This is a genomic window from Pseudoruegeria sp. HB172150 (assembly GCF_013184805.1).
Lineage (GTDB): Bacteria > Pseudomonadota > Alphaproteobacteria > Rhodobacterales > Rhodobacteraceae > Psychromarinibacter.
This window is the reverse complement of the sequence record NZ_JAATNG010000001.1, coordinates 677,658-792,248: the sequence shown is the minus strand read 5'-3', so window position 1 is coordinate 792,248 and position 114,591 is coordinate 677,658. Positions and strand designations below refer to the sequence as shown.

Here is a 114,591-nt window from a genome sequence, read left to right as displayed (position 1 = left end):
TTTATGGGATGGGCTTCGTTCAGCAGCAGTTTTTCCCAACATCCGACCGGTCGGAAGTCATCGTTGACATTACTCTGCGCCAGAACGCCAGTTTTGATGCCACCAACACAGCAATGGCAGAGTTTGAGCAATGGCTGAGCGAACAGGAGGAGGTACAATTTTTCTCCTCCTACGTCGGCACCGGCGCCCCACGTTTCGTCCTCACGCACGACTCGCCCACCGACGGGCCGAACGTCGGCCAGGTCATCATCATGACGCCGACAGTCGATACCCGAAATTCGCTTCAAGCCAAGATAGACGCCTATTCCGAGGCCGCCGTAGGAATCGAATTCTTCTCCAAATCGGTCGAACTTGGCCCGCCCGTCGGCAAACCGGTTCAATATCGCGTCGTCGGTAATGACATCCCTAAATTGCGCGATGTAGCCCGTGAATTCGCCGCCCTGATTGCCCAGGACGAGCGCCTTGAGGCCATCTCGCTTGACTGGAGCGAACCGATCCGCGTTGTCCGGGTGGAACTGGACCAGGCCCGCCTGCGCCAACTCGGCCTGACACAATCAGACGTCGCGGGCGTCCTCTCCAGCGTCTATGAGGGCAGCGTTATCACCCAGCTGCGAGAAGGCACCTCACTCGTCGACGTGATCCTGCGCGGGCAGGCCGCAGAACGGCAAACACTGCGCGCGCTCGAGCACCTTCAATTCGCCAGCAACGACGGAACCACGATCCCGCTCAGCTCCATCGCAACTCTCAGCTACACCACCGAGCAACCGCAGATCCGGATGGAAGATCGCGAACTCACGATCACCGTCAAAGCAGGCATTGTCGGCGGGGACCAGCCCGCAACAATCGTCGAAGATCTCACGCCCGCGGTGGACGAATTCATCTCCAACTTGCCTCGTGGGTTCTCGGTCGAAGTCGGCGGCACTGTCGAAAGTAGCGCCGAAAGCCAAGCACCCATCATCGCCGTCGTGCCGATCATGGTCATGACGATCCTAACGCTTGTCATGATCCAGATGCAAAGTTTCCGCCTGATGGCAGTCGTCATGGCTGTCGCACCTCTCGGCCTGATCGGTGTGGTTATCGCACTCCTGGGATCCGGCGCTCCAATGGGGTTCGTCGCGGTGCTGGGCGTTCTCGCACTTGTCGGCATCCTGATCCGGAACTCGATTATCTTGATACAGGCGTCCGAGGATATCCGTGCCCAAGGCAAATCCCGGTGGGAGGCTATATCCAAAGCCGCCGACGAACGTGCCCGCCCGATCCTGCTGACTGCCGCTGCCGCATCGCTGGCGCTGATCCCGATTTCCCGGCAGATCTTCTGGGGCCCAATGGCCTATGCGATGATGGGTGGAATTATCGCCGGCACGCTGATCACCCTGTTGTTCGCACCGGCCCTCTACTGTGCGGTATTCCGGCTCCGCCCGCCCGAATCTGAGTCATGATATTCTGCCGCAAGAAATCGCGGGATCCGGGCCAGGCCAGGCGCGAAAAAACCCGCCTCAAGCTGATCGAGGCCGCCACCCTCGTGCTGTCTGAACGTGACCCAGAGGATACCCTGATCGACCATGTCATACGTCGCGCCGGCGTATCGCGCGGAACGTTCTACAACTATTTCCGCTCGGTCGAAGAATTGATGCAGGCGTGCAAGGAAGAGCTGGCTCGCGAGCTGGTCGCCTTGATTCTCGAGGCGCAGATCGAAGAAAGTGACCCGGCCCGCAAGCTCATCCTCGGCCTGAAGCAAGCTCTGGAACTCACGCGGCGTTGTCCGCGTCTCACTGAATTCAGTGCGCGCCTTGGATTTCGTGCTGTCGGCCCCGGGAGCTTTGTGCACGAAATCGGGGGAACCGTTATCAGCGAAGGAATGTCAAATGGCGTCTTTCGCCCGATGCCTGCGGAACTCGCCGTCGACATGATCGAAGCTTCCATGATCGCCGCAGCTCGACGTACCGCGGCCGGCGAACCGGTCGAACCAGAAGTCCTGGTTGCGGCCGTCGGCAGGATGCTTGGAGTTCCCGCCGAATTGGCAGACAGGATCGCGGCACTGCCGGTCCCGGCGATCGACATACCTCCCGACAGCCTGCTCGCGCGAAGCAACCGTGAACTGAGCGGGCGGCAAGTCACCAGCTAGCGCTGTTTCCTCATTATATCAGCGACTTACTGAAAATAGAGCGGTTTTCGGCCGTTGCCTCTGGCGGCCTCTGACACATTCCCAAAGTGTTCCGTCGCGGCGCGAGATCTACTTCCGAAAAACCGATTCTAATCCGATCAGACCGGCCTGAAACCTTGCTCCATTGAACCATTATTTGGTCACATTGTTGTGGAAACTGAAACAGGTTGGGAGGTTTCTTCCGGTACAAAAAACTCGCAGGATCAATGGCGAACGACCTTCTATGGCTGTTGCAGAACATATGAGCGGGGCACCCTATCCCGACGGCCGCGACGACACCCTGAACCCTGGGGACCGTCTGCTGCATGGGCAATACCGTATTGACAGCTACCTGAACTCTGGCGGGTTCGGGATCACCTATCTCGCTCACGACAGCCTCGATCGGAAAGTCGTTATCAAGGAGTGCTTTCCTTCGGCAATGTGTTGCCGGACCGAGTCGCGCGTGCGCGCCCGTTCCCGGTCCCTGCAAAAGGACTTTGAGAAAGTCGTGCGTCATTTCGGGCTGGAAGCCCGACGCATGTCGAAGCTTAAGCATCCGAACATCGTCGGTGTACACCAGGTTTTCGAGGATTTTGGAACATCGTATATGGCGCTCGATTTCGTCGAGGGCCGCGACTTGCAGGACATCATCGAGCAAGACCGCCATCAGCTTACTCCGGCCGATATCAAGCAGATGCTGCTGAAATTGCTGGACGCTATCCAGTACGTGCATGAGCAGGACGTGCTTCACCGCGATATCTCGCCGGACAACATCCTGATCGATCAGACCGGCAACCCGGTTCTGATCGACTTCGGCGCAGCACGTGAGGTCGCGACCAACGCCAGTCGTGCACTTTCCGCCCTGCACATTGTCAAGGACGGCTACTCGCCACAGGAATTTTACCTGGCCAACAATACGCAGTCGGCCTCCTCGGACCTGTATTCGCTGGGCGCTACCTTCTACCACCTGATTACTGGCGAGGCGCCGCCAAACAGCCAGGTTCGCCTTGCCGCGCTGGCCGCTGATGAGCTTGACCCGTACAAGCCGATCCCGCCCCGCACAGAGGGCTACGATCACTATTTTCTGCGTGCCATCGACAAGGCGTTGGCCGTGTTTCCCAAGGACAGACTGCAAAGTGCCGAGGAATGGATCGAAGAGATCGATCAGGCCCGCCGTCAGAAGGCAATGCGCGAACGCGCCCGCAAGGACCAGGAGTTGGACCTTGCCATCCGCGAACTGACCGCGACCACAAATCGTGAATTGATGGCGACCTCCGAGAAACCGGTACCTTCGGAAACGAAACCAATCGATGCCGTCCAGCCAGTGGTGCAGTCAAAACCTGCCAAGCCTGCCCAATCCGGACGAATCCCGGCAGCTGGGGACGTCAACCCTGAAGAGGAGTTGGCGGAAACCGAAAAATTCGTACCGCTCGCCGAGTCGGAAGCGGCATTTGCCGAAATAGACGAGACGCTTCCCGAGCGGCCCCAATCTTTTTTCGCCCGTCTTTTCTCTAGATCCGAAAAGCGGCGTGCCAGCCGAGACAGAAATGCCGAATCCCAAAGCAGGAGGGCGCCGCAGTGAAGCTCTTTCGAGGAATGAGAACACGCGCCGTAAGTGCGCCCGAAGCTGACATTCCCCAGCAGGAAGACGAGTTTGACGAAGAGACACTGCTTGAACGCAGCAAGGAATGGGCGGCCGAGGGTATCCTCTGGGACGAAAGCGGGGACGAGGTTGCCGTGGCTCCGTCGGACACCGATGAAATCGACGACGATGCAGCGCCCAAGGAAGCGTTTGACGACTATGTCGAGGACGACCCCGACGAGCCCGGACTCGGCGGTATGCTGGAAAAAGAAGAACAGACTGCTAAGGCGGATCCGGTGCAAGATTCCGACCCCAACCCTGCCGGGTCGGACGACGACACCGAAAGCACGCCGAGCCAGGAAGTCCGCAAGATCTGGGACCTGTTCGACGACGACGAGGATGGAGAAACGGCCCAGACGGGCGCGGAGGAAGACGATTTCCCCAACGCTCCGCCTGAGCGCAGCCAGGCCGAAATGGCGCGAGAGGCGATGCAGATGATCAAGGATCGCGCCAATGGAGATACCAGCGCTCCGGATCATTCGGCTCAGGTTACCTCCATGGCCATCGCGCGACCTACCGGCGGTGCGGGCCGCGCCAAAACTCGGCTTCTCGGCTTCGCAGCGGGCGATGCGGCCGAGGACGACGTGTTCGGCCGCAAACGCAACCGCCCAGTCGCACAGGCCAAGCTGTTTCCGGCTGGCTGGCTGGTGGTCATCGACGGCCCCGGACGTGGCGCGTCCTTCGCACTCTACAGTGGCGTTAGCCAGATTGGGCGTGGAGAGGATCAATCGGTCCAGCTGAATTTCGGCGACATGGCAATCTCGCGTGAAAACCACGCAGCCATCGCATACGATGAAGAGCAGAACGCCTTTTACCTCGGCCATGGCGGCAAGGCCAATATCGTGCGCCTGAACGGCCGCCCGGTTCTCTCGACAGAAGAGATCTCCAACGCCGACCTGATCCGGATCGGCGAAACCACACTGCGTTTCGTCGCCCTGTGCGGCCCGGATTTTGCCTGGGATCTCACCGAGGACAACGAGGTCGGAATTGCTTAGTGGACCAAGACTCAGCTTTGATGTCGCGTCGGCCCTGAACCAAGGCAGGCGCGAGAATCAGGAGGACGCAATCGTCGCCGATTTCCCGATCGGCGCTGGCGTCGGCCTCGTGGTTCTCGCCGACGGCATGGGGGGCCATCAGGCGGGCGAAGTCGCCAGCAAGATCGTCGTCACCGAAGTCTTCAGCGAGTTGAAGCTGCGCTCCACCGAACTGGCCAATCATCCGGAACTGGTCACGGAAGCCCTTCGAAACGCGGCAATGGCCGCTAATGACTGCGTCCGCCATCACACCACCAAGCACCCGGCGACCGAGGGGATGGGATCGACCCTGATCGCCCTTGTTCAGATGGACGATGCACTGTGGTGGATTTCTGTCGGCGACTCCGTGCTCTATCTGATCCGCGACGGCAAACTGCGCCAGCTTAACGAGGATCATTCCCTCGCTCCGCAAATCGACTACATGGTCAAACAGGGCATGATGACCGAGGAGGCCGGCCGCAATCACCCTGATCGCAACTGTCTGACCTCCGCTCTGCTGGGCGAGGAGATAAGCCAAATCGATTGCCCCGAAAAGCCACTCAAACTGCGGCCCGGTGATACAATCGTCGCCGCCAGTGACGGATTGCCGTTCCTTAAACGTAAAGACATTCTCCGCATACTGAGCGAGGATTCGCATGCTGAAAGCTCGGAACTGGCAAATCGGTTGGTTCGCGCACTAAAGGCATTGAACCATCCCGATCAGGACAATGTCTGCCTTTCGGTAATTCGTGTTACGCCGAAAGCTGGCTCCGAGATCCCCATGCGTCCGGAAGCAGCGGCACCCCCGCCAGAGCCGACGCCAGAGACAGCAGAAAAGTTCAAGCGTCGTGACAGCGGCAAGCTCTTCGGTCGGCTCCGTAGCTTATCGACCGGTCTTCTTCGCTGATGACACAAAACGCCCGCGATGACGTAGTCGCGCGTCTGCGCGGGCTACTTGCGGCTGGAGGGTTGCCACCACGTGCTGTGCAGCTTGCCGAACGCCTCGCGCACCGGCTTACCTCGCCGATCCGGATCGCAGTCCTCGGTATGCCCGGCGCCGGGAAGACCACGCTGTGCAATGTCATTGCCGGCGCACAGCTTGTCCCACCCGGTACACCGTTGCCGACAACGGAATTCCGCTACGGCGAAGCCCGCGAACTCACAGTGACTCTCGGCGATGGAAGCCGCCGGGTATTCGACGGTCATGATTTCAGCGCTGCCCTCGCCCTCACGCCTTCCTTCATCGAAATACGTGCACCGCAACCGATGCTGCAGCGCATCGGCCTGCTCGAAGTGGTCACGGATTCTTCCCCTGCCGAAATTCGGGCCGCCGCTCGGTGGGCCGCACGCCGAAGCGAGATGACGATCTGGGCCACCGAGAATTTCGACACTCAGCAACAGACCATCTGGACCAAGCTGCCGGACTCCATGAAGGATCATGCTTTTCTGGTCCTGACCAAGACTGACACTCACCCAGACGATATCCGCCGCAACCTCGGCGTGCTTCACGAAAAGCTTGCAATGGAACATTATCTGCAGCTGTTCCCGGTCGCTGCCAGCCGCGCCCTGTCCCTAATCGGCTATGAAGCCGAAAACGCCGATGCGATGAAAATCACCGGATGCCAGGTCCTGCTCGACACCCTGAATGAAAGCCTCGACAAGGGCCTGCAGGCAGATATCGACGGAGCGCTTCTGTTCCTCAGCCGGTATGAGAATGTTGCGCCCGCCGCACCGTTGCCAGAGGCAGAGCCCGAGCAACCGCCCCCTCCAGCAATCGATGACGCCAGCATCACCGCCAAACAGCACGACGACGATCCGTTCGATTTCTCCGGCGGCGAACTCTCGGGATTTGACCTGGGTGACGACGGAAATGAACCCGCCGACTCGGCAGCGCCACCGGCCGAATCCGGTGCGAGGGCCGCTCTCGCGCTGATCCGCTCTGGTGCCGAGACCATGTTGACCGGCATCGCCGATAATCCTGATGCCACTGCACCTGTCCTCGACTGCTGCGTGGAAACTGTTGAAGCCCTTGGACCTCACGCAGAAGGCAACGCCGCGCTCGAGGAAACCGTGCTGCAGGCCGCGGATTATCTTCTACTTTTACAGCTTGAACAGAATCCCCAGGCCGCCGAAGACGCTGTCACTGCGCTGTTGCAAATCAAAAGAGATTTCGAAACAGCTCTCGCGGCTTAAGCGATATTACTTTCAGTTTTCGACACTTTGCCAAGGAATCGCCGCACTTGGCCGAAAAATCGCCGCTTTCAACCATCACCAATCTAGGTGACGCAAGTCGCCCGAAACCGACACCGGCGGGCAACCCCCGTTTTTTTTTACCGCGGCAGGCAATCGCATGGATGCTGATACGTTTATTCTGAAGCGGAACACGGACTGCGCAGAGTCGTTCTCGAAACTGGCAATGCCCGGTTTTGCGAACCTGGTGCCCCTGACCGAGAAGTTTCAGGAAGTGCATGGCGCTCTCGATCATCTTGCCCGAATTGGCGACAGGCCTACCGAGCAGACCGCGCGAAAGCTGCAGAACAAGCTGGCGGTCACTGAACCCAGCGTAACGATGATCGGCCAGGTCAAGGCCGGCAAGACCTCGCTGGTCAACGCAATGGTCGGCTGGCCCGACCTTCTGCCCGCCGACGTCAACCCATGGACGTCGGTGGTCACTTCCCTGCATATCAGCCCCAAGCCCGTGAAGCAGGACACTCAGGCGCGGTTCCAGTTCTTCAATCGCGACGAATGGGACAAGCTGGTCCTGAACGGCGGCCGCATGGGTGAACTTGCAGGCCGCGCGGGCGCCGACAGCGAGGTGGAAAAGGTCCGCCAGCAGATCGCTGAAATGCAGGAAAAGTCACGCCGCCGTCTCGGCCGCAAGTTCGAACTCCTTCTCGGTCAAACTCATGACTACGGCTATTTCGACGGCCCGCTGATCGAACGCTATGTCTGTCTCGGCGACGATTTCGAGGATCAGACGGAGACGTCCAAGACACAGGGCCGCTTCGCCGACATTACCAAGTCGGCAGAGGTGTTTATGCACCGACCCGACGTGCCTATGCCGCTCTGCATACGCGACACGCCGGGCGTGAACGACACATTCATGGTCCGCGAGCAGATCACCATCCGGGCGATCCGCGACAGCCGCACCTGCGTGGTCGTCCTCTCCGCGCACCAGGCTCTGTCTTCGGTCGACATGGCGCTGATCCGCTTGATCGCTAACGTGAAGTCCCGCGACGTGATCATTTTCGTGAACCGCATCGACGAGCTGTCCGACCCCGGTCGGCAAATCCCGGAAATCGAGGAGAGCATCCGCAAGACCCTCGCGGATCATCAGGGCCCTCTGGACGCCGAGATCATATTCGGCAGCGCCTACTGGGCCAACGAAGCTCTCCACGGCATCACCGAGATCGAAACCGACAGCGCCGCCGCGCTCGCAAACTGGGCGTGGGCAAATGCCGAAAGCGCCCCCGCGGACGAAGACGAGCAAACCCGTCTCTGGCGTCTCTCCGGTGTACCGGCGCTCTACGCCGCACTGTCCGACCGCATCGCTGATGGACACGGCAAGGAAGTGCTCGATACTGTCGCCAAGAGCGCCCGAAACCTCGCCAGCGGTATCCGCGTCTCCAACAACATCGTCTCGATGCGGAGGCAGGACGGCAACGGACCGAAACTCGACCGCCAGAAACTTGCTGACGGGCTACAGCGGATTCAGGCCGTCGGCCGCAAGGTAATCGAGCAGGAATTCGACAAGCTGATCGAGGATTTCAACGGACGCGTCGACCGCGCCCACCACAATTTCCTGCGCCGCGCAACTGCGGCGCTGATCGACCATCTCGAACGCTTCGGCGAAACCACCGTCTGGAAATACGAACCGACCGGTCTTCGGGTTCTGTTGCGCTCCGCGTATCAAAGCTATTCCAAGAAGGCGCAGGACGCGACGAACAAGATCCTTCGCGCCACCGCTGCCGACATTACCAAGGTGTACCGAAAAGCGCACCTTGTGAACGACCCGGCCTTCGCGATCGAGGCTCCGCACGCCCCTCGTGTTCCACCGCCAGTACTGCTGGGCCAGACTATCGCGCTCGACATGCAGGCCAACTGGTGGTCCCGCTGGTGGCGGCGACAGCGCGGCTACCAGGCATTCGCCGAAGAGTTCTTCGGCCTGATTCAGGCGGAAACTGAGCCGATAACCTATGGCCTGAAGCAGGATCACGCGCTTTCGGTGCGCAACGATGCGCTATCAGCCTTTATGGGCTTCTTGAAAGAACAGATCGCGATTCTGACCAACCTCGCCGAGCAGGACAACATGACGGACGACGAGCTTGCCGCCGCCTTTGGAGTCGACAACCCGCGCGACCGCCAGAGCGCCCTCGCCGACGCCATGGAAACCCTCGACAAATTCGCAGCCTGACCGGAGGCGCAGAGCAAGATGCAATTCGACGAACCCACACAGGAAAGCGTCCGCGCTGACGCCGCAACCCGGCTCGGTGGTGATGAGCGCAAGCCTCGCATTGCCCTGATGGGTGAATTTTCCGCCGGCAAGTCGACATTGTCGAACCTGTTGATAGGCGAACCTGCCCTGCCCACCAAGGTTACCGCCACGCAGCTGCCGCCAGTCTGGATCTCGCACGGCGAAGGCGCGCCCTACCAGGTCGACCTCGACGGCAACGAGTCCCCAGTCGATATCGATGATATTCCGTCGATTTCGCCGGTGGACGTTCAATACATTCGTGTATTCCACGAGAGCGAAGCGCTGGAGCTTTGCGATGTGATCGACATGCCGGGGATCTCTGATCCCAACATGCCACCGGAGGTGTGGGAGCGTGTGATGGACCTCGCCGACGGCGTGGTTTGGTGCACCCATGCGAACCAGGCCTGGCGGCAGAGCGAAGCCGCGGTCTGGGCAACCTTTCCGGAAGAACTGTACGACAAGAGCCTTTTGCTGCTGACCCGCTTCGACAAGATTATCAACGAGCGTGACCGCCAACGTGTTGTAATGCGCGTCGAACGCGAGACAGAGGGATTGTTCCGTGGTGTCTTCCCGATCTCGCTGGTACAGGCTCTCGATGCCAAGGAAGACTTCGAAAAGTGGCAGGCCTGCGGTGCCGACGCCTTTGCGTCTGCTCTCGTCGATCTTGCCAACGAACTATCCACCCGGATGCGCCCCTATACCCGCCCCGGCTTTGGTGAAGATGTGCGGCGCACGGTAACGCCGCGTACCACCGCGCCAACAGAATCGGACCCGTTGGTGCTTGAAGAGCAGACCGAAAAAAGCGAACCGCTGGTATTGGGCACGCCTGAACCAGACGGGGCACCGAAGGTCACTGAAATGTCTACGCCAGCACCTACGGAAGAGACAACAGGGCAATCGGGGCGCGTTAGACCGGGACGTGTTGTTCCGCGCCGCGCCACGCGCGGTGATGGACCGGCTGCACGCCGTCCCCGTCCATCCCGCGACGACGCCGACGCTGACGCCGACAATCTCTTTACCTGAAGAGCCTCCACCCCATGCTATCACCGGGCCGTAGGAAAGCGGGCCGACTTGTGATTTTCTTCACGACCCGAATGAACTATAGCTCGTCGGGTGGGTGCAGTGACTTCCAAGAGACCGGATTTGAGCGTAACTGAAATTCTGAACCAGCTTCGCTCTGCAATAGCCGAGATCCGGCTGACTGCGTTCATAGATCTGGATTCGCGCCTGGTCCTTGCATCCAGCGCTGACACCCGACCGCGTCAGGAAATCCTTGATGCCATCGCTGAGACTGGTGCGCAGTTGCTGCCGGCGCCGAATTCACCGCTCGCCGCTTGTTTCCCCGACAGACGCCCCCCGGACCACGCGACCCTGATCGCCTCTGACATGCTCCTTGTCTATGTCCGCCCCGCCGGAAGTACCGAAGCGATCTGCTGCCGCTGCTCCAACGGCGCTGATCCTGCCGCCATCCTCTCCCACGCCAACGATGCACTGGCAAAAATCGGCGCGGGTGAATGAGCACTGGCAACCTGAAATCCCGACTGAAGCAACTCGCTGAAACTTCTGTGATCAAGGACAACCGGCGCCGTTTGGGCGATGGAAGTGGCCAGGATCTAATTGCTGCAATCCTCTCCGAAATCGATGAAACCGTGTTCCCTCGCCGGCTCACCATCCGCAATGACGCCGAAGAAGTTCTTTGTCTCGACGCCGCAAGCCGTCGCCTGCAACGACTGCCCGGCCCGGTCCCGACAGGTCTTGAAGATCAAACCGCGCTGTTTGAAACCGACCTCTTCGACCCCGAGCCCGCATTGCTTGAACAGCTCCGCACAACCTTCTCCACCTTTGCCGGAGCCAGCCTGCATCTCTGGGTGCTCTCCCGCGAACTGGAGACTGATGACACCGCGGCACAGACGGGCCTTTCGGCCGCAATGCTGGCGGAAACCTGGTCATTACGCCTGGGCCCGGTGCCGCCACTCGATCCCGACGAGGCTCTCGACCGATTCCTTGATCTGCTCGAACCCTATTGCACTGCCTGGGCATTGATCGCCGATGCAGATCTGGAAGCGACCTCTGATCCCGCCCCGAACGCCGATCAGCAGGATGTGCTGATCGCGACCAACTGGACCGGTTTCGCCCCCGCCGCCGGCCGCGAGCCGTGGTGTGCCGTCCTCGGCACTACGGATTCACCGGTCGTTCTAGCATCTTACAACGGGCGGGGTCTTTATGCGCGGGCAGACGATCTGTCCGAAGCGGAGATCATGGAACTCTGGCATTCGCTGGGGCTTTAGCCGGCCAAATCTGTTTTAGCTTTTTGGGGCGTTGACGAGTTGCATCGCGATCCGGCTGAAGCGACTCAGACACCGCCCCTTTGGACGAGTCCAGCAACCATTGCGGCCGCCTTCGAAGAGGGACCTCACTCGGCCTCCCTCTTGCCCATCAAAGTGCCAGCGATCCCTGCCGGGAAAAAATAAACCAGCAGAATGAACAGGATCCCCAGCCATAGCAGCCAACGTTCTGGACTCAGCAGCTCCGGCACTAGCGGCACATTCGCTGTCGCCCCGGCTGCAACCTCCATCAGATCGCGCAGGTAGTACTGCGCCAGCACCAACGCGGTCGCCCCGATCACCGCGCCCCACATCGTGCCGATGCCGCCGATCACAACCATCAGCAGGATGTCGATCATGATGTCGAAGCTCAGCGCCGTCTCGGGCCCGGTATACTTCAGCCAGACCGCATAGACCGTCCCGGCCAGGCTCGCCGTCACCGCCGCGATCACGAAGACCGCGGTGCGGTAGGCGACGACACGATACCCGATGCCTTCCGCCCGCGCCTCATTCTCGCGGATCGCCTTCAGCACGGTGCCAAGCGGCGAGCCGACAATGCGTAGCATCGCCCAGAACAGCAGCGCCGAGGCGATGAAGACGAAGTAATAGGCGGCGAGCTTGCCGTTCATCCTAACACCGAGCACGTTCAGCACCTTGCCGTCTGCATCCGTCAGCAGCTTTGTCGCCGGCTTGAACAGGTCAGGCGCGCGATAGGTCATACCATCCTCGCCACCGGTAAACCCCGATAGCTGCGACGCCAGCACCAGCGCGACAGAGGCCGCCGCCAAAGTGATCATGGCAAAGAAGATCGCCTTCACGCGCAGGCTCAACAGACCGATAAATGCCGCGATCACCGCCGCGACCACCGCGCCGCTGACCGCGCCCAGCAGCACCGGCGTCCATCCCGGCCCCATCTGTTTCAGGGCAATCGCCGCCCCGTATGCGCCAAAGCCGAAGAACATCGTATGCGCGAAGGACACAATCCCGGTATAGCCGATCAGTAGGTCATAGCTTGCCACCAGCGCTATGAAGACACAGATCCGCGCCGCCACCTCGATCTGCCGCACGTCCTGGAACAGGAACGGCGCGAACAGCAGCAGCGCCCAGAGGGCCAGCGCGGCGATCTTGACTGTCAGAGAGCCCTGCATCCTATTTCACCGCCGGTTTCAGGCCGGAAGGCCGCCACAACAGGATGATCATCATCAGGATCATGTTCGAGGCCAGCGCCAGCTTCGGCGCCAGAAAGCCTACGTAATTCTGCGTCAGGCCGACGATCAGCGCGCCCAGCAGCGTCCCCTGGATCGACCCCAGCCCGCCGATGATGACCACGATGAAGACGACCACCAGCATCTCGGCCCCCAGGGCCGGGGTAATCAGCGCCTGATACCCGGCCCACATCGCACCGCCGAGCGCAGCAAGCGCCGAGCCCAGCATGAACACCCCCACGAACAGACGGTCGATACGGAAACCCATCGCCTCCACCATTTCGCGGTTCTCCACTCCTGCGCGGATCAGCAGCCCCAGCCGGGTGCTGTTCAGCAGCCAGAACAGGCCCAGATAAACCAGCGCGCCGAGGATGAAGGCGAAGATCCGGTAGATCTCGATGGAACTGTCGCCGATCAGAACCGAGCCTTCCAGGAAACGCGGACGCGGCACGTTCATCGGCGTGCCGCCCCAGGTCGTCAGGATGATCTGTTCCGCCACGATCAGTGCACCCATGGTGATCAGGATCTGCCGCAGGTGGTCGTCATAGACCGGCTTCACGATGACACGCTCGAAGAACCAGCCCGCGACCAGACCGAACCCCACAGCCGCCATTAGCGCCAGCACCAGCGCAATGAGGTTCAGCACCCAGCTTTCGGATCCCAGCCAGCCGCTCATCGCCGCCAGCACCGACGCAGCAACGAAAGCGCCAAAGCTGACGAAGGCGGAATGACCGAAGTTAAGAACGTCCATCAGCCCGAAGACGAGGCTCAGCCCCGAAGCCATCAGGAACACCATCATCCCCATCGACAGCCCGGCCACCGTCAGCGTCAGCCAGCTTGACGGGGTGCCGATCAGGACAAAGCCAACCGCTGCGATCAGCACCGGCAGCAGGAACACGCCGCCTGCTTTCTCGACCCAGCCGCTCACGCCGGTGCCTCCGCACCCGAAAGGCTCAGCAGCCGGTTCTGCAGCTCGGCATCGGCGGCGAACTCCGTCATCGTGCCGGTATGCACCACCCGCCCGTCCTCGATCACGCCCATGTCGCGGCCCAGCGCCTTGGCGAAGGCGAAATTCTGTTCCACCAGCAGTATGGTTGTGTCCTCAGAAATCTCCCGGAACGCCTGCGCCATGTTGGCGATGATCGACGGCGCGAGCCCCTTGGTCGGTTCGTCGATCAGGATCAGGCGGCGCGGCTCGACGATTGCGCGGGCGACGGCCAGCATCTGCTTTTGCCCGCCCGACAGCGCGCCCGCCGGCTTCGACCAGAACGTCTTCAGCGCCGGAAACAGCTCATAGATCCACTCCAGCCGCTTCCCGTCATACTTTCCGGAAGCCGTCGCCAGAACCATGTTCTCGGCAACCGTCAGTCCGCCGAAGATCCCCATGTTCTCGGGCACATAGGCGATGCCTTTCCGCGCGATCTCGGAGGCATGCAGCCCGGAAATCTCCGATCCCTCGAAATGCACAGACCCCGGCGTCGGATCCCAAAGACCCATGATCGCGCGCAAAGTCGTCGTCTTCCCCGCCCCGTTCCGGCCGAGCAGCACGAACACCCCGCCCTCAGGTACCTCGAAACTCACACCGTGCAGCACCGAGTACTGCCCGATATCCACCGACATGCCCTTGACCGATAGCAGGCTCATGCCATCTCCCCCGCATTACCGAGATAGACATCCCGCACCAACTGGCTGTCCATCACCTCGCCCGGGGCTCCATCGGCAATAAGCTCACCGTTGTGCAGCACTATTATCCGGTCGGCCAGCCGCCGCACCACGTCCATCTTGTGCTCCACCAGCAGCACAGTTTTCGACTTGTCGTGCTTGATCTCGGCGATCAGCTCCAGCACGTCGGGCGCATGGTCGTGCGACATCCCCGCCGTGGGTTCGTCGAACATGTAGATATCCGGCTCCATCGCCATCAGCAGCGCCACCTCCAGCTTGCGCTGGTCGCCATGCGGCAGCGCCGAGGCCGGCAGATGCGCCACCCGGTCCAGCTTTGTCGCCTCCAGGTACCGCTCTGCTCGTGCCGTCAATTCGGTGAATTTCCCGACGGGCCGGAAAAACCGCCGCCCGTCGCCGGTCTGCGCCTGCACCGCCAGCCTAATGTTTTCCAGCACGCTCAGGCGCGGGAACAGATTTGTTAGCTGGAACGCCCGCCCCACCCCGTGCCGCGCCCGCAGCGAGGCAGGCATCCGCGTCAGGTCCACCCCGTCCTTCAGCACCTGCCCTTCGGTCGGCACCAGCTGACCAGAGATCATGTTGAAATAGGTCGTCTTCCCGGCGCCATTCGGCCCCACGATCACGGTCAGCTCGCCTGGTCGGAAATCGCAGGTCACACGATTCACAGCGACATGACCGCCGAACCGGATCGTCAGATCGCGGGTGGATAGGGATGGATGTGTCATGAAGATCAGCGTGGCAGTTTCATCGCGCTCCGCAAGCCCCTGCGAAGCGGTACGCCCCGGCCGGCCAAGCCCGCCGGGGCGTTGAACTCAGTTCTCGCGGCCCAGTGGAATGTCCATCTCACCGGCCTCGATGATCCGCACTTTCTCGGGGATCGCCCATTCCACGTTGTCATCGACGCGGATCTTGAAGTGCAGCATGTCCTGCAGCGCCTGATGATCTTCGGGCCGGAAAGTCATCGGCCCTTTCGGTGTGTCCCAGGACATCCCCTCCATCGCCGTGATCAGCGTCTCGGTGTCCCATTCCTCGGCCGTCTCCAGGGCCTTCACGACCGCCAGCGCCGCTGACATGCCGCCCGCGGTGAAGAAGTCCGGCGGCGAGTCGAACCGCTTCTCGTGTTCCTCGACCAGCCACTTGTTGATGTCGTTGTCGAAGGCCTCGTAATAGTAGTAGACCGCGCCTTCCATCCCCGGCACGACCTTGTAGGTCGGTAAAACCGGCAGGATGTGTCCGGAGGTGGAGATCTCGATCCCGTAGCGATCCGGCTGCATCGCAGCGATCTTGCCCATCGGGTCACCGCCACCGGCGACATAGATCAGGATCACCTTGCGCCCGTCGAGGTCCTTCAGCGCATTGAACATCCGCTCCGCTGCCGCGGTGAAATCGGTGGTCCCCTGCGGCACATACTCCTCGGTCACCACCTCGGCGCCCGAGCCGTCCAGCGCCGACTTGAACGCCGCGATCCCGTCACGGCCGAACGCGTAGTCTTCTGCCAGCGTTGCCACGTGCAGATTCTCGTCCGGCTGCAACGCCAGCGCCTGCGCCTGCATATCCATCGAAGAATTGCGTGAAGTCTTGAAGATGTACCGGTTGCTGTCCGGCCCGGTCAGGCTGTCCGCTACCGCCGGTTCCACGATCAGGATCTTCTCGTATTCTTCGGCAATCGGCAGCATGCCCAGAGTCACGCCGGACGATGTCGCACCGATAGCCAGCAGCACCTCGTCATCGCCATAGGCCTCTGCCAGCACGGCACGCGCCACGTCCGGCTTGAACTGCGTGTCCTTCAGGATCACCTCGATCGGGTGGCCCTTCACCTCCATCGTCCCGCCGGTGGCATATTCCAGCCCCATCTCGAAACCGGTGTGCATCTGCTTCGAGAACACCTCGAAGGACGATCCCGACATCCCGTGGACCAGCGCGATCTTGACCGGATCACCATCCTGCGCCGCGGCACCACCAGCCAGCGCAGTCGCGCAAACCAGCGCCGCAAGGGCGCTTTTCAACCTGTTCATGAGCAAACCTCCCTATACCGCGCGCGGCTTTGCACCTGCGCGGGCCCGTAGTATTGTGGCACTAGGCTGTCCAAGGAAACAGAACGGCGCAAGTTGGGGAAATCACGTATAGATAAGTCATTCGAGGATCGCGATCTCGCTGCGGTCGCCTTCGAATTCTGCCCGGTCGGCATCGTTGTCACCGCCAACCGGGTGATCCGCCAGTGTAATCCGGAGTTCGAGCGGATGTTCGGATACGAGTCCGGCGAACTGAACGACTGCCTGTTCGAGGTTCTCTATCCAACCCAGGACGATTTCGTGAAGATTCGCGACCGTGGCGTCGCGGATCTCAAGGAAACGAACAAGTACTGGGACGAACGAGTCATGGCCCGCAAGGATGGCGCACTGTTCTGGGTTCGGGTCCGTGGCCACTCCCTGACACCAGAGGATCCGCTGATGCGCGCGGTCTGGAGCTTTGCGGATCTCTCCGGGCACCGCCCCTACCAGCCTTTGTCTCCCCGCGAGCGCGAAGTGGCCCTTCTTCTCGCCAACGGCCGCACTTCCAAGGAAATCGCCCGCGATCTCGGCATCTCGCCGCGCACCGTCGACGTGCACCGCGCCAACCTGCACAAGAAATTCAGTGTCACCAACACGAACGCACTGATCCATGCCATGTCCGGGGTTCCGTCCGAGCGCATCGTCAACCTCTGACGCGCGCAGATCTAAGCTGACACGTTGTGTTGGAACGGGCGAAGTCAGACGCCCCGACCTCCTCCCGCATCAATTCTCTTGGAAAGCAAAACGCCTCGAAAGTCTCTCAAAGACTTCCAGGGCGTTTGAAACTCAGGCCGCGGCCTGCACCGGCACCGCGCCGTGCCGGATCGCGTATTCCGCGCAGGTCTTGATGCCGCCCAGCGGGAAGAAGTGGATCTGCGCCACCGACGGTCCGTTCAGCGCCCGCGCTTCGGCCAGATCGGTCAGGATCTCGGTCGGCTCATAGGGCATGACCAGCTTGGTCACGTCCTTGGCGCGTTTCTGCAGCACCTTCAGCGACGGGCCGACACCGCAAGCAATGGCGAACTTGATCATCGTCTGCAGCTTCGCTGGCCCGGCGATGCCCAGATGCACCGGCAAGCTGATGCCCGCGTCGCGCATTCCCTTGATCCAGTCCAGGATCGGCTGCGCCTCGAATGCGAATTGCGTGGCCATCGCCATTTCCGCGTCTGTCCGCTCGGAGAACGCCTGTTTCCACTGTGCGGCCTCATCCACCAGCTTGGTGGTCCCGTCCGCGTCGATGTCTTTGTTGCCTTCCGGGTGGCCCGCGACGTGGAGCCGCTTGAAGCCGTGGCTGTCGAACAGCCCCGTTTCCATCAGTTGCATCGACGAGTGGAAATCGCCGACCGGGTTCGCAACACCACCGGCCAGCAGCAGCGCCTGATCGACGCCCGCCTCGCCCTGGTAGCGCTTGATCCAGTCTTCCAGGGTCGCGCGGTCCTCTATGATCCGTGCCGGGAAGTGCGGCATCACCGGGAAGCCTTCGCCCGAGATCCGCTTTGCGGTCTCGACCATGTCCTCGATCGGCGTGCCTTCGATATGTGCGATGTAGACGCGGGTGCCCTCGGGCAGCAGCGCCTTAAAATCTTCGACCTTGGCGGCGGTGCGCGGCATTACCTCGATCGAATAACCCTTCAGCAGATCCTGCAGACCCGCCCCGGTGGGCGTTCCATCCTGCGCCTTGCGTCCGATGAAGCTGATCATGACAGGGTCCTCCGATTCCGCCTCCGTTCTGTATACATAATCTATCTTGTCGCCATTTCAAACTACAAAAAGCGGCCCGCAATGGGCCGCTCCTCATTTTTCTGTATACAGAAACTTGACCCTACTTCTCGAAGACCACCGTCTTCGAACCGTTCAGCAAAACCCGCCGCTCCAGTTGCAGCCCGACGGCCTTGGCCAGCACACGCCGCTCGATGTCACGGCCCTTCGCAACCAGGTCGTTCGGCGTGTCGGCATGAGTTACCGCCTCGACGTCCTGCGCGATGATCGGCCCCTCGTCGAGGTCCTCCGTCACATAGTGCGAGGTCGCGCCGATCATTTTCACCCCCCGCTCGAACGCCTGGTGATAGGGCTTCGCACCCTTGAATCCCGGCAGGAACGAGTGGTGGATGTTGATGCAGCGGCCGGACAGGTAAGCCGACATGTCGTCGCTCAGGATCTGCATGTAGCGCGCCAGCACGACCAGCTCCGCCCCGCTCTCCTCGACCAGCGCCTTGATCTGCGCCTCCTGCTGCGGCTTCGTGTCCTTCGTAATCGGCAGGTGGTGATAGGGAATGCCCTCGTGCACCGTTAGGCTCAGTGCCTCCTTCGGGTGGTTGGACGCGATCCCCACCACCTCCATGTTCAGCTCGCCGATCCGGTTCCGGTACAGCAGGTCGCCCAGGCAATGGTCGAACTTCGACACCATCAGCAGAACCTTGTCGGCCTTGTCCTTCAGCCGCAGGTCCCAGTCCATCTCGAACTGACCGGCGATCTTGCCCAGCCCATCGCGTAGGCCTGCCTCCGCACCCGGGTATTCGAAACAGACCCGCATGAAGAACAGGCCCGAGATCGAGTCGTCGAACTGACGCGCCTCTGTGATGTCTCCCTGCCCCTGGGCAAGGAACCCGGCGACCGCGGCAACGATACCGGGGCGGTTACGGCAACTGAGGGTCAGGATAAAGGCTGCCACTGTATGTCCTCCTGTCAGTGACGGTGATCCGGCTGAGCGGAATTTTGGTATACATATACAGGTGAAGACGGGGATGAACAGCGCAAATCCCCGCGAGTTTCCCGGTTTTTGTATACACATTCCGACGACGGACAGGACACGCAAGCGACAGGGAGCGTACTGAAAACGTCGCGCCGCGGCTCTGACGCCGACTCGTTTCGCTCAGCGGCGCACCCTGCGGGCAAATTCGCAATACGTCCAGCGGATTTAAGAGACTGCGCCGGCAGTGTCAGGCCGGCCGGTACACCCGGTTCGCCTCGGGATCTTCCATCGAATAGTCCAACTCTTCCAGATCGCGCCACACAGCGTCCGGAATCTCGACCTCCGCCCATTCCAGCGTCTGCGCCACCCGCTCTGGCTTTGACACGCCGATCACCGTCGAAGCGATCCGCGGATCCTTCATCGAGAACTGCAACGCCACTGGCCCGGTCGCCACACCATGGGCAGCACAGACCGTCTCGATCCGTTTCACCGGGGCCAGCGCCGCCTCGTCCGCCTTCTGGTAGGTGATGATGGGCATCTCCGCGCTGCCCTTGGCCAGCACCCCGCTCGCATAGGGCGCCGCGTTCAGGATCGCCATGCCTTGCTTCGCCGCATAGTCGAACATCTCGTCCGCCGAGCGGTTCAGAAGGGTATAGCGGTTGTGGCTGATCAGCGTGTCGAACGGCCAGTCCTTCAGGATCGGCAACATGATGTCGAGCCGCCCCATCGCCAGCCCGACCGCCTGCACTATCCCCTCGTCCTTCATCTTGAACAACTCGTCGAGCGCCCCACCCTCGCGTGTAATCTCGTTCAGGTCACGGCAGTGCTCCGGGTCATGCAGGTGCAGCATCGGAATCCGGTCCAGCCCCAGTACCTCCAGGCTCTCCTCCAGAGAGGTCCGTGCGCGATCCGCATCAAGCCGCCGTGTCTCCATGTCCCGGTCCAGCTTGGTCGACAAAACGAACCCGTCTGGCAAACCGCCGCGCTCACGGATCACAGCGCCAACCCGCTGTTCGCTCCGACCAAGGCCGTAATTCCGAGAGGTATCGAGGAAATTCGCAGGCCCGTCGAAAATCGCATTCACTGTGTCCCGCGCGCGGTCCTCGTCCACCGCATAGCCATAGGTGTCGGGCATGTTACCGAGCGCTGACGTGCCAAAGCACAGCGGCGTCACTTCCAACCCGGTCTTCGCAATTTTCCGCTTTTCCATGACATCCTCCTCAGATCGAGCCTGCCTCGACCATGTAATTGTTCGCCGTACACATCGCCGCGTCGTCGGACGCCAGGAACAGCACCATCCGCGCCACATGGATCGGCTCGATCAGGTCTGGCAGGCATTGCCGCTCCCGGTGCCTTTCCAGCGCTTCCGGCGTAGCCCACAATTCCTTCTGCCGGTCAGTCATGATCCAGCCCGGCACAACGGTATTCACCCGGATCCGGTGCTTCCCCAGATCCCGCGCCATTGTCCGTGTCAGCCCGTGCACGGCCGCTTTCGCGGTCGCATAAGCCGGAAAGCCGCCGCCGGCCTCCCACCAGGAATTCGAGCCCATGTTGATGATCGAACCACCCCCGGAATCGATCATGTCCGGCGCCACCGACTGGATCGCAAAGAACATGTGCCTCAGGTTTACAGAGGCCCGTTCGTCCCAGTAGTCCGGTGTCACCTCGGCCCAATCATGCCGGTCGTCGCGAGCCGCGTTGTTGACCAGAACCTGCGCCGGTCCGATCCGCTGCTTCAGCGACCCCAGCGCCGCCCGCATCGCATTTATGTCCCTGAGATCGCAGATCTCGTAGACAGCCTTGTCGCCCAGTTCCTCGCTCAGCGCCGAACTGGCCCGTGCATCCAAGTCAAGAAACCCGACCTTCGCCCCTTGTTCGGCGAAAGCCTTCACGATCTCCGCCCCGATGCCGGACGCGCCGCCGGACACATAGACGCTGCGCCCGTTCAGGCTCGGATATTTCGCAAATTCCATAGACTCAGCTCTGCTTGAATTTGTCGCCCCAGTCCGGATGCCAGCGCGACAGCGGCGGCCGGTTCTCGATGATGTCGCCGACGGCCCAGAGCATCCGCTTAGCGTCCATCTCGGCCGTTACCTCGCCATCCTCGCAGATGATGTAGAAGTCGCCGTCCTCCAGCGCCGAGATCATGCGGTCCGCCACCTGAACCGGCATCCACGCTTCGGATTGCGGCGTGCGCTCTCCGGTCGTCGTGAAGCCCGGAACCAGCAGATGCGCACTGACCTTGCAGCCGTCGACATTCCGCAGGTGGTGCTGCAGCCCCTCGGTATAGGACTTCAGCGCAGATTTCGTGACGTTGTAGATCAGGTTACCCGGCGGATTGGTAATACCCTGCTTGGACCCGGTATTGACGATAGCGGCGGGTGTGTCCTGCTCGATCATCCGCGGCAGGAAGGCACGTTCTGCATAGACGGCACCCCAAAAGTTGACATCCATCGTGTGACGCCACTCCGCGATATCCTCGCGGGTGCCACCTGCCACTCGCATGGCGGCGTTGTTCATCAGGAAGTCCACCCGACCGAACCGTTCAAACACGGAGTCGGAAAATGCTGAAACCGCCGCCTCGTCCGAGACGTCGAGCGCCCGCTGCATTACCTTACTCGCACCCGCAACGGCAGCCACTTCTTCGGCCGCCGCCTGCAACGGTTCCGCCCGCAGGTCCGCCATCGCAATCTTTAGTCCGCGCTCAGCCAGCCGCAGGCAGACCGCCTTGCCGATGCCCGAAGCCGCGCCCGTGACAACGGCGACCGCGTCCGCGGCCAGAAATGCTGTGCCCATGATGTCCTCCTCGTCCTGTGCGGGATACCGGCCTTACCATATCAACCGCACCTTTCGCAGATACCCTGCCCTGACCCGGGTGGCAAACGCGATGACGGCGGCGCGAACCCCGCGCCGCCGCCTAATCTCTCAGATCGTCTTACTGCGCTATGCAGCTGTCGGCATTCGCCGTGGTGCAGACGTCGAGACCGGTATAGATCGGATCCTCGACCTCATTGCCCTCGGCAAGATCCTTCATGATCTGCATGGCGCGATAACCCATTTCGAAGGGACGCTGCCCGACCTGTCCGTTCGACAGGCCGTCGGACAATTGCTCCATCTGCATTGGCAGGGTATCTGCCACGATGATCGACAGCGAACCGTCGTCGAGCTTCGCCTTGTAAGGCTCCGCCGCCTGACGATAGGCGTTGTCGAACCACTGGGTGAAGGCCCCGGTCGAGACGAAGGCGGTCAGTTCCGGGTTTGCGGCAAGAATGTCGGTCATCCCCGATACTGCCTTGTTCCCGTCATCGTCGGTGATCAGAGGACAGCCCGAAATCTCGGTCCATCCGCCCTGACCGTCAAGCGGATTGCCGGGCGCTTCGCCCATATCCTCGCCGGCGAGCGTGTCGCGGATGCCTTTCAGCCGCTCGTTGTGGTTGGCCGCAGCCGCACCGCCGGTTTGCAGACAGATCGAACCGCCGTCGGGGTGACGCTCCTGGGTGATCTTCGCCAGATTGACGCCGATGTCGTAGTTCTTGGTCCCGACAAAGGTCGCGCGGATCTCCTTGTCCTCCTCCAGCAGATCGGCGTCCCAGGTCATCACCGGGATGCCGGCATCCACCGCCGCCTTCAGCGCACGTGCCATTGCCGGCGCGTTCGAGGGCGACACGGCTATCCCGTCCACACCCTGGCTGATCAGGTCCTGCACGATCTGGATCTGCTCGAGTTCGGTATGCTCACCCGGCCCGATGTACAGACATTCGACGCCTTCGATCTCCTCCTGTGCCTTGTAACAGCCATCCCGTGCCAGATCGAAGAACGGGTTGTTCATCGCCTTCGGAACCAGCGCAAAGGTGTAGTCCTGAGCCAGCGCCACGCCCGGCAGGGCAATGGCGGCAAGCGCAACAGTAGCCATCAGTTTCTTCATGGTTTCCTCCCTAGGATAGAAAATACGGAACGGCCTCCTCTACCGTCCGCGATTGCGGATCTGCTCCAGCAGCACTGCCAAGATCAGGAACAGACCAACAAAGAATTGCTGCCACAGCGCGTCGATCCCCGCGAACAGCAGCGAATTACGAATAAGTTCCATCAATGCCGCGCCCAGCGGCGCCCCGATTGCATAGACAACGCCGCCCATCAGGTTCGCGCCGCCGATCACCGTGGCGGCGATCACGTCCAGCTCTTTCGTCACCCCCATCGCGTTGGTGACGGAGCCAAACCAGCCCACCAGCAGGAACGCCGCGAGTCCCGTGCACATTGAGCACAGCATGTAGACTGACACGAGCACCCGCTCCACCGGGATACCCGACAGCTTCGCCGCCTGAGCGTTGCCGCCGATGGCGATCACCCAGCGGCCCCAGGTAGAATATTTCCATACCCACCAGAACGCCGCCGTCAGGACGATCAGAACCCACACGTGGTTGGAAACGCCCCACATGTACTCGCCACCGATCCAAAGGAACAGTTCCTCGTCCGGCCCGAAGGAATAGATCATCTTGTTGTTCGAGATCACCATGGCGATCGACCGCGCCATCGCCAGCATGCCCAGCGTCACCACGAAGGGCGCCATCCGGACATACGCGATCAGCACCCCGTTGATCAGCCCGACCACAGCCGCCGTCACCATGCAGGCCAGGAATCCGATCTCGATGCCGTAGCCCGCCTGCATCACGAGTCCAAGAACGATCCCCGCAAGGCCGAGTAATGATCCCACCGACAGGTCGATCCCCGCCGTACAGATCACTGCGGACATGCCCAGCGCCATGATCCCGACCGCCGCGAAGTTCCGTGTCGTGTTGTAAATGTTCTGCCCGGTCAGGAACTTGTCGTTCACGAATGACATCACGACGACCATGACCACGATCGCGACGAACACCCAGAACGGTTGCGAACGCAGGACCGACTGCAGGAACGTCATCTCCCGGTGTTCAGAGATCGTGTGATCGATAACCGCGTGGGATTTTTCGCTGATATCGCTCATGCGTGCTCAATCGCCCCCGTTATCAGGCCCGTTACTTCTTCCGGGCTGGTATCGCTGATATGCTTGTCGGCCACCTTGTTCCCGCGCCGCAGCACTGCAACCCGGTCACAGACATCGAAAACGTCCGGCATCCGGTGGCTCACCAGGATCACCGCGTGGCCCGTCGCCTTCAGCCGCTTTATAAGCGCCAGGACTTCCGCAACCTGCCGAACGGAAATGGCCGCCGTCGGCTCGTCCATCAGCACCAGTTTCGGATCGCTCAGGCGAGTCCGGGCGATGGCCACCGCCTGACGCTGTCCACCCGACATCTGACGCACCAGATCGCGCGGCCGCGTCTCGGACTTCAGCTCCGCGAAAAGCTTCGCCGCCTTGCTGTACATGGCTTTGTGATCGAGATAGGTAAACGGCCCCAGACGCTTCTTCGCCTCCCGCCCCAGGAAGACGTTCGCCGCCGCAGATAGATTGTCGCACAGCGCGAGATCCTGATAAACGATCTCGATCCCGTTGTTTCGCGCATCGATGGGCTTGTCGAAGCGCACGTCCCGCCCCTCGATCCGGATGGTCCCCTCGGTCGGGTGGAAGTTGCCCGCGATGATCTTCATAAGCGTAGATTTTCCGGCACCGTTGTCGCCCATCAGGCCAACCGCCTCGCCCTCGGCGATGGTCAGGTCGACCCCCTGCAACGCGTGGATCGCACCAAATGACTTGGTGATACCGGATAGCTCCAGCATGCTCATGCGGGTTCCTCCCTGTGTGACCGGCCCACCGCCCCGCATGGCGGCGGCCCGGTACGCCGGCTGACCGTCAGACCCCGATCTCCTCCCGGGGGTCCAAGGCAAATCCGGCGATTTCTCTTTCGCTCCGCTTCAGGGCGGGGCCAAGTTTCAACCCAGTATGCAAAGATCAAACCGCGCTGGGAAGAACGAATTCCTAAAAAGTATGATTAATTTCAGTCCCGCACGCCGCGACATTGCATTGGTAGCCGACGTGTAGGTAGCCCGCTCAGCAGGACTGCCTCCCTGAATACCCTTCGCTCCAGTCGCACCGAGTTGCATTCGGCGGCAATAGCAACAAGAAGTCATGGCTGAGCCCGCCAAATAATGCACCGCGTGCAAGAGATTATTCCGCCAATCTTGCATACAGCGCGGGCTTTTCGGCAAGATCCACGACCATCTTCTTACCGCTCGCCAACGCCGTCGCACCCGCCTCCGCGATGGCCGTGGCACAATACCCGTCCCAGGCACTCGCTCCCACGGCACATGGTTTGCCGCTCTCGACAGCGCGCAGCCACGCCATGTCCTGAAGCCGGTATGCTTCGGCAAAACGCGGCCGCCAGTCCGCCGGATACCTCTCAGCCGACATCAGGTCGTAGTTCACCCGCACCGGAACCGAGGCATTAAGCGAAACCGAGCCTCTCTCGCCCACCAGTTCGCCGCGGACGTCGTAACCGTAGCCGGCTGTGTTGTTCACCTCGATGGACACCAACTGGCTGTCATCGGTCTCCAGCACCATGAGGACTGGTGGCACTCCCGAACCTTCACGCCTGGGCTGAAACGCCGAAATCGTGACGATCTCACCGCCCAGCACGAACCGCGCGGCGTCGAATTCATGCGGCGCGGAATTCGTGATCGCCATCGACGCGGTAAACCATTCTGGCGCTTCGAGGTTCCTGTGAAAATTGTGCATCATCAGCGCCCGGCCGATTTCACCTGCCTGCAGAACCGACTTCATCGCCGAGTAGGATGGATCGAACCGCCGCATGAAGCCGACCTGCACCAAACGGCGACCCGCTTGCACTTCCGCGGCAATCACCTCCAGGCACTCGGGCGTCGTCGGGGCCAGCGGCTTCTCGCACAGAACAGGCTTTCCCACTGCGATGCAGGCCAGAGCCAACCGGGCATGCGTCGGATCCGAACTGGCAATCAGAATGGCATCCACATCGTTCCGGGCTATCACGGCCTCGGGGTCAGAATCCACTTCCCCCGCGCCGCATACCTCCGCTACGGCTTCTGCACGCGCCGGGTCGGCATCGCAAACGACTCGCAGTTCCGCGACCGGCAAGTCCACCGCAAGGATACGGGCATGATCTGCACCCATGACCCCTGCGCCGATGACCGCGACTCTCACGCTCATGCAGTCCTCCCTTTAGCGATATCAGAACGCTCCGGAAGCGGTCTGGCAAGGAGGAACGAGGAAACGGCCATCCCGACGGAACCAGAGATTTTCGCGGCTGACTCCAAGGCGAGATGCCGAGCAACGCGCCGTCAGAACAGACCTTCGATCTCCCCATTCTCGTTCAGGCAGATCGACTCCGCCGACGGCACCCGCGGCAGCCCGGGCATGGTCATGATCTCCCCGCATATCACCACCACGAAACCGGCCCCTGCACTCAGCCGCACCTCGCGAACCGGCAGGCTGTGACCCACAGGTGCGCCTCTCAGATTGGGATCGGTCGAAAAGCTGTACTGCGTTTTCGCCATGCATACCGGCAGGTGCCCGTAGCCCTGTTCTTCCCACTGTTTCAGCTGTGTACGGATCGTCTTGTCCGCCAGCACCGCATCCGCCCGGTAGATCCGCTTCGCCACCGTCTCGATCTTCTCGAACAGCGGCATCGCATCCGGATAAAGCGGGCCGAACTGGGCCGAGCCGCCCTCGATCATCTTCACTACATGCTCGGCCAGCGCGGTGATCCCTTTCGATCCTTCCGCCCAGTGCCGGCACAGGATCGCTTTCGACCCGTGGCTCTCCACGTAATCGATCACCGCCTGTATCTCCGCTTCGGTGTCCGAGACGAAATGGTTGATCGCCACCACCGCGGGCACCCCGAAAGACTTCACATTCTCGACGTGCCGTCCGAGGTTGGCGCAGCCCTTCTTCACCGCCTCGACATTCTCGGCGGCAAGGTTGTCCTTCGGGACGCCGCCGTTCATCTTCATCGCCCGGACGGTCGCGACGATAACGGCCGCCGCTGGCTTCAACCCCGCCTTCCGGCACTTGATGTCGAAGAATTTCTCCGCCCCAAGATCCGCGCCGAACCCGGCCTCGGTCACCACGTAATCCGCCAGCCGCAGCGCCGTCGTCGTCGCCATGACCGAGTTGCAGCCGTGAGCGATGTTCGCGAAGGGCCCGCCGTGAACGAAGGCCGGGTTGTTCTCCAGCGTCTGCACAAGGTTCGGCTGCATCGCGTCCTTCAGCAGCACCGTCATCGCGCCGTCTGCCTTGATGTCGCGGGCATAGACGGGTGTCCGGTCGCGGCGGTAGGCGACGATGATGTCACCCAGGCGCTTCTGCAGGTCCTTCAGCCCGGTCGCGAGGCAGAGGATCGCCATCACCTCCGACGCCACCGTGATGTCGAAGCCGCCCTGGCGGGGGAAGCCGTTGGCGACGCCGCCCAGCGAGCAGACGATCTCGCGCAGGGCCCGGTCGTTCATGTCCATCACCCGGCGCAGCGCCACGCGTCGGATGTCGATCTCCTGCTCGTTGCCCCAGTAGATGTGGTTGTCGAGCAGCGCGCAGAGGAGGTTGTGGGCCGAGGTGATGGCGTGGAAGTCGCCGGTGAAGTGGAGGTTCATGTCCTCCATCGGCACAACCTGGGCATAGCCGCCGCCTGCGGCGCCGCCCTTCATGCCGAAGCAGGGGCCCAGAGACGCCTCGCGGATGCAGATCGCGGCCTTCTTGCCGATGGCGTTCAGGCCGTCGCCGAGGCCGACGGTGGTAGTCGTCTTGCCCTCGCCTGCGGGCGTGGGGTTGACGGCGGTCACGAGGATCAGCTTGCCTTGCGGCCGGTCCTGGATCGACTGGATGAACTCCTGCCCGACCTTGGCCTTGTCGTGGCCGTAGGGCAGCAGGTGCTCGGCCGGGATGCCGAGGCGGGCGCCGATCTCCTGGATGGGCTTCTTCTTCGCGGCTCGGGCGATTTCGATATCGGACATGGTTCCTCCCTGGCTGGCGGTGCGGCCCTCCTCCGGCCGGACCCCGACGATAGCTGAGGAATTCTTAGCGTGCCAAGGGACCTGGGATCGCCCGGTTGCGGCGGGTGGAGGCGGGTTCGCGACGCGGGGCTGGGGCTGGATTTTGGGGCGTCCCCATGGGGACGGGGGGTCAACTTATTGATTTCAGGCGTGTTAGCGCAAACGTCGCATGGGGACAGCCTCCGCCACGCAGTTTCGGATTACATTGCGATGTAGCCCCGAAACTGCCTGCCAAGCCGGTCTGGCGTGGTCAGTGTGAACTACGGAGAGGTGGCCCGCCCCTACTCCGCCGCGGCCGCAATAGCCCGTTCCGCGCGTACCGCCGAGAACTTGAACTCCGGGATCTTGCCGTAGGGGTCGAGCACCGGGTTGGTCAGGACGTTCGCGGCCGCCTCGACGAAGGCGAAGGGCAGGAACACGTTGTCCGGCGCCACCGCGCGGTCCTCGCGGACCATGACCTCGACCGAGCCGCGGCGGGTGGTCAGGCGCACCATATCGCCCGGCGCCACGCCCAGCTTGCGCAGGGTCGACGGGTGCATCGAGCAGTTCGCCTCTGGCTCCACCGCGTCCAGCACGGTGGCGCGGCGGGTCATCGAGCCGGTGTGCCAGTGCTCCAGCTGCCGGCCCGTGATCAGTACCATCGGGTACTCTGCGTCCGGCACCTCGTCGGGCGGGATCACGTTGGCTGGGGTGAACCGTGCGCGGCCCTCGGCGCGGGGGAAGCCATCGCCGAAGACGATGGGCTGGCCGGGGTCTTCCGGCGACAGCGAGGGATAGGTCACCGCCTCGTTCTCCAGCCGCTCCCACGTGATGTTGTCGAGCGACCCCATGTTCAGCTTCATCTCGGCGAAGACCTCGCGCGGATGGGTGTAGGTCCAGTTCAGGCCAAGGCGTTTTGCCAGTTCGACCTCGATCCACCAGTCCTCTCGCGCGTCGCCAGGGGGCGGCACGGCGGGGCGGCCCATCTGCACCTGCCGGTTGGTGTTGGTCACCGTCCCGGTCTTTTCGGCCCAGGCGGTCGCGGGCAGGATCACGTCGGCGAAGTTCGCGGTCTCGGTCAGGAAGATGTCCTGCACCACAAGGTGTTCCAGCTTCGCCAGCGCGTCGCGCGCATGTTCCACGTCGGGGTCCGACATCGCCGGGTTCTCGCCGAGGATATACATGCCCCGTATGTCGCCCGCATGGATCGCATCCATAATCTCGACGACGGTCAGGCCCTTCTGGTTCGAGAAATCCCCGGACTCCCAGACCTTGGTGAAGGCAGAGCGCACGCCATCATCCATGACCGACTTGTAATCCGGCAGGAACATCGGGATCAGCCCGGCGTCGGAGGCGCCCTGCACGTTGTTCTGGCCGCGCAGCGGGTGCAGGCCGGAGCCCGGCCGTCCGACATGGCCGCACATCAGCGCAAGGCTGATCAGGCAGCGCGAGTTGTCGGTGCCGTGGATGTGCTGGGAAATCCCCATGCCCCAGAAGATCATGCCAGCGCGGGCGGTGGCGAAGGTGCGCGCCACGTCCTTCAGCACCTCGGCGGGAATGCCGCAGATCTCCTGCATCTTCTCGGGCGGGAAGCCCTTGAGATGCTGTTTCATCGCGTCCCAGTTCTCGGTGAAGGCGGCGATGTACTGTTCGTCGTAAAGCTTTTCCTCGACGATGGTGTGCATGATCGCGTTCAGCATCGACACGTCGGCGCCGGGCTTGAACTGCAGCATGTGGCTGGCGAAACGGCGCAGACCGACGCCGCGCGGGTCCATCACGATCAGCTTGCCGCCGCGCTTGGCGAACTGCTTGAAATAGGTGGCGGCGACAGGGTGGTTTTCGATCGGGTTGGCGCCGATGACGATGGCGACGTCGGCGTTCTCGATCTCGTTGAAGGTCGCGGTGACGGCGGCGGAGCCGACGTTTTCCATCAGCGCGGCGACCGAGGAGGCGTGGCAGAGCCGCGTGCAGTGGTCGACGTTGTTATGGCCGAAGCCCTGGCGGATCATCTTCTGGAACAGATACGCCTCTTCGTTCGAGCACTTGGCCGAGCCGAAGCCGGCGACGCGGGTGCCGGTGTCGGCGCGCAGTTTGGCGAGGCCCTCGGCGGCGCGGTCCAGCGCCTCGTCCCATGTCGCCTCGCGGAAATGGGCCTGCCAGTTCTGCGGATCGACGTTCAGCCCCTTTTCCGGCGCGTCGTCGCGGCGGATCAGCGGTTTCGTCAGGCGGTGGTCGTGGTGGATGTAGTCGAAGCCGAAGCGGCCCTTGACGCAGAGCCGGTTCTCGTTCGCGGGGCCGTCTATGCCCTCGACATACTTGATCCTGTCGTCCTTGACCTTGAAGGACAGCTGACAGCCGACGCCGCAATAGGGGCAGACGGATTTGACCTCGCGGTCATAGTCGGCGCTGTCGCCGTGCTGCGCCTCATCCACGACCGAGGCGGGCATCAGCGCGCCGGTCGGACAGGCCTGCACGCATTCGCCGCAGGCGACGCAGGTAGAAGCGCCCATCGGGTCGTTCAGATCGAACACGATCTCGGCGTCGTGGCCGCGGCCCGACATGCCGATGACGTCGTTCACCTGAACCTCGCGGCAGGCGCGGGTGCAGAGGTTGCAGTGGATGCAGGCGTCGAGATTGACGCGCATCGCGACGTGGCTGTCGTCGAGCAGCGGGATGCGGTCGGGTTCGATGCGGGGAAAGCGGCTTTCGGTCACTTGGCTCGCGGCGGCCATGTCCCAGAAATGCGAGCTTTTGTCGTGCGGCGCTTCGGGCTGGTCGGCGACGAGCAGTTCCATGACCATCTTGCGCGCCTTCTCGGCGCGCCGGGTGTCGGTCGTCACCACCATGCCCTCGGCCACGGGCCGGATGCAGGAGGCGACGAGGTTCCGCTCGCCCTCCACCTCGACCATGCAGGCGCGGCAGTTGCCGTCGGGCCGGTAGCCGGGCGCGGGCTTGTGGCAGAGATGCGGGATCGTCAGGCCACGTCCCTGCGCCGCCTCCCAGATCGTCCAGCCCTCGGGGACGGTGGTTTCCGCACCGTTGAGGGTGAAGGTGATGGTCTTGGTCTGGCTTCCGTCGGGCATGATCAGGCGACCTTCTGGCGACGTGTGGCTTGAAGTGCGGAGGGCAGCGCCCGACCCTGGGTGGGCGCGTGCGTCGTTCGAACGGTGCGTGGCGGCGTTGCGCAGACTGCCCGGCGAGGGGCGCGGGACGTCGGCGATGCGCCCTCCCGGGGGGAGGGTCGGGCGCTGCCCGGCCTGCGGCCTGGCAAAAGGGTTCGGGCCGTGCTCATCCCCCCACCTCATCCGGGAAGTGCTTCATGACCAGCCGGATCGGGTTCGGCGCGGCCTGGCCCAGCCCGCAGATCGAGGCATCGGCCATGACCTGGCAGAGATCCTCCAGCAGCTCGCCGTCCCAGCGGTCGGCCTGCATCAGCTTTACCGCCTTTTCGCAGCCGACGCGGCAGGGGGTGCACTGGCCGCAGCTTTCATCCTCGAAGAACCGCAGCATGTTGAGCGCGGCGCCTTTCGCGCTGTCCCTGTCGGACAGGACCACGACGGCGGCGGAGCCGATGAAGGTGCTGTGTTCCTGCAGGACGTCGAAATCGAGCGGGATGTCGTCCATCGACGCGGGCAGCAGGCCGGAGGACGGGCCGCCGGGCTGGTAGGCCTTGAACTCGTGGCCGGGCAGCATGCCGCCCGCGGCGTCGATCACGTCGCGGATGGTGGAGCCGGCGGGCAGAAGGTAGACGCCCGGTTCGGTGACGCGGCCCGAGACGGAGTAGTTGCGCAGGCCCTTGCGGCCGTTCTTTTCGACCGCGTTCAGGATCTCGGGCCCCTCGCGCAGGATCATCGCGACCCAGTGCAGGGTCTCGACGTTGTGGACCAACGTCGGTCGGTCGAAGAGGCCGACCTGCGCGACATAGGGCGGACGGTGGCGCGGCAGGCCGCGCTTGCCCTCGATCGACTCGATCATCGCGGATTCTTCGCCGCAGATATACGCCCCGGCACCACGGCGGAGGTCGATATAGCCGGGCTCGATCAGGCCCGCCTCTTCCAGCGCGGCGATCTCGCGGCGGAGGATCTCCAGCACCGCCGGATATTCGTCGCGCATGTAGAAGAAACAGCGATCCGCCTCGACGGCCCAGGCGGCAATCAGCATGCCCTCGAGCACGAGGTGCGGCTCGCGTTCCAGGTGGACCCGGTCCTTGAAGGTGCCGGGTTCGCCCTCGTCACCGTTGACGGCAAGAAAGCGGGGGCCGGGATTGGCGCGGACGAAGCCCCATTTGCGGCCCGACGGGAAACCGGCGCCGCCGAGGCCGCGGAGGCCGGCGGTCAGCAGGGTTTCCTGCACCTGTTCCCAGTCGCCGTTCTGACGAAGGCGCTCCAGCACCTCATAGCCGCCGGTGCCGCGATAGGTGAGCAGGTCCTCGTATTCGGGGATATGGGTGTGGGTGTCACCCGCCGCGATGGCCGCCTGCGCCTTTTCCGGCGTGGCATGGACGATGTGGTTATGGCCCAGTTCCAGCACCGGGGCGCTTTCGCAGCGGCCCATGCAAGGGGCACGCAACACGCGGACCTGTGCGGGGTCAAGACCGCCCTGCAACGCCTTCAGCAAGGTGTCCGCGCCGGCCAGTTCGCAGGACAGCGAGTCGCAGACGCGGATGGTCAGGGCGGGCGGCGGTGTCTCGCCTTCCTTCACCACGTCGAAATGAGCGTAGAAGGTGGCGACTTCGTAGATTTCGGCCTGCGCCATCCGCATTTCCTCTGCCAGCGCGCGCAGATGCGCCGCCGAGAGATGGCCGTATGCGTCCTGGATCAGGTGCAGGAATTCGATCAGCAGGTCGCGCCGCCGTGGCCGGTCGGCCAGCAGCGCCTGAACCTCGGCCAGCGCGGCATCGTCCACCTGCCGCCCCTTGGGGGTGCGGCGGCCCCGGCCCTTGCCGGACTTCCAGACGCCCTTGCGCTCATCGAGCGGTGCCATGCGATCCTCCCTGCACGCGCGAAGAAAATGTCACTCCGCCTTGGCGGCGTCAAACCGGACGACACCGCCAGAAACCTCGACACGGCCCATTTTGTACACAGAATGGCAAGGCATTTCCATACTGCACCGCGATTGACGCGGTTTCTGTATACATCAGGACCGGCTGCGAACCTCCAAATCGTGAATGCGCGACATCGCCCATGCGCATCCTTTCGCGGGATAGACGGCGCAGCGCCGCGATACGCCGCCGGAACCGTCACTTCCGCGCGCATCCGCGACAGGCGGCAGCCGCACGCCACATGGCGCGTCTCTCAGGTTTCCGCCCGCGCAGGCAGTCGCCGCTTCTGGAATCCGGTCTTCGACTGCTCGAAGCCCGCACCGAGATAGAAGCGCAGCGTTTCCGGCCGTTTCGACCCGGTCATCAGCATGACCTTGTAGCAACCTTCCTGCCACGCCGCCTCGGACGCGGCATCGAGAACCCGCTTGCCGAAGCCGCGTTTCCGGAAGCCGGAATGCGTCACCACGTTCTCGATCAGCGCATAGGGCCGACCGCCGCGCGACAGGTTCGGCACGATGACGAGGACGCAGGACGCGACCAGCTCGCCGCCGAGTTCCGCGAGGAAGATCCCGCTGCTGCCGTAGTTCTGGAACCGCTCAAAGATCGCTTCTGCCTCCGGCAGCGTCGGGCTCGCCGCGCCCGGTGTGAGGTGCTGGTACAGGTCCAACAGCGCCGCGAGGTCCTCGCGGCCGGCACGCCGGATCTGAAGCTGGTCTGTGTTCATGGTGGGAGAGTGGACAGGTTCAACAACAGGCACAATGACCAAACGCGCGTTCGGCGCTGCTGCCACCAAAGACGCCTGTCAAAAGAACAACGGTAACCGCGTACCGATGACAACGCTGATGACAACGAAAATCTGCGAAGTTGTTAACGGCGAAAGGAGATAGCGGCGATGCAGCGCATGCCGCTCATGGGGATCGCCTGATTAAGAAACGTCTTTTTTGGAAAGTATTTCAACATGTTCGATATCAAGAACTTTACCGATGAATCCCTGATCCCGTCAGCAGACCACATGATCGACGAACAGGGCGCAAACACGCCGCGGCAACTGCGCTACCGTGGATACACCTATGCCTCCGCAGCCCGGGCGGGACGCAAAGCTGAAAGCGGCATTCCCCTGCGCTACCGAGGGATCCTTCACGCGGCACAGGTGACAGAGCCGGGGATGAAACGCCCGCAATCGCTCCGTTATCGCGGCAACGCCTACTGACGGGATATGACAGCGACCGACGGCTGGGATCGGTGAGGGGCCCGCCAGCGGCTCGCAATCATCCGCGCGGGGCGACGGACGCCTTGTAGGCGTCGAGCGCCGACATCAGCGCGCGGCCCGTCGGTGCGTCGTGGCGTTCGCAGAATTCGGCCCAGACGGCGGCGAAAGGCAGGTCCTTCGACTCTTCGCTCAGGATGAAGCGTTTGGAGAAGTCGAGCGCGGTTTCCGCGGCCTTCAGCTCCGCCTCGGGCAGCAGCAGCGCGCGCAGCAGCGCCTTCTGCATGTTCCGCGTTCCGATCACCCACGCCGCCGTGCGGCTGATCGTGGCGTCGAAGAAGTCGAGACCGATATGGGTGCGCTCCAGCAGGCCGGAGAACACCAGCTCCTGCCCCATCTGCAGGATGTCGTCGCTTTGCAGGATCACATGGTCGCTGTCCCAGCGCATCGGGCGCGAGACGTGGAGCAGCAGTTCGTCGACGGACAGCGCCACCGAGGACAGCTTGTCGGCGATGTTCTCGGTCGGGTGGAAGTGCCCCATGTCGAGGCACAGGAGCGTGCCATTGCGGATCGCGTAGCCGAGGTAGAATTCGTGGCTGCCGACGGTGCACGCCTCTACCCCGATGCCGAACAGTTTCGATTCCACCGCGTCCAGAAGGGTGGTCTTGTCAAAGGGGTCTTCCAGCATCCGATCCAGCGACGCTTCCAGCAGGCGCCGCGCGGCCATGCGGTCGACGGGCGTGTCCTTGTATCCGTCGGGCACCCAGATGTTGTTGACGCAGGGCGAGCCCATTTCGGCGCCCATCCTCGCCGCGATCTCGCGGGTGCGGCGGCCGTGTTCGATCCAGAAATCGCGGATGCCCTTGTCGGGATGCGCCAGCGTCAGGTTGTCGTCGGCATTCGCGTGGGCAAAGAAGGTCGGATTGAAATCCAGCCCGATCCCCTGCCCCTTCGCCCAGTCGACCCAGGGCGCGAAATGGCGGTACTCGATCTCGTCGCGGTCGGGCTGCTCGTCGGTGTCCATGTACATCGCGTGCAGGTTCAGCCGGTGCGAACCGGGGATGTTCGCATAGGCGAATTCCAGATCGGCGCGAAGCTCGTCCGGCGTGCGGGCGCGGCCCGGGTAGTTGCCTGTCGCCTGAATGCCGCCGCCCGAGGTGCCGGTTTTCGCTTCGAAGCCCACGACGTCGTCGCCCTGCCAACAGTGCATCGAGATCGGGATCTCGGCCAGCCGCGCCATCGCGGCCTCGGCATCGACGCCCCAGTCCGCGAAGACCTGCTTCGCGCTGTCGTATCCGCTGCTCATGTCGCCTCCTCCCTTATGGCCCCGCGCGTTACCGCGTGAAGGCCTGCACGTTGCCCGCGTCCACGTTGATGATGTTGCCGGTGGATTTGGACGAGGTGTCGGAGGCGAAGAAATACGCGGCTTCGGCGATGTCCTCGGGCAGGACCGACCGCTTCAGCATCGAGCGGTTGCGATACATCTCCTCCAGCCCCTCCTTGTCGGTGCCATAGGTCGAGGCGCGCTGGTCGAGCCATTCGCCCTCCCAGATCTTCGACCCGCGCAGCACTGCGTCGGGGTTGACCACGTTGACGCGGATACCGGCCCCGGCCCCTTCCAGCGCAAGGCAGCGGGCAAGGTGGATCTCGGCGGCCTTGGCGGTGCAGTAGGCGGATGCGTTGGGGCTGGCAGCTAGGCCGTTCTTCGACGCGACGAAGACGACGGAACCGCCCATGTCCTGCGTCCGCAGCACCTTGAAAGCCTCGCGGCTGACGAGGAAGTAGCCGGTGCTGAGGATGTCCATGTTCTTGTTCCAGAGCGCGAGCGTCGTTTCCTCCACCGGGGCGGAGGATGCGATGCCGGCGTTGGAGACGAGGATGTCGACGCCGCCGAATTCCACCGCGACCTCGGCGAAGGCGGCGATGACGGCCGCCTCGTCCGTGACGTTCATGTTCACGGTGCGGATGACGTCCTTGGAATAGCGCCCGGTCAGGTTGTCGGAGGTCGCGGCCAGCGCCGCCTCGTCGATATCGGCGAGCATCACGCAGGCGCCCTCGGCAAGGTAGCGCGCGGCGGTGGCAGAGCCGATGCCGCCCGCCCCGCCGGTGACCAGCGCCACGCGCCCGGCGAGCGCCTTGGGCTTCGGCATCCGCTGCAGCTTCGCCTCTTCCAGCAGCCAGTATTCGATGTCGAACGCCTCCTGCTCGGGCAGGCCGACATACTCGCTGACAGAGGACGCGCCGCGCATCACGTTGATGGCGTTGGTGTAGAACTCGCCCGAGATGCGGGCGGTGGCCTTGTCCTTGGCGAAGGTGATCATGCCGACGCCCGGGATAAGGTAGACGACCGCGTTCGGGTCACGCAGCGCCGGGCTGTCGTCGTGCTTGCAGCGGTCGTAATAGGCGGCGTAGTCGTCGCGGTAGGCGGCGACCTGCGCGGGCAGGTTTTCCAGCACCTCGTCGAGATTGTTCTTCGCCGGATCGAAGGCCACGACCAGCGGCCGGATCTTGGTCCGCAGGAAGTGGTCCGGGCAGGAGGTGCCCAGCGCCGCCAACGGCTCCATGTCCTTCGCGTTGACGAATTCCAGGACGGTGTCGCTGTCCTCGAAATGGCCGACCATGTGCTGGTTGCCGGAGACGAAGCCGCGGATCGCGGGCATCAGCCGGGCGGCGACGGCGCGGCGGTCTGCGGGCGGCAGGCTGTCGTGCTTCGCACCGCCGAAGGCGGGGACGTCGCGGGTCTTGTCCTCGAACCAGTCCATCGCGCGCTGGATCACGTCCAGCGTCAGCTGATAGCAGGCCTTTGCGTCGTCGTCCCACGTGAAGAGGCCGTGGGATTCCAGCACGACGCCCTTCGCGTCGGGGTTTTCGAGGCAGAACTTCTCCAGCCACAGGCCCAGCTCGTAACCCGGCCGTTTCCACGGCAGCCAGCCGATCTCGCCGCCGAAGATCTCCTGCGTCAGTTCCTTCGAGTTCTTCGAGGCCGCGATGGCGATGATCGCGTCGGGGTGCATGTGGTCCACGTGTTTTTTCGGGACATAGGCATGCAGGGGCGTGTCGATGGAGGCGGCGCGCGGGTTCAGATTGAAGGTGCAGTGGGGGAGGTAGCCCACCATCTCGTCCTCGTAAGCGAGCCCGCGATACTTGCCCTTCAGTGCGTTCAGCTTGTCCATGTAGAGCGTCGCGAAGCCGTCCATCTTGATGGACCCCACATCGCCGCCGGAGCCCTTGACCCACAGCACCTCTACCTGCTCGCCGGTCAGGGGATCGGTCTCCATCACCTTGGCCGAGGTGTTGCCGCCGCCGTAATTGGTGATGCGCTTGTCCGAGCCCAGCAGGTTGGAGCGATAGAGCAGTTTCTCGGATTCGCTCATCGACGCCGCCCTGGCGTCATCCCAGCCGTTCGCAAGACGCTGGTTTGCAGCGGTTTTAAGCATGTCTTCCTCCCATTCGGCGCCATGCGCCCGGCGACCAAACTCGCAAAAACATGCGGGAGGCGCGGCGAAATGTCAATCATTAACAATCATGTTCGCTCATGCTGCAGCGCAGTATGAAAGAATTTGATCATTTATGATTGACAGAGTGCGAGAATCCTTGCACCGTCAGCGATCAAGGGAGGATCGGATGCACGAAAAGGAACGTCACAGGGTCATTCTATCGGCGGTGCAGGACCGGCCCGTCGTCACGGTGATCGACCTGTGCAACCTGACCGGCGCGTCCGAGGCGACCATCCGCCGCGACATCGCCACGCTCCACGTCCAGAAGAAGCTGCGCCGCATCCGCGGCGGGGCGGAATCGATCAACCCGCCGCAATTCGTGGGCCTCGCCGGCCGCCCCTTCGCCGTCAACGAGACGATGCGGATCAAGGAAAAGCAGTCCATCGCGCGCGCCGCGGTGGACCTGTGCGAAGATGGCGAGCCGATCATCATCAACGGCGGCACCACCACGTTCCAGATGGTGCATCCGCTGGCTTCGCGCCGGATGCAGGTCTTCACCAATTCCTTCCCGATCGCCGAGCACCTGCTGAAGCATTCGAAGAACACGATCATGCTGTCCGGCGGCGCGATCTATCGCGAGCAGAACATCATCCTGTCGCCCTTCGACAACGACGTGACCCGGAACTTCTATGCCAGGCGCATGTTCATGGGCGCGCAGGGGCTGGGACCGCTGGGGCTGATGGAGGCCGACCCGCTGCTGATCCAGGCGGAGCAGAAGCTGATCGGCCAGGCGGATGAACTAATCGTACTGGTGGACAGCAGCAAATTCGAGAACCGGTCGAGCCTGGTGCTCTGCCCGCTCAACCGGATCGACACGGTGATCACCGATGACGGCATTTCGGACCGCGCCGCCGCCATGCTGGAGGCCGCGGATATCAAGCTGATCGTGGTGCAGGAAAGCGCCGCGGCGGAGTCGGGCACGGGATAGCCCCGGGCCCATGAGCCCTGCTCAAACTGGGAGGAGTAAGACATGAAAGTTACCAGAAGACTGTTCGGCGGCACCGCGCTGGCCGCGATGATGTTGACGGGCGGCATGGCCCATGCCCAGGACCCGGTGCGCATCGCGCTGGTCGTCAAGGCGCTCGGCATCGGCTTCTTCGAGGCGGCCGCGAAGGGCGCCGAGGAAGCGGCGGCCGAGCTTGGCAATGTCGAGATCATCTATACAGGCCCGACCGATACCACGGCCGAGGGCCAGATCGAGGTGATCAACTCGCTGATCGCCCAGCAGGTCGACGCAATCGCCGTGTCGGCCAACGACACCGACGCGCTGGTTCCGGCGCTGAAGAAGGCGATGGATCGCGGCATCACCGTGGTCTCGTGGGATTCGGGCGTCGCGCCGGAAGGCCGCCAGCTGCACCTGAACCCCTCGTCCAACCCGCTGATCGGCAACATGATCATCAAGCTCGCCGCCGATCACCTGCCGGATGGCGGCCAGGTCGCCGTGCTGTCGGCCTCTGCCACCGCGACGAACCAGAACACCTGGATCGCCGAGATGGAAAAGGTGATGGGCGACTATCCGGGCATCGAGGTGGTGGCGACCGTCTATGGCGACGACCTTGCCGACAAGTCCTACCGCGAGGCCAACGGCCTGATGCAGTCCTATCCCGATCTCGACGCGATCATCGCGCCGACGAGCGTGGGCATCGTGGCCGCCGCGAAGGCCGTCGAGGATGCCGGCAAGGTGGGCGAGGTGAACGTCACCGGCCTCGGCCTGCCGTCTGAAATGGCCGGCGCCATCGAAAGCGGAGCGTCCAAGTCCTTCGCGATCTGGAACCCGATCGACCTTGGCTATTCCGCCGCCTACCTGGCCTATGAACTGGCTACCGGCGATGCGACGGCCGAGCCGGGCGCAGAGATCCCGATGGGCCGCATGGGCAACCTGACGCTGGACGACAACAACGAGGGCGCGATGGCCGACCCGTTCGTCTATGACTCGTCCAATATCGACGAGTTCAAGAGCATCTTCTGATCCTCCCTGCCCGGTGCGGCCCTGTCCGCGCCGGGCCTTTTGACGTGTTTTCAGGCAGGTAGAATGCTGCAATCCGCGGAAATCGGACCGGCTTCCGGGGTTTCGACCACCCCGGTCATGGCGCTTTCAGGCATCACCAAGACCTTTCCGGGGGTCAGGGCGCTGTCCGAGGTGTCGCTGGAGCTCTACCCCGGCCAGGTCACCGCGCTGGTCGGCGAGAACGGCGCAGGCAAGTCCACCATCGTCAAGGTACTGACCGGCATCCTCCAGCCCAACGAGGGCCGGATAGAGATCGACGGGCAGGAAACCACCTTCCCCACCGCGCTGCATGCGACGCAGGCCGGGATCACCGCGATCCATCAGGAAACCGTGCTGTTCGACGAACTGACGGTCGCCGAGAACATCTTCATCGGCCACGCCCCGCGCGGCCGCTTCGGGCTGATCGACTGGCCCGCGATGCGCCGCAAGGCGAAAGACATCCTTGACCGGATCGACGCGCCGCTCGACCCGATGATGCCGCTGAAGGAACTGGGCATCGCCAACAAGCACCTCGTCGCCATCGCCCGCGCCCTGTCGGTCGACGCGCGCGTGGTGATCATGGACGAGCCGACCGCCGCCCTCAGCCAGAAGGAAATCGAGGAGCTGTACGAACTGGTCGAGCGCCTGAAATCTGAAGGCCGCGCGATCCTGTTCATCAGCCACAAGTTCGACGAGATCTTCCGCATCGCCGACCGCTACACCGTCTTCCGCGACGGCCAGCAGGTGGGCGCGGGTCTGATGTCGGACGTGGACGAGGCGGAGCTGGTGCGCCTGATGGTGGGCCGCGACGTCGACCACATCTTCCCGAAAAGCGAACACCGGGTCGGCGACACGGTTCTGCAGGTCGAGGGCTTCGCGCACCCGACCGAGTTCGACGGAATCAATTTCGAGCTGCGCAAGGGCGAGATCCTTGGCTTCTACGGCCTCGTGGGCGCAGGCCGGTCCGAGCTGATGCAGGCGATCTTCGGCATCACCCGCCCCTCCGGCGGCAAGATCCGCATCGACGGCAGCGACGCCGCCATCCACTCCCCCGCCGATGCCATCGCCAACGGCATCGTCTATGTGCCGGAGGATCGCGGCAAGCAGGGCGCGATCATGGGCCTGCCGATCTTCCAGAACGTCACGCTGCCGTCGCTGTCGCAGACCTCGAACCGGGGCTTCCTGCGGCTGGCAGAAGAATTCAAGCTGGCCCGCGAATACACCGAACGGCTCGACCTGCGCGCCGCCTCGCTGGATCAGGATGTCGGCAACCTGTCGGGCGGCAACCAGCAGAAGGTGGTGATCGCCAAGTGGCTGGCGACGAAGCCGCGCGTGATCATCCTCGACGAGCCGACCAAGGGCATCGACATCGGGTCCAAGGCCGCCGTCCACGCCTTCATGGCGGAACTGGCGGCGCAGGGGCTGGCAGTGATCATGGTCAGTTCCGAGATCCCCGAAATCCTGGGCATGTCCGACCGCGTGATCGTGATGCGCGAGGGTCTGATCGCGGCAGAGATCGCCGGTGGCGACCTGACCCCGGAAACGCTGGTCCGCCACGCGGCGGGGATCGGAGCCAAGCCGTGACCCAGTTCCTGAAGTCCCGCGAGGCGCTGCTGATCGCCGTGATCGTGGCGCTGCTGGCGCTGATCGCCTCGCGCTTTCCCGCCTTCATCGAGCCGTCGAACCTGTCGAAAGTGTTCAACGACACCTCGCCGCTGATCCTGCTGGCGATCGGGCAGACGCTGGTGATCCTGACCCGCTGCATCGACCTGTCCGTCGCCGCGAACCTTGCGCTGACCGGCATGGTCTGCGCCATGCTGAACGCGTCGATGCCCGGTATCCCGATCCCGGTGATCCTTGCCATCGCCGTCTCGATGGGCGCCGTCATGGGCGCGATCAACGGCCTGCTGGTCTGGACGCTGTCGATCCCACCCATCGTGGTGACGCTGGGCACGATGACGATCTACCGCGGCATCATCTTCGTCATCTCCGGCGGCGAATGGGTGAACTCGCACGAGATGAGCGCCGCCTTCACCGGATTTCCCCGTGCCGAGGTCCTGGGTCTGCCGATGCTCAGCTGGATCGCCATCATCGCCGTGGCGATGTTCCTGCTGGTCATCGCCCGCACGCCGCTTGGCCGCGCCTTCTACGCCGTCGGCGGCAACCCGAACGCTGCCGTCTATACCGGCCTGAACGTGGGCCGCACGCAGTTCTGGGCCTTCGTCATCTCCGGCACCCTTGCCGGGCTGACCGGCTATCTCTGGGTCGCGCGCTATGCCGTGGCCTATGTCGACATCGCCGGCGGCTTTGAGCTGGAGGTCGTCGCGGCCTGCGTGATCGGCGGCATCTCCATCGCGGGCGGCGCCGGCACGATCCTCGGCACGCTGCTGGGCGCGCTCTTCCTCGGCATCGTCAAGAACGCCCTGCCCGTCATCGGCATTTCGCCCTTCTGGCAGCTCGCCATTTCCGGCAGCGCCATCGTCATCGCGGTCGCCTTCAACGCCCGCGCCAGCCGCACGAAGGGCCGCATCATCCTGAAACGCGCAGAGGGCACGGCATGACCGACGTTGCCAGACATATCCCTGACCGCCTGGACAGCCCCGCCGCGCGCCTTCTGAAAAGCTGGGAAGTCCTGCTGCTGGCCGTGGCCGTCGCGATCTTCATCGCCAACAGCCTCGCCTCGCCCTACTTCCTGAACGCCTGGAACCTTTCCGACGCGACCTTCAACTTCACCGAAAAGGCGATGATCGCCTTCGCCATGGCGCTGCTGATCATCTCGGGCGAGATCGACCTGTCGGTCGCGTCGATCATCGCGCTGGCCTCCACCGCGATGGGGGCGGCGGCACAGTTCGACGTGGGCGTCGTGACACTGGTCCTGATCGGGATCGGCACCGGCCTGATCTGCGGCGCGTTCAACGGGGTGCTGGTCACCGGGATGGGCCTGCCCTCGATCGTCGTGACGATCGGCACGATGAGCCTGTTTCGCGGCATCTCCTACATCGTGCTGGGCGATCAGGTGTACAAAGGCTATCCGTCCGCCTTCGCCTATTTCGGCCAGGGCTATGTCTGGTGGGTGATCAGCTTTGAATTCGTGCTCTTCGCCGCGCTCGCGGTGATCTTCGGCATCCTGCTGCACAAGACCAACTTCGGCCGCGCCGTCTATGCCATCGGCAACAACCCGACCGGCGCGCTGTTCTCCGGCATCCGGGTGCGGCGGGTGAAGTTCATCCTGTTCCTGCTGACCGGCCTGATGTCCGGCATCGCCGCGATCTGCCTGACCTCGCGCCTCGGCTCCACCCGCCCCTCCATCGCCTTCGGCTGGGAGCTGGAGGTGGTGACGATGGTGGTCCTCGGCGGCGTCAGCATCCTCGGCGGCTCCGGCTCCATCCCCGGCGTGGTGATCGCCGCCTTCGTCATGGGCCTGGTGACCTTCGGCCTCGGTCTTCTGAACGTGCCGGGCATCGTGATGTCGATCTTCATCGGCCTGTTGCTGATCGCGGTCATCGCCCTGCCCCGGCTCTGGCAAATGTGGAGGTTCTGGTGAGGGAGAAATACGCCTTCAGGATGAAGCTGAACCCCGGCGCCAAGGAAGAATACAAGCGACGGCATGATGAGATCTGGCCCGAGCTTGAAGCGCTGCTGCGCGAGGCGGGCGTATCCGATTACTCGATCCATCTCGACGAAGAGACAAACACCCTGTTCGGCGTGCTCTGGCGCGAGAAGGATCACGGCATGGACGACCTGCCACACCACCCGGTGATGAAGAAATGGTGGGCGCACATGTCCGACATCATGGAAACCCACCCGGATAACGAACCCGTCGCGGTGCCGCTGACCCCCGTTTTCCACATGCTATGAGCCACGTCGCCGTCATCGACATCGGCAAGACCAACGCCAAGCTGGCGCTGGTCGACCGCGAGACGCTGACCGAAATCGCCGTGGTGACCCGCCCGAACAGAGTGCTGCCCGGCCCGCCCTGGCCGCATTTCGATGTGGAGGGGCACTGGGACTTCCTGCTCGACGGGCTGGCGGCATTTCATGCGGAGCATGGGATCGACGCGATCTCGGTCACCACGCACGGCGCGTCCGGCGTGCTGCTGGACCGGGACGGCGGGCTTGCCGCGCCGGTGCTGGATTACGAGCATACCGGGCCAGATGACGTGGCCGCCGAATACGATGCGATCCGCCCGCCGTTTTCCGAGACAGGCTCGCCACGCCTGCCGATGGGCCTTAACGTCGGCGCGCAGATCCACTGGATGTTCGCGACGGATCCGGACTTGCCGGACCGGACCGCGACGGTGGTCACCTATCCGCAATACTGGGGCTTCCGCCTGACCGGCGTGGCGGCGACGGATGTCACGTCGCTGGGCTGTCACACGGATCTCTGGAACCCCTACGAAGGCACCTTTTCCACCCTCGTCGACCGCCTCGGCATTCGCGATAAGGTCGCGGCGCCGCGCCCGCCGGCCGAAATTCTCGGCCCGATCCTGCCAGAGATCGCCGCGCGCACCGGCCTTGCCCCCGACACGCCGGTCCATTGCGGCATCCACGACTCCAACGCCTCGCTCCTGCCGCATGTGCTGACCCGCAAAGCACCTTTCACCGTGGTCTCCACCGGCACCTGGGTGATCGCGATGGCGGTTGGCGGAAAGCGCGCCGATCTGGACCCCGCCCGCGACACGCTGGTCAACGTGAATGCCTTGGGCGATCCCGTCCCCTCCGCCCGGTTCATGGGCGGGCGGGAGTTCGAGACCATCATCTCCGGCCAGTTCGCGGCGCCATCCGACGCCGACGTCGCGAAGGTCCTTGGCGAAGAAATCATGCTGCTGCCCGCGATAGTCGGCGATTCCGGCCCGTTTCAGCATCGTGCGGCCCGATGGACCCCGTCGGAACCGCGCCTTGGCAGCGGAGAACGGACCGCCGCCGCCAGCTTTTACCTAGCTCTGGTCACCGCCGCATGCCTCGACCTGATCGGCCATGACGGACCCATCGTGGTGGAGGGTCCGTTCGCTAGGAACGCCGACTATTGCCGCATGCTGATCGCGGCGACCGGCAGCCCGGTCGTTGCATCCGAGGGGACCACAGGCACCAGCCAGGGCGCGGCCCTGCTCGTCAGATCCGGCGACGGCCACGCCGCATTCGATCCGGGGACAGAGATGTCCGGTGTCTCCGGCGCGATGCGGGATTATGCGACGGCGTGGAAATCGGCCGTGATTGCCGGACTAGCCACCTGAAGGGTCGAAAACACCCTGAGCTCCAGCCGCAATAACCATTTCCGGGAAGATACGGCTTTCCGGCCCGCGAGGTCGCGGGCCCGGGGAACCGGGAAGATGAGGGCGGGGACAATACAGGGAGGAAACATCATCGGAACCGGACTGGCCAAAAATTCACCCATGCTTGGCAAGTCCAAATCCCAACCGGCATCTACGTCTACGTCATACGGGCTTTCTCATCCAACAGCCCTCGAAACAAATGCTGAAAAACCCCCCGCCCTCAGCAAAAAATGTCCACTCGTACACAGAACCCGTGCGAAAAGGCCATCACCCGCGACCCAACCGCCATACGAGAAAGCAATGCGGGATGAGGTCACTATGACCTACGAGCGTGATCGCGCCGTGAGTGCAGCGTTAATTGGCGGCAAAAAAGCTGTCATTCTGCGAAAAATATCGGTCAGAACGACCCGAAAACCGTGCCAAGCAGGATTACCACCGCCAGCGCGGCCAGAGCGCCCACCACCGCGACCATGACAATATCCAGGTAGCTGTCGCGGTGTGTACAGCCCGACACGGCCAGCATCGTCACCACCGCACCGTTATGCGGCAGGCTGTCGAGCGTACCGGAAGAGATCACCGCCACCCGGTGCAGCAGCTCCGGGTTGATGCCCAGTTCCGTCGCCATCTGCATGTAGGTCTCGCCCAGCGCCTCCAGCGCAATGGTCATGCCGCCGGATGCGGACCCGGTCAGCGCCGACAGGATGTTCGTCGCCACGGCGAGCGAGACCAGAGGCCCGCCGTCGATCCCCAGCACCCAGTTGCTGACCGTCTCGAAGGCCGGCAGCGCCGCGACGATGGCGCCGAAGCCGACGAGGCTGGCCACGCTGACCACCGGCAGGACAGACGCGTTCGCCCCTGCGTCGACGGAGGCACGCAGATCGGCCAGCCGCTCCCAGTTCAGCAGGACCAGCACCAGAATGGCGACCGCCAAGGCCGTCGCCACCGACCAGACACCCGCGACCGATGCCAGCGTCACACCGCCCCAGCGCGGTTCCGCAAGGAAGCTGGCGTCGATATTCGGCAGAACGAACTGCGACAGGATCAGGTTCACCGCGATCACAACGACCAGCGGCGTGGCGGCGATGATGGCGCCCGGCCCTTCCGGCGCGCGTTCGCCGCGGTCGATCTCCGCCGGGTCGAACTCGCCAGCCGTAGTGACCAGTTCGCGGACTTTCAGGTCCTGCGAAGCCCCGACCGCTGCCTCCTCGACCGCCAGCGGCAGGTCCGTGCCTTCAAACCCCTCGCCCGCCCGCATCGCGCGCCGCTGCGCCAGCGTCAGCCAGCCCATGCCAAGCCCGAACATCACCAGCGAGGCGATAATCCCCAGCCCCGGCGCGGCGAACGGATCGGTGCCGAAGAACGGCATCGGAATCGCGTTCTGGATCGACGGCGTGCCCGGCATCGCCGACATGGTGAAGGTCGATGTCCCCAGCGCCAGCGCCGCCGGCAACAACCGCCTGGGCACCTGCCCGGCGCGGAACAGCGCCAGCCCCATCGGCGCGATCAGGAAGAAGGCCACGAACAGCGACACGCCGCCATAGGTGACGATGGCCCCCGCCAGCACCACCGCCAGGATCGCCCGCTGCGGGCCGAGCCTGCGTGTCATCAGGTCGGCGATGGCCTGCACCGATCCACTGTCGTCCATCAGCTTGCCGAACAGCGCGCCCAGCAGGAACAGCGGAAAGAACTGCGCCACGAAGCCGGCGGCCGCGATCATGAAGGTCTGGGTCCAGTGCGCCAGCAGCGGCTCGCGCGAGAACGCGGCGGCGATCAGCCCCGCCACCGGCGCCAGCACCAGGATCGTCCAGCCCCGGAACGCCATGAACATGAGAAAGCCGAGGCCGATCAGAATGCCGAGCAGTCCCATGGTCAGCACTCCGCGATGTAGTCTTCCAGATCGAGGGTGGAATTCACCCCGATATCGTCCCGGTGCTTTTCACCGAAGGCGGTGACCGCGCGCCGTCCTTCCTCGAACAGCATGTCGAGGAAGGCCCATTCCGCGTTCAGCTTCGAAGAGGCGCCCAGTTCCACCATCAGGTCGGTGGAGATCCTGTGCATCCGCATCTCGGACCACAGCTTGCCTTCGCCCGACCCGGCATCCACCACGTTGCGCAGGATGGCCATCATCCGCAGTTCCTTCAGCAGCGTCGCGTTGAAGGACACCTCGTTGATCCGGCTCTGGATGTCGCGGGCGTCGGTCGGCAGCCCCGGCCGGTCCACCGGGTTGATCTGCACCAGCACCACGTCCCGCGCCTCGCATTCGTTGACCAGCGGCGTGATCGTCGGGTTCCCGGCAAAGCCGCCGTCCCAATAGGCCTCCCCGCAGATCTCCACCGCGCGGTAAAGCGTCGGCAGGCAGGCCGAGGCCAGAAGCACGTCCGCGGTGATCTCGTGCTTTCGGAACACGTGCCCGCGCCCCGTCCGCACATTGGTCGCGGTGATGAACAGCTTGACCGGGCCGTCGGCGATCGCCTCGAAATCCAGCATGTCGTCCAGGATGGTCTTGAGCGGGTTGTGATCGGTCATGCCCAGTGCATAGGGCGACACGATCCGCGCCATCAGGTCGGCGGTCACATAGGCGGGCGAATAATCCAGCGTCCAGCGCCCCAGCAGGCGGTCCATCGGGCTGCGCTGAAACGGGCTGAAGGTCGCCGCGCGCGACACCCGCCGCCAGAAATCCCTGAGCGCGGCGCGTGCGCCTTCCTTGCCGCCGGTGGCGATGCCATGTGCAAGGACGGCCGCGTTCATCGCGCCCGCGGAAGTGCCGGAAATCCCTTCGATATCTATCCAGCCGACCTCGAGCATCCGGTCCAGAACACCCCAGGTGAAAGCGCCGTGAGAGCCGCCGCCCTGCAGCGCAAGGTCGATCATCAGCGGGCCGCGTTCTGCCGTTGTCTTTGAGGTGTCGTTCACGCTACTGGCTCCTTGCCGCCGCCAACGATGCCCCCTCCCTCGCCGGCACCTTTAACCAATTGACCGGCAAAGAAAAGGAACGATGCGACCATGGCGCGTCCGGATGACCGGCAAGCGGCAGGGAGGTTGCGCTTTTGTGACGAAACGCCGTCGCCGATGTCAGGATTTCTTGGGCAGGGACGGAAGCGGTGCCGGGCACGGCAGCCGGAACTGACCGCCTGCCACACCGGGCAGGAAAAGTGGGGGGCGGAGAGATCGTTGAAAACAACGCCGGAAACATGAGCACCTGGCAAGGGGCTGCCTAACCACTCCTGCGCCCGGCAGCAAAAATTGCTTCTCCAATGGACCGCCGAATCCATCGGTGGTTCAAATGTATTTTAAAATGGCTCCCCGCCCCCCGGAAAACCAATATGTAAAAATCACGCCGGACCGCGGGACCGAGGCAGCCTGTCCACCCCGTAAACTGCTCCGCGGCCCGGATAGAGGCTCAACAGGTTTCACCCGCCTTTGCCGGCGGGGCATCGGCCCGATCGCCAGCGCGCAAGCACAACGTCGCCGGTGTAAGTGCCCGGCTTTGACCATTGATCAGCATTCCAAATTCCTCGGTGTCGGGAGGGTCGCGAAGCGGGCTTCCCGCCCATCGCATTCCTCCGTCATTGTATGCATTCACTATGGACGACAAGCGTGATCAGGGCGTGAGTTGGCCGTTAACCATTGGTGAAAAGTGCATGAAATTAGCGTATTAGGCGGATTTTGCCGCCCCTGTCCGCCGGCTGACCGCGGCTTGCCCACTCAGGAAAAACCGTCAGAGGATTCCGGAATCCTCGTCATCACCACTCGACCAGCCCCCTGAATCCGCGATACAGAGCGGCAGACAGACGCCTCAATACAATGTCACGGGACCGGGCCATTTATTGAGCAAAGACAACGGCACTATTTGGCAGCTTGATTTCGAAATCATTGCATCGGCGAAATGTTCCCGTAGATTTGGGTACAAAACTAAACAGGGGTGGTCAGAGGAATATGAATGTGAACGCCCAGGGTGTGCGCTCACAGCCTGTCATCAAGGTTTCATTGACCGGGGCATTCCGCGTTCGATCGGTCGAAGGCGTGTCGCTACTGCCGAAGGCGCGCAAGGCAACGGGAATTCTCGCCTATTGCCTGATGAACCACCGACGGGCGGTAAGAAGAAACGACCTCTTGAACCTGATGTGGCCAACCCGTGAATCCGAGCAGGCGCAATCCTCGCTGCGGCAGTCGATTCACGACATCCGCAAGTCCATGGGACCGCTGGTCGACTCGGTCTTTTCCATTGACCGGCTTTCGATTGCCGTCGAACCGAACTCGGTGGATTTCGACCTTTGGGATGAATCCGCCAGCCTGCAGTTCTCCAACACCGAAGACCTTCTGACAGACCTTGGCGGCATAACCCCTGAATTCGACAGCTGGCTCGAATCCGCACGTCGCAGCACGCTCAGCCAGCGCGTGCGCGAGGCCGAGCGGGTGATGGCGGATGACAAGGCCAGCGTGGAAAGCCGGTTGGAAGCGGCACATGCTGTCCTGCGCATGGAACCCGAGAACGAACGCGCCGCCCGCACCGCGATGGAACTGCACGCGACCCAGGGGGACGTGTCGAAGGCGCTGCGCGTGTACCGCACAGTCGAGAGCGCCCTGGCAGACCTTGGGTTCCCGGTCAGCGACCAGACCCGCGAGACCCTTCTCAGATCAAAGAACGGACGCTCCGCGGCCGGCGCTCCGGCGCTCCAGCCCCAGCCTCCGCGCGGGCAGCAGCGCCCGCCGCTTGTGATGGTTGTGGCGCACGCGGTGTCCGACCGGACCGGTGAGGCAGAGCTTCTCGGCCAGGTCACCTCTCGCCTGATCGCGCGATACAGTGCCATGCGCGAGATCGAAACGCTCTCCGGCGCAACCAGCATCAAGCTGTCGCTGGATCTGGGCGAGGCGCGCGCCGCCGCCGCCGAAGCGCGCGCGGCCTATATCGTCACGGCTTCCGCCATGAAGCTGTCGGATGGCTTCGAACTGACGACGGCGATCACCGAAGTGGATACCGGAAAGCAGATTGCCGATGTGCCGCCCCGGCAGGTCAACATGGACTCGTCCCAGACCGTACTGGACGCGGTCGAGGACATCGCCTTCGCGACACTTCCGGCCATCGAGCGCGCGGAACAGCAGCGCCTGGATCTGGTTCCGGAAGAGGAATGGAGCGCATATCAGAACTACGTCCACGCCAAGATCAACATCCTCGGCGCGACGGACCCCGGCTATTACAACCTCGCCGAACCCTATCTGGAACGCGCGATCGAGCTGGAGCCGTCCTTCCTGCCGCCCTACACCTACCTGATCGGCAGCTACAACTCGTCGCGGCGCAACACGGCAATCGGCCTGGAGCGTGAAAAGCGGCAGGCGCGGGCGCTCCAGCTCGCTCGCCGCGCCCTGGTTCTCGACGGGCGCTACGGGAATGCGAACCTGTCCATGGCATGGTGCTTCATTCGGGCCGGAGAATTCGATCAGGCGGAACGTTTTCTGCAGAAGACAGAGTCCCTGCGCCCTTACGAGGCTTACCGGCTGAACGCGGTCGGCACCGGCTATCTCTACCTCGGGAACACCGAAAAGGCCGAGCACTATTACGACCTGGCCAGAAGCCGCCTCGTCAACGACCTGGATTTCATGCAGACCGACTACGGAGAGCTGTATTACTTCCAGCGCAAATACGAGAAGGCGCTGCAGTTCCTGAACATCGGCGAGATCCGCAACCCGATCCACCCGCTGATCCTGCGCGGCGCGACGCTGGCCATGCTCGGCCGTCTCGCAGAGGCCAGCCACGAGGTGAAACGGGCGGAACAGCTACTCTCCGAATCCTGGCGTGGCGACGAGCCCTATTCGCCGAAGGTCGCGATTCAGTGGTTTCTGGGAAATTACAGCCTGCGCCGTCAGGACCACCACGACAACCTTGTCGAGGGCCTCACGAAAGCTGGTTTCGTGGTATGAAATCGTCCGCCGCGAACCCGGCTCGCTGCAGCGTTTCCAGGAAATAGGGTGTGAACGGCGGCAGATCGGGCCGCCGATCCGCAGCCAGACCGCCGGCGGTCCGCATCTGATTCAGCATCGCCAGCGCGTCCAGCCGCTTGCGTTCCACGTGGGCCGCTTCCAGCTCTTCGGTCAGGCGCAACGCATATCGACTGTCGCTGGAATGGCTGGCGGTGACCGCGCCCCACGTCCGTTCGGCGAAATGAACCCGCCCTGCGCATTGAAACAGCGATCTGGCGGTCTGGTGGCTGATGCGGTCACGCGCCTCCAGGGCTTTCAGGGTCGCCGCCACCTCGACCAGGGGAATGGTCAGCGCCTGGTAGTTCATCTCTGCCGGGCCATGAAGCAGGGCGACGTCGCCATCGTCGTTCAGCCGCCCGGACTGGTAGCATTCGAACACCTCCCCGACGCCGATCATTCCGTATTGCTGCAACTCGACCGCGCGCAGAGCGCCGATCGATGCGGCCCCGAAGACGGTGACGCCAAGCGCCATCGCCAGCACGATCTCCTTGTGAGTGACGGCGCGCCGGTCGCCGAAATAACCGTCGATAATGCCGATGACCGCTGTCTGGCCATCGAGCAGCCGCAGGATGTCGGCCTCGCCGACCGGCGGCAGGAACTCGATTTCCGGAAACGCCTCCTTGTCGGGCGGCGACAGGCTGGATCCGGCAAACACGTACCGCCGGATCGTCATTGGAGCCGCCAGGTATGCCGGGCGCCGCGCCGCGCGCTGCCGTTCGGCCCGACGATCCCCAGGTCGGGCGTGACCACGCGAACGACATGGATGTCGGTGTCCGGCAGGCTGAGGTCGACGACCACGGGTTCGTCGCATCCGGCGGCGTTCAGCCGCCCCGCCAGCACATGAATGTCTTCGCCGGCGCAGTCACCAAGCGCGGCACTCTCGATAGGCTCCTCGAACACCGGTTCCTCGAAGAACTGTGCAAGGAATGCGCCGATCTCGTTGTTCCGTGCCTGCCCGAAGTGAATCGACGCCAGATCGTCCCGCGCGCCGGAAATACGGGTCAGCCGGCTCTGCACCGCTTCCAGGACGGCACGAACAAGGGCGATCTCGGGATCCAGGTGGCACCCCGATCCGCCTGCCGACAACCCTGCCACCGGCGCGTCGGTGCCCGGCCTGGGCGTGATCGTCGCGACGAACACCGGCACGCCAAGGTCGTTCTGGGCATTCCAGACGTCCAGGGTAAAGCCAGCCCTGACGATCATGTCCGTCAGGTCGCCGAAACGGGTGCGGGAAATCGCGTTGGCACCCACACGCCGTCTGGCCCGCGCCCGCGCGTCGAGGGCGCGGAAATCCGCCACCGCGTCGCGCTCGATCACTTCGCACAGCCCGGCAAAGATCGCTTCGGGCCGCGTATTGCCCGAGGCAAGGCCGTTCGATCCGCGCGGCAGCAGCGACGACTCGCATGGTGCGGTCGTATCGAGGTGGACGTAATCCCATGGAACGAGGATCGGATCGCCGCTCCACAGCGACACGCCCTCGACCCAGGATAACTCGGTCCCGGCCATAGCTTCCGCGGGGCCGCTCGCGGTCAATGTCGCGCGTTCCAGATCAACAACCTGGTTGGATCCGGACAGATGATCGGACGTGCCCTTCAAGTCGGGCTTTTCCAGGATTTCGGCATGCCACTTTTCCAGCGCCTCCATCCCGGCCGAGACCCGGGCGGTAACCGGGGTTGTGCCCTTACCCTGGCTGGTGGTCAGCGCCCGTGACATGGGGCGTATTGCCTGCGCGACCGGCAGCCCGATGCGATCAAGCGAGGTCAGCTCGCCGATGCGCGTGACCCCTGCCCGGGAAAGCAGGGGCTGGATGCGGTCCCAGGTTTCCTCGGGCACCGCAGCCCTGTGTGTTCCGTCCCAATAGATCTTGGGACGGTCCCCAACCATAAGTTGGGGAGCTACCCTGGTCATTCCGTATTACCACTCGTTGCGCAACGACCCGCTGCCGCCGTGTTCGGCGCCGAATGTTCCGGGTGCACCGGCATCGCCGTAGGTCTCGATCAGCACGGCGCGCCTGGCGTCCAGTGCGATCAGGTGCGGCAGCCCGTCAGCCACCTCGGTCGCCTGGTTCCGTTCAAAGACAAACACCTTGCCCTCCGCCGGTGCAGGGTCCAGGCCCGCGACGCCACCCGCATCGTCAGTCTGAAAGAAACGACCGACCCATAGATCGCCGGCGCCGCCGGCACCGGCGTCGCTCCCATGCTCGAAGATCGCGTACCACGGGGATTGCAGCAGTTCGCCACCTGCGGAGTTGTTCGTGGCGGGATTGCCGGAGACGACACTGTAATCGCCGGTGTCCGGCGAGTTGGCGTTCAGAAATTGCAGGCTCGTCTCGTGCCAGTCTTCGTCGGTATCGTTCGAGGAACCGTCCGCCGTCGCCCGGCCAAGATATTTCAGCGCGTTCTGCGACTGGCTCCGATCGACCGACATCGCGAAAAGCGTGCCATTCAGGTTGGCATAGGCCGCTATGAGCGGCTTGATGGGATTAGGGAAAGCCATGGTCACTCCTGTGTTCGCAGGTCAGGTTGGGATGATGGGCGCACCACGAAGCTCCTGCATACTGGTATCTAACGTTTCGTGGGGCGCGAGATGGATCGTCTCCGGCGGGACTTTAAAGAACTCTCGGTCCCGGGCAGTCCGACTTTGTTCGAATGCAATATAGTCAGAACCGATGTCCTTCTTCTCGGTATACTCGACCTCGAAGATGTTCGAACGCATGACGACGCCGCTGACCCGGTAACCTATGACCTGGAACGTCAGCCTCTTGGGACGGTCCCCATGCCAGAAGGTGTTGAAATGCGCACTCACATCTTCCTTCATGATCCAGGGGAAACCCATCAACGTCGCTCCGGGCTGGACGACTGCCTTCTCCGGCAGGCCGGACGTTGCGGCGAATTCGGGATTCGAAGGCAGCAGGCGCATCGGGTCAAGCACACAGACATTTCTTGGCGGCGACCACTGGGTTTCTTCACCGTGTTCCGCCCGCATGACGATCTGCAGGCTACCGGTCGCGAGGCTGTACCAGAGGAACTCGTCCTGAAAGTCCTTCAGCCGGATGAAAGCGGGAATCGGAGGAATCTCCGTGACCGACCTATTCCTGGACGCGTGCCATTGCCAGAGCTCGAGCTTTTCCAGCGGCTTCCATTCACCTCCGCTGAGAGTCACGACCTGAAGCTGATCCCCCATAGGCTTGTTCCGGTCGCCCTGCGGCATCACCAGCGCCGGCGCCTGCCGCGCCGAGTCGAGAAAAGTCAGCCCACCCTGGGCGATCTGGTTGAGCGGCGCATGCCGGATGAAGCTGTCCTCGGCTTCATCGTACTGGCCCTCTTTCATCTTCGAGAAATAGTTTTCCCGGCGCGCGGTTAAGAGAGCCGGACGCTGGTCCTCGTGCTCGAAGGAATTGATGACCGCGCGCGCGAAGGGACCGACGGGATAAAGCGAATGGTAATTCACCCAGCTGGCGCTGGCTTCGGCATTGCGGGGCAGAAAGCCATGTCCCAGGTGACGTGACCAGGAATGCGGCAGGTTCAGCAGGTGGCCGATTTCATGCAGGGTCACGCTGCGCAGCGTCCACGTGACATCGCTGACACCGCCCATCTGTGACTTAGCGGTGATCCGCGTCGTTTCGGTCACGTTGATGACGGATCCGAACCTGCTGCGGAACCGGTTGACCGGCCGGTCGAACCCGTAGGACACGCCGCTGAACATGTTCTTGTATTCCTGGGGCGGCGCGTCGCTTTCCGGATTCCTCTCGTTATTATCCGTCAGCCCGGCAAAGACGATGGTGTGTTCCCAGTCCGGCTCCGGCACCGTCGCCTGGCTTTTCCTGAGATACGCGTCGATCAGCATCTGCGCGCTCAGCTCGCGGAATGCGTCGGCGGATTCGAACTCTCCGTGGAATGCCTTGGTATCGGTGATCTCTTCGGCGATCACGTGGATACCATGCTGCTTCAGCGCGGAATGAATGCTTTCCTTCGACTCGGGATCGAACAGGCTGCGAATGCCGGCGCCTTCTTTCTCGGTCCCGGGACCGAGCACATAGCGAAACCGCACGCGCCGGAAGTAATCGAGTTTCTCGCCATCGACCGGTATCTCGACAGACGCGCCCGGCCACCAGAGTTCCGATCCGGCGCCTTCCACGGTATCCAGCCGGCAGGAGACGATCTCGCCCTTGCCGCCGGTCGTCGAAAACACCGCCTGCAGGACACCGTTTGTGATCAGCTCCCCCGAATCCCGACCGGTATTCGAAGACAAGGCGCAGGGAACGATAAGACAAACCATTCCGTCTGCTTCGCCGCCCAGATCAAGATAACTGCTGATGCGGCCGTAAAACGACATCTCCCAGTCATCGCGCCCGCCCAGGAGTATTCCGTTCCTGCGCTGCTTGCCGGGAATAAAGATATCGCCCGAAACATAAAGCCCCAGGCCATCGAACCGAAGAGACACCTGAGCATCGTAGGAAACGTTATCATCTCGGCTGATCTTGATTTCCGACGCGCTGTCGCATCGAAAACGAATACTTGACAGGTCGCTTATCAATTCGGGAGAAAGCTCGGTCGGGTGTGAACTTTCTTCTATGCAATTCTTTAGGTGATTTTGCATCTGCGAAATATCACTGTAACAGAAATTGGCGCAGTTACAGTCTCTGCGTCGAAATAGTCGCAGTCAATACCATCCCGCCGCCGCAATCCGAATACAGCGCACGTATCCGCCACTTTTCACGATCACCTAACGGTCGGCAAACGAATCCCGATGCGCTGTCTGGCGATCGCCCCGGAACGCGCAGCCCGTACCGTAAAGGCCCGGCGTCTGTAACAACCAGAACAGTGACACGCTCGACCGCCCTGGCCGCACCACTACCCGACCTCGGGGCCCTGAAACCGGATCAGCCCGCCTGCTGCAAGAAGGCAGGTTCGCCGCACCCGCCCGCTGCAAGAGAATTTTCCTGGCCGGAAGGTGCAGTGTCGGCATGCAAACCGAATGCCCCGCCACTGCATCCTGCAGCCTAAGTCATTGGAATGAGGGGGAATGGTGGGCGACCCTGGAATCGAACCAGGCATGGGTCTCCCCGGCGGAGTTACAGTCCGCTGCCGCACCTTGCAGCACGTCGCCCGACGTGGAGCGCTGATTATCCGTAGCTCCGGGGACCGTCAACCGTTAAATCCCTTGCCGTTCCGCCTCATGCGTCGCATGACGAACGACGCGGCGAAACCGGGAGCCCGAGCGATGAAGAAACCCAAATGGGTGATCGAGAAGGAACGCGGCAGGCGCGCCGCGGCGGCGGAGACGGTGTGGCTCTTCGGGCTGCACGCGGTGCGCGACGCGCTGGAAAATCCGGCGCGGGAAAAGCTGCGGCTGGTGCTGACCAAGAACGCCGCCGACCGGCTGGGCGACGCGCTGGCGGCCGGCGGCATCGAGCCCGAGATTGCCGATCCGCGCAGGTTCCCGGCCCCGCTCGACCCCGGCTCCGTGCATCAGGGCGCGGCGCTGGAGGTAAAGCCGCTCGACTGGGGCAGACCGGCGGATGCCTGCGGCTTCGGCCCCGGCGAGGCGCCGCTCGTGGTACTGCTCGACCGGGTCACCGATCCGCATAACGTGGGCGCCATCCTGCGCTCGGCCGAGGTCTTCGGCGCCCGCGCCGTCATCGCCACCGCCCGCCATTCCGCGCCAGAGACCGGGGCGCTAGCAAAGACCGCGTCCGGCGCGCTGGAACGACAGCCTTACCTGCGCGTCGCAAACCTCGCCCGCGCGATGGAGGAACTGCGCGAGATGGGCTATGCGCTGGTCGGCCTGGCCGGTGAGGCGGATGCGCCGCTGGACGAGGTTCTGGCCGCGCATCCGGGGCCGCTGGGTCTTGTTCTGGGGGCCGAGGGCCCGGGTCTGCGCGAGAAGACCCGCGAAAGCTGCGATGCGCTGGCGCGGATCCCCTTCGCGGGCGCGTTCGGATCGCTGAACGTCTCCAACGCCGCCGCGGTCTCGCTCTATGCGGCGAGCCGGCGGTCCTAGGCGAGTCTTTCCTCATCCGTCAAAAAAGCCGGCCATTCCTGTGCATTTTTGCGCGTTTGCCGCGTTATACGGCGGCCCAGCCGTGGCGCCGCACCTCCTGTCGACCAGCCTTTTCGGACAGGATCGCGCCCTCGCGATGCGGTATTTGTTTATATTTTTCAAATTATTAAACGCGCATTCGCGCAGCCGGCCGCAGTCCACTTAACTCAGCGGTAACGCTGATATTACGTGACCTTTAAAACGGCTGGTGCGATCCTATCTATATTCCTGAATGCGGGTACGGAACACTCGCGTTCATATTCACTGTCCCTCGTTCCGTGACTTGCGCCCGGCCTTCGTGGTTCGGGCGCTTTTTTGTGCCTGTGAACATGCTATGGGAAAGCCATGTCCTATTCCGATTCATATCTTCGAAAGATACTTCAGCGCACCCGCGTGATTGCCGGTGTGGGCATTTCACCGAACCCGATCCGGCCGAGTTATTACGTCGCCCGATACCTGTCGCTCAAGGGGTTCCGGGTGATCCCGGTCAACCCGGTCAACGCGGGCGACACGCTGCTGGGCGAGACCGTCTATCCCGATCTTGCCTCGATCCCGAAGGACGCGGATGTCGATTTCGTCGATATCTTCCGCCGCCCGGAATTCGTGCCCGAAATCGTCGACGAGGCGCTGGAACACCTGCCGAAGCTGCAGACGATCTGGATGCAGATCGGCGTGTCGCACCCCGAGGCGGCGGCGAAGGCAGAGGCACGGGGGATCGACGTGATCCAGAACATGTGCCCGAAGATGGAATATCAGCGCCTGTTTTCCGAACTGCGCAATGCCGGGATCGCGACCGGCATCATCTCGTCCCGTCTCTGAAAACAGCGGAGCGCCTTCGGCGCGTTCTTTCCGGCACTTCGTGCGGTTGGGGGCTCTGCCCCCAAACCCCCGGGATATTTGCGACCAGAAGAAGCAGCTACGTGTTTCGCGACGCCTTCTCCGCCAGCCCGGAGGTGCCTTCGCGGCGGTCGAGTTCCGCCATCACCTCGTCCAGCGTCACGTCGCGCGCGGCCAGCATGACGAGCAGGTGATAGAGCACGTCAGCCGCTTCCCGCGTCAGGTTCTCGCGGTCGCCCTTGGCGGCGGCGATGATCGCCTCGACCGCTTCCTCGCCGAACTTCTCGGCGCATTTCTCCGGGCCCTTGGCCAGCAGCTTCGCGGTCCAGGACGTGTCCGGATCGGCGCCCTTGCGGGCCTCGATGGTGGCGGCGAGGCGGGAAAGCGTGGTCATGTCATCCTCATCGGGATACCGGCGGCGGCCATGTGGGCCTTGGCTTCGCCGATCGTGTAGGTGCCGAAATGGAAGATCGAGGCGGCCAGAACGGCGGATGCGTGGCCCTCGGTCACGCCTTCGACCAGGTGGTCGAGCGTGCCGACGCCGCCGCTCGCGATCACCGGCACCTCCACCGCATCCGCGATGGCGCGGGTCAGCGGGATGTTGAAGCCCTGCTTGGTCCCGTCGCGGTCCATCGAGGTCAGCAGGATCTCTCCCGCGCCCTTGCCCGCGATGGTCACCGCGAAGTCCACAGCGTCGATGCCGGTGGGGCGGCGGCCGCCATGAGTGAAGATCTCCCACCGGCCCGGTTCCACAGTCTTGGCGTCGATGGCGCAGACGATGCACTGGCTGCCGAACCGGTCGGCGGCGCGGGCGATCACGTCCGGGTCGGCCACCGCGGCCGAGTTGAAGCTGACCTTGTCGGCCCCGGCCAGCAGCAGCGCGCGCACATCCTCGGGCGTCCGCACACCGCCGCCGATGGTCAGCGGCATGAAGCACTGCTCCGCCGTGCGCGTCGCCAGGTCGTACATCGTCCCGCGGTTTTCATGCGTGGCGTGGATGTCGAGGAAACACAGCTCGTCCGCGCCCGCAGCGTCATAGGCGCGCGCGGCCTCCACCGGGTCGCCGGCATCGATCAGGTCGACGAAATTCACACCCTTAACCACGCGGCCGTCGGCCACGTCGAGGCAGGGGATGATGCGGGTCTTCAGCATGGGGCTCGGTCCCTCGCGCGGTTCGCGTCCTGTTAGTCCGGATCTCCGCGGAACGCCAGCGCGTCAGGGCCGCGACGGGCCGGCCCTGCGGAGCATCCGCATCACCGTTTCCGCCAGCAGCGCCACCACCGCCAGCGCCGCCGCCGCATACCCCGCCACCAGCGTCGCCAGCAACGTCAGCGCGGCCAGCAGGCTCGCCGTCTCGCTCTCCACGCCCGAACATTCCGCCGGAGCGTCCAGCCCGCCGGAGCAGTAGCCCAGGCTGTAGGGCGCCGACACGACCGCCGCCGCAATCAGCACGACGCCCATCGCGCCAAGGCACCAGCGCGCAATGACCGACATCAGCCGGAACCGCGCCACCCCGCCCCGGATCGCCACGACCAGCAGGACGATCCCCGCCACCAGTTCCATAACGCCAACCAGCACGGCTCAGGCCACCATCGCGGCCGCACCGCGTATCGAATTGAAAAGATGGACGTTCCGCACCGCGCGCTCCGGCCTGAGGGGATCAGGCCCGCATTATGCGCAGCGCCTCCTGCAGGTCAATCGCACCGTCGTAAAGCGCCCGGCCAGAGATCGCGCCATGCAAAGGCGCGCCGCTGTCGCGCAGCGCCTTCAGGTCGTCGATCGACGACACCCCGCCAGAGGCGATCACCGGCACCCGCACCGCCCGCGCCAGCGCCGCCGTCGCCTCGACGTTCGGGCCGCCCATCGCGCCGTCCCGGTCGATATCGGTGTAGATGATCGCCGACACGCCGACATCCTCGAACCGCTTCGCCAGGTCCACCACCTCCACGTCGGTCTCCTCGGCCCAGCCCTTGGTCGCCACCCGGCCGCCCCGCGCATCGATCCCCACCGCGACGTGCCCCGGAAACGCCGCCGCCGCCTCGCGCACCAGCTCCGGGTTCTCCACCGCCGCCGTGCCAAGGATCACCCGCTGCAACCCCTTGTCCAGCCACATCTCGATGGTCGCCAGGTCGCGGATGCCGCCACCCAGCTGTGCCGGCACCGACACCGCCGCCAGGATCGCCTCGACAGCCGCTCCGTTCACCGGCTCTCCGGCAAAGGCGCCGTTCAGGTCGACAAGGTGCAGCCATTCACAACCCGCCTCCTGGAACGCCAGCGCCTGCGCGGCCGGATCGTCGTTGAACACGGTAGCCGCGTCCATTTCGCCGCGCAGCAGGCGCACGCACTGGCCGTCCTTCAGGTCGATGGCGGGAAACAGGATCATGGTGCGGCCTCCTTGCACTGCGCGGGGTCTTTGCCACGCCGGATGCGGGTTGCCAAGGGCGCGCCTCTGCTCACGAATTCGTTTCTCCGCCCGATTTGGCCTTCACCGCAAATGCGCTAACTCCTGACGCAACGTCGCCCGCGGATGGCGCGCCTGTCCGGCCTGTGCGGCAGAAACGGAAAATGGGGAGAAAGACAATGAACAAGACTGTCGCTCTTGCCGCAACTCTGATCGGCTTCGCCGTCGCCCCGGCGCAGGCTGGCAGCCTGACCGGCATCTGGCAGACCGAACCCGACCGCAAGGATCAGGTCGGCCATGTACAGATCACGCCCTGCGGACAAACCCTGTGCGGAACGGTGATCAGCGCCTATGACAGCAGCGGCAATCCCGTGACGACGCCGAATGTCGGCCGCCGGATCCTGTGGGATGTCGCGGCGCAGGGCGCAACGGGCAACGGCACCGTCTATGTACCGATCATCGGCAGTTCCTTTCCGGTCACGCTTCAAGCGACCGGAAGCAGGCTGAACCTTCGGGCCTGCAACTCGATCGGCCTCTGCAAGACGCAAGCCTGGACCCGGGTGGAATAGCCCCGCGCCTCCCGCGCGCTACGTCAGTCTTGCGCCGCCGTGCCCCGCTGCCGCAGACTGCGCCCGACGACTGGGAGGACATCCATGAAACGACTGGCAATGGCGGCCATGCTGGCCGCCCTCGTATCGGTGCCTGCACTGGCCGACCCGCTGGAAGGCAACTGGCTGACCGCGCCGGACGATAACGGCAATTCCGGCATGATCGAGGTAACGCCCTGCGGCGGCGGCCTGTGCGGGACGCTGACCCGCGCCTTTGATCCCGCCGGCAAGGAGGTTCAGTCGCCGCAGGTCGGCCGCCGTATCATCTGGGATACGGTGCCAAAGGGCGGCGGCGAATATCGCGGTAAGGTCTACGCGCCAGACCGTGACAAGACCTACAATTCCAAGCTGATCCTGTCCGGCGACAACCTGTCGGTTTCGGGCTGCGTTCTGGGCATCTGCCGCGAAGGCGGCGTCTGGCGCCGGCAGCAGTAGCCGGCGTCAGGGCGCCCAGGTCAGGAAGTTCTCGATCAGCCGCAACCCGGCGGACTGGCTCTTTTCCGGGTGAAACTGGGTGCCGACGATGTTGTCGCGGCCGACGATGGCAGTGACCGCTTCGCCGTAATCGCAATGCGCCAGCAGATGCGCCGGATCGGCCACGCGGAAGTGGTAGGAATGGACGAAATAGGCATGGTCGCCGGTTTCGATCCCGTCCAGCACCGCGTGCGGCCGGTCGATCACCAGGTCGTTCCAGCCCATATGCGGCACCTTCATCGCCGGATCGTGCGGCTCGATCTCGACCACGTCGCCGCCGATCCAGTTCAGGCCCGGTACTTTCTCGTATTCGTGGCCTGCCGTCGCCAGCATCTGCATGCCGATGCAGATCCCCATGAAGGGCCGGCCCTTTTCCAGCACCGCCTCTTCCATCGCCTGAGCCACGCCGTCCACCGCGAACAGAGCGCGGCGGCAGGCGGGAAAGGCGCCGTCGCCGGGCAGGACGATCCGGTCGGCACGCGCGACATCCTCGGGTTTCGAGGTCACGATGACCTCGCCCGCGCCCGCCTCTGCCGCCATGCGCTGAAACGCCTTTTCGGCCGAGTGCAGGTTGCCGGAATCGTAATCGATGATCGCGGTGAGCATTCTGGATCCCTTGAAGTCCGGTCCGGCTGTTACGACGGATCGCCGGGATTTCCAAGGCTTTCGGGCGCGGTGCCGACACGGTCCAGCAGCGCCATGACCTGATCGAAGGCGCCGTCCTCGGGCGCATCCTCCAGTGCCCAGAACCGCCCGGCGAGGAACAGCGTGGTAAAGCCGTGGATCAGCGACCAGACCTGCGCCTCGATCACTTCGCGCGGAACGTCGTCGGGAATGAAGGGCGCGCAGCAGCGGCGCAGAGGTTCGTAGCCGAAAGAGCCGACATCCCGCGTCGGCCGCACCGGAACATCCTTGGCATCGAACCCGAAGATCAGCTGGAACAGGGCGCGGTTGTCGCGGGCGAAATGCAGGTATCCGCGGCAGATGCTTTTCATCCGTCCGCGCGGCGTCTGCTCGCCCGTCACCTCGGCATCGACCATGTAATTGCGGAACCGTCGGAACCCTTCCTCCGCCAGCGCCCATTTCAGCCCGTGAAGCCCGTCGAAATGATGTGCGGGCGCCGCGTGCGACACGCCGGCCAGCGCCGCGCATTTGCGCAGGGTCAGCGCATCGGGCCCGCCTTCTTCCAGCAGTTGCAGGCCGGCAAGCACCAGCGCCTCGCGCAAGTTGCCGTGATGATGAGGTTTTTTCTGCAGGTCAGCGTCCATGTGCCGGCAGATTACCAGCCATCTTGACAGCGTCAAGATTTCATGATCTTTACAGCGTCAAGTTTCAACTTTCCACTGTCAAGTTTTTATCTGGAGCTGCCGATGTCCGCCCTGCCCCGTATCCGCACTTTTCTGTTCTGGTTCCTTTCCCTCGCCATCGCGCTGGCCTCCTGGCGCTGGCTGGCGCTTGGCGTCGAACTGTCGATGCCACCGATGTTCCACCACGTGTTCAAGAAACCGGTGGCGCTTTACGTCCACATCTTCTTCGCGCCGGTTGCACTGGCGCTGATGCCGTTCCAGTTCTGGGCGGGTCTTCGCAACCGGCGTCCGGCGGTCCACCGCTGGCTCGGCCGTGGCTACGGCATGGCAATCCTGTTCTCCGGCACCGGCGGTTTCTTCATCGCGCTGAACACCAATGCCGGCCCGGTCGCGGCCTCCGGCTTCGCATTGCTCGCCGTGCTTTGGCTGGCGACAACCGCGCGCGGCATTCAGCTGGCAATGGCACGCCGCATCGCCGAGCACCGCCGCTGGATGATCCGCTCCGCCGCGCTGACCTTCGCCGCGGTCACGCTCCGGCTCTACCTGCCGCTTCTGGCCGCCGCCTTCGGCTTTGAAACCGGCTACCCGATCGTGGCGTGGCTCTGCTGGGTACCGAACCTGCTGATCGCGGAATGGCTGCTGCTGCGTCCTCAGTCGAGGTTAGCGCTAACACGCCTGAAATCAAGCACTTGACCCCCCGTCCCCATGGGGACGCCCTACAGCGCCCCCTTGGTCGAGGGGATCGCGTCGGCCTTGCGGGGGTCGGTCTCCACCGCCTCCCGCAGCGCCCGAGCCACCGCTTTGAACGCCGCCTCGGCGATGTGGTGGGCATTCAACCCGTGGATCTGATCCACATGCAGGGTGATCCCCCCATGGGTCGACAGCGCCTGGAAAAATTCCCGGACCAGCTCGGTATCGAACGTCCCGATCTTCGCGGCCGGCATCTCCACATTCCACACCAGATAGGGCCGCCCGCTCAGGTCCAGCGCCGCCCTGACAAGGGCGTCATCCATCGGCAGCAGGCACGATCCGTACCGCCGGATCCCCTTCTTGTCCCCCAGCGCCTGCGCCAGAGCCTGCCCGATCGCGATCCCCGTATCCTCCACCGTGTGGTGGTCGTCGATATGCAGGTCGCCCTTCGCCCGGACCGTCATGTCGATCAGCGAGTGCCGCGCCAGCTGGTCCAGCATGTGGTCGAAGAACCCCACCCCCGTCGCCATGTCATAGGCGCCGGTCCCGTCGAGATCGATCTCGACCGAGATGGCGGTCTCCGCCGTCTTGCGGCTGATGCTGGCCTTGCGCATGAGGCGCCTCCGTCTGGTTCCGGCCGCTTATAGGCGGCGCCGGAACCCATTCCAAGACGGCCCATTGATTCCCCCGCCGACCGCGGCCATTCTGCCGCTCGACCGGCCAAAGGAGTGCCCCGATGACCACCTGCGTATTCATTCAGCTTCGCTGCCGGCCCGGCACCACCTACAAGGTGGCCGAGCAGATCGTGCTGAAGGAAATCCACTCCGAGCTTTACTCGACCAGCGGCGAGTTCGACCTGATGCTGAAGCTCTACGTTCCCGAGGGCGCCGATGTAGGCAAATTCATCAATGACGAGCTTCTGGACATTGACGGCATCGAGCGGTCGCTGACAACACTGACCTTCAAGGCGTTCTGAAAAACCCTGGAAGGGTGCCTCGTAAAGATATGGGATCGCAAGAAAATTGCTTCGGCAAGGACAACATAGGCCCACGTCGGACTGACAATCCTCGATGACGGCCCCGATCGATACGTGCTTTCACAATCCGCGCAATGGGGCGCTGATCGTGCAGGCGCGGCAACTATTCCACAGAGCGAAATAGCAAAAACCAAACCGAATCTGCCATATGTACCAGCAGGTTAGAAGACGCCTCTGAAGCGGCGCTTGAAGTTTCCCACCTACTTATCCCGAGCCACGCCTCGCTATGCCGTGTCCCTCAGAGGAATTCCGCGGTAAGCCGGCTGCCGGCGGCGCGGTACTCTGCCGCGATGCGATCCACCAGCGCCGCAACGGGAACAACGGCTTTAACAGCACCGATACCCTGGCCCGACCCCCAGATATCCTTCCACGCCTTCGCCTTGCCAGAGGTGGCAGCGGCAAAGTCCATCGCGTCAGGCGTCTTTTCGGGCAGATTGTCGGGGTCGAGACCGGCCTCCAGCACCGATGGTTTCAGGTAATTCCCTGCAACTCCCGTGAAGTAGGAGGAATACATGATGTCCTCCGCACCATAGTCCACGATCGCCTGCTTGTAGGCTGGCAGCGCGTTCGCCTCCTTCGTCGCGATGAAGGGCGATCCGATATAGCCAAGGTCGGCCCCCAGCGCACGCGCGGCGAGCAGTGCTTCGCCCGTGGCGATTGACCCGGACAACAGCAAAGGTCCGTCGAACCATTCCCGGATCTCACGAACCAGAGCGAACGGCGATTGCGGCCCTGCGTGGCCGCCGGCCCCCGCGGCCACGGCAATCAGCCCGTCCGCGCCCTTCTCGATCGCCTTCTTCGCGAAGGTATTGTTGATGATGTCGTGCAGAACAACGCCGCCGCAGTCATGCGCCGCGGCATTGACCTCGGGCCGGGCACCGAGCGAGGTGATCCAGATCGGAACGTTCCATTTGTGACAGATTTCGATGTCCCGCTGCAGACGTGTATTCGACCGATGTACGATCTGGTTTACTGCAAACGGCGCGGCCGGGCTATCCGGATGCGCCTGGTTGTGGGCGTCGAGAGCCTCTGTGATCTGCTTTAACCAGGTTTCGAGCATCGACGGCTCGCCTTCGGCCTCTCGCGCGTTAAGGGCCGGAAAACTGCCGACGATCCCAGCCTTGCACTGGGCGATCACAAGCTCCGGCCCCGATACAATAAACATCGGCGCGGCAACGGCCGGGATGCGGAGGCCCCGCAGCGCGGATGGCAGTCGGCTTGTCTGCTTGGATTGCATGGTCCCGTCTCCAATACGATGGCATCTTGGGGAGGATCCATGCGGGTGCACGAAGTTTCCTCCCCAAAAACGCGTGCGTTCGCGACAGGATGTGGTTCGGTGCCAGACCTGACAAGGGATGACGGAACGGAACCCGAATGACGTGACGCAACGGCGCATTGATGGATAACGCCGCCGCATTATTGGGCATATCGCCCGACCGATCCCGGGTTTAAACGCGAGGCAAAGCCTTGCGCCTGCAACTCCGCGGGCCACTATGCGAAAGAGTTCCCCGGTCGCGCGGGATCAGCGGTCCAGCTCGTCCTCGATATAGACCCGGATAATCTCGTCGAAATTCGTCTCCGCCTCGAAACCAAGCGCCTTCGCCCGCTGCGGATCGAAGTTCCGGGGCCAGCCGGCGACGATCCGCTGAATCGTCTCGTTCGGCTCCCGCTTGATCAGCGCCACCGTCTTGTCACCCGCGAGATTGCGCAGCGCCTCGATCTGCTCGGCAACCGTGCAGCTGACGCCGGGCATGGTAAGCGCCCTGTTGTCGCCCAGCAGCGCCGGGTCAAGGCCCGCTGCCTGGCACAGGAACCGCACCGCCGCCCGCGGGCTGGCATGCCAGTGCCGCACATCGTCGGAAACCGGAAGGATGGCTTCCTGCCCGTTCAGCGGCTCTCGAATGATGCCGGAGAAGAATGAGGACGCGGCCATGTTGGGCCGGCCGGGCCGGACGACCACGGTCGGCAGCCGGATCGCCACCGCGCGAGCGATGCCGCGCCGCCCCATGTCGTTAACGATCATCTCGGCGCAGACCTTCTGTGCGCCATAGGACGTCTGCGGCGTCAGCGGCTGATTGTCGGGAATCTTGTCGGGGAAGGGCGGCCCGAAGACCGCAATGGACGACGTGAAGACCAGGCTGGGCACATAGGCGCCCTTGGATTTGCGATGTTCCTCTTCCAGCTTGCGGCCGAAATGGATCACAGCCTCGCCGTTCACCTCCCAGCCGATCTGGAAATTCGCCTCCGCCTCGCCGGACACGACAGCGGCAAGGTGGAAGATCACGTCATACCGCGCCTCCAGCAACTGCCCCACGGCGTCAGTATCAGCGAGGTGCCCGGTGATACGGTTGGCCGCCGGGGCACCGCCCTTCGGAAACACCATGTCGAACAGGGTGACTTCAATGTCGGTGTCGCCGTTCAGACCCCGGGCGCTCAGATGATGGGCCAGTTTCTGGCCGATCATGCCGCCGCCACCGATTATAAGGACGCGTTTCATGCGCTTGCGTCTCCTCCTTCCGCAACTCTCCCACCCGCGACCCTAGCTTTTTCCGAAACTATGCAATAGGCCTGATACGCGCTAACGGATAACGGACGGTAAGCACGGCTGCGTCAGCGCGCATTTTGGGAGGAATGCATGACGACAGAACGGCTTGGGGCCAGGCGGGCATTGGTGACCGCCGCCGGTCAGGGCATCGGGCGCGCATCCGCGATCGCGATGGCCGATGCCGGAGCAAAGGTTTTCGCGACCGATGTGAACGAAGCGGCGCTCGAAGGGTTGAACCATCCGAATATCGAGGCGTTCCGGCTGGATGTGTTGGACGATGCCTCGGTCGCCGAGGGCGCGGCACGGGCGCAGCCGGACATCCTGTTCAACTGCGCCGGATACGTCCACAACGGCACGATCCAGGAAGCGACCGACGAGGATTGGGATTTCGCCTTCGCGCTCAACGCAAAAGCGATGTTCCGCACGATCCGCGCGGTGCTGCCGGGAATGCTGGAGGGCGGCAAGGGCTCCATCGTGAACATGGCGTCGCTCGCCTCTTCGCTGAAGGGCGTGCCGAACCGCTGCGTCTACGGCGCATCGAAGGCCGCGGTGGTCGGGCTGACCAAGTCGGTTGCTGCCGATTACGTGACCCAGAACATCCGCTGCAATGCGATCTGCCCCGGCACGGTGGAAAGCCCCTCGCTGCATGACAGGCTGCGGGCGACCGGCGATTACGAATCCGCCATGGCCGCCTTTGTCGCGCGGCAACCGATGGGGCGGCTCGCGCAGCCAGAAGAGATTGCGTCGCTTGTGGTTTACCTTGCCAGCGACGAAAGTGCTTTCGTTACCGGCCAAGCCTACGCCATCGACGGCGGCTGGTCGATCTGATCCGGAGAGACAGGCAATGAGTGACAAACCCAAGCTCCGTTCGCGGAAATGGTTCAACAACCCCGACGATCGCGAGATGACTGCGCTGTATCTCGAGCGTTACCTGAACTACGGGCTGACGCGCGAGGAACTGCAGGGCGACAAGCCGATCATCGGTATCGCTCAGACCGGCAGCGACCTTTCCCCCTGCAACCGGCACCATATCGAACTGTCGAAACGGGTGCGCGACGGTATCGCCGCGTCGGGCGGCACGACGATGGAAATCCCGGTGCATCCGATCCAGGAGACCGGCAAGCGGCCAACCGCCTCGCTGGACCGGAACCTCGCCTATCTCAGCCTTGTGGAGTCGCTCTTCGGTTACCCGATTGACGGTGTCGTGCTGAACATCGGCTGCGACAAGACCACGCCGGCCCTGCTGATGGCCTGTGCAACCGTGGGCATCCCAGCAATCGCCCTGTCCGTCGGGCCGATGCTGAACGGCTGGTTCCGCGGGCAGCGCACCGGGTCTGGCACCATCGTCTGGAAGGCGCGGGAACTGCTGGCAGCGGGTGAGATCGACGACGACCAGTTCATGGAACTGGTGGCCTCCTCGGCCCCCTCGACCGGCTTCTGCAACACTATGGGTACGGCCAGCACGATGAACTCGCTGGCCGAGGCGCTTGGCATGCAACTGCCCGGCTCCGCCGCCATCCCCGCGCCCTATCGCGAACGCGGCCAGATGGCCTATGACACCGGCAAGCGCATCGTCGAGATGGTCCACGAGGATCTGACACCGAACAGGATCATGACCCGCGAGGCGTTCGAGAACGCCATTGTCGTCAACTCGGCCATCGGCGGTTCGACAAACGCCCCGATCCACCTGAACGGCGTTGCGCGGCACCTGGGCGTGCCGCTGGAGAATGACGACTGGCAGCGCATCGGCTACAAGATCCCGCTGCTGGTGAACCTGCAGCCCGCGGGCGAGTACCTGGGCGAGGACTACCATCGTGCCGGCGGTGTGCCGGCGGTGGTTGGCGAACTGCTGGAAGCCGGGCTACTGCCGCACCCCGACGCGCTGACCGTCAACGGCAAGACCATGGCCGAGAACTGCGCCGAACGGCGCAGCGAGAATATCGAGGTGATCAAGACCGTCGCCGAACCGATGCTGAAGGATGCCGGGTTCCTGAACCTGAAGGGCAACCTTTTCGACAGCGCAATCATGAAGACCAGCGTCATCACCAAGGAGTTCCGCGAGCGGTACCTTGAGGACCCCGATCATCCGATGGCCTTCGAGGGCAAGGCCGTGGTCTTCGACGGGCCCGAGGATTTCCACAAGCGGATCGACGATCCGATCCTCGAGATCGATGCGCATTCCATCCTGATCATGCGCGGCGCCGGACCAATCGGATACCCCGGCGGTGCCGAGGTGGTGAACATGCGCCCGCCCTCCTACCTGCTAAAGCAGGGCATCCATGCCCTGCCATGCGTCGGCGACGGACGGCAGTCGGGAACCTCCGGTTCGCCCTCGATTCTGAACGCTTCGCCGGAAGCGGCAGATGGCGGCGGGCTGGCGCTTGTGAAGACCGGCGACGTGATCCGCATCGACCTGAAGGCCTGCACCGCCGACATGCAGGTCAGCGACGAGGAACTGGCCGCGCGGCGCAAGGCGCTGAACGGGCACAGCTATGCGCCGCTCAGCCAGTCGCCCTGGCAGGAGATCTTCCGCGAACGTGTCGAGCCGTTCTCGAAGGGCATGACTCTGCGCGGCGCGGACGAATACAAGGAAATCGCGCGCAAATTCACGCCGCGCGACAATCACTGACCACATCACGGCTGGCGCCGGAGCGGATTCCTTGCGAGGGTCTGCCCCGGTGGCTGTCGCACGCATTGAAGGAGAGGACGCATGAAACTTTGCCGCTACGGTGAACCGGGCAAGGAAAAGCCCGGCCTGATCGACGCCGACGGAAAGCTTCGGGACCTGTCGCCGCATGTCCATGACATCGCGGGCGCCACGCTGGGCGCAGCCGGACTCGACCGGCTGCGCGAGATCGATGTCAACACGCTGTCCCTCGTGCAGACCTCTCCGCGTTTCGGCCCCTGCGTCGGCGAGATCGGCAAGTTCATGTGCATCGGCCTGAACTATTCCGATCACGCCGCCGAGACCGGCGCCGAGCCGCCCGAGCACCCGATCCTGTTCATGAAGGCAAACTCCGCCATCGTTGGCCCGAACGACGACGTGGTGATGCCGCGCGGCTCGACCAGCACCGACTGGGAGGTGGAGTTGGGCGTCGTGATCGGCACCAAATGCAAATACGTCAGCGAAGAGGACGCGCTGGACTACGTCGCCGGCTACTGCACGCTGAACGACGTGTCCGAGCGGCATTTCCAGGCGAAGATCTCGGGCCAGTGGACCAAGGGCAAATCCTGCGACACCTTCGGCCCGACCGGGCCCTGGCTGGTCACCAAGGACGAAGTCGAAGATGTCCAGAACCTCGACATGTGGCTCGACGTGAACGGCAAGCGGATGCAGACCGGAAACACGAAGACCATGATCTTCACCGTGGCGCAGATCATCGCCCACCTGTCGCAGCTTTTCACCCTGCATCCGGGCGACGTGATTTCCACCGGCACACCGCCGGGCGTCGGGCTGGGCATGAAGCCGGACCCGGTCTACCTGAAGGAAGGCGACGTGATGGAGCTGGGCATCAAGGGCCTTGGCGAACAGCGCCAGACGGTGAAGGCGGATACATGACCAAACCGGTAATGCTGATGCTCGGCGAGCCGACCGAGCGCATGCGCGCGCCTCTGGATGAGGCGTTCGAACTGCTGACGGCGATCTACGACGTGGACGACGTACTGGATGCGCATGGCGACCGGGTCGAATACCTGCTGGCGATGTATCATGGCGATGTCACCGCAGAGGTGATGGACCGTATGCCGAAGCTGAAGGTCATTTCCAACTTCGGCGTCGGCTATGACAGCATCGACACCGGGGCCGCCGTCGAGCGTGGCATCGTCGTGACCCACACCCCCGAGGTGCTGGATGACGAGGTGGCGAACACCACCGTCCTGATGCTGCTCGCCTCCGCCCGGAACCTTCTGCAGGACGCGAAATACCTGCTGGACGGCCGGTGGGAGAGCGAGGGTGACGCCCCCCTGTCGCGCTCGATCCGCGGGACGACCGTGGGCTTTCTGGGCATGGGCCGGATCGGCCAGACCATCGCCGAGAAGCTGGCGGTCTTCGGCGTCGAGATGGTCTATCACAGCCGCTCGCCCAAGGACGTTTCCTACAAGTATTACGGCGACTTGACGGATATGGCTGCGGCCTGCGACTACATGATCGTCATCGCCCCCGGCGGCGCGTCGACCTATCACATCGTCAATCGTCAGGTGATGGAGGCGCTGGGTCCGGAGGGCACGCTGATCAACGTGGGCCGCGGCTCTGTCGTGGACGAGGCGGCGCTGGTCGAAGTGCTGAAGGAAGGCAAGCTCGGCGCCGCGGCGCTCGACGTGTTCGAGGATGAACCGCACGTGCCAGAGGCCCTGCTGCCGATGGAAAACGTGCTGTTGCTGCCGCATGTGGGCAGCGCCACGGTCGAAACCCGCGCCGCAATGGGCGATCTGGCGGTAAAGAACCTGGTGACCTTCAAGCAGACCGGCAAGGCGGTGACGCCGGTGCCGGAATGCAAGGGGATGTAGGGCGTCTTATCCGTCCCGGCTGAGGCCGGCGGCGAGGCGGTCGATGAACTCCTTCGTCTTCAGCCCGGCCGGGATCGGCGGCCGGATCTCTACCCTTATGGTACCGGCGTGCCGCAGCCAGGACCGGTGCGGCCAGAACCGGCCCGAATTGTGCGTGACCGGAACACAGGGCAGGCCGAGTTGGCGGTAAAGCACCGCGACGCCCGATTGCAGACGATCGCGCAGTGCCGGATCGCGGGTGCCCGACGGAAAGATCAGGATCGAGCGGCCGTCGGAGGCGGCCTGTTTCGCTCCGGTGAAGCTGGCGCGCGCCGCCTCCAGATCGCCGGAGCGGTCGATGCCGATATGGCCGAGCCGCCGCGCGATGGGACCGGCGAGGGGGTAGCGCAGGATCTCCTGCTTCAGCAGGACGGCAGGGTTGTGGAAGTGGAGCGGCAGAAACATCGTCTCCCACATCGACTCGTGCCGGGCGGCGAGAAGGCAGGGGCCCGCGGGCAGGTTTTCGACCCCAGTCACCTCGACGCGTTGACCGCAGATCATCCGCAGGAGCCACAGTTGCAGGCGGATATAGGCGGCCAGAACCGGCCAGCCGATGCGTACCGGCACCAGCACCAGCACATAGGCGGGCAGGAAGACCAGTGTCGCCAGTGCCGAGGCAAGATGGAAGCAGAGAGACCGCGCGATCACGGCCGTTTTCCCCTGCGCAACCCGGGTCATCCTTGTTGCAATCCCCCCTGCTTTGCCTGACTAATGGCGCCGGACCTTATTGCCCAGGGAGCGCCGATGCGCAACGACGCCGCCAGCGAAACGCTCGAGGATGACCTGCTGGATCTGGTCGCCGAAGAGGGCATGATCGAGCGCGCGGCGCTGGACCGGGAGGCAAACCTGGCGGACCTGAACATCGCCTCTGCGGATTTCATAATGATCCTGATGGCGATCGAGGAGAAGTACGGTGTCTACATCTCGGTCGATAACGAGGTCGCCGATCTGCAGACGGTGCAGGACCTGCTGACCGTGGCATCGAAGAAGATCCGGGAAAAATCCGAAGCATGAGCCTGCCCCGTGTGGTCATCACCGGCGCCGGGGCGTTCTCGCCCTGCGGCGCGGGGGTCGCATCCCTTTGGGACGCGGCGCGCGACGGGGTGTCGGCGGCGCGCGAGGTGCTGTTCTCCGCCATCGCCGAGCAGCGCGTGACGCGGGCGGCCGCAATTTCAGCCGAGTTTTACGAGGCGAATGCCGGCGACACCGTGAAACCAAGGATGCAGGACCGAGTGACCGGTTTCGCCCTGATCGCAGCGGCTGAAGCCGTGGCGCAGGCGGGGCTGAACGAGGCCGATTTCGGCGGCGCCTGCGGCGTGATCGTCGGTTCCGGCTTCGGCGGCGCCGATACGCTGGATGAGAACTACCTGAAATTCGCCGCCCACACTTACGGCGCCGGGCTGACGCGGATGGACGCGATGGCGGTGCCGAAGATCATGACCAACGCCGCCGCTTCGTGGATCTCGATGACCTACGGTGCACGCGGGCCGCTTTACTGCAACTCCACCGCCTGTTCCTCGGCCAGCCAGTCCATCGGCCTGGCATTTCAGCTGATCCGGGCTGGCGCCATGACCCGCTGCATCACCGGCGGGACCGAGGCCTGCGTGGTCCCCGGCGTGTTCCGGGCCTGGGAGGCGCTGCGGGTGCTGACGCCCGACCAATGCCGCCCGTTCTCGCGCGACCGCAACGGCATGATGCTGGGCGAAGGCGCGGGCATCCTGATCGTCGAGACGCTTGAGGCGGCAGAGGCACGCGGCGCCGAACCGCTGGCGGAGATCGTAGGCTATGGCACCACCTCGGATGCGGGCGACCTGCTGCGCCCCGACCCGGAAGGTGCCGCGTCGGCGATGCGCCGGGCGCTGGCAGAGGCCGGGATCGGCGCGCGCGAGATCGGCTATGTCAACGCGCATGGCACCGGAACCATCGCCAACGACGTCTCCGAGACGCAGGCGATGCGCGCGGTCTTCGGCGACGTCTTCGACGGGCTCGCTGTGTCCTCCACCAAGCCCATCCACGGTCACGCACTTGGGGCGGCCGGAGCGCTGGAGACGATCATCGCACTGGAGGCGCTGCGGTCCAGGACCGCGCCGCCCTCGCTGAACTTCAACGAAATGGACCCGGCCATAGGTTTTACGCCGGTGCATGGCAGCGCGCAGGACTTCGAACAGGATTACGTGCTCAGCAATTCCTTTGCCTTCGGTGGTATCAACGCCTCGCTGATCCTCGGCGCCGCCGGACGTCTGTAATGGGCGCGGAGCTGGAACTGCCGCGCGGCCTGCCTGCCGCGTGTGCGGAAGAATTGGCGGCATTGGTCGGCCAGATCACTGGGCGGGCACCCGCCGCCCTGCCCTGGTTCGCCACCGTCCTGCTTTTCGCGGAACCGGAGGTGAACGCGCATCTTGCGCTGCCGGAGACTGGCCCGGAAGAGATGCTGATCCACGACTACCAGAGCGTGGACTGTCCGGCCCTCCTGCCTCTCGACACAGCCCTGACGGCACGGGCCGAGACCACATCACGCGGAGACCTGACCGACCACCGCTTCACGCTCTGCCGTGACGGCGCCGAGGTGGCGAAACTCGGCACCGCACTGCGCCGGGTGAAGATCGCGGATCTGATCGCGGCAGCGCCCGCGCCCTTCCGCGCGGAGATGCTGAAGGACGTCACCTGGTTCGGACCATTCGCCATTTCCCAAGAGCTGACCGACCGCTACCTCGCACTATCAAGCGACCCGAACCCCATCCACCGCGACGCGGAACTGGCCCCACGCCTCGGCCTCTCCGCACCCGTCGTGCCCGGCCTGTTGCTGCTGTCGATGATTCAACCCTCGTCGGAAGTGATGCTTGGCGCGCCGCTTGCCACGTTGAAAGCCCGGTTCATGGCACCACTGACAATGAACACAGAGCTTCGGATCGGCCTGCAAAGACGGGGGCCCGCCCGGCTGCGCGCATATCTCGAAGCTGGTTCGGCCCTGGCCGTTGCGGACATGCAAATGAGCCACGACTGATCCGGCTCCTTCTTCTGGCGGAAAATATCCTAGGGGGGTTTGGGGGGGACGAAGTCCACCCGGCGTCGGTCGGATCGCCCAAGCGATCAGAAACCCTAGAGGTCTTCCCCGGCCGGCACGTCCAGGATCGCACGCTCCGCCAGGAACGGATGGAACTTCAGCGCCTCGCGCACAGCGATCTGCGCCAGCGGCACGCGGCCCTGCTGGTAGTAGATCATCGCCCGTCCGGCCAGCGCGCCGAAATGCCGGGGCTCGCGCTTCAGCACCTCGTCCACATCGGCCAGCGACTTCTCGAAATTCCCGGTCAGGAAATAGATCGTCGCGCGCTGATTCCAGCCCTCGGCATAATCGGGATATGTCTCGACCAGCCGGTCGAGATGCGACAGAGCACCGAGGAAATCATACGCCCGGCGGTGTTCCAATGCGGTGTCAAGCGCCTCCTGTGCCACCGGGTCGGGGGCGGTCAGCCAATGATTCCAGATCTGCGGCACCAGCCCGTCTGCCTCGGCAGGCGTCTCGGCTACAGCGAGCGCAGAAAGCAACGCCTCGTACTCTGCCGCATAGTTGCCCTGCGCCGGGGCCAGCCCAGGCAGCACCAGGAAAAGCAATATCGCGCATAGACGCTTCATGGACAGGAATGCTGGGCTACGGTGTGCCGGGCGGTCAAGCGGAACCTGTTCAAACCCGCGTCATCCGGGGCTGGCCTTCGGTGTGGAATCCCGCCAGTCTGTTGCAGGAAAAGGGAGGCTAATCATGCATGTAGCGATTACGGGGGCGGCGTCGGGGATCGGAGCCGCAGTGGTGGAGGTGCTGGCGGCAGACGGCCACAGGATCACCGCTTTCGACATCGCGCAACCGGGCGGTGTGGACACCTGGCAAATGGTCGATATCGGCGACATGGAGGCGGTGGCCACCGCGGCCGCGGGCGTCGAGGGCCCATTCGACGCGCTGATCCTGAACGCCGGACTGCCGCCGCGCGACGGCAATGCCGAGGATGTCCTGCGCGTGAACGTTTTCGGCCTCCGCGCGATGGCCGAGGCGCTGGATGGCAAGCTGGCGCCGGGCGCCGCCATCGTCTCGACCGCGTCGCGGGCCGGCGAGCACTGGCGCGAGAACATCGACGAGGTGAAGGCGCTGATGGCACTGGATGGGCCGGAGGCACTGCCGGACTTCATCGCGGAACGGAACATCGACCCGCTCCGAGCCTATTGCCTGTCGAAAGAATTCGTCGTGGTCTGGACCGCGATACAGACCGGGCGGCTGATGGCGCGTGGCCAGCGCGCGAACTGCGTCAGCCCGTCTGCCGTCGACACGCCGATCCTCGAGGATTTCAAACTGGCGCTTGGAGATCGGGCGGATTCGTCCCTGAAACTGATCGGCCGGGCGGGATCCCCGCAGGAGATCGCGGCGCTGATCCGGTTCCTCGCCTCGCCGGAAAGCGGCTGGATCCGCGGCCAGAACATCACCGTCGATGGCGGGATCACCGCACTGACGCTGACCGACTCGCTCGGCCTTGCGTGACGGCCTTTCCCCCGCCCGCTGCTGGCGCTAAGCAAGCAGCGACGGAGGGGACGGGATGATCGACCTTATCACCGCGGGGCTGGACTGGCCGGTGGTCGTGGCGCTGCTTCTGACCAGCTGCGCCGCATCCTTCATCACGGCCGCCTTTGGTATCGGCGGTGGCGGCGTGATGCTGGCGGTGCTGGCATCGCTATTGCCACCGCTGGCGATAATCCCTGTGCACGGCGTGGTGCAACTAGGCTCGAACGCGGGACGCTCGGTCCTGTTCCTGCGCTACATGCGGTGGGAGCTGTTCTGGCCCTTCGCGATCGGTTCCGTCATTGGCGTCGCCGTCGGCGGGATGACCGTGGTGCAGCTCGACCCGGGCTGGCTGCAGATCGCCGTGGGCGCGTTCATCCTGTGGACGGTGTTTGGCAAAACGCCAGGCATCTTCAAGCGATCCGGGCCGGTGGCGGGCGCATTCTCCAGCTTTCTGACCATGTTCATCGGCGGAACAGGACCCTTCGTGGCGGCTTATGTCAAAGCACAGGACCTTGAGCGGCATTCCCACGTGGCGACGCAGGCGGTGCTGATGACGCTGCAGCACGGGCTGAAATCGCTGATGTTCGGGTTCCTCGGCTTCGCCTTTTCCGAATGGGCCGGGTTCATTGCCGCGCTGATCGTGGCGGGTTTCGTCGGAACATGGCTGGGCAAGCACATGCTGGCGCGGATCAACGAGAAGCGGTTCAAGCTGGCACTTAACGCGATCCTGACGGTGCTGTCACTGCGGCTGATCTGGTCCGGCGTGCGGCTGGTCTTCGGGATATGACGTCGGGCATATCGCGATATGACAACCGCCGCTGGGGGCTCTGCCCCCGCCGCCTCCGGCGACTCCCCCGGGATATTTTCGGCCAGAAGAAGGGACCGGACTGTCCCTAGCCGTCCAGCAGCGCGCGGGCGGCGCCGCGCGCCTCGTCGGTGATGGTGTCCCCGGCGAGCATTCGGGCAATCTCGTCGACGCGGTCGCTGCTGGTCAGCGGCGTGACTTCTGACAGGGTAGCGCCATTGGCGACTCGCTTGGCCACCTGCCAGTGATGCTGCCCACGCGCCGCGACCTGCGGAGAATGGGTAACGACCAACACTTGCCCCGCCTCGGCCAGCGCCGCGAGGCGGCGGCCCACGGCGTCGGCAGTGGCGCCGCCGACGCCGCGGTCGATCTCGTCGAAGATCAGCGTCACACCCGAGCCAGTGCCGGTCAGGCAGACCTTGAGTGCCAGCAGGAAGCGGCTGAGCTCGCCGCCCGACGCGATCTTGTTCAGCGGCCCGGCGGGCGCACCGGGATTGGTTGCGACGGTGAAGGCGACCGCATCGCGGCCTTCGGGACCGGGCTCGGCGCCGGCGATGTCGGTCCGGAAACTGGCCCGCTCCATTTTCAGCGGTGCGAGCTCCTTCGCCATTGCCTTGTCGAGCCGCGCGGCGGCCTTGGTGCGGATTGCGGTCAGCGCCTGAGCAGCAGTGTCATAGGCGACCTCGGCCTCTGCCAGAGCCGCATGAAGCGCTTTCAGGTCGGCCTCGCCGCCATCTAGTGCGGCAAGCTGGGAACGGAGCTTGCCGGCGAAATCACCCAGCTCGTCGGGAGCTACCCCATGCTTGCGCGCCAGCCCGCGGATCGCGAACAGGCGTTCTTCGGTGCGTTCCAGGTCGCCCAGGTCGAAGGACATCGCGTCGAGGCAGTCGCCGACGCCCTGCTCCGCCTCGCCCAGCTCGGTCAGCGCGCGGGACAGCGCCGCGATCGGGGAGTCGAGCCGTCCCTCGGCATGCTCGGCCACATCCTCCAGCCAGCGCAGCGCATTGGCGATCAGCCCCTCGGCGCCGTCATAGCCCAAGGCGCCATGTGCCTTGGCGATATCCTCTCGTATGCGGGCTGAGGATTGAATCAACCGGCGGCGCTGGTCGAGTTCGCCCTCCTCGCCCGGCTGCGGATCGAGCGCATCGAGCTCGGCCACCGCATGGCGCAGGAAGTCCTCCTCTTCCCGGATCGCGGCAAGCGCCGTCTCCTCCTCCGCCAGCGCCTTGCGGGCCGCTCCCATGGCGCGCCATGCAGTGCGCGAGGCCGCAATTGCGGCCTCGGCCCCGGCAAAAGCGTCGAGCAGGGCGCGGTGACCGCGGATATTCAGCAAACCACGGTCATCCTGTTGCCCGTGCAGTTCCACCAGCACGTCCGACAGACGGCGCAGGGTATCGCCGGAGGTGCGCCGGTCGTTGACGAAGGCAGTTTTCCGGCCGTCTGCACTATTGACGCGGCGCAGGATCAGTTCTCCGGTTTCCGGCAGTCCCGATTCCAGCAGCACTTCGCGCGCGGCGTGGCTCTCCGGCAGGTCAAACACCGCTGTCACCTCGCCCTGTTCGGCGCCGGAACGCACCAACTCCGCACGCCCGCGCCATCCCAGCACGAATCCCAAGGCATCGAGCAGTATCGACTTTCCCGCTCCGGTCTCGCCGGTCAGCACGTTCAGTCCCGGCTGAAATTCCAGCTCGAGCCGGTCGATAATCAGCATGTCCCGGATATCGAGACTGCGCAGCATGACGGTTTACCCTGCGGTGAGATTCGCCCCGGAAGGGCGGCCGGACGGGATCAGAGCCATTCGCCCCGCACCATCTGGCGGTAAATCTGGTTCAGCCAGCTGTCGCCCGAAGCTTCCAGCCGCAAGCCCTTGCCGGTCAGAAGCGTGTAGGCGTCGCTGTACCAATCGGTCGACTGATAGTTGTAGCCGAGGATGGCGCCCGCGGTCTGCGCCTCGCGGTAAAGACCGAGCGCCAGGTAAGCCTCTACCAACCGGTATAGCGCTTCCGCGGTATGCGTGGTGGTCTGGAAGTCCTCTACGACGACCCGGAAACGGTTTATGCCTGCGGCATAGTTGCCGCGCCGGTGGTAGAAACGACCGATCTCCATCTCTTTCGCGGCGAGGTGGTTGAAGGCGAGGTCGAATTTCAGGATCGCCGAGTCGGCGTATTCGCTGTCGGGATAGGTCTCGATGACAGCACGCAGCGCCTGCAACGCCTGGAAGGTCAGGCCCTGGTCGCGACCGACTTCGTCGATCTGGTCGTAATAGGACAGCGCCAGCAGATACTGCGCATAGGCGGCGTCCTCGTCCGCCGGGTAGAAATCGAGATAACGCTGCGCGGAGACACGGGCCTGCGGATAATCCTTGTCCTGGTGAAAGGAATAGGCCTGCATGATCAGCGCCCGTTTAGCGAGCTCGGAATAGGGATACAGCCTCTCCACCTCTCCGAACAGTTCGGCGGCGTCGTCGGCGCGATCCACTTCCAGCTGGTACTCGGCGCGGCGATAGATCTCCTCGGCGCTCTGGTTCTCGACCGGGGTGTCGTTCCGACCGCGGCCGCATGCAGCCAGCAGGACCAGCGCCACGGTAACCGCAATGGCACCTGTTCGCGACTTTGCCCGTATCGTCAAAGGCCTACCCTATCCGAAGTTTATCGGTCCGCGCCAAGGCAGACCCCCACTTTGGGAAGTTCCTAGCACAGATCGCATCCGGGCCAAAAGCCCCTTTGGCGCTGGGAAGTTGCCGTGATGGGAACGGGTCACGCCGCGTGCGGAAGGCCCGCAAGATCGGCGCGGTTGATGCCGGCACCGGGCAATTTCGCAACGGTGTCGGCGCTGCAGGGCACGACCCGATACGCCTGCGGCTGAGCGAACAACGCCCGCAGTAGCTGGTTGGTCAGCGCATGACCGGCGCGAATCCCGGTATAGCGGCCAAGGATCGGCCAGGTCGCAAGCGACAGGTCGCCAAGCGCGTCGAGCATCTTGTGGCGCACCGGCTCATCTTCATAGCGCAGGCCGCCAGGGCACAGGATCTCGTCGCCGTTGAAGACTACGGCGTTCTCTCCCGGCTTGCCGCCAAGAGCGAGACCATTGGCCTGCATCAATTCAACATCCGACAGACGGCAGAAGGTACGAGCATCGCATAGCTCGTGCACGAAGGCGCCATTCGCCATATGCAGGCGGCGTTCCTGACGGCCGATTGCGGCGTCTTCGAAATCGATGAGGAAATCGAGTTCCAGCGAGTCGGCCGGATCCAGACGGGCAACGGCGTCGCCCTTCCGGACTTCAACGCGTTCCAGAACCTTCAGCGCCCGCAGCGGAGCACGCAGGCGGCGGACGCCTTTGGCGACGATGCCGGCGACGAAAGGCGCGGATGATCCATCGAGGATCGGCACTTCGGGGCCGTCGATCTCGATCAGAGCGTTGTGCACACCACACCCGGCCAAAGCGGCCATCAGATGCTCGACCGTGGAAACGGATACATCTGCGTGGTTGACCAGCCGAGTGCAAAGCGGCGCAGCCTCAACCGCGTCCCAGCGAGCCGGGATCAGCGGATCGCTATCGGTGACATCGGTGCGGCGAAACCATATTCCCGACTCCGCCGAGGCGGGCAAAATGGTCAGCCGGACATCCGTGCCGCTATGCAGGCCGGTGCCGGAGAAACTGACGGGACTCTTGATCGTTGTCTGCACTGGTTCTTCTCACCCATATTCCGGACAGAGAGATAAGCCGGCAAAAGTGGCGTTAAAGGCTGGGTAAGGTTTCCTCAATTCACTCTTTGCAACGCTCTGAAACATGCGGCTTCGGGCTGCGCAACTTCCCGCCTAAACTGATCGGTTCAGTTGTGAAGCCTTTGAATAAAAAGCAAAAGACCGGCCGGGGCCGGTCCTTTGACAAGCATTCTTGTGACCGCTGATTCAGTTTGCCTGGCGTCGCAGGAAAGCCGGAATCTCGATCCGCTCCTGGTCCGGATCCATCTCCAGCTCTTCTTCAGGCGCGGTCACCGGGGGCTGGCGGCGGACCGGATGGGGCGCTCTCTGGGGGTGCGCCTCGGCCGCGTGGCCGGTCATCCGCCCGATCAGCGAGTTGATCCCAAAGCGCGATTTCTCGGCCGGCTCCTCCTCGTTGACGACGGCGGCAGGGCGAGTACGGGGTGCCTTTTGCACCGCACTCTGCAGACGAGCCAGCACCTCCGGAGAAGGCGATCCCGCCTTTGGCGCGACAAAAGCCTCGGGCGTAGCTTCGGGAGCCGTGGCTTCGACGGGCTTCGGTTCGGGCCGGTAAGCCGGCGGCGGCAGATCGTCCTGCGCAAAGATGTTGCTCGAGGGCTCCTCGACCTGTTCTTCCTCGAGGCTGTCGAACAGCGGTGGCTGTTCCTCGGCGCGCAGTTCCGCGGCCACCGGAACATGCTGCTCCTCGGCGGCGACATGCGCGGCAGAGGCATAGTCGGCCTCGAACTTTTCTTCGACTTCCTGTGCGCTGTGCAGCGGCTCCGCCAGGCGGCGGCGCGGCACCGGAACCTCGGTCGCTTCGCTGGCGTCGATACCGGTGGCAACGACCGAAACGCGCATCGCGCCTTCCATGCTGTCGTCCAGCGTCGAACCGACGATGATGTTCGCGTCTGCGTCCACTTCCTCGCGGATACGGTTGGCGGCTTCGTCCAGTTCGAACAGGGTCAGATCGTGACCGCCGGTGATGTTGATCAGCACGCCCTTCGCGCCTTTCAGGCTGATCTCGTCCAGCAGCGGGTTGGCGATCGCCTTCTCGGCGGCCTGGATCGCACGATCCTCGCCGGTGGCTTCGCCGGTGCCCATCATCGCCTTGCCCATTTCGTCCATAACAGCGCGGACGTCAGCAAAGTCGAGGTTGATCAGGCCCGGGCGGACCATCAGGTCGGTAACGCCCTTAACACCTTGATACAGAACGTCGTCTGCCATGGAGAACGCCTCGGTAAAGGTCGTCTTCTCGTTGGCGAGGCGGAACAGGTTCTGGTTCGGGATGATGATCAGCGTGTCGACCATCTTCTGCAGGTTCTCGACGCCATCCTCTGCCTGGCGCATCCGCTTGGCGCCCTCGAACTGGAACGGCTTGGTCACGACGCCGACAGTCAGAACGCCCAGTTCGCGGGCCGCCTGCGCGATGATCGGCGCGGCGCCCGTCCCGGTGCCGCCGCCCATCCCGGCGGTGATGAAGCACATGTGTGCGCCAGCGAGGTGATCCACGATCTCCTCGATCGTTTCTTCGGCTGCGGCCGCGCCGACGGACGGGCGGGCACCTGCGCCAAGGCCCTCGGTGACCTTCACTCCGATCTGGATGCGGGCGGGCGCATGGCTTTGCGCCAGCGCCTGCGCGTCGGTGTTCGCAACCACGAACTCCACGCCCTCCAGCTCTTTCTCGATCATGTTGTTGACGGCGTTGCCGCCGGCCCCGCCGACGCCAAATACGGTAATGCGGGGCTTCAGGTCTTCACGTTCGGGCATTTGCAAATTCAATGTCATCGTTGTTGGTCCGCCTGTCTGTCTTTTTGCCCCGGGTTGACCCCCCGGTCCGCCTCATTACCCGCAACCTTACTGATTCCACCGGGGAAGGTCACGAAAAAAACGCCGATTAGACACAAAATGTCGAGGACTTTTTGCGTCTTTCAGCGCGATATTGCCGGTGCAACGATATATAGTGGTCACCAGTTATCCTTGAACCATTTCACGGCACGGCGCAGCGAGCGCGCCGGATAGCGTTCGATCGGCATTTCGAAATCCCACCACTCGTCCTGCGGATGCGCCGCGAAGAGTGAAAGCCCCACACACGAGGCAAAGGCTGCACCGGTTGCAGCCTGAGGTAAACCCTGAACCCGGAGCGGGCGGCCGATGCGCACCTGATTGCCGAGAATTTTCGGTGCCAGCCCGTCGAGTCCCGGAATTTGTGACCCGCCACCGGTCAGCACGACCTGCTGCGAGGGCAGATGTTCGAATCCCGCGGCATCAAGCCGCTCGCGCACCTCTTCCAGAATCTCCTCCACCCGCGGGCGCATGATTCCAATGAGTTCCGAGCGGCTAACCGTTCGTCGGTCATGTTCCCAGTCGCCGGTATCGCCACCGATCTCGATCCGCTCGCGGTCGTCCATTCCGGTGGCCACAAGACCGCCGAAGACCGTCTTGATCCGCTCGGCCGTAGCCAGCGAGACCTGCAGCCCTTTGGAGATATCCTGCGTGATATGCGCCCCGCCCAGCCGCACGCTGTCGGCATAGATCATGTGCTTCTTCATGAAGATCGAGATGCTGGTCGACCCGCCGCCCATGTCGATGCAGGCGGCCCCCAGCTCCTGCTCGTCTTCTACGAGGCTCGAAATACCAGAGGTGTAGGCGGACGACGCGATGCCGGCCAGTTCCATGTCGCAGCGCTTGATGCAGTAAAGCAGGTTCTGCACCGCATCGCCCTCGATGGTCAGCACGTGCATGTCGCAAGCCAGACGGTTGCCGATCTGTCCACGCGGATCGCCAAGACCGGAGCGGTGATCCAGAGCGAAGTTCACCGGCTGCGCATGGACCACGTGGCGGGTCTCGCCGAAATCAGGCACGTCGCAGGAGGCAAGCACGCGGGCCACGTCCTGTTCGCCCACAGTGCTGTCATGCAGTTCGATCGCGCCGGCAAGGCCGTAGCTGCGGGGTTTCGCGCCGGAGAAAGACGCAATGACATGGTCCACGCGGACATTTGCCATCTTCTGCGCCGCCTGCACCGCTGTACGGATCGCCCGCTCGGTCTCGTTCATTGCCGTGATTTCGCCAAAGCGCACACCGCGCGAGCGGGTGGTTGCGGCTCCGATCACGCGAAACGCGGACTGACCGGCCAGCGAACCGACCCCATCGGTCTCGCGATACTGCTCCGGACCGTCGAACCTCAGCACGAGGCAGGCGATCTTGGACGTCCCGATATCGAGGATCGCGATAACCCCGCGTTGCAGCGCGGCTTTCCGCATGGCCCGCATCGCACGCTGGGAATGGTAGAGGTCGGTCATTGAAGGATATCTCCCAGCTCTATGCCTTTTATCTTGTGCAGTTCTTCCACGGCATTCGGGTTCAGGCGCAGCGTCGGACGGGTCGGATTGCGCATGTCTACGACAGCAAGGTCGCGGGCGAGCAGATCTTGCGCCTCGTCCAGCGCCATCACCCGCTCCAGCGCCGTGACCGGCTCTGTCTCGGGCAGCAGGATGCGCTGACCACGGTCAAGCACCACGTCCCAGCGCCGCTCCCCCATCCGCACAATTCCGCGCAGACGGTCGTCAATCTGGGTGCTGGCGGCGAACAGCTCCAACGCTTCGCGCACCTGCAGGTCAGCACCAATGCCTGCGATCAGCGGCAAGTCGGCACGATCACCCCGAGCGTCGAGCGCCGAAACACGGCGCCCATCGGCATCCAGCAATTCCAGCATCCCCTCGGCCCGCCAGACGATTGCTGGAACGCGCTCGGTCACGTCAACCTGCAGAACGCCGCCCGGACGCACCCGCAGATCGACCGACGCAACCGCGTCGAGCTGCGCCACGGTTTTCTGCATTGCCACGAGGTCCAGGTCGAACGAGGAAACCGGGAAATCCAGCGGCAGAACCTCGCGGATATCCTCGGACAGCTCGCCCGAAGCACCATCGATGGCCATGATCTTGACCATGAATTCCGGCCGCTCCGCGATGGAGCGGCGGATCTCGGTCACCATGTCGGTGATGGCGTTACGATTTGCCGGCTGCGAGAACACCCAGACCAGCGCCAGCGCCGCCACCGAAAGCGGCAGACCGAGGCGCAGGAACCGGCGCACCGACGGCGTCAGCCACCAGCGATGCAGGCGAAAGGCCCATCTCGACGGCGCCGGGTCGCGGCGGCGGGGGAGCGTTACCTGTTGCACGAGGCCTCCTCGACAAGTTGGCGGCAGAGCTTGCCAAAGCTCATGCCGCAATGGGCCGCCTGTTCGGGTGCAAGCGATGTTGGGGTCATGCCGGGCTGGGTATTGGTCTCCAGCAGGATCAGTCCGGCAAGTCCCCTGCCCTCATCCCAGCGGAAATCGGTACGGCTGATGCTGCGGCATCCCAGAGCAACATGGGCGCGCGCGGCATAGTCGAGACAGGCGTCGAAAATCTCCTGCGGCACATCCGCGGGCAGTTCATGCCGAGAACCGCCGACATCGTACTTGGCGTGATAGTCGTACCAGCCCTCGGTGATGATATCCGTCACCGTCAGCGCGGTATCGCCTACCACGGTCGTGGTCAGTTCGCGACCCGGCGCATACTGCTCGACCATCACAACGTCCGGCATCTCACGGCTCAACTGCGGCGGCGTATTTGCGCCATCCTGCACGATATAGACGCCGACGCTGGAGCCCTCGTTATAGGGCTTCACTACGTAGGGCGGCTCCATCACATGGCTCTTCCGCACGTCATCTGCTTCGGCCAGCAGGCTTTCGACTACCGGCAGACCGTTGGCGCGGTAGATTGCCTTGGTCCGCTCCTTGTCCAGAGCCAAGGCCGAGGCCAGCACACCGCTGTGTGTGTAGGGGATCTGAAGCCATTCCAGCATGCCCTGAACACAGCCATCCTCGCCCCAGCGGCCATGCAGGGCGTTGAAGACAACGTCGGGGGACAGCTCCGTCAGGCGAAAGGCAAGATCGTGCCCGGCATCAAGCTCGGTCACATCGAAGCCTTCGCTCCGAAGCGCCTCGGCGCATTCGCGCCCGGTCGACAGCGAAACCTCTCTCTCGGCAGAGAGTCCGCCCATCAACACGACAACATTCCGGGATGCCCTGCCCGACACCACCACCGCCTTCTGCCTCACGAACCGCGCATCTTATGGCGACACGTCGGATCTGTTCTTATTGGTTATCGCCGGGGGCTGTTTCGCCAACCCGGATCACTTCCCATTCTAGACATATTCCGGTGCTTTGAAACACCTTTTTTCGAACTTCCTCGCCCAGCGCCTCCAGTTCGGCGGCGGTCGCGCTCCCGGTATTCGTCAGGAAATTCGGGTGCTTCTCCGACATCTGCGCACCGCCGTGCCGAGCCCCGCGCAGCCCTGCATCCTCGATCAGCTTCCACGATTTCAGCTCGTGCGTATCGTCGGCCCGCCCGGTGGAGCTATAACCCGCGGGATTGCGGAACGTTGAGCCCGCGGTGCGGTCCTTCACGGGCTGCGTCGCGTCGCGCTTTGCCAGCTGGTCGGCCATCTGCTGCTCAAGCAGCTCCGGATCGCCCTTCGGCGCGCGGAAGGTGACAGATGTGATCACCGTGTCGGCGGCGAGGTTGGTCTGGCGATAGGCGAAGTTTAGATCGCCGGGCGATAGCGTAATAATCTTGCCGGCCCGCGTCACTGCCGTGGCGCTTTCGAACACATCTGCGGTGTACCGCCCGTAGCAGCCCGCATTCATCCGAACCGCGCCGCCGATAGCACCCGGGATCGTCCTGAGAAACGTCAGGTCCAGCCCGGCCGCCGCCGCCTTCCGCGCGACATGTGCATCCAGAGCAGCAGCCCCCGCGAGGACCCGGTCGCCGTCGATCTCGATCCCGTTGAACCCGCGCCCCAGCCGGATCACCACCGCGCGGATTCCGCCGTCGCGCACGATCAGGTTCGACCCGACGCCAATAGGGAAAACCGGGATCGCCGGGTCGAGCGCCCGCAGGAACGACGTCAAGTCCTCGGTATCGGCGGGTTGGAACAGCCAATCCGCCGGCCCGCCTACGCGCAGCCAGGTCAGGTCCGAAAGCGGACGGTTCGGCGTCAGCGTGCCACGGGTCTGGGGAAGCGTATCAGCCATGACTGCGGGATAGGCGCGTGTCGGGGGCTGCGCAAGGGAACGCTCCTGCGGAGTGTGCCTCCGGCGGGGATATTTCCGGCCAGAAGAAGATGCGGGACTACTGCCGTTCCGTGGTGCCGAGCACCCGGTTGATCCAGCGCCAGAGGTAGAGTACCGGCCAGCGCAGGATCGACATGGCGGCAGCGAGACAGAGAAGTCCGATCCAGGGACCGTGGAGCCAGAAGATCCAGACCAGGATCGGCAGCCCCACGGCGATCAGCACGTACGCGGCCGGCCAGTGGCTGCGTTTCGACGGCAGCATCCCGGCCACATTGGCGGCGATGGCCCAGAAACAGCCAAGGATCAGCGGCAGGCTCATTCGCCGGGCTTTTCCGTGGGAATTCCGGCCAGCTTGCGGAACAGGTGGATCAGCGGGCGGCGGAACATCGACAGCACCGCGAAGATGCCGATCAACGTGATGACCGGACCGTGCTCGCGCGCCAGGAAGTAAATGAGCACCGGGGCGCTGATCAGCAGCAGAAGCCCCGGCGCGATCTGGTAGCGCATTGGCAAGAACGCGGTCACCGAGGCCGCCACGACCCAGAGACAGGCGAGGATCAGTGGCAGACTCATGGTGCGGGCGCCCTCAGCCGTCCTTCTCCAGCTGCGCCGGAAGGTTGTTCGCCCAGGAGCTGATGGTACCGGCACCGAGGCATACCACCATGTCGCCCGGCTCGGCGAATTCGCGGACCAATGCCGCCAGATCCCCCTCGTCGGAAATGGCGCGGGCGCTGCGGTGACCGGCGCGCGTAAGGCCCGCCACCAGGTCGTCGCGGGTGGCGCCGGGGATCGGATCCTCGCCGGCGGCATAGACCTCGGCGATGCCAACCACGTCCGCATCGTTGAAGCAGGTGCAGAAGTCGCCGAACAGGTTCGACAGCCGGGTGTAGCGGTGCGGCTGATGCACCGCGATGACCTTGCCGTCTGTCGCCTGCCGTGCAGCCTTCAGCACCGCCGCGATCTCAACCGGGTGGTGGCCATAATCGTCGATGATCGTCACGCCGTTCACCTCGCCCACGCGGGTAAACCGGCGGTTAACGCCCTTGAAGTTGGCCAGCGCCTCGCGGATCGCGTCCTTCTTCATGCCCAGATGGCGGGCGACGGCGACCGCGCCCAGAGCGTTGGAAACGTTGTGATTACCTGGCATCGGCAGGGTGCAGTCGCGGATCCACTTGTCCTCAGACCGCAGCCGAATGTCGAAATGCGCTACGCCGCGCTCGTAACGCAGGTTGTCGGCGCGCACGTCCGCCTGAGCGTTGAAGCCGAAGGTGACGACGCGGCGATCGGTGACCTTGGAAACCAGCGACTGCACGTCCGGGTCGTCGGTACAGCAGACCGCGAGCCCATAGAACGGAATGTTCTCGACGAAATCGAGGAAGCCCCGGTGCAGGTTCTCCTCGGTGCCCCAATGCTCCATGTGCTCGGGGTCGATATTGGTCACCATCGCGATGGTGGCGGGCAGGCGGTTGAAGGTACCGTCGGATTCGTCGGCCTCGACCACCATCCACTCGCCCTGCCCCATCCGGGCGTTCGATCCGTAGGCGTGGATGATGCCGCCGTTGATCACGGTCGGGTCAATCCCGCCAGCATCCAGCAGCGTGGCAACCAGCGTCGTTGTGGTGGTCTTGCCATGGGTGCCGGCGACGGCGACGTTGGATTTCAGCCGCATCAGCTCGGCCAGCATCTCGGCGCGGCGCACGACGGGCAGGCCCTCGACGCGGGCGGTGTCGAGTTCCGGGTTGCCCGGCTTGATCGCGGAAGAGATCACCACGACCTCCGCCTCGGCCAAGTTCTCGGCCTTCTGCCCGATAAAGATCTTTGCGCCCATCGCGACCAGCCGGTCGGTGATCTTCGACGCCTTAAGGTCCGATCCCTGTACCTTGTAGCCGTGGTTGATCAGCACCTCGGCGATACCGGACATACCGATGCCGCCGATCCCCACAAAGTGGATCGGGCCCATTTCCATTGGCAATTTGGTTGCCGCGTTCATGCCGCAGGTCCGGAATTTGCCCCAGCGTTCATGTTTCATGCCCGATCTCGCGCCTCTCTGCCAGTGTGGTTACCAAGTCCGCCAGACGTTCTGCCGCGTCCGGTAGTCCAATCGTCAATGCCGCGTGGGCCATCTTCACGGCGCCGTCGGGGTTTTCGAGAATCAGCGCCATATGCTCGGAAAGCGAGCTGACGTCCAGCAGCGATTCTCGGATCATGATGGCCGCCCCGGCGTCAACCAGACCGCGCGCGTTTGCTGCCTGTTCGTCGCGGATCGCGGCGGCCAGCGGGATCAGAATCGAGGGTCTGCCGATGACGGTAAGATCCGCCACGGTGGACGCGCCAGAGCGGGCGACGACCAGCTGCGCTTCTGACATACGCTCCGGCACGTCATGGAAAAACGGCTGCACATCGGCGCGGATGCCATGCTCGGCGTAGAACGCGGTAACACGCTCATGATCCTCGGGCCGCGCCTGGTGCGAGACGCGGGTATAGGCGCGCACCGTCTCGGGCAGTTCCGCGATTGCGGCGGGCACCATGTCCGACAGGATGCGCGCGCCCTGGCTGCCGCCAAGCACAAGGACCTGCATCGGGTGATCGCCGGGGGGGATGTAAGGCGAACCCGCCTTGTCGCGGATCGCCCGCCGCACCGGGTTGCCGGTGTGATCGCCGGTCACGCCCTCAGGCAGCTCGGTCGGCCAGGTGCCGCAGGCAACCGCATCGACGCGTTTCGCAAAGACCTGGTTGACCCGGCCAAGCACCCCGTTCTGCTCGTGGATGGCGCGCGGCAGTTTCAGGATCGTCGCCGCAGCAAGCGCGGGGATCGAGGGGTAGCCGCCGAAGCCCACGACCACCGCCGGGCGGTGGCGGCGGAACGCGAAGATCGCGGAAATGGCACCGCCGAGGATCTGGAATGGCGCGATCAGCTTGGCCAGGATGCCGCCGCGGGCGAAGGTGGCGGAAGAGACCTGCTCTATCTGAACCGCCTCGGGGAATGCGCCGGTGTAGCGCGCGCCGCGCGGATCGGTGGACAGGATCACCCGCCAGCCGCGGGAAAGCATCGTTTCGGCCAGTGCCTGCGCCGGGAACATGTGACCACCGGTGCCACCGGCGGCAATGACGAGAAGTGGGCGTTCCGCCATTACGCCGCGCCGCCGAATGCGCGATCAGTGCAGAAAATTGGCACCCATCTTCGGCGGCGCACCGGATAATATCGGATTTGTCCGGACAAGGGTCAGTGTCTCCGACGCATAAGGATATCGCCGATCTCACCCTGCGGACGGGTCCGCGTGAAGGCCAACAGCATGCCCACGGCAATCCCGCCAGCGATCAGCGACGACCCGCCGTAGCTGACGAAAGGTAGCGTCATGCCCTTGGCCGGCAACAGCCGCACAGCCACCCCCATGTTGATGATCGCCTGCACCCCGAACGCACAGGCGAGACCCGTTCCCGCAAGTCTGATGAACGGATCCCGCTCTCTTATCAGCCGCAGAAGCGACCGGACAGTGATCGTCATGTAGAGAAGGATGATGAACAGCACGAGGATCAGCCCGTATTCCTCTGCTGCCACGGCAATGATGAAATCGGTATGCGCGTCGGGCAACGACCATTTCACATGGCCCTCGCCGACGCCGACGCCAAAGAACCCACCCTCGCGGATCGCGCCGGTGGCATAGCCAAGCTGTGTGCGAGGATCGACCTCTGGCGACAGGAAGCCGTCGATGCGGCGGGCGAAGTGTTCAGACGCGTTATAGGCAACAGTGCCGCCCGTCACGGCCAGTGCGGCCATTCCGATCAGCAGGGTGAACGGCGCACCGGCGACGAAATACATCACGCCCCATGCGAACAGCACCAGGCAAGCCTGACCGAAGTCGGGCTGCAGCGCCAGAAGACCCACGACGGCGCAGACCAGCGCGAAGGAAATGCTCTTGCCCGGTGGGCCGTTTATTTCCTGGCTCGCCGCCATCAGCCAGGCTGACACGATGATCAGACCGGGTTTCAGGAATTCCGACGGCTGTACCGAGGCGAAGCCGAGGCTGAACCAGCGCACCGCGCCCTTGCCGAAATCCGTGCCGAAAACCGGCAGCAGCATCAGAGCGACAAACGACACAGCGAAACCAATGACGCCAAGCCGGCGCACCATGGTCGGCGACATCATCGAGGTCAGCACCATTGCGATCAGCGCCAGCGCCCCGAAGAACGCCTGCCGCTGCACATAGTGAAAAGCGTGGAACCCGTTCTTCGCGGCCAGCGGCGGCGAAGCGGCAAGGCCAAGCAGCATACCGACCCCGAACAGCAGCAGCACGCAGGCCAGCGACCAGCGGTCGATCGTCCGCCACCAACGCGGCAGAATCGGCTCGCCTTCGCGAACGGGCGCCGCGCCGAACACCATTTCCGTCATGGGGTACCGCCTGTAACTGTCACTGCTCGCCCGGTTTTCCGGGTCTGGGGACAAGATTAACCAAAGATTTCCGACCGCGCTAGTGTTTACCGATCAATTGCTTCGCCGGCCGCGCGCCTGTTGCGGTTGCGGGACGCTCCGCGGGGGATACTTGCGGCCAGAAGAAGCGGTGCGGTCAGCCTGCGGGGGTCAGACGGGCGCGCACCAGTTCCATGAACGCCTCGCCGCGTTTCTCGAAATCGGGGAACTGGTCAAAGCTGGCGGCGGCGGGGGCCAGCAGGATCGTATCGCCCGGCTCCGCATCTGCGGCGGCGCAGGCCACTGCCATCTCCATCGTCTCGCAGATCTCGTGTGCGGTGTTGCCCAGCTGCAGCGCGAAATCACGCGCCGAATGGCCGATCAGGTAGGCCTTTGTCACCCGCGACAGATGCGGCGCAAGGCTGGCTATGCCGCCATCCTTGCCCAGACCCCCGGCGATCCAGCGGATCCGGTCGAAAGCCTGCAGCGCCTGCGCGGCGCTGTCGGCATTGGTGGCCTTGCTGTCATTGACCCAGGTGACACCGTCCTGCTCTGCGACGATCTGACTACGATGCGGCAGCCCCTCGAAATCCCGGAACGCCGCCTCGATCGAATTGGGGCCCATGCCCAGCGAGCGGCAGACCGCATAGGCGGCGCAGGCGTTCTGGTGGTTATGCGCGCCCGGCAGGCCCCGGATGCCGCGCAGATCTATGGAACCGACCTGTTTGCCCTTCCGGTATTCCGACAGGAACCCTTTGCGGGCAAAGACGCACCAGCCGGGCCCGCCGAGTTTGGTACCCGACGACACCCGGATCACCCGCGTATCGGCAGGTCCCTGCGACTGCTGGTTCGCCAGGAACCGGCCCTCGGGCTCGTCGACGCCGATCACACAACGATCCGGCGCGCCCTCGGCAAAGAGCCGCCGCTTGGCGGCGAAATAACCGCCCAGCCCGCCATGCCGGTCCAGATGATCCGGCGTCAGATTGGTGAAGACGGCGATATCCGGCGTCAGTGCACGCGCAAGCTCGGTCTGGTAGCTCGACAGCTCCAGCACCACCACTTCGCCGTCCTGCGGTGGATCGATGTCGAACACGCCGCGGCCGATGTTGCCGGCCAGCTGCGCCGGTTTGCCGGCATGCTCCAGCACATGATGGATAAGTGCGGCGGTGGTGGATTTCCCGTTTGAGCCGGTGACGGCCACGACCCGTGGCGGCTGGTCGAACTGCGCCCAGTCCGCGCTGCCGAAACTGGCGAAGAACAGGCCGATATCATTGTCCACCGGCATGCCCGCTTCCCAGGCGGCAGCGATCGCCTTGTTCGGCGCGGGGTAAAGATGCGGGATGCCCGGAGAGACGATCAGCGCGCTAACGTCGTCATAGGCGCCCTGCCGGGTCAGGTCGCGCAGCGTGAAACCCTCGGATTCGGCACGTGCCCGGCCCTCGGCGCCGTCATCCCAGCAGACCGGCGTCCCGCCGCCTTCGCGCAGGGCACGGGCGGCTGCAAGGCCGGAGCGGCCGAGGCCCAGAACGGCGACGGTCTCGCCTGCATATCCGCGAACGGGGATCATGATCTCTCCTGTCCTGTCAGACCGGATTACCCGCTCGCGAGGCGGGATTCCAGCCAGTCCGCGCGATCGGTGACGCTGACCTTGGGAAGCGGTTCGGCACGATAGCCGAATTCGTCCAGCCCGGCCCTGAGCAGCTCGAACTCGGCCAGGGCCGCGTCCATCCCGTGCTTTCGGTCCGCATCCGCGGCAAACAGCTCCGGCCAGGGTTCTGCCAGAAGCACCAGCGGATCGTAGCGATATCGGGTGAGCGCATCGCCAATGTCCTGCCCCATATGACGCAGGTTGATCGCAGCGTCGAAGATGCCGCGGTCGAACAGCGTTATCCCCGGCCCGGCTGCCTCCCAGTCCGCGATCGCCATCTCGAGGCAGAGCCGGGCGAAGCGCTCAAGATCCACCCATGGCAGCCCGTCGCCGCCGGCGGCCCGCTCTGCCGCGATCACCCGACGGCCCGGTTCCGGCACGGTAACCCAGCCACGACGGGCCACTTCGACCAGCAGCGTCGATTTGCCGGCGGCGGAACAGCCGGTGATCAGGATGCGTCGGGGCTGATAGGTCATAGGGGAAACGCCTTCGGGCCTGCGATTGGCGCGTTTCGAACAAACTCAGCGGGAAAATCGCCGAACAGCGACTAGAATCCCACACATATCCGACAATCGCCGTCTACCGGACTTTCAGCGTCGCCAGCCCGATCAGCGCCAGGATCAGCGAGATGATCCAGAAGCGGATCACGATCTGCGGCTCCGCCCAGCCCTTCTTTTCGAAGTGGTGGTGGATCGGTGCCATCAGGAACACGCGCTTTCCGGTGCGTTTGAAATAGGCGACCTGGATGATCACAGACAGCGCCTCGGTCACAAACAGCCCGCCGACAATTGCCAGCACGATCTCGTGCTTGGTCGCCACAGCAATCGCCCCCAGCGCCCCGCCGAGGGCAAGCGATCCGGTATCGCCCATGAATACCGCCGCGGGCGGCGCGTTATACCACAGAAAGCCCAGCCCGCCACCGATCAGGCTGGCTGTGAAGATCAGGATCTCGCCGGTGCCGGGCACGTAGTGAACGTCGAGGTATTCGGTGAAGTCTACCCGGCCGACCGCATATGCGATGACGCCAAGCGTCCCCGCGGCGATCATCACCGGCATGATCGCCAGCCCGTCCAGCCCGTCGGTCAGGTTCACCGCGTTGGCGGCGCCGACGATCACGATCATGCCGAAGGGAATGAAGAACCAGCCGAGATTCAGCAGCACGTCCTTGAAGATGGGGAACCCGAGCTGAAACGTCAGCTCGTCGGGGTGCAGGCAGGACGCCCAGTAGACCGCAATCCCCGAAATCAGGAACCCGATTCCTAGGCGCAGCCTTCCCGGCACGCCCTTGGAGTTCGCCTTCGACAGCTTGGCGTAATCGTCGGCAAAGCCCACCAGACCGAAACCCACCGTCACGAACAGGATCATCCAGACGAACCCGTTGTCCAGCCGCGCCCACAGCAGCGTTGCCACCAGCAGTGCGCCCAGGATCAGCACACCGCCCATCGTGGGCGTCCCCTGCTTGGCCAGATGCGATTCCGGCCCGTCATCACGTATCGGCTGGCCATTGGCCTGCCGCCGCTTCAGCAGGTTGATCAGTGGTCGACCGAACAGGAAACCGAAGATCAGCGCGGTAAAGAAGGCTCCGCCGGAGCGAAAGGTGATGTAGCGAAACAGGTTGAAGAAGTCGCCGCCGTCGGAGAATTCGGTCAGCCAGTACAGCATCAGGCAAGTTCCTCGGATTCGGTCAGCAGCGGATGGCCCAATTTACGGATCGCGTCAACAACGAGGCTGACCTTTATGCCCTTGGACCCCTTCACCAGGATGACGTCCCCGGCATCCACCAGCCCGTGCACCCGGGCGGCCAGTTTCTCTGCCTTTTCAAACCATTGGCCGCGCTGCTCCGGTGGCAGGATGTCGTACAGCGCGCGCATCCGCGGCCCGACGCAATGCACGAGGTCAAGCACCTTCAGCGCCGGCAATTCGGCAATGGCCGCATGCAGGGCAATCTCGTCCTCGCCCAGTTCCAGCATGTCTCCCAGAACCGCAATCCGCCGGCCGCGACTGTAGCGGCCAAGCCCGTCGCGCGGCTCCGTCGCGGCCAGCACGTCAAGCGCCGCCTCGACCGAAGCGGGGTTCGCATTGAATGCGTCGTCGATCAGTTCGACTGCCATCTTCTCTTCGACCGCATCGAGTGACAGCATCTCGATCTTGCCGCGCCCCTCGGGCGGGTGCCACTGGCCCAATGCGTTGACGGCCAACGCGACGTCGAGGTTCAGCGCCTTCGCAACACCAAGCGCCCCCATCGCGTTGACAGCGAAATGGCGGCCGGGAGAGTTGATCTTGTACATCACCTTCTGCCGCCACAGCCTGCCCTGCGCCACCGTGGTTTCGCGCGACAGTCGCACATCCATGACGCGGTGGAAATTACGGCTGGCCATGCCGAAGGTGCGCACTTTCGCACCGGCTGCCTGCGCGGCTTCGCGCAGGATCGGGGCGGTCTGAATGTCGCCGTTGATCACAGCAGTTCCGCGCGGCTCCAGCCCGCCGAAGATTGCAGCCTTTTCGCGTGCGATGTCATCCACCGAGTCGAAGGCCTCCAGATGCGCCTGCGTCACGGTGGTCACCATCGCGACATGGGGCCGGGCCATCCGCGCCAGCGGCAGGATCTCTCCGGGATGGTTCATGCCGATCTCGATCACGGCAAATTCCGTGTCGGCGGGCATTCGCGCCAGCGTCAGCGGCACGCCCCACTGGTTGTTGAAGCTCTTCTCCGCCGCATGAACGCGCCGCCGCTGCCCGGACAACACCGCGCGCAGCATTTCCTTGGTCGAGGTCTTGCCGACCGACCCGGTGACCCCGACGACCCGCGCCTTGGTCCGTGCCCGCCCGGCCACGCCCAGCCGTCCCAGCGCCGGCAGCACCTCGTCCACAATCAGAAGCGGTGCGTTCTCGGACACTCCGTCCGGCACGCGGCTGACCATTGCCGCCGCCGCATCCTTGCCCAGTGCATCGGCCACAAAGTCATGGCCGTCGCGCACATCGGTCAACGCGACGAAAAGGTCGCCCGGCCGCAGCGACCGCGTGTCGATGGAAACGCCCGTGGCGACCCAGTCCGTCGTCGCGCGCCCGCCGGTTGCCGCTGCCGCGTCCGCCGCGGTCCAAAGCGTCATACCAGCCGTCCGTCCAGCGCCGCGACGGCCACGCTCGCCTGTTCCACATCATCGAAGGGGTAAACATCATCGCCGATGATCTGGCCGGTCTCGTGCCCCTTGCCCGCGATCAGAAGCGCATCGCCCGGCTGCAGCGCATCCACGCCACGCAGGATCGCCTCCGCCCGGTCGCCGACCTCTGTCGCATCGGGCGCGCCGGCCAGCACTTCGGCACGGATCGACGCCGGATCTTCCGACCGCGGATTGTCGTCCGTGACGAAGGCGACATCGGCGTTCTCCGCCGCCGCCTGCCCCATCAGCGGGCGTTTGGTGGTGTCACGGTCGCCGCCGGCTCCGAACACCACGATCAACCGCCCCAACACATGCGGCCGCAAGGCTCGCAGTGCGGTTTTCAGCGCGTCCGGCGTGTGCGAATAGTCCACGAACACCGTCGCCCCGTTCTCGCGCGTGGCGGCCAGCTGCATGCGGCCCCGCACGCCCTTGAGATGCGGCAGCATGTCGAAGGTGCGCACCGGATCGCAGCCGGTCGCGATGACCAGCCCGGCTGCGGTGAGCACGTTTTCCGCCTGAAACCCGCCGATCAGGTCCAGCCGCGCCTGCCGCGGCCGGCCGTTCCAGTCGAACCGCAGGTCCTGCCCAGTCGCATCATAGCGCTGCGCCCGAATCCGCAGGTTGGCTTCCTCGCCGCGCCCGACTGTCAGGATATCCTGGCCGCGATCCATCGCAATGTCCGCCAGCTCGGCCCCGCGCGGATCGTCGATGTTGATCACCGCTGCGCCGTCATCCGGCAGAACGCGCGTAAAGAGCCCCGACTTGGCGGCAAAATATTCCTCGAAGCTGGAATGATAGTCGAGGTGATCCTGGCTGAAATTCGTGAACGCCGCCGCTGCCAGGTTCACCCCGTCCAGGCGCCGCTGCGCAAGCCCGTGAGACGATGCCTCCATCGCGACGTGATCCACCCCGGCTTCGGCAATTTCTCGCAGAACCCGGTGCAGGGTGATCGGTTCCGGCGTGGTATGCTGTAGCGGGGTTTCGTACGCGCCTTCGACACCCGTGGTGCCCAGGTTCACCGATTTCAGCCCGAGCTCGGTCCAGATCTGTCGCGTGAAGGTGGCGACAGAAGTTTTCCCGTTGGTTCCGGTGACGGCGATGATGGTATCCGGCTGCAGCCCGAACCACAGCGCCGCCGCATAGGCCAGCGCCTGCCTTGGATCCTCGGTAACGACCAGCGCCGCGTCGCTCGCGGCCAGTTCTTCCCTGGCGATCTTCGCGCCCTGCCGGTCGGTCAGGATCGCCCCAGCCCCCATGCGCAGCGCGAACTGGATGAATTCACCACCGTGGATGCGGCTGCCGGGAAGCGCCGCGAACAGGTGACCCGACTCGACCTGCCGGCTGTCCACCGACAGCCCGGTCACCTTTGCCTCGCGGCCGCCCTGTGCCGCAAGTCCCAGATCCGCGAGTGTTTTCGCCCGGGGTGCCATCCGCCTCGACTTTCTTTGCTTACCCCTCTGTTAACGCATCCGCCGGGGCAGGTTCAATCGCGGGCGCAAGACCCAGCAGCGGCGCGGTGCGCCGGATGATTTCTGCCGCGACAGGAACCGCCGTCCAGCCGGCAGTGCGCTTGGGCTTGGAGCCCGAGGTTTCAACCGGTTCGTCCAGCGATACGACCAATACGTATTTCGGATCGTTCACCGGAAACACGCTGGCGAAGGTCGCGATCACCTTGTCGTCATAATAGCCGCCGCGCGGCTTTGGCTTGTCCGCCGTGCCGGTCTTTCCGGCGACCATGTAGCCCGGCACTTCGCCGAAGCTGGCGGTACCTCGAGTCACCACTGCGCGCAGCATGTTGCGTGCCGCGATTGAGGTCTCGCGCGAGATAACGCGCGGACCGGGGATGCGGTAATCCTTTTTTACCAGCGTCGGCGTCACCTTGGTCCCGCCATTGGTGACTGTCGCATATGCCGCTGCCAGATGCAGCGGGCTGGCCGACAGCCCATGACCGTAGGAGATCGTGATCGTATTGATCTCGGACCATTTCGGCGGCAGCAGCGGCTTGGCGTAGGGCGCCTCGAACAGTTCCACCTTGGTCGGCTCGAAAAAACCCAAAGACTCAAGGAACTGCTTCTGCCGCTCCTGCCCGATCATCAGTGCCATATTCGCCGTGCCGATGTTCGAGGATTTCACGATCACGTCCGTGACCGACAGGTAGGGCCCGTAATCGTGGTTCTCGAATTCCTTGATCGTGTACTTGCCCCATTTCATTGGCGCGTCGGCGTCGACAAGGCTGTTCGGGCCAAGCAAGCCCAACTCCATAGCCTGCGCGGCGGCAAAGATCTTGAAGGTCGAGCCAAGCTCGTAGACCCCCTGCACCGCTCGATTGAACAGCGGACTGTCAGATGGATCGCCCTGCAGCAGCGGAACGGGGCGGTCGTTGGGGTCGAAATCCGGCAGGCTCGCCATGGATACGATCTCGCCCGTATAGGCATCCATCAGCACGGCTGCGGCGCCCTTGGCGTTCAGCAGCTTCATGCCGCCGTAAAGGATTTCCTCCACCGCCGACTGGATCGTCAGGTCCAGCGACAGCTGCAGCGGCTTGCCGTTCTCCGCCGGGTCGCGCAGGAACTCGTCGAACTGCTTCTCGACACCGGCGGTGCCGATCACCTCGGCCGCATAAACGCCCTCGCGCCCGAAACCGTAGCCCCCCAGCACATGCGATGCCAGCGCCCCATTCGGGTACAGCCGCATCTCGCGCGGTCCGAACAGCAGCCCGGGCTCGCCGATATCATGCACCATCTGCTGCTGTTCCGGCGACAGGACTTTCTTGATCCAGACGAATTTCCGCTTCCCGGTGAACAGCTTGAGTAGTTTCTCCTCCTCCAGGTCCGGGAAGGTCGCAGCCAATGCGGCAGCGGCACCCTCGGGGTCCACCATGAGCGGCGGCTGCGCATAGAGCGAATGCGTCTGCAGGTTCGTCGCCAAAATCTTGCCGTTGCGATCTACGATATCCGACCGCTGCGCGGTGATCTCCGATGTCGAGACGAAAGACCTCGGCTCTTCCGGCGCCGAGGCCGCCATCAACCCCATCCGGGTTCCGACCACGGTGAAGGCGCAAAAGAAGAACACGCCCAGCACTACCAGGCGCCCTTCGGCGCGCTGCCTGGCCCTGTCGCGCATCTCCTCGTGCCGCAGGCGCAGGTTCTCGCGCTCGATCGCGTCCGGATTCTCGCCCTTGCTGCGTGCCTCGAGGATCCGCGCAAGCGGCCGAAGCGGGACGCGGCTCAAGGCTGCGGCTCCTCGGCCGGCGGCAGAAGCGCGGCTACGTTCACCGGATCCTCGATCAACTCAAACAACGGCTCGGACCGCGGGAAGGCAACCTGTTCGACGCGGCCGAACTGCGCAGGCGCCAGCGGAACCAGCTCCAGCCGCTCGAAGTTCAGGTTGGCCAGGTCGCGCAGCCGGTCCGGGCGGTTCAGATAGGCCCATTCCGCCTTCAGCACCGTTCGTGTCTCGCGCAATGCGCCGATCTGGCGCTGCAGGTTCTGCACCTCGCTCAGTGCGCGCTGGGTCTTGTAGTTCTCGCCATAGGCCCAGAAGGCAAGCCCCATCACGGCCAGGATCGAAAGGACGAATGCAAGCGATTTCAATGTTTTGCCCCCCTGTTCAGCATTGGCAGTCCCAGTTTGGTGCGATCCGGCGCGCCGGCCGGAGCAGTTGTCCGTTTCGCGACACGCAGCCGGGCGGACCGGGCGCGCGGGTTCTGGTGAAGCTCTTCTTCATCCGCCCCCACCGCCTTGCGCGTGATCACTTCGAATCTCGGCGTATCGGATTCGGTCGGCGGCGCGTGGCGGCTGCCTTGACCTTCCTTGCCACCGCGAATCTGGAAAAACCGCTTCACGACACGGTCCTCCAGCGAGTGGAAAGTGACGACAGCCAGCCGCCCGCCGGGCTTCAGCGCCCGCTCGGCTGCTTCGAGCCCCGACGCAAGCTCGCCGAACTCGTCATTCACGGCGATACGTATGGCCTGGAAACTGCGGGTCGCGGGATGCGCCTGCCCCGGTTTCTGTCGCGGCAGTTGCGATTCGATGATCCTGGCAAGCTGCAAGGTGGTCTCTATCGGCGCGTCGTCCCGCGCCTTCACGATAGCCCGCGCGATCCGGCGAGAGGCACGTTCCTCGCCATACTGATAAAGAATGTCTGCGAGATCCGCCTCTGACGCGGTATTGCACAGATCCGCCGCCGTCGGCCCGGTATCGCCCATGCGCATGTCCAGCGGCCCGTCCTTCTGAAAGGAAAACCCGCGCTCCGCCTGGTCGATCTGCATCGACGACACACCCAGATCCAGAACCACGCCGTCTAGATCCTCGTCGTATTCGTCGAGCTTGCCGAAGGTACCCTCTACCATGCTCAGCCGCTCGCCGTACGCGCCGGCCCATTCCTCGGCCATCACAAACACCGTCGGATCGCGATCTACCGCGGTCACGTGATCTGCCCCGGCCTCCAGCAGCCCGCGGGTATAGCCGCCTGCACCGAACGTGCCGTCCAGCCAGCGACCTTCGACGGGTGCAACCGCCTCCAGCAATGGACGCAGCAGGACGGGGATGTGCGGGACGGGGCTGGCAGGGTCCGCCGCGGCCATGGCCTATTCGCCCCGCTTCTGATCCAGAAGGGTGAGCGGATCGAAATCCTCGGGATACTCGTCCAGCATCGCCTCGGTCCTGGACAAATCTGTTTCGTAGGTGTCCGGCTGCCAGATCTGAAAGGTGTCGCCGGTGGCGATGAAAAACGCCTCGTCGCCGATGCCGATCTTGTCGCGCAGCTTCTTGGCCAGCACGATGCGACCGGTTTCGTCCACGCCGATCTGAGTCGACTGGCCGGAAAACAGTTTCTCAAGCAAACGCCGCTCGGCGGAACCGCGCGGCAGGCCGGCGATCTGGTCGTCAACCTCCTCGATTGCATCAATCGTATAGCATTCAAGATACTTCCGGCGGTGATCACCGTAAACAATAACGAATTCGGGGGATTTGCCGTCGGACCAGCCGGGATCGCCGGATTCGAGGACACGGCGAAACTGGGCCGGGATCGACACCCTGCCCTTGCCGTCCACCTTCTGGTGGAACTCGCCTCTGAACCGTCGCGCCACTGTCCCGCGGCTCCCATTCCCTCAGGTGGTTTGATGTCCCCGGAACGGAAACGGCGGATTGAGCTGCTGCCGTTGCTCAATCCGCCGCCCTCGTCCCGCTTTGCGGGTAGTCCAGCTGCGCGCGCCACCTGGGGGGATGTCTGCTCGCCCGCGCGCCGGATCTCTTCGTTCGATGAAAGCGGTAGCCTGTATGAAACCTGACTTGTTTTTATTGTGGCGGGGTCTTGCTGCCCCTTGCCGTCTTCATCGTATGAAAGGGATCGCATGGGAATTCATGGAAATCAATGAAAATCTCACGCGACCATCAACTTCAATCACGGAAATTGGGGCATAAAAACCACAGTATGTTGGGCAGAGACCGGCCCTTTATCTACATCTAGTAAGCTCTGGCTGTTCGATTACCAGATATACCCGGATTCAAGGGCTCAAAAAGTTCCACGATTTCCCGGCGAAATTCACCGCATGTCGCGCTTATCCGTGGGAATTCACAGTCCCGCAACCGAATCTCTCTGATTTTCGGGCATGATTCACATGAAAACCGGCAGGTGTGTCCCGCCGGCCCCACGATTTCCCATTCGCGGTCCCATACGTTCCCATACGGGACCGCGGGACGCCCTTGTCAGGCCATTCCGCCCGCCACCAGCCCACGCGCGATCTGCGCATATGCATCGGCCAGTGGCCCTTCGCCCGCCGCGACCGGCACACCGTCATCCCCGCCCAACCGCACATCAAGGTCCAGCGCCAGCTCTCCCAGGAACGGAACGCCGATCTTCTGCGCCTCGGCCCGGACGCCACCATGGCCGAATATATGTGTCTCCTCCCCGCAATGCGGACAGATGAAAGACGACATGTTCTCGATCAGCCCCAGCACCGGCGCGTTCAGCTTGCCGAACATGTCGATCGCCTTTCGCGCATCCAGCAACGCCACATCCTGCGGCGTCGACACTACCAGCGCGCCGGTCAGCTTGGTGCGCTGGCATAATGTCAGCTGAACATCGCCCGTCCCGGGCGGCAGGTCGACGATAAGAATGTCCAGCTCGCCCCAGCGCACCTGCCCCAGCATCTGCTGCAGCGCACCCATAAGCATCGGCCCACGCCAGACGACCGCCTGATCGGGATCGACCAGCAGCCCAATCGACATGATCGTGACGCCATGGGCATGTAGCGGTTCGATGGTCTTGCCATCCGGTGAGGCAGGTTTTTTCGACACACCCATCATCCGCGGAATCGAAGGGCCATATATATCGGCATCCAGCAGCCCCACCCGCCGCCCCTGCCGCGCCAGCGCCACCGCAAGGTTAGAGGCGACGGTGGATTTGCCCACGCCACCCTTGCCGGAGGCGATGGCAAGGATGCGGTCCACGCCAGACACTTTCATCGGACCGTCCTGTCGGGTCGGGTGACGTCCGATCTTCAGGTCGGGCGCATTTTGCTGCGGCGCAGCATTTCCATGGGCGGTAAGAACAACCGAAGCGCTTTGGATTCCCGGCATTGCGGCGACCCTCCGCTCGCATTCCTGCCGCACGGGCTCTAGCGCCGCTGCCGACTCGGGGCTGTCCGCCTCCAGTACGAAACGGGCGATTCCCCCTTCTACTGTTAACGCTCGCACCAGGCCGGATGTGACCGGATCGCCACCTCCTGGAAGCGTGACGTTACGCAGCACTTGACGTATTTCTTCAATGTTTACGGACATTGCATTCCATCCCCGCCCAAACCTTGGGCATTACGTGTCAGCTATTCGGCAAATCTCAAGAGCGCTTCCGCCGAATGCCGAAAATTCATGCGTCACATATTAAGCATTACGCTAGGGCACGTATGCACATGCTGCATGGCAGAATTGAAGCGCTTTGGGATTGTGCACACGCAGCATCGGCTTATGTTGGCTCCAACAGCGGCGGAACGCAAACGGCAGCGGCCGGTTCACCGCACCCAACACGAGTACGAAGGAAAGCAAATGGCTTTCACCAACGACATCAAAGCATACGAGACCGGGCTGGTCTTTCGTCTGCGCCAGGAATTCGATCGCGCCCGTGCCGCCTATGGCAAGCGCCGTCTTTACAACGAGACGCTGCGCGAGCTGCAGGAGCTGTCGCACCGGGAGCTGAGCGACCTGGGCATTAGCCGCTCGGAGCTGCGTTCAATCGCCCGCACGGCGGCATACGGCGAATAAGGAGTTTTGAGTTCAGACTGCCTTCTCCTCCTCCCTAGGTTGTCTGAAAACTCGCGGCGACATCTTCCTCCTCCCTGATGTCGCCGCACCTTTCTTCCGCGGGAACCACTTCCTCCTCCCTGTGGTTTCCGCGTCAAAGGCGGCGGTGCCTTACCTCCTCCCTAGGTACCGCCGCTCTGAGTTTACCGCTGGCGCCCTTCCTCCTCCCTGGGTGTCAGCGACCAAAGACGGCGGTGTCTCTTCCTCCTCCCTGAGGCACCGCCGTTCTTTGAAAGATGCCGCAGGTGCCCATCCTCCTCCCTAGGGTGCCTGCAGGTAAAGGCGGCGGTGCTCTTCCTCCTCCCTGAGCACCGCCGCTCTACCGGATACTGCGGACGCCTTCCTCCTCCCTGGCGGTCGCAGATACAGACGGCGGCGCCCTTCCTCCTCCCTGGGCGCCGCCGTTGCTTTTTCTGCCCCCCCCCGAACACCACAGCCCACCGCGGTGGCAAGCCTCCGCCCGCCCCACGGGCCGCGATTGCGCGAATCCGGCACCCATGGAAGCATGCGCGCACGCCATGGAGGATGCGTTATGGAACTCAACCCCTACCTGACATTCGACGGCAATTGCGAAGAGGCGCTGACTTTCTACGCCGGGGTCTTCGGTGGTGAGATCACCAGCCTGATGCGCTTTTCCGATATGCCGGATACCGAGTGGGTCACCGACGAGAACAAGTCGATGGTAGCCCATGCCAGCCTGCAACTGGGTGACCGGGAGATCCTCGCTTCTGACACGGGCGGCATGTCACCGCACAAGGGATTCTCGGGCGTCACCCTGCAGACCGGATGGCCAACGGTGGAAGAGGGAAAGGCAATATTCGACAAACTGTCCGAGGGCGGCAAGGTCGAGATGGATTTTGCCGAAACCTTCTGGGCCAAGGGCTTCGGCATGTGCCGCGACAGGTTTGGCGTCGGCTGGATGGTCAATTGCGACAAGTAAGGCAGGCGCGGCGCGTCTCGCGCCGCGCCTGTACCAGCTACCGTACCGCGGCCACGCTTTGCGCTCGCACCCGTTCCCTCAGCGCATCCACCCGTGCCGGGTTCTGCCGGTACCAGTCGCGCAACGCATCATAGCCTGCGCGGCTGACCTGCGCTCGCGACGCAGCGTCGATAGCTAAATAGTCGTCCAGCCCGACACCGGGCAGAAAGCTAAGCTTCACCTTCAGATAGGTTATGCTGCAGGCCGCCGCGATATCCCGCGGCAACAGGCCGGCTTCTGCCATGTCGGAGCAAACGAAATAGCTCAGCAGTTCGGTTTCGGACGGCCCCGGGGCATTCATTTCATTTGCCTCGGAACCGCCATTGATACCGGCGGCCAACAGCGCAGCCGCCGTGATACGAACAAATTGGTCATAAAACATCTCAGCACCCAAAATCGTTACCTGCTTGAAATGCCGACAGTATGCGCCTCCGCCAGAGTCGGAACCAGCGGCCCTCCGTCGAATTCACGGGGCGTTAACGCACCAACTGGCTGCGGGTGCAGATTTCATGGCGGATTTGCGGTTGCGCACGCGCATTAACCACATGCCGGACGACACGGGGGATTGATTTCCCTCTGCCCATTCGCCAAACCCGCCATCGGACCGCAGGAAGAGACCGACATGACCAGGATCGACGCCAAATTCGCTGAACTGAAGGCTGCCGGAAAGAAAGCTTTCGTCGCCTACGTAATGGCCGGCGATCCGGACTACGCCACCTCGCTGGATGTGGTAAAGGGTCTGCCCGCGGCCGGTGTCGACATCATCGAGCTTGGCCTGCCCTTCACCGACCCGATGGCGGACGGTCCGACGATCCAGCTCGCCGGCCAGCGCGCCCTCGCCGCAGGCATGACCCTGCAGAAGACACTGGATTTGGTGGTGGAGTTCCGCAAGGAGGATGACAGCACGCCGATCGTGCTGATGGGTTACTACAACCCGATCTACAGCCGCGGCGTCGACCGCTTCCTGTCCGACGCAAAGGCGGCCGGCATAGATGGCCTAATCATCGTCGACCTGCCGCCGGAAGAAGATGACGAGCTGTGTATCCCGGCACAGAAGGCTGGCCTGAACTTCATCCGCCTTGCCACGCCGACCACCGATGACCGTCGCCTCCCCAAGGTCCTGCAGAACACCTCCGGCTTCGTCTATTACGTTTCGATCACCGGCATCACCGGCTCCGCCGAAGCGCAGGCCGCCGATGTCGGCCCCGAGGTCGCGCGCATCAAGGCGAAGACCGACCTTCCGATCGTCGTCGGTTTCGGCATCAAGACGCCCGAAGCTGCTGCAGCCATCGCCAGCGTCGCCGACGGCTCGGTCGTCGGCTCGGCCATCGTGGCCCGTGTCGGCAACGGGGAAAGCCCGGATAAGGTCTGCGCATTTGTCAAATCGCTCGCCGACGGCGCCCACAGCGCCTGAGACGCGGCCTGCCGGCTAGGCCGCATCCTCCTTCGCCGGATAGAGCGGCGGCAACACGCCCAGCCTGCGCGCCTCTGCCACTTCGGCAAGCAGGTCACGCGCGGCAGCAGCGAACAGCTCCTCGAGATCCGAGATGACATAGTAAACTGGCTGCGGGATATCGATCCGGTAGCTGGTGCGCAGGATGTCGACGACATCGAAATCGCGCTTCAGCGGCACATTCGAGGTCGCGTGCTCAAGTTCCGCTGTCGAAGACGCCAGCCCGGAACCCAGCCCCTTGATCCGGCCATCCTCGCGCATCAGCCCGAATTCGATGGTGAACCAGTAGAGCCGGATGAGCCACGCGTGATCCTCCTTCCGCGCTTTTAGCCCTGCCTTTCCGATCGCCTGGCTGAACGCTGCGAACTCTGGATGGGTCAGCAGCGGTGCATGGCCGAAGATCTCGTGAAAGATGTCCGGCTCCTCGATATAGTCGAAATGCTCCCGCCGCCGGATGAAACTCGCCGCCGGAAAGGCCCGGTCCGCCAGCATCCCGAAGAAAGTCCCGAACGGGATCAGTGCCGGAACCGGTTCCACGCGCCAGCCGGTCAGATCGCGCAGCGTCTCCGAAAGCTCGGTGCACTGCGGCACCCGGTCCCGCGGCAGGTCCAGCGCGGCCAGACCTTCGAGATACGGCCGCGCCATGTACCGCTCCACACGAGGCAGCTGTGCCGCGATCAGGTCGCGCCAGACGGCATCCTCCTCAGGCGTGTATTGGATATGCCCGGACGCATCAGGCTTTTTCGACGCATAGGTCGTGTTCTTGGGCATGGAAAGCTCCTCCTCACCCGCAAGGCTACTCGCGTGTTCTGGAAAAGACTTGCCAATCCGCTCCCTACAATGCCTCAATTGGGGCAAGATTTACCTCGATTAAAATGAAAGGAGGAAAACATTGCCCAACCTCGACCAGTTCGACGTTGCCATCCTCCGCGCCCTCCAGTCCGACTGCAAACTCAGCCTTAACGAGATCGCAGACCGCGCGGGTCTCACACCCTCCCCCTGCTGGCGCCGGATCAAAGCGCTGGAAGCGTCCGGTGTCATCGACCGCCAGGTCGCCATCCTGAACGCTCGCAAGGTCGGCCTCCACGCCCTCGCCTATGTCCATGTCTCGCTGATAGACCACCGCGAACAGTCAATCGCGCGCTTCAACGAATTCGTCGCCCGCGACGACCGCATCATCGAATGCGCCTCGATCACTGGGGAATCCGATTACGTGCTCAAGGTCGTGGCCGAGGATCCCGAGGCATTGGAGGAATTCCTGATGAAGGAACTGTTGGCCACCGGCCTCGTCCGCGCAACTACCACCAATTTCGTTCTGCGCCGGATCAAGAGCCGCAGCGCCCTGCCGCTGAAGGCAAGTGACTGACCAATCCCGCGCGCGCCACTGACAAGATTGTCTCCGCCGCACCGCCCTGCTAACGCAATAAGGCCGAGACCCGTGGAGGACCCCAATGCCCGTGATCACCGAAATCGAGGACCTGAAGCGCATCTACAAGCGCCGGGTGCCGAAGATGTTCTTCGACTATTGCGAGTCGGGCAGCTGGACGGAACAGACATTCCGCGAGAATTCATCGGATTTCGACAAGATTTACCTGCGCCAGCGCGTGGCCGTCGATATGAACGGCCGCTCCACCGCCACGCAGATGATCGGCCAGGACGTCTCGATGCCGGTGGCGCTGGCCCCTGTGGGCTCAACCGGCATGCAATGGGCCGATGGAGAGATCCTCGCCTGTCAGGCCGCCCACGAGGCCGGCACCCAGTTCACGCTCTCCACCATGTCGGTCTGTTCGGTCGAGGACGTTGCCGCGCATGTCGACAAGCCGTTCTGGTTCCAGCTCTATGTGATGCGCGACTGGGACTTCGTCGTCCGCATGATCGAGCGCGCGAAAGAGGCGAAATGCTCCGCGCTGGTGCTGACGTTGGATCTGCAGATCCTTGGCCAGCGGCACAAGGACCTGAAAAATGGCTTGACGGTGCCGCTGAAACCCTCGCTTTCCAACATCGCCGACCTGTCGACTAAATGGTCTTGGGCCGCAGCCATGGCGAAAACGCCGCGCAAGAGCTTCGGCAACATCGTCGGCCACGTGAAGGGTGTCAGCGACCTCAGCTCTCTCTCTGTCTGGGCGGCGGAAAGCTTCGATCCCTCGCTCGATTGGGAAAAGGTTCGCCAGATCAAGGACCTCTGGGGCGGCCCGCTGATCCTGAAGGGCATCATCGACGCGGAAGATGCGAAGCTTGCGCTGAATTCCGGCGCCGATGCGATTATCGTGTCGAACCATGGCGGCCGCCAGCTCGACGGCGCACTCAGCTCGATCCGCGCTCTGCCGGCGATCCTGGACACGGTTGGCGACAAGATGGAAGTGCATCTCGACAGCGGCATCCGTTCCGGCCAGGACGTGCTGAAGGCGCTCGCGATGGGCGCCAAGGGAACCTATATCGGCCGCGCCGCGATCTACGGGCTGGGCGCAATGGGCAAGAAAGGCGTGTCGACCGCACTCGAAGTCATCCGGAACGAGCTCGACAAGTCCATGGCGTTCTGCGGTCGCAAGACCATCAAAGACCTCGACCGCGACATCCTGCTGATACCGGAGGGTTTCGAGGGACGCTGGCAACCCGCCTGACCAGTCACCAGATCGGTTATCTCTAAGCCTGAAGCTGGATACCCAAACACTTCAGGGCTGCCCGGCCAGCCGCGCCGGGCGCCAGGCCAGCGCCCAGATCGCCGGCAGGATCATCGAGATGATCAGCGCCACGGCCACAAAAGACAGGCGCAGGCCGAACAGCTCCGCGATTCCGCCCATCATCGACGGCCCGATGAAGAACCCAACCATGCCCACCATCCACGACCGCGAAATCGCGTGCGCGCGCTGGCGCTCGGTGACCCGCGCGCCGAGGATCGATGTGACCGAGGGCACGATCACCGCCATTCCCAGCCCGGTGACGGCCACGCCGGCCAGAGCCACCGGCACCGACTGCGCTGCGGCAATGGTCAGCGCACCCAGCATCCCCAGCAGCGCCGAATAGAAGATCAGCCGCGCATCGCCCAGCTTCGCGGTCAGCAACTGGCCAGATAGGCGCCCGAACGCCATCACAAGACCCAGCGTTGCGGGGCCGAAGCTGCCATGCCCCGGCTCGGCACCCAGCGTGCGCTCGATATGCAGCGCCGACCACGCCTCGGTGGCGTTCTCGCCGATGAAGGCGGAAAAGAGGATAAGGCCGGTCAGCACGATCGCGCCCCAGGGCGGCCGGCGCGGCGCGTCTATGGCATCGGCCTCTGGCGCATCCGCCACCTGCGGCACCCGCATCGCGAAGGTCAGCACCAGGCAGGCCAGCGACATGAACGGCAGGATATGCTCCGGCCCCAGCCCCGCCTTGCGACCAAGCCCAGCTCCCCAGGCCGCCCCGGCGAAGGCAAAGGAGAACATCGCGTGGTTCACGTTCATCAGGTGCAGCCCGTGCCGCGCCTCCAGCCCGCTAATATGCACGTTCGCCGAAATGTCCAGCGTCGCAACGCTGATCCCCATCGCGAACAGGACCACGCCTAGGCCGACAACTCCGGTCGGGAACATCGGAAGCAGGACAGAGATACAGATCACCAGCCCCAGCACCGGCAGCGTGAATCGCCCCAGCCGCTGCCCGGTCCACGGCGCCGCCCACATTGCGATCACCCCGCCCAGCGCCGACGCCAGCAGCGCCGCGCCCAGTTCCGCGTCCGACGCGCCGACCCGATCCTTGATATCCGGCACCAGCCCGGCAAAAGCACCCCACATCACGCCGACAGAGGCCAGCGCGGCGGCAGAAGCGCGGGACGCACGAAGGGCGGTGAACATGTTCATGGCACGATGACTCGGGCTTGGGGGCAAAGGTTCGGCGACGCTAGCCGCTGCGCCTCCGCCCGCAAGCGAAAAACACACTTCCCCTCACCCGCGTTCTGCACTATAGGCGGCGCTTCATCGGGGCATACACCCTTGGAGGATGCCCCAGAACGCTTGATTTTAGGAGAACCGAAAATGGCTGGCGAGATTCCAGATCTCATCGCCACGGAACGGACGGGGACAGGCAAGGGGGCCGCCCGTCAAGCACGCCGTGACAACCTGGTACCGGGCATCGTTTACGGAGGCGGGATCGACCCGCTGCCGATCAACCTGCCCTTCAACGAACTTCTGAAGAACCTCAGGGCAGGCCGTTTCCTGTCCACGCTCTTCAACATGAAGGTCGATGGCCACGACGACGTCCGCGTCATCTGCCGCAACGTGCAGCGCGATGTCGTCAAGGACCTGCCGACGCATGTCGATTTCATGCGCCTGCGCCGGACCACCAAGATCAACCTGTTCATCCCGGTCGAGTTCGTCGGCCAGGAAACCTCGCCCGGCATCAAGCGCGGCGGCGTTCTGACGGTGGTCCGCCCTGAAATCGAACTGATCGTGACCGCCGGCGAGATTCCGGATCACGTGACCGTCGACGTGTCCGGCCTGAACATCAACGACGCGGTAACGATTTCCTCCGTCACGCTGCCGGAAGGTGCCAAACCGACGATTGACCGTGACTTCGTGATCGCCAACGTCTCTGCCCCGTCGGGCCTGAGTGCCAGCGATGACGAAGAAGAAGAGGCGCCTGCGGCCGACGAAGTTCCCGCGACCGAGCAGGCGGAAGAATAACCCTTCCAATCGTCACACAGAATTCACGGCGGGGCCCTTGGGCCCCGTTGTTCGTTTGGTGGCCGTCTGCAACCTGAATTGGTACCACACTTCGGCCCAAATATCGGAAAAGATCAATTCGCGCAGCTAAGCTGCGGCTCGGCTCCGCGCGCGGAGGCAGGCGACATTGCGCAACCCGCCCCCACCCTCTAGAACGGCTCCAAAGCAACCGGGAGCCTCTCCATGCGCCTCTTCGTCGGCCTCGGAAATCCGGGCGCGAAATACGCCCGCAACCGGCACAACATCGGTTTCATGGCAGTCGATCGGATCGCCGACGACCACGGCTTCGGCCCGTGGCGGTCGAAGTTCCAGGGCCAGGTTGCAGAAGGCCGCCTCGGTTCCGAAAAGGTCCTGCTGCTAAAGCCGGAGACCTTCATGAATCTCTCCGGAAACTCGGTGCAGGCGGCGATGCAGTTCTACAAGCTGACCCCGGACGACATCACCGTCTTTCACGACGAGCTCGACCTCGCCCCCGGAAAGTGCCGGGTGAAGACCGGCGGCGGCCATGCCGGCCATAACGGGCTGCGCTCGCTCCACGCACAGATCGGCGACTCGTACCACCGCGTCCGCATCGGCATCGGCCATCCCGGCCACAAGGACATGGTGTCCCACTACGTTCTCCACGACTTCGCCAAGGCCGACGAAGACTGGATCGACGACCTCCTGCGCGGCATCTCCGATGGCGCAGCCGACCTCGCCGCAGGCGACACCGGCCGCTTCATGAACGCGGTCGCCCTGCGCACCGCCCCGCCACGCTCGTCGAAGACGCCCGACAAGACCGAGGCAAAGCCCGCCCCGGCATCCGAATCGAAGCCGGAGCCCGAACCCGACGACCGCAGTACCCTGCAGAAACTGGTTGATAAATTCAGATGACCCTCTCCGATGCCCTGCGCGATCAGGCCGGATCCTGCGACGCCCTGGGTTCGCCATTCACCGCGCGCCTGCTGACACTCGCCGCCGACCGCCTGCGCCCCGGTACCACTGTCACCGACCGCCTGCTCGCCTGGCGGGGAGAGCTGGGCTCGCGCGGCCAGTCCGTGCCGCTGCGACTAGCCGGCAGCCTGCACGGCCTGGTGATCGACGGCAGCGCCCCCGACCTCGCCGCCTGCTACCCTCCGAACCAGACCGACGACGAATCTCTCTGGACCGCCGTAGAAGCCGCCTTCATCGACCACGAAACACGGCTGATGTACTGGCTGAACCGCCCGCCCCAGACCAACGAGCTTGGCCGCAGCGCCGTGCTGATCGCCGCTGGCCACTGGCTGACCGCCGAATACGGCCTGCCCATCGTCCTGTCGGAACTGGGCGCCAGCGCCGGGCTCAACCTGTTCTGGGACCGCTACGCGCTCGAAATCCCCGGCGCCACCTACGGACCCGAAAGCCCTGTCCTGACCCTGAAACCCGACTGGCAGGGCTCCCTGCCGCCGAAGGCTGAACCAAAGGTCACCGCACGCCGCGGCACCGACCTGACGCCGCTCGATCCGACCAATCCGTCGCATCAGCTCCGCCTGACCGCCTATATCTGGCCTGACCAGCCCGACCGCCTCGCCCGCACCCGCGCCGCTCTGGAAATCGCAGAACCGGTCGTCGACGCCGCCGACGCCGCCGACTGGCTGGAAACCCGCCTCGCCGAACCGCACCCGGGCCAACTCCACCTGCTCTACCACACCATCGCGTGGCAATATTTCCCCGAACCGGTCAAGGACCGCGCCCGCGCCCTGATTGAGGCAGCAGGAGAAAGGGCCACCGCCCACGCGCCTCTCGCCTGGCTTGCCATGGAGGCCGACGACGACAGCCCCGGCGCCGGCCTGTCCCTGCGCCTCTGGCCCGGCGACCGCCGCATCGCGCTCGGCCGCGTCGATTTCCATGGCCGCTGGTTGCGATGGGACCTGCCCCAGACGTAACTTGATCCCTCCACGACAGGCTCTAGGCTGACCCCCGGACCCAAGCCAGGAGACATGCCATGCATATGGAAGCCTCGAAAAACGTCCTCGACCTGCCGCTCGAACCCTGCTCGACCGAACCGCTCACCGGGTTCTTCCGCAACGGTCACTGCGACACCTGCGAGGAAGATCACGGCAGCCACACTGTCTGTGCCGTGATGACCGCCGAATTCCTCGCCTATTCGAAGTATGTCGGCAACGACCTGTCGACTCCGCGCCCCGAATTCGGCTTCGCCGGGCTGAAACCCGGCGATCACTGGTGCCTCTGTGCCAGCCGATTCATGCAGGCACATGACGAGGGCTGCGCGCCAAGGGTCAATCTGGGCGCAACCCACAAGCGCGCGCTCGATATTGTTCCCCTGCAAGTATTGGCTGATTGCGCCGCAACCTAAAGCAGACTTGCCGGAAAAGTATTTTTCTAGAATACTTTCTCTCAGCCGCCAGTTGCCTGCGGCTGAAAAGGGAGGAAACCATGCAACATCTGCTGAAACCCGCGCTCGCGCGGGCTCTTGGCGCGTCCCCGGCCATCGCCGGCGCGCTTCTCGGCTGCACCGTCCTGGCGGGCGCCGCCCTGGCCCAGGCCGATCCCCCGGCGCCGCCCGCGGTCGACAATCCGCCCCCGGCCGAGGGCCCGCTCGAAGGGCGCCCCGAAACCGCCGGCGCCCAGGCGCTTGCGATCCAGACCCCGCCACCGCTGCCGCCAACGGCTGAAGAGCTGCCCGTTCCGATGCTGCAGGTACCCGAAGGTTTCAAGGTAGAGGTCTTCGCCGCCGAGATCCCGGACGCCCGCACTGTCCGCATCGCCGACAGCGGCAACGTCTATGTCTCGAACTGGCAGGCCAACAAGGTCTGGGTCATCCCTGCGGGCGGCGAGCCCCAGGTCCTCTATGAGGATCTCGACTGGCCCAACGGCATCGTCATCGACGGCGAAGATCTCTACATCGCCGAGCACCAGCAGATCGTGAAGGCCGCCGGAGTCGATTCCAGCCTCGACAGCCCGCCGGAGCTCGAGGTGATCTATACCGACCTCGGCGAACCGCGCCCGCATGGCTGGCGCTTCCTCGCCCTCGGACCGGACGACAAGCTCTACGTGTCGAACTCCGCACCCTGCAACATCTGCATGCCCGAGGAAGGCTTCGGCGAGGTCCGCAAGCTCGACAAGGACGGCGCCAACGCCGAACCGATCCTGCGCGGCATGCGCAACACGGTCGGCTTTGACTTCCACCCGGACACGGCAGAGTTCTACTTCACCGACAACCAGCGCGACTGGGTGTCCGAGGATCTGCCCGAGGACGAACTGAACCGCCTGACCAATCCCGGTAACGAGCATTTCGGCTATCCATTCTGCCACAACGGCACGTTCACCGATCCGGAATATGGCTGGGGCTACTCCTGCGACGACTTCACCGACCCGATCGCCCTGCTTGGCCCGCACACTGCGCCGCTCGGCATGCGCTTCTACACCGGCGACATGTTCCCCGAGGAATATCAGGGCGCGATTTTCCTCGCCCGTCACGGCCCGTGGAACCGCACCACCAAGATCGGCGGCGACGTGATGGTCGTGCACCTCGACGGTGACGGCAATGTCGCAAGCATGGAACCGTTCCTGACCGGCTTTATCCAGGACAACGAATACGTCGGACGCCCGGTTGACGTGGCCGTCATGGCCGACGGCTCGATGCTGGTCACCGACGACTGGAACGGTGCGGTGTACCGCATCAGCTACGACGCCATGTAATCAGCGCTCATAAACCTGACGCGGGGCCGCCCGGGCCCTGCGCTTTCCGGACAAAGGCAAATTCCATGACGATCAGGACAATCCTGACGGCAGCCCTGCTCGCCGTACCGCAGCTCGCCTCTGCTCAGGAAGGATTCGAGGAACTGCGCGACCAGTGCATCGCCTGCCACGGTGAAACTGGTCAGTCGGAGACAGAGGAAACTCCGTCCCTCGGCGGGCTCGACGACTATTACGCCCTGATCTCGCTGGTGGGTTTCCGCGAAGGCCGCCGTCCCTCTGACATCATGGCGGACATCACCGCGGACATGTCTAACAACGACCTCCGTGCCGCAGCCGCCTGGATACAGGGCCTGCCAGATCCCGAACCGCCCGAAGCCCCCGGCGACCCAGCCATCATGGAACGCGGCGCCGCCCTCGCCCGCGATCATCACTGCGTGCAATGCCACGGTGCAGAGCTGCGCGGCGGCCA

At 63.9% G+C, this 114,591-nt stretch carries 109 protein-coding genes and 1 tRNA gene (2 of these 110 running past the window's edge); 46 read left to right on the top strand and 64 right to left on the bottom strand.

Annotated features, from left to right (window positions below):
• The 10 genes from HCO70_RS03795 to HCO70_RS03750 all read left to right on the top strand — a co-directional run.
• Positions 1-1,439, top strand: partial view of an efflux RND transporter permease subunit gene (locus tag HCO70_RS03795; protein WP_172293223.1) — the 3' end only. The gene continues 1,606 nt to the left of window position 1, outside the view; 1,439 of the gene's 3,045 nt are visible here — the last part of the coding sequence; the start codon falls outside the window, past its left edge; the stop codon is at positions 1,437-1,439.
• The gene (locus HCO70_RS03790; protein WP_172293221.1) at positions 1,436-2,125 is read left to right on the top strand and encodes a TetR/AcrR family transcriptional regulator; all 690 of its coding nucleotides are present in this window, start codon (positions 1,436-1,438) and stop codon (positions 2,123-2,125) included. Before HCO70_RS03795 ends, HCO70_RS03790 begins: the two co-directional genes overlap by 4 nt.
• A 262-nt stretch (positions 2,126-2,387) precedes the next feature.
• Positions 2,388-3,725, top strand: coding sequence for a serine/threonine-protein kinase (locus HCO70_RS03785; RefSeq protein WP_172293219.1), 1,338 nt, complete (start codon positions 2,388-2,390; stop codon positions 3,723-3,725).
• A 14-nt stretch (positions 3,726-3,739) separates the two neighbouring features.
• On the top strand, positions 3,740-4,780 hold the full coding sequence (locus HCO70_RS03780) for an FHA domain-containing protein (protein ID WP_253913103.1): 1,041 nt from the start codon (positions 3,740-3,742) through the stop codon (positions 4,778-4,780).
• On the top strand, positions 4,773-5,705 hold the full coding sequence (locus tag HCO70_RS03775) for a PP2C family serine/threonine-protein phosphatase (RefSeq protein ID WP_172293217.1): 933 nt from the start codon (positions 4,773-4,775) through the stop codon (positions 5,703-5,705). The genes HCO70_RS03780 and HCO70_RS03775 overlap by 8 nt, the downstream gene beginning before the upstream one ends.
• A 77-nt stretch (positions 5,706-5,782) precedes the next feature.
• A complete protein-coding gene (locus tag HCO70_RS03770; protein ID WP_216665247.1) occupies positions 5,783-6,991 on the top strand; it encodes a hypothetical protein in 1,209 nt (402 codons plus the stop codon).
• A 157-nt stretch (positions 6,992-7,148) separates the two neighbouring features.
• Positions 7,149-9,212 (top strand): dynamin family protein, encoded by a 2,064-nt coding sequence (locus tag HCO70_RS03765; RefSeq protein WP_172293213.1) that lies wholly within the window; start codon positions 7,149-7,151, stop codon positions 9,210-9,212.
• Positions 9,213-9,230: 18 nt separating this feature from the next.
• On the top strand, positions 9,231-10,295 hold the full coding sequence (locus HCO70_RS03760) for a dynamin family protein (protein WP_172293211.1): 1,065 nt from the start codon (positions 9,231-9,233) through the stop codon (positions 10,293-10,295).
• A 90-nt stretch (positions 10,296-10,385) separates the two neighbouring features.
• On the top strand, positions 10,386-10,790 hold the full coding sequence (locus HCO70_RS03755) for a hypothetical protein (protein WP_216665246.1): 405 nt from the start codon (positions 10,386-10,388) through the stop codon (positions 10,788-10,790).
• The gene (locus HCO70_RS03750; RefSeq protein ID WP_172293207.1) at positions 10,787-11,560 is read left to right on the top strand and encodes a hypothetical protein; all 774 of its coding nucleotides are present in this window, start codon (positions 10,787-10,789) and stop codon (positions 11,558-11,560) included. The genes HCO70_RS03755 and HCO70_RS03750 overlap by 4 nt, the downstream gene beginning before the upstream one ends.
• Before the next feature lie 125 nt (positions 11,561-11,685).
• On the opposite strand, the gene HCO70_RS03745 is transcribed toward HCO70_RS03750, so the two are convergent.
• The 5 genes from HCO70_RS03745 to HCO70_RS03725 all read right to left on the bottom strand — a co-directional run bounded on the left by HCO70_RS03745 (position 11,686) and on the right by HCO70_RS03725 (position 16,496).
• Entirely contained in the window at positions 11,686-12,744 is a 1,059-nt protein-coding gene (locus HCO70_RS03745) for a branched-chain amino acid ABC transporter permease (RefSeq protein ID WP_172293205.1), read from the bottom strand.
• 1 nt (position 12,745) lies between these two features.
• Positions 12,746-13,729, bottom strand: coding sequence for a branched-chain amino acid ABC transporter permease (locus HCO70_RS03740; RefSeq protein ID WP_172293203.1), 984 nt, complete (start codon positions 13,727-13,729; stop codon positions 12,746-12,748).
• Positions 13,726-14,445 (bottom strand): ABC transporter ATP-binding protein, encoded by a 720-nt coding sequence (locus HCO70_RS03735; protein WP_172293201.1) that lies wholly within the window; start codon positions 14,443-14,445, stop codon positions 13,726-13,728. The genes HCO70_RS03740 and HCO70_RS03735 overlap by 4 nt, the downstream gene beginning before the upstream one ends.
• The gene (locus HCO70_RS03730; RefSeq protein ID WP_172293199.1) at positions 14,442-15,206 is read right to left on the bottom strand and encodes an ABC transporter ATP-binding protein; all 765 of its coding nucleotides are present in this window, start codon (positions 15,204-15,206) and stop codon (positions 14,442-14,444) included. The genes HCO70_RS03735 and HCO70_RS03730 overlap by 4 nt, the downstream gene beginning before the upstream one ends.
• 87 nt (positions 15,207-15,293) lie before the next feature.
• Entirely contained in the window at positions 15,294-16,496 is a 1,203-nt protein-coding gene (locus HCO70_RS03725) for a substrate-binding domain-containing protein (protein WP_172293197.1), read from the bottom strand.
• Between the two features lie 93 nt (positions 16,497-16,589).
• On the opposite strand from HCO70_RS03725, the gene HCO70_RS03720 reads away from it, so the two are divergent.
• Positions 16,590-17,186: a LuxR C-terminal-related transcriptional regulator gene (locus tag HCO70_RS03720; RefSeq protein WP_253913102.1), complete on the top strand. Its 597-nt coding sequence runs from the start codon at positions 16,590-16,592 to the stop codon at positions 17,184-17,186.
• 132 nt (positions 17,187-17,318) lie between these two features.
• Here the strand turns inward: HCO70_RS03720 and HCO70_RS03715 are convergent, their stop codons facing one another.
• The 13 genes from HCO70_RS03715 to HCO70_RS03655 all read right to left on the bottom strand — a co-directional run bounded on the left by HCO70_RS03715 (position 17,319) and on the right by HCO70_RS03655 (position 33,917).
• Positions 17,319-18,233 (bottom strand): methylenetetrahydrofolate reductase, encoded by a 915-nt coding sequence (locus tag HCO70_RS03715; RefSeq protein ID WP_172293195.1) that lies wholly within the window; start codon positions 18,231-18,233, stop codon positions 17,319-17,321.
• 121 nt (positions 18,234-18,354) lie between these two features.
• The gene (gene purU, locus HCO70_RS03710; RefSeq protein WP_371742155.1) at positions 18,355-19,203 is read right to left on the bottom strand and encodes a formyltetrahydrofolate deformylase; all 849 of its coding nucleotides are present in this window, start codon (positions 19,201-19,203) and stop codon (positions 18,355-18,357) included.
• A 268-nt stretch (positions 19,204-19,471) separates the two neighbouring features.
• On the bottom strand, positions 19,472-20,434 hold the full coding sequence (locus HCO70_RS03705; RefSeq protein WP_172293191.1) for an aldo/keto reductase: 963 nt from the start codon (positions 20,432-20,434) through the stop codon (positions 19,472-19,474).
• 10 nt (positions 20,435-20,444) lie between these two features.
• Positions 20,445-21,197, bottom strand: coding sequence for an SDR family NAD(P)-dependent oxidoreductase (locus tag HCO70_RS03700; protein ID WP_172293189.1), 753 nt, complete (start codon positions 21,195-21,197; stop codon positions 20,445-20,447).
• Between the two features lie 4 nt (positions 21,198-21,201).
• Positions 21,202-22,020, bottom strand: coding sequence for an SDR family oxidoreductase (locus HCO70_RS03695; protein WP_172293188.1), 819 nt, complete (start codon positions 22,018-22,020; stop codon positions 21,202-21,204).
• 139 nt (positions 22,021-22,159) lie between these two features.
• Positions 22,160-23,149, bottom strand: coding sequence for a sugar-binding protein (locus tag HCO70_RS03690; RefSeq protein ID WP_172293186.1), 990 nt, complete (start codon positions 23,147-23,149; stop codon positions 22,160-22,162).
• A 39-nt stretch (positions 23,150-23,188) separates the two neighbouring features.
• Positions 23,189-24,202 (bottom strand): ABC transporter permease, encoded by a 1,014-nt coding sequence (locus HCO70_RS03685; protein WP_172293185.1) that lies wholly within the window; start codon positions 24,200-24,202, stop codon positions 23,189-23,191.
• Positions 24,199-24,939 (bottom strand): ATP-binding cassette domain-containing protein, encoded by a 741-nt coding sequence (locus tag HCO70_RS03680; protein ID WP_172293183.1) that lies wholly within the window; start codon positions 24,937-24,939, stop codon positions 24,199-24,201. Before HCO70_RS03680 ends, HCO70_RS03685 begins: the two co-directional genes overlap by 4 nt.
• Positions 24,940-25,321: 382 nt before the next feature.
• A complete protein-coding gene (locus HCO70_RS03675) occupies positions 25,322-26,335 on the bottom strand; it encodes a Gfo/Idh/MocA family oxidoreductase (protein WP_172293182.1) in 1,014 nt (337 codons plus the stop codon).
• Between the two features lie 131 nt (positions 26,336-26,466).
• Complete coding sequence (locus tag HCO70_RS03670; protein WP_172293180.1) at positions 26,467-28,134, bottom strand: formate--tetrahydrofolate ligase; 1,668 nt, start codon at positions 28,132-28,134, stop codon at positions 26,467-26,469.
• A gap of 320 nt (positions 28,135-28,454) precedes the next feature.
• Positions 28,455-31,235, bottom strand: coding sequence for a formate dehydrogenase subunit alpha (gene fdhF, locus HCO70_RS03665; RefSeq protein ID WP_172293178.1), 2,781 nt, complete (start codon positions 31,233-31,235; stop codon positions 28,455-28,457).
• A 205-nt stretch (positions 31,236-31,440) separates the two neighbouring features.
• Complete coding sequence (locus HCO70_RS03660) at positions 31,441-33,135, bottom strand: NAD(P)H-dependent oxidoreductase subunit E (RefSeq protein WP_172293177.1); 1,695 nt, start codon at positions 33,133-33,135, stop codon at positions 31,441-31,443.
• A 311-nt stretch (positions 33,136-33,446) separates the two neighbouring features.
• A complete protein-coding gene (locus HCO70_RS03655) occupies positions 33,447-33,917 on the bottom strand; it encodes a GNAT family N-acetyltransferase (RefSeq protein WP_172293175.1) in 471 nt (156 codons plus the stop codon).
• Positions 33,918-34,151: 234 nt separating this feature from the next.
• Between HCO70_RS03655 and HCO70_RS03650 the strand changes: the two genes are divergently transcribed.
• On the top strand, positions 34,152-34,403 hold the full coding sequence (locus tag HCO70_RS03650) for a DUF4278 domain-containing protein (protein WP_172293173.1): 252 nt from the start codon (positions 34,152-34,154) through the stop codon (positions 34,401-34,403).
• 58 nt (positions 34,404-34,461) lie between these two features.
• Here HCO70_RS03650 and HCO70_RS03645 read toward each other — a convergent pair whose 3' ends face one another.
• Together HCO70_RS03645 and HCO70_RS03640 are read right to left on the bottom strand one after the other, a co-directional pair.
• Positions 34,462-35,706 (bottom strand): L-rhamnose isomerase, encoded by a 1,245-nt coding sequence (locus HCO70_RS03645; RefSeq protein WP_172293171.1) that lies wholly within the window; start codon positions 35,704-35,706, stop codon positions 34,462-34,464.
• 28 nt (positions 35,707-35,734) lie between these two features.
• Entirely contained in the window at positions 35,735-37,837 is a 2,103-nt protein-coding gene (locus HCO70_RS03640) for a bifunctional rhamnulose-1-phosphate aldolase/short-chain dehydrogenase (protein WP_172293169.1), read from the bottom strand.
• A 187-nt stretch (positions 37,838-38,024) separates the two neighbouring features.
• Here HCO70_RS03640 and HCO70_RS03635 point away from each other — a divergent pair, with 187 nt between their 5' ends.
• The 7 genes from HCO70_RS03635 to HCO70_RS03605 all read left to right on the top strand — a co-directional run bounded on the left by HCO70_RS03635 (position 38,025) and on the right by HCO70_RS03605 (position 45,118).
• The gene (locus tag HCO70_RS03635; RefSeq protein ID WP_172293167.1) at positions 38,025-38,825 is read left to right on the top strand and encodes a DeoR/GlpR family DNA-binding transcription regulator; all 801 of its coding nucleotides are present in this window, start codon (positions 38,025-38,027) and stop codon (positions 38,823-38,825) included.
• Positions 38,826-38,867: 42 nt separating this feature from the next.
• Complete coding sequence (gene rhaS, locus HCO70_RS03630) at positions 38,868-39,866, top strand: rhamnose ABC transporter substrate-binding protein (protein WP_172293165.1); 999 nt, start codon at positions 38,868-38,870, stop codon at positions 39,864-39,866.
• Positions 39,867-39,929: 63 nt separating this feature from the next.
• The gene (locus HCO70_RS03625; protein ID WP_172293163.1) at positions 39,930-41,468 is read left to right on the top strand and encodes a sugar ABC transporter ATP-binding protein; all 1,539 of its coding nucleotides are present in this window, start codon (positions 39,930-39,932) and stop codon (positions 41,466-41,468) included.
• Complete coding sequence (locus HCO70_RS03620) at positions 41,465-42,445, top strand: ABC transporter permease (protein WP_172293161.1); 981 nt, start codon at positions 41,465-41,467, stop codon at positions 42,443-42,445. Before HCO70_RS03625 ends, HCO70_RS03620 begins: the two co-directional genes overlap by 4 nt.
• Entirely contained in the window at positions 42,442-43,428 is a 987-nt protein-coding gene (locus HCO70_RS03615; RefSeq protein ID WP_172293159.1) for an ABC transporter permease, read from the top strand. The genes HCO70_RS03620 and HCO70_RS03615 overlap by 4 nt, the downstream gene beginning before the upstream one ends.
• Positions 43,429-43,448: 20 nt before the next feature.
• Positions 43,449-43,742 (top strand): L-rhamnose mutarotase, encoded by a 294-nt coding sequence (gene rhaM, locus HCO70_RS03610; RefSeq protein WP_216665357.1) that lies wholly within the window; start codon positions 43,449-43,451, stop codon positions 43,740-43,742.
• The gene (locus tag HCO70_RS03605) at positions 43,739-45,118 is read left to right on the top strand and encodes an FGGY-family carbohydrate kinase (protein WP_172293155.1); all 1,380 of its coding nucleotides are present in this window, start codon (positions 43,739-43,741) and stop codon (positions 45,116-45,118) included. Before rhaM ends, HCO70_RS03605 begins: the two co-directional genes overlap by 4 nt.
• A gap of 436 nt (positions 45,119-45,554) precedes the next feature.
• On the opposite strand, the gene HCO70_RS03600 is transcribed toward HCO70_RS03605, so the two are convergent.
• Together HCO70_RS03600 and HCO70_RS03595 are read right to left on the bottom strand one after the other, a co-directional pair.
• Positions 45,555-47,024 carry a GntP family permease gene (locus HCO70_RS03600; protein WP_172293153.1) on the bottom strand — a complete coding sequence of 490 codons (1,470 nt, stop codon included), beginning with the start codon at positions 47,022-47,024 and terminating at the stop codon, positions 45,555-45,557.
• A gap of 2 nt (positions 47,025-47,026) precedes the next feature.
• A complete protein-coding gene (locus HCO70_RS03595; protein WP_371742154.1) occupies positions 47,027-48,070 on the bottom strand; it encodes a patatin-like phospholipase family protein in 1,044 nt (347 codons plus the stop codon).
• Between the two features lie 1,023 nt (positions 48,071-49,093).
• Here HCO70_RS03595 and HCO70_RS03590 point away from each other — a divergent pair.
• The gene (locus tag HCO70_RS03590) at positions 49,094-51,076 is read left to right on the top strand and encodes a BTAD domain-containing putative transcriptional regulator (protein WP_216665245.1); all 1,983 of its coding nucleotides are present in this window, start codon (positions 49,094-49,096) and stop codon (positions 51,074-51,076) included.
• On the opposite strand, the gene HCO70_RS03585 is transcribed toward HCO70_RS03590, so the two are convergent.
• From HCO70_RS03585 to HCO70_RS03565, 5 genes are all read right to left on the bottom strand, one after another.
• Complete coding sequence (locus HCO70_RS03585) at positions 51,051-51,809, bottom strand: TfuA-like protein (protein WP_172293149.1); 759 nt, start codon at positions 51,807-51,809, stop codon at positions 51,051-51,053. The two genes, HCO70_RS03590 and HCO70_RS03585, sit on opposite strands and share 26 nt — an antisense overlap.
• A complete protein-coding gene (locus tag HCO70_RS03580; RefSeq protein WP_216665244.1) occupies positions 51,806-53,020 on the bottom strand; it encodes a YcaO-like family protein in 1,215 nt (404 codons plus the stop codon). Before HCO70_RS03580 ends, HCO70_RS03585 begins: the two co-directional genes overlap by 4 nt.
• 30 nt (positions 53,021-53,050) lie before the next feature.
• Entirely contained in the window at positions 53,051-53,632 is a 582-nt protein-coding gene (locus HCO70_RS03575) for a hypothetical protein (protein WP_172293145.1), read from the bottom strand.
• Between the two features lie 21 nt (positions 53,633-53,653).
• Positions 53,654-55,579 carry a hypothetical protein gene (locus tag HCO70_RS03570; RefSeq protein WP_172293144.1) on the bottom strand — a complete coding sequence of 642 codons (1,926 nt, stop codon included), beginning with the start codon at positions 55,577-55,579 and terminating at the stop codon, positions 53,654-53,656.
• Between the two features lie 583 nt (positions 55,580-56,162).
• A tRNA-Tyr gene (locus HCO70_RS03565) sits at positions 56,163-56,246 on the bottom strand.
• 113 nt (positions 56,247-56,359) lie between these two features.
• Between HCO70_RS03565 and rlmB the strand changes: the two genes are divergently transcribed.
• Both rlmB and HCO70_RS03555 read left to right on the top strand, forming a co-directional pair.
• Positions 56,360-57,139, top strand: a complete 780-nt coding sequence (gene rlmB / locus HCO70_RS03560; RefSeq protein ID WP_172293142.1) for a 23S rRNA (guanosine(2251)-2'-O)-methyltransferase RlmB — start codon at positions 56,360-56,362, stop codon at positions 57,137-57,139.
• Between the two features lie 384 nt (positions 57,140-57,523).
• Positions 57,524-57,997, top strand: coding sequence for a CoA-binding protein (locus HCO70_RS03555; RefSeq protein ID WP_172293140.1), 474 nt, complete (start codon positions 57,524-57,526; stop codon positions 57,995-57,997).
• Between the two features lie 97 nt (positions 57,998-58,094).
• Here HCO70_RS03555 and HCO70_RS03550 read toward each other — a convergent pair whose 3' ends face one another.
• From HCO70_RS03550 to hisA, 4 genes are all read right to left on the bottom strand, one after another.
• On the bottom strand, positions 58,095-58,409 hold the full coding sequence (locus HCO70_RS03550) for a phosphoribosyl-ATP diphosphatase (protein WP_172293138.1): 315 nt from the start codon (positions 58,407-58,409) through the stop codon (positions 58,095-58,097).
• Entirely contained in the window at positions 58,406-59,167 is a 762-nt protein-coding gene (gene hisF / locus HCO70_RS03545; RefSeq protein ID WP_172293136.1) for an imidazole glycerol phosphate synthase subunit HisF, read from the bottom strand. Before hisF ends, HCO70_RS03550 begins: the two co-directional genes overlap by 4 nt.
• Before the next feature lie 63 nt (positions 59,168-59,230).
• A complete protein-coding gene (locus HCO70_RS03540) occupies positions 59,231-59,593 on the bottom strand; it encodes a hypothetical protein (protein WP_172293134.1) in 363 nt (120 codons plus the stop codon).
• Positions 59,594-59,675: 82 nt separating this feature from the next.
• Positions 59,676-60,398 carry a 1-(5-phosphoribosyl)-5-[(5-phosphoribosylamino)methylideneamino]imidazole-4-carboxamide isomerase gene (gene hisA / locus HCO70_RS03535; RefSeq protein ID WP_172293132.1) on the bottom strand — a complete coding sequence of 241 codons (723 nt, stop codon included), beginning with the start codon at positions 60,396-60,398 and terminating at the stop codon, positions 59,676-59,678.
• A gap of 197 nt (positions 60,399-60,595) precedes the next feature.
• Between hisA and HCO70_RS03530 the strand changes: the two genes are divergently transcribed.
• Together HCO70_RS03530 and HCO70_RS03525 are read left to right on the top strand one after the other, a co-directional pair.
• Entirely contained in the window at positions 60,596-60,985 is a 390-nt protein-coding gene (locus HCO70_RS03530; RefSeq protein ID WP_172293130.1) for a DUF2147 domain-containing protein, read from the top strand.
• Positions 60,986-61,069: 84 nt separating this feature from the next.
• Entirely contained in the window at positions 61,070-61,459 is a 390-nt protein-coding gene (locus tag HCO70_RS03525; protein WP_172293128.1) for a DUF2147 domain-containing protein, read from the top strand.
• A 6-nt stretch (positions 61,460-61,465) separates the two neighbouring features.
• On the opposite strand, the gene hisH is transcribed toward HCO70_RS03525, so the two are convergent.
• Positions 61,466-62,104 (bottom strand): imidazole glycerol phosphate synthase subunit HisH, encoded by a 639-nt coding sequence (gene hisH / locus HCO70_RS03520; RefSeq protein WP_172293126.1) that lies wholly within the window; start codon positions 62,102-62,104, stop codon positions 61,466-61,468.
• 29 nt (positions 62,105-62,133) lie between these two features.
• Positions 62,134-62,766: a TetR/AcrR family transcriptional regulator gene (locus tag HCO70_RS03515; RefSeq protein ID WP_172296114.1), complete on the bottom strand. Its 633-nt coding sequence runs from the start codon at positions 62,764-62,766 to the stop codon at positions 62,134-62,136.
• A gap of 102 nt (positions 62,767-62,868) precedes the next feature.
• On the opposite strand from HCO70_RS03515, the gene HCO70_RS03510 reads away from it, so the two are divergent.
• Positions 62,869-63,498, top strand: a complete 630-nt coding sequence (locus HCO70_RS03510) for a DUF2306 domain-containing protein (protein WP_172293124.1) — start codon at positions 62,869-62,871, stop codon at positions 63,496-63,498.
• 23 nt (positions 63,499-63,521) lie between these two features.
• Here the strand turns inward: HCO70_RS03510 and hisB are convergent, their stop codons facing one another.
• Positions 63,522-64,109 (bottom strand): imidazoleglycerol-phosphate dehydratase HisB, encoded by a 588-nt coding sequence (gene hisB / locus HCO70_RS03505; protein WP_172293122.1) that lies wholly within the window; start codon positions 64,107-64,109, stop codon positions 63,522-63,524.
• A gap of 122 nt (positions 64,110-64,231) precedes the next feature.
• On the opposite strand from hisB, the gene HCO70_RS03500 reads away from it, so the two are divergent.
• A complete protein-coding gene (locus HCO70_RS03500) occupies positions 64,232-64,471 on the top strand; it encodes an Lrp/AsnC family transcriptional regulator (RefSeq protein WP_172293120.1) in 240 nt (79 codons plus the stop codon).
• 298 nt (positions 64,472-64,769) lie between these two features.
• Here the strand turns inward: HCO70_RS03500 and HCO70_RS03495 are convergent, their stop codons facing one another.
• Positions 64,770-65,768, bottom strand: coding sequence for a nitronate monooxygenase family protein (locus HCO70_RS03495; protein ID WP_172293118.1), 999 nt, complete (start codon positions 65,766-65,768; stop codon positions 64,770-64,772).
• Positions 65,769-66,053: 285 nt separating this feature from the next.
• Positions 66,054-67,028, bottom strand: coding sequence for a D-erythronate dehydrogenase (gene denD, locus HCO70_RS03490; protein ID WP_172293116.1), 975 nt, complete (start codon positions 67,026-67,028; stop codon positions 66,054-66,056).
• A 138-nt stretch (positions 67,029-67,166) separates the two neighbouring features.
• Here denD and HCO70_RS03485 point away from each other — a divergent pair, with 138 nt between their 5' ends.
• The 4 genes from HCO70_RS03485 (at position 67,167) to HCO70_RS03470 (ending at position 71,582) form a co-directional block, all read left to right on the top strand.
• A complete protein-coding gene (locus tag HCO70_RS03485; RefSeq protein ID WP_172293114.1) occupies positions 67,167-67,904 on the top strand; it encodes an SDR family oxidoreductase in 738 nt (245 codons plus the stop codon).
• Positions 67,905-67,920: 16 nt separating this feature from the next.
• Entirely contained in the window at positions 67,921-69,705 is a 1,785-nt protein-coding gene (locus HCO70_RS03480) for an IlvD/Edd family dehydratase (protein WP_172293112.1), read from the top strand.
• 81 nt (positions 69,706-69,786) lie between these two features.
• On the top strand, positions 69,787-70,635 hold the full coding sequence (locus tag HCO70_RS03475) for a fumarylacetoacetate hydrolase family protein (protein ID WP_172293109.1): 849 nt from the start codon (positions 69,787-69,789) through the stop codon (positions 70,633-70,635).
• On the top strand, positions 70,632-71,582 hold the full coding sequence (locus HCO70_RS03470) for a 2-hydroxyacid dehydrogenase (protein ID WP_172293107.1): 951 nt from the start codon (positions 70,632-70,634) through the stop codon (positions 71,580-71,582). Before HCO70_RS03475 ends, HCO70_RS03470 begins: the two co-directional genes overlap by 4 nt.
• A gap of 6 nt (positions 71,583-71,588) precedes the next feature.
• Here the strand turns inward: HCO70_RS03470 and HCO70_RS03465 are convergent, their stop codons facing one another.
• Positions 71,589-72,269 (bottom strand): lysophospholipid acyltransferase family protein, encoded by a 681-nt coding sequence (locus HCO70_RS03465; RefSeq protein ID WP_172293105.1) that lies wholly within the window; start codon positions 72,267-72,269, stop codon positions 71,589-71,591.
• 96 nt (positions 72,270-72,365) lie between these two features.
• Here HCO70_RS03465 and HCO70_RS03460 point away from each other — a divergent pair, with 96 nt between their 5' ends.
• The 3 genes from HCO70_RS03460 to HCO70_RS03450 are packed head-to-tail and all read left to right on the top strand — an operon-like array spanning position 72,366 to position 74,625.
• Positions 72,366-72,635, top strand: coding sequence for an acyl carrier protein (locus tag HCO70_RS03460; RefSeq protein WP_172293103.1), 270 nt, complete (start codon positions 72,366-72,368; stop codon positions 72,633-72,635).
• Complete coding sequence (locus HCO70_RS03455) at positions 72,632-73,867, top strand: beta-ketoacyl synthase (protein ID WP_172293101.1); 1,236 nt, start codon at positions 72,632-72,634, stop codon at positions 73,865-73,867. Before HCO70_RS03460 ends, HCO70_RS03455 begins: the two co-directional genes overlap by 4 nt.
• Positions 73,867-74,625, top strand: coding sequence for a MaoC family dehydratase (locus tag HCO70_RS03450; protein WP_172293100.1), 759 nt, complete (start codon positions 73,867-73,869; stop codon positions 74,623-74,625). The genes HCO70_RS03455 and HCO70_RS03450 overlap by 1 nt, the downstream gene beginning before the upstream one ends.
• A gap of 95 nt (positions 74,626-74,720) precedes the next feature.
• Here HCO70_RS03450 and HCO70_RS03445 read toward each other — a convergent pair whose 3' ends face one another.
• A complete protein-coding gene (locus tag HCO70_RS03445; protein WP_172293098.1) occupies positions 74,721-75,254 on the bottom strand; it encodes a tetratricopeptide repeat protein in 534 nt (177 codons plus the stop codon).
• 124 nt (positions 75,255-75,378) lie between these two features.
• On the opposite strand from HCO70_RS03445, the gene HCO70_RS03440 reads away from it, so the two are divergent.
• Positions 75,379-76,146, top strand: coding sequence for an SDR family oxidoreductase (locus HCO70_RS03440; protein ID WP_172293096.1), 768 nt, complete (start codon positions 75,379-75,381; stop codon positions 76,144-76,146).
• 55 nt (positions 76,147-76,201) lie between these two features.
• Entirely contained in the window at positions 76,202-76,954 is a 753-nt protein-coding gene (locus tag HCO70_RS03435) for a sulfite exporter TauE/SafE family protein (RefSeq protein ID WP_172293094.1), read from the top strand.
• Positions 76,955-77,060: 106 nt separating this feature from the next.
• Here the strand turns inward: HCO70_RS03435 and recN are convergent, their stop codons facing one another.
• From recN to HCO70_RS03320, 23 genes are all read right to left on the bottom strand, one after another.
• A complete protein-coding gene (gene recN, locus HCO70_RS03430) occupies positions 77,061-78,710 on the bottom strand; it encodes a DNA repair protein RecN (protein WP_172293091.1) in 1,650 nt (549 codons plus the stop codon).
• 50 nt (positions 78,711-78,760) lie between these two features.
• Positions 78,761-79,600 carry an outer membrane protein assembly factor BamD gene (locus tag HCO70_RS03425; RefSeq protein ID WP_216665243.1) on the bottom strand — a complete coding sequence of 280 codons (840 nt, stop codon included), beginning with the start codon at positions 79,598-79,600 and terminating at the stop codon, positions 78,761-78,763.
• A gap of 128 nt (positions 79,601-79,728) precedes the next feature.
• Positions 79,729-80,661: a UDP-3-O-acyl-N-acetylglucosamine deacetylase gene (gene lpxC, locus HCO70_RS03420; RefSeq protein WP_172293089.1), complete on the bottom strand. Its 933-nt coding sequence runs from the start codon at positions 80,659-80,661 to the stop codon at positions 79,729-79,731.
• A 225-nt stretch (positions 80,662-80,886) separates the two neighbouring features.
• The gene (ftsZ, locus tag HCO70_RS03415; protein ID WP_172293087.1) at positions 80,887-82,467 is read right to left on the bottom strand and encodes a cell division protein FtsZ; all 1,581 of its coding nucleotides are present in this window, start codon (positions 82,465-82,467) and stop codon (positions 80,887-80,889) included.
• A gap of 179 nt (positions 82,468-82,646) precedes the next feature.
• Complete coding sequence (gene ftsA / locus HCO70_RS03410) at positions 82,647-83,981, bottom strand: cell division protein FtsA (RefSeq protein WP_172293085.1); 1,335 nt, start codon at positions 83,979-83,981, stop codon at positions 82,647-82,649.
• Complete coding sequence (locus HCO70_RS03405) at positions 83,978-84,859, bottom strand: cell division protein FtsQ/DivIB (protein ID WP_172293083.1); 882 nt, start codon at positions 84,857-84,859, stop codon at positions 83,978-83,980. The genes ftsA and HCO70_RS03405 overlap by 4 nt, the downstream gene beginning before the upstream one ends.
• Positions 84,847-85,725, bottom strand: coding sequence for a D-alanine--D-alanine ligase (locus tag HCO70_RS03400; protein WP_216665354.1), 879 nt, complete (start codon positions 85,723-85,725; stop codon positions 84,847-84,849). Before HCO70_RS03400 ends, HCO70_RS03405 begins: the two co-directional genes overlap by 13 nt.
• Positions 85,726-85,819: 94 nt before the next feature.
• A complete protein-coding gene (murB, locus tag HCO70_RS03395; protein ID WP_172293081.1) occupies positions 85,820-86,758 on the bottom strand; it encodes a UDP-N-acetylmuramate dehydrogenase in 939 nt (312 codons plus the stop codon).
• A 97-nt stretch (positions 86,759-86,855) separates the two neighbouring features.
• Positions 86,856-87,116, bottom strand: a complete 261-nt coding sequence (locus tag HCO70_RS03390; protein WP_172293079.1) for a DUF2484 family protein — start codon at positions 87,114-87,116, stop codon at positions 86,856-86,858.
• Positions 87,113-87,370: a DUF2484 family protein gene (locus HCO70_RS03385; protein ID WP_172293077.1), complete on the bottom strand. Its 258-nt coding sequence runs from the start codon at positions 87,368-87,370 to the stop codon at positions 87,113-87,115. The genes HCO70_RS03390 and HCO70_RS03385 overlap by 4 nt, the downstream gene beginning before the upstream one ends.
• Positions 87,371-87,383: 13 nt before the next feature.
• On the bottom strand, positions 87,384-88,787 hold the full coding sequence (gene murC / locus HCO70_RS03380; RefSeq protein WP_172296108.1) for a UDP-N-acetylmuramate--L-alanine ligase: 1,404 nt from the start codon (positions 88,785-88,787) through the stop codon (positions 87,384-87,386).
• Between the two features lie 28 nt (positions 88,788-88,815).
• A complete protein-coding gene (locus HCO70_RS03375) occupies positions 88,816-89,928 on the bottom strand; it encodes a UDP-N-acetylglucosamine--N-acetylmuramyl-(pentapeptide) pyrophosphoryl-undecaprenol N-acetylglucosamine transferase (protein WP_172293075.1) in 1,113 nt (370 codons plus the stop codon).
• A 92-nt stretch (positions 89,929-90,020) separates the two neighbouring features.
• On the bottom strand, positions 90,021-91,187 hold the full coding sequence (ftsW, locus tag HCO70_RS03370) for a putative lipid II flippase FtsW (protein ID WP_172293073.1): 1,167 nt from the start codon (positions 91,185-91,187) through the stop codon (positions 90,021-90,023).
• A gap of 175 nt (positions 91,188-91,362) precedes the next feature.
• The gene (gene murD, locus HCO70_RS03365; protein ID WP_172293071.1) at positions 91,363-92,772 is read right to left on the bottom strand and encodes a UDP-N-acetylmuramoyl-L-alanine--D-glutamate ligase; all 1,410 of its coding nucleotides are present in this window, start codon (positions 92,770-92,772) and stop codon (positions 91,363-91,365) included.
• A 26-nt stretch (positions 92,773-92,798) separates the two neighbouring features.
• Positions 92,799-93,329 (bottom strand): AAA family ATPase, encoded by a 531-nt coding sequence (locus tag HCO70_RS03360; protein WP_172293069.1) that lies wholly within the window; start codon positions 93,327-93,329, stop codon positions 92,799-92,801.
• A gap of 103 nt (positions 93,330-93,432) precedes the next feature.
• Positions 93,433-94,515 carry a phospho-N-acetylmuramoyl-pentapeptide-transferase gene (mraY, locus tag HCO70_RS03355; protein ID WP_172293067.1) on the bottom strand — a complete coding sequence of 361 codons (1,083 nt, stop codon included), beginning with the start codon at positions 94,513-94,515 and terminating at the stop codon, positions 93,433-93,435.
• Complete coding sequence (gene murF, locus HCO70_RS03350) at positions 94,515-95,963, bottom strand: UDP-N-acetylmuramoyl-tripeptide--D-alanyl-D-alanine ligase (RefSeq protein ID WP_172293065.1); 1,449 nt, start codon at positions 95,961-95,963, stop codon at positions 94,515-94,517. The genes mraY and murF overlap by 1 nt, the downstream gene beginning before the upstream one ends.
• The gene (locus HCO70_RS03345) at positions 95,960-97,444 is read right to left on the bottom strand and encodes a UDP-N-acetylmuramoyl-L-alanyl-D-glutamate--2,6-diaminopimelate ligase (RefSeq protein WP_172293063.1); all 1,485 of its coding nucleotides are present in this window, start codon (positions 97,442-97,444) and stop codon (positions 95,960-95,962) included. The genes murF and HCO70_RS03345 overlap by 4 nt, the downstream gene beginning before the upstream one ends.
• 19 nt (positions 97,445-97,463) lie before the next feature.
• Positions 97,464-99,245: a penicillin-binding protein 2 gene (locus HCO70_RS03340; protein ID WP_172293061.1), complete on the bottom strand. Its 1,782-nt coding sequence runs from the start codon at positions 99,243-99,245 to the stop codon at positions 97,464-97,466.
• On the bottom strand, positions 99,242-99,607 hold the full coding sequence (locus tag HCO70_RS03335) for a cell division protein FtsL (protein ID WP_172293059.1): 366 nt from the start codon (positions 99,605-99,607) through the stop codon (positions 99,242-99,244). Before HCO70_RS03335 ends, HCO70_RS03340 begins: the two co-directional genes overlap by 4 nt.
• Positions 99,604-100,599 carry a 16S rRNA (cytosine(1402)-N(4))-methyltransferase RsmH gene (gene rsmH, locus HCO70_RS03330; protein WP_172293057.1) on the bottom strand — a complete coding sequence of 332 codons (996 nt, stop codon included), beginning with the start codon at positions 100,597-100,599 and terminating at the stop codon, positions 99,604-99,606. The genes HCO70_RS03335 and rsmH overlap by 4 nt, the downstream gene beginning before the upstream one ends.
• A gap of 3 nt (positions 100,600-100,602) precedes the next feature.
• Positions 100,603-101,103: a division/cell wall cluster transcriptional repressor MraZ gene (gene mraZ / locus HCO70_RS03325; protein ID WP_172293055.1), complete on the bottom strand. Its 501-nt coding sequence runs from the start codon at positions 101,101-101,103 to the stop codon at positions 100,603-100,605.
• Between the two features lie 619 nt (positions 101,104-101,722).
• Entirely contained in the window at positions 101,723-102,796 is a 1,074-nt protein-coding gene (locus HCO70_RS03320; protein ID WP_172293053.1) for an Mrp/NBP35 family ATP-binding protein, read from the bottom strand.
• A gap of 261 nt (positions 102,797-103,057) precedes the next feature.
• Here HCO70_RS03320 and HCO70_RS03315 point away from each other — a divergent pair, with 261 nt between their 5' ends.
• Together HCO70_RS03315 and HCO70_RS03310 are read left to right on the top strand one after the other, a co-directional pair.
• The gene (locus HCO70_RS03315; protein ID WP_172293051.1) at positions 103,058-103,273 is read left to right on the top strand and encodes a DUF1127 domain-containing protein; all 216 of its coding nucleotides are present in this window, start codon (positions 103,058-103,060) and stop codon (positions 103,271-103,273) included.
• 571 nt (positions 103,274-103,844) lie between these two features.
• A complete protein-coding gene (locus tag HCO70_RS03310) occupies positions 103,845-104,252 on the top strand; it encodes a VOC family protein (protein ID WP_172293049.1) in 408 nt (135 codons plus the stop codon).
• Positions 104,253-104,289: 37 nt separating this feature from the next.
• Here HCO70_RS03310 and HCO70_RS03305 read toward each other — a convergent pair whose 3' ends face one another.
• Positions 104,290-104,631 carry a hypothetical protein gene (locus tag HCO70_RS03305; protein ID WP_216665242.1) on the bottom strand — a complete coding sequence of 114 codons (342 nt, stop codon included), beginning with the start codon at positions 104,629-104,631 and terminating at the stop codon, positions 104,290-104,292.
• 282 nt (positions 104,632-104,913) lie between these two features.
• Between HCO70_RS03305 and trpA the strand changes: the two genes are divergently transcribed.
• Positions 104,914-105,705: a tryptophan synthase subunit alpha gene (gene trpA / locus HCO70_RS03300; protein ID WP_172293045.1), complete on the top strand. Its 792-nt coding sequence runs from the start codon at positions 104,914-104,916 to the stop codon at positions 105,703-105,705.
• Positions 105,706-105,720: 15 nt separating this feature from the next.
• Here the strand turns inward: trpA and phhA are convergent, their stop codons facing one another.
• On the bottom strand, positions 105,721-106,515 hold the full coding sequence (gene phhA, locus HCO70_RS03295) for a phenylalanine 4-monooxygenase (RefSeq protein ID WP_172293043.1): 795 nt from the start codon (positions 106,513-106,515) through the stop codon (positions 105,721-105,723).
• Between the two features lie 121 nt (positions 106,516-106,636).
• Between phhA and HCO70_RS03290 the strand changes: the two genes are divergently transcribed.
• Complete coding sequence (locus HCO70_RS03290; protein ID WP_172293041.1) at positions 106,637-107,110, top strand: Lrp/AsnC family transcriptional regulator; 474 nt, start codon at positions 106,637-106,639, stop codon at positions 107,108-107,110.
• An 85-nt stretch (positions 107,111-107,195) separates the two neighbouring features.
• Complete coding sequence (locus HCO70_RS03285) at positions 107,196-108,365, top strand: alpha-hydroxy acid oxidase (RefSeq protein WP_172293039.1); 1,170 nt, start codon at positions 107,196-107,198, stop codon at positions 108,363-108,365.
• Positions 108,366-108,416: 51 nt separating this feature from the next.
• Here the strand turns inward: HCO70_RS03285 and HCO70_RS03280 are convergent, their stop codons facing one another.
• Entirely contained in the window at positions 108,417-109,580 is a 1,164-nt protein-coding gene (locus tag HCO70_RS03280) for an MFS transporter (protein WP_172293037.1), read from the bottom strand.
• Between the two features lie 174 nt (positions 109,581-109,754).
• On the opposite strand from HCO70_RS03280, the gene HCO70_RS03275 reads away from it, so the two are divergent.
• The 6 genes from HCO70_RS03275 to HCO70_RS03250 all read left to right on the top strand — a co-directional run.
• Positions 109,755-110,402 (top strand): 50S ribosomal protein L25/general stress protein Ctc, encoded by a 648-nt coding sequence (locus HCO70_RS03275; protein WP_172293035.1) that lies wholly within the window; start codon positions 109,755-109,757, stop codon positions 110,400-110,402.
• 222 nt (positions 110,403-110,624) lie between these two features.
• A complete protein-coding gene (gene pth, locus HCO70_RS03270) occupies positions 110,625-111,314 on the top strand; it encodes an aminoacyl-tRNA hydrolase (RefSeq protein WP_172293033.1) in 690 nt (229 codons plus the stop codon).
• Complete coding sequence (locus HCO70_RS03265) at positions 111,311-112,345, top strand: DUF2332 domain-containing protein (RefSeq protein WP_172293031.1); 1,035 nt, start codon at positions 111,311-111,313, stop codon at positions 112,343-112,345. The genes pth and HCO70_RS03265 overlap by 4 nt, the downstream gene beginning before the upstream one ends.
• Before the next feature lie 59 nt (positions 112,346-112,404).
• Positions 112,405-112,776 carry a DUF2237 family protein gene (locus HCO70_RS03260; RefSeq protein WP_172293029.1) on the top strand — a complete coding sequence of 124 codons (372 nt, stop codon included), beginning with the start codon at positions 112,405-112,407 and terminating at the stop codon, positions 112,774-112,776.
• Between the two features lie 80 nt (positions 112,777-112,856).
• A complete protein-coding gene (locus tag HCO70_RS03255) occupies positions 112,857-114,122 on the top strand; it encodes a sorbosone dehydrogenase family protein (RefSeq protein ID WP_172293027.1) in 1,266 nt (421 codons plus the stop codon).
• A 65-nt stretch (positions 114,123-114,187) separates the two neighbouring features.
• Positions 114,188-114,591 carry the 5' portion of a c-type cytochrome gene (locus tag HCO70_RS03250; protein ID WP_172293025.1) on the top strand. It continues 175 nt past the right edge of the window, so 404 of the gene's 579 nt are visible here — the first part of the coding sequence; it begins with the start codon at positions 114,188-114,190; its stop codon lies beyond the right edge, outside the window.

Coding starts and splice junctions, on each gene's coding strand:
- HCO70_RS03790 (WP_172293221.1), top strand. CDS start 1,436: ATGATATTCTGCCGCAAGAAATCGCGGGATCCGGGCCAGGCCAGGCGC.
- HCO70_RS03785 (WP_172293219.1), top strand. CDS start 2,388: ATGGCTGTTGCAGAACATATGAGCGGGGCACCCTATCCCGACGGCCGC.
- HCO70_RS03780 (WP_253913103.1), top strand. CDS start 3,740: ATGAGAACACGCGCCGTAAGTGCGCCCGAAGCTGACATTCCCCAGCAG.
- HCO70_RS03765 (WP_172293213.1), top strand. CDS start 7,149: ATGGATGCTGATACGTTTATTCTGAAGCGGAACACGGACTGCGCAGAG.
- HCO70_RS03760 (WP_172293211.1), top strand. CDS start 9,231: ATGCAATTCGACGAACCCACACAGGAAAGCGTCCGCGCTGACGCCGCA.
- HCO70_RS03750 (WP_172293207.1), top strand. CDS start 10,787: ATGAGCACTGGCAACCTGAAATCCCGACTGAAGCAACTCGCTGAAACT.
- HCO70_RS03745 (WP_172293205.1), bottom strand. CDS start 12,744: ATGCAGGGCTCTCTGACAGTCAAGATCGCCGCGCTGGCCCTCTGGGCG.
- HCO70_RS03735 (WP_172293201.1), bottom strand. CDS start 14,445: ATGAGCCTGCTATCGGTCAAGGGCATGTCGGTGGATATCGGGCAGTAC.
- HCO70_RS03730 (WP_172293199.1), bottom strand. CDS start 15,206: ATGACACATCCATCCCTATCCACCCGCGATCTGACGATCCGGTTCGGC.
- HCO70_RS03725 (WP_172293197.1), bottom strand. CDS start 16,496: ATGAACAGGTTGAAAAGCGCCCTTGCGGCGCTGGTTTGCGCGACTGCG.
- HCO70_RS03715 (WP_172293195.1), bottom strand. CDS start 18,233: ATGATCAGCTTCATCGGACGCAAGGCGCAGGATGGAACGCCCACCGGG.
- HCO70_RS03705 (WP_172293191.1), bottom strand. CDS start 20,434: ATGGAAAAGCGGAAAATTGCGAAGACCGGGTTGGAAGTGACGCCGCTG.
- HCO70_RS03700 (WP_172293189.1), bottom strand. CDS start 21,197: ATGGAATTTGCGAAATATCCGAGCCTGAACGGGCGCAGCGTCTATGTG.
- HCO70_RS03695 (WP_172293188.1), bottom strand. CDS start 22,020: ATGGGCACAGCATTTCTGGCCGCGGACGCGGTCGCCGTTGTCACGGGC.
- HCO70_RS03690 (WP_172293186.1), bottom strand. CDS start 23,149: ATGAAGAAACTGATGGCTACTGTTGCGCTTGCCGCCATTGCCCTGCCG.
- HCO70_RS03685 (WP_172293185.1), bottom strand. CDS start 24,202: ATGAGCGATATCAGCGAAAAATCCCACGCGGTTATCGATCACACGATC.
- HCO70_RS03680 (WP_172293183.1), bottom strand. CDS start 24,939: ATGAGCATGCTGGAGCTATCCGGTATCACCAAGTCATTTGGTGCGATC.
- HCO70_RS03675 (WP_172293182.1), bottom strand. CDS start 26,335: ATGAGCGTGAGAGTCGCGGTCATCGGCGCAGGGGTCATGGGTGCAGAT.
- HCO70_RS03670 (WP_172293180.1), bottom strand. CDS start 28,134: ATGTCCGATATCGAAATCGCCCGAGCCGCGAAGAAGAAGCCCATCCAG.
- fdhF (WP_172293178.1), bottom strand. CDS start 31,235: ATGCCCGACGGAAGCCAGACCAAGACCATCACCTTCACCCTCAACGGT.
- HCO70_RS03660 (WP_172293177.1), bottom strand. CDS start 33,135: ATGGCACCGCTCGATGAGCGCAAGGGCGTCTGGAAGTCCGGCAAGGGC.
- HCO70_RS03655 (WP_172293175.1), bottom strand. CDS start 33,917: ATGAACACAGACCAGCTTCAGATCCGGCGTGCCGGCCGCGAGGACCTC.
- HCO70_RS03650 (WP_172293173.1), top strand. CDS start 34,152: ATGTTCGATATCAAGAACTTTACCGATGAATCCCTGATCCCGTCAGCA.
- HCO70_RS03645 (WP_172293171.1), bottom strand. CDS start 35,706: ATGAGCAGCGGATACGACAGCGCGAAGCAGGTCTTCGCGGACTGGGGC.
- HCO70_RS03640 (WP_172293169.1), bottom strand. CDS start 37,837: ATGCTTAAAACCGCTGCAAACCAGCGTCTTGCGAACGGCTGGGATGAC.
- HCO70_RS03635 (WP_172293167.1), top strand. CDS start 38,025: ATGCACGAAAAGGAACGTCACAGGGTCATTCTATCGGCGGTGCAGGAC.
- rhaS (WP_172293165.1), top strand. CDS start 38,868: ATGAAAGTTACCAGAAGACTGTTCGGCGGCACCGCGCTGGCCGCGATG.
- HCO70_RS03625 (WP_172293163.1), top strand. CDS start 39,930: ATGCTGCAATCCGCGGAAATCGGACCGGCTTCCGGGGTTTCGACCACC.
- HCO70_RS03615 (WP_172293159.1), top strand. CDS start 42,442: ATGACCGACGTTGCCAGACATATCCCTGACCGCCTGGACAGCCCCGCC.
- rhaM (WP_216665357.1), top strand. CDS start 43,449: ATGAAGCTGAACCCCGGCGCCAAGGAAGAATACAAGCGACGGCATGAT.
- HCO70_RS03605 (WP_172293155.1), top strand. CDS start 43,739: ATGAGCCACGTCGCCGTCATCGACATCGGCAAGACCAACGCCAAGCTG.
- HCO70_RS03600 (WP_172293153.1), bottom strand. CDS start 47,024: ATGGGACTGCTCGGCATTCTGATCGGCCTCGGCTTTCTCATGTTCATG.
- HCO70_RS03590 (WP_216665245.1), top strand. CDS start 49,094: ATGAATGTGAACGCCCAGGGTGTGCGCTCACAGCCTGTCATCAAGGTT.
- HCO70_RS03585 (WP_172293149.1), bottom strand. CDS start 51,809: ATGACGATCCGGCGGTACGTGTTTGCCGGATCCAGCCTGTCGCCGCCC.
- HCO70_RS03580 (WP_216665244.1), bottom strand. CDS start 53,020: ATGGTTGGGGACCGTCCCAAGATCTATTGGGACGGAACACACAGGGCT.
- HCO70_RS03575 (WP_172293145.1), bottom strand. CDS start 53,632: ATGGCTTTCCCTAATCCCATCAAGCCGCTCATAGCGGCCTATGCCAAC.
- rlmB (WP_172293142.1), top strand. CDS start 56,360: ATGAAGAAACCCAAATGGGTGATCGAGAAGGAACGCGGCAGGCGCGCC.
- HCO70_RS03555 (WP_172293140.1), top strand. CDS start 57,524: ATGTCCTATTCCGATTCATATCTTCGAAAGATACTTCAGCGCACCCGC.
- HCO70_RS03550 (WP_172293138.1), bottom strand. CDS start 58,409: ATGACCACGCTTTCCCGCCTCGCCGCCACCATCGAGGCCCGCAAGGGC.
- hisF (WP_172293136.1), bottom strand. CDS start 59,167: ATGCTGAAGACCCGCATCATCCCCTGCCTCGACGTGGCCGACGGCCGC.
- hisA (WP_172293132.1), bottom strand. CDS start 60,398: ATGATCCTGTTTCCCGCCATCGACCTGAAGGACGGCCAGTGCGTGCGC.
- HCO70_RS03530 (WP_172293130.1), top strand. CDS start 60,596: ATGAACAAGACTGTCGCTCTTGCCGCAACTCTGATCGGCTTCGCCGTC.
- HCO70_RS03525 (WP_172293128.1), top strand. CDS start 61,070: ATGAAACGACTGGCAATGGCGGCCATGCTGGCCGCCCTCGTATCGGTG.
- hisH (WP_172293126.1), bottom strand. CDS start 62,104: ATGCTCACCGCGATCATCGATTACGATTCCGGCAACCTGCACTCGGCC.
- HCO70_RS03515 (WP_172296114.1), bottom strand. CDS start 62,766: ATGGACGCTGACCTGCAGAAAAAACCTCATCATCACGGCAACTTGCGC.
- HCO70_RS03510 (WP_172293124.1), top strand. CDS start 62,869: ATGTCCGCCCTGCCCCGTATCCGCACTTTTCTGTTCTGGTTCCTTTCC.
- hisB (WP_172293122.1), bottom strand. CDS start 64,109: ATGCGCAAGGCCAGCATCAGCCGCAAGACGGCGGAGACCGCCATCTCG.
- HCO70_RS03500 (WP_172293120.1), top strand. CDS start 64,232: ATGACCACCTGCGTATTCATTCAGCTTCGCTGCCGGCCCGGCACCACC.
- HCO70_RS03495 (WP_172293118.1), bottom strand. CDS start 65,768: ATGCAATCCAAGCAGACAAGCCGACTGCCATCCGCGCTGCGGGGCCTC.
- denD (WP_172293116.1), bottom strand. CDS start 67,028: ATGAAACGCGTCCTTATAATCGGTGGCGGCGGCATGATCGGCCAGAAA.
- HCO70_RS03485 (WP_172293114.1), top strand. CDS start 67,167: ATGACGACAGAACGGCTTGGGGCCAGGCGGGCATTGGTGACCGCCGCC.
- HCO70_RS03480 (WP_172293112.1), top strand. CDS start 67,921: ATGAGTGACAAACCCAAGCTCCGTTCGCGGAAATGGTTCAACAACCCC.
- HCO70_RS03475 (WP_172293109.1), top strand. CDS start 69,787: ATGAAACTTTGCCGCTACGGTGAACCGGGCAAGGAAAAGCCCGGCCTG.
- HCO70_RS03470 (WP_172293107.1), top strand. CDS start 70,632: ATGACCAAACCGGTAATGCTGATGCTCGGCGAGCCGACCGAGCGCATG.
- HCO70_RS03460 (WP_172293103.1), top strand. CDS start 72,366: ATGCGCAACGACGCCGCCAGCGAAACGCTCGAGGATGACCTGCTGGAT.
- HCO70_RS03455 (WP_172293101.1), top strand. CDS start 72,632: ATGAGCCTGCCCCGTGTGGTCATCACCGGCGCCGGGGCGTTCTCGCCC.
- HCO70_RS03450 (WP_172293100.1), top strand. CDS start 73,867: ATGGGCGCGGAGCTGGAACTGCCGCGCGGCCTGCCTGCCGCGTGTGCG.
- HCO70_RS03445 (WP_172293098.1), bottom strand. CDS start 75,254: ATGAAGCGTCTATGCGCGATATTGCTTTTCCTGGTGCTGCCTGGGCTG.
- HCO70_RS03440 (WP_172293096.1), top strand. CDS start 75,379: ATGCATGTAGCGATTACGGGGGCGGCGTCGGGGATCGGAGCCGCAGTG.
- HCO70_RS03435 (WP_172293094.1), top strand. CDS start 76,202: ATGATCGACCTTATCACCGCGGGGCTGGACTGGCCGGTGGTCGTGGCG.
- recN (WP_172293091.1), bottom strand. CDS start 78,710: ATGCTGCGCAGTCTCGATATCCGGGACATGCTGATTATCGACCGGCTC.
- ftsZ (WP_172293087.1), bottom strand. CDS start 82,467: ATGACATTGAATTTGCAAATGCCCGAACGTGAAGACCTGAAGCCCCGC.
- ftsA (WP_172293085.1), bottom strand. CDS start 83,981: ATGACCGACCTCTACCATTCCCAGCGTGCGATGCGGGCCATGCGGAAA.
- HCO70_RS03400 (WP_216665354.1), bottom strand. CDS start 85,725: ATGGGCGGACTCTCTGCCGAGAGAGAGGTTTCGCTGTCGACCGGGCGC.
- murB (WP_172293081.1), bottom strand. CDS start 86,758: ATGGCTGATACGCTTCCCCAGACCCGTGGCACGCTGACGCCGAACCGT.
- HCO70_RS03390 (WP_172293079.1), bottom strand. CDS start 87,116: ATGAGCCTGCCGCTGATCCTTGGCTGTTTCTGGGCCATCGCCGCCAAT.
- HCO70_RS03385 (WP_172293077.1), bottom strand. CDS start 87,370: ATGAGTCTGCCACTGATCCTCGCCTGTCTCTGGGTCGTGGCGGCCTCG.
- murC (WP_172296108.1), bottom strand. CDS start 88,787: ATGAACGCGGCAACCAAATTGCCAATGGAAATGGGCCCGATCCACTTT.
- HCO70_RS03375 (WP_172293075.1), bottom strand. CDS start 89,928: ATGGCGGAACGCCCACTTCTCGTCATTGCCGCCGGTGGCACCGGTGGT.
- ftsW (WP_172293073.1), bottom strand. CDS start 91,187: ATGACGGAAATGGTGTTCGGCGCGGCGCCCGTTCGCGAAGGCGAGCCG.
- murD (WP_172293071.1), bottom strand. CDS start 92,772: ATGATCCCCGTTCGCGGATATGCAGGCGAGACCGTCGCCGTTCTGGGC.
- HCO70_RS03360 (WP_172293069.1), bottom strand. CDS start 93,329: ATGACCTATCAGCCCCGACGCATCCTGATCACCGGCTGTTCCGCCGCC.
- mraY (WP_172293067.1), bottom strand. CDS start 94,515: ATGCTGTACTGGCTGACCGAATTCTCCGACGGCGGCGACTTCTTCAAC.
- murF (WP_172293065.1), bottom strand. CDS start 95,963: ATGACGCTTTGGACCGCGGCGGACGCGGCAGCGGCAACCGGCGGGCGC.
- HCO70_RS03345 (WP_172293063.1), bottom strand. CDS start 97,444: ATGGCACCCCGGGCGAAAACACTCGCGGATCTGGGACTTGCGGCACAG.
- rsmH (WP_172293057.1), bottom strand. CDS start 100,599: ATGGCCGCGGCGGACCCTGCCAGCCCCGTCCCGCACATCCCCGTCCTG.
- HCO70_RS03320 (WP_172293053.1), bottom strand. CDS start 102,796: ATGTCCGTAAACATTGAAGAAATACGTCAAGTGCTGCGTAACGTCACG.
- HCO70_RS03315 (WP_172293051.1), top strand. CDS start 103,058: ATGGCTTTCACCAACGACATCAAAGCATACGAGACCGGGCTGGTCTTT.
- HCO70_RS03310 (WP_172293049.1), top strand. CDS start 103,845: ATGGAACTCAACCCCTACCTGACATTCGACGGCAATTGCGAAGAGGCG.
- trpA (WP_172293045.1), top strand. CDS start 104,914: ATGACCAGGATCGACGCCAAATTCGCTGAACTGAAGGCTGCCGGAAAG.
- phhA (WP_172293043.1), bottom strand. CDS start 106,515: ATGCCCAAGAACACGACCTATGCGTCGAAAAAGCCTGATGCGTCCGGG.
- HCO70_RS03285 (WP_172293039.1), top strand. CDS start 107,196: ATGCCCGTGATCACCGAAATCGAGGACCTGAAGCGCATCTACAAGCGC.
- HCO70_RS03280 (WP_172293037.1), bottom strand. CDS start 109,580: ATGAACATGTTCACCGCCCTTCGTGCGTCCCGCGCTTCTGCCGCCGCG.
- HCO70_RS03275 (WP_172293035.1), top strand. CDS start 109,755: ATGGCTGGCGAGATTCCAGATCTCATCGCCACGGAACGGACGGGGACA.
- pth (WP_172293033.1), top strand. CDS start 110,625: ATGCGCCTCTTCGTCGGCCTCGGAAATCCGGGCGCGAAATACGCCCGC.
- HCO70_RS03265 (WP_172293031.1), top strand. CDS start 111,311: ATGACCCTCTCCGATGCCCTGCGCGATCAGGCCGGATCCTGCGACGCC.
- HCO70_RS03260 (WP_172293029.1), top strand. CDS start 112,405: ATGCATATGGAAGCCTCGAAAAACGTCCTCGACCTGCCGCTCGAACCC.
- HCO70_RS03255 (WP_172293027.1), top strand. CDS start 112,857: ATGCAACATCTGCTGAAACCCGCGCTCGCGCGGGCTCTTGGCGCGTCC.